The sequence below is a fragment of the Anaerobacillus sp. MEB173 genome (assembly GCF_052119505.1).
Classification (GTDB): domain Bacteria; phylum Bacillota; class Bacilli; order Bacillales; family JBJMAU01; genus JBJMAU01.
In genome coordinates this window covers 115,344-229,848 of sequence record NZ_JBJMAU010000002.1, presented here as the reverse complement: position 1 = coordinate 229,848, position 114,505 = coordinate 115,344, and the positions used below count along the sequence as shown (strand labels likewise).

The 114,505-nt window shown below is 36.3% G+C and carries 122 protein-coding genes, 6 tRNA genes, 1 other RNA gene and 2 riboswitches (1 of these 131 running past the window's edge); of the genes, 103 read left to right on the top strand and 26 right to left on the bottom strand.

What is annotated here, in order from left to right; translation table 11 throughout:
* Window positions 1-53: 53 nt before the first annotated feature.
* Together ACJ2A9_RS05605 and ACJ2A9_RS05600 are read left to right on the top strand one after the other, a co-directional pair.
* Window positions 54-767 carry a tRNA (adenine(22)-N(1))-methyltransferase gene (locus ACJ2A9_RS05605; RefSeq protein ID WP_441420631.1) on the top strand — a complete coding sequence of 238 codons (714 nt, stop codon included), beginning with the start codon at window positions 54-56 and terminating at the stop codon, window positions 765-767.
* Window positions 760-1,881, top strand: a complete 1,122-nt coding sequence (locus ACJ2A9_RS05600; RefSeq protein WP_441420630.1) for a Nif3-like dinuclear metal center hexameric protein — start codon at window positions 760-762, stop codon at window positions 1,879-1,881. The genes ACJ2A9_RS05605 and ACJ2A9_RS05600 overlap by 8 nt, the downstream gene beginning before the upstream one ends.
* A gap of 180 nt (window positions 1,882-2,061) precedes the next feature.
* Here ACJ2A9_RS05600 and ACJ2A9_RS05595 read toward each other — a convergent pair whose 3' ends face one another.
* The 3 genes from ACJ2A9_RS05595 to vrrA form a co-directional block, all read right to left on the bottom strand.
* Complete coding sequence (locus tag ACJ2A9_RS05595; protein WP_441420629.1) at window positions 2,062-2,997, bottom strand: 4-hydroxy-3-methylbut-2-enyl diphosphate reductase; 936 nt, start codon at window positions 2,995-2,997, stop codon at window positions 2,062-2,064.
* 152 nt (window positions 2,998-3,149) lie between these two features.
* Window positions 3,150-3,647 carry a CarD family transcriptional regulator gene (locus ACJ2A9_RS05590; RefSeq protein ID WP_441420628.1) on the bottom strand — a complete coding sequence of 166 codons (498 nt, stop codon included), beginning with the start codon at window positions 3,645-3,647 and terminating at the stop codon, window positions 3,150-3,152.
* Between the two features lie 241 nt (window positions 3,648-3,888).
* A complete protein-coding gene (vrrA, locus tag ACJ2A9_RS05585; RefSeq protein WP_441420627.1) occupies window positions 3,889-4,410 on the bottom strand; it encodes a VrrA/YqfQ family protein in 522 nt (173 codons plus the stop codon).
* Window positions 4,411-4,572: 162 nt separating this feature from the next.
* Here vrrA and ACJ2A9_RS05580 point away from each other — a divergent pair, with 162 nt between their 5' ends.
* Window positions 4,573-5,907: a DEAD/DEAH box helicase gene (locus tag ACJ2A9_RS05580; RefSeq protein WP_441421034.1), complete on the top strand. Its 1,335-nt coding sequence runs from the start codon at window positions 4,573-4,575 to the stop codon at window positions 5,905-5,907.
* 100 nt (window positions 5,908-6,007) lie between these two features.
* Window positions 6,008-6,898: a deoxyribonuclease IV gene (locus ACJ2A9_RS05575; protein WP_441420626.1), complete on the top strand. Its 891-nt coding sequence runs from the start codon at window positions 6,008-6,010 to the stop codon at window positions 6,896-6,898.
* An 83-nt stretch (window positions 6,899-6,981) separates the two neighbouring features.
* Here the strand turns inward: ACJ2A9_RS05575 and ACJ2A9_RS05570 are convergent, their stop codons facing one another.
* On the bottom strand, window positions 6,982-7,245 hold the full coding sequence (locus ACJ2A9_RS05570; RefSeq protein ID WP_441420625.1) for a DUF2624 family protein: 264 nt from the start codon (window positions 7,243-7,245) through the stop codon (window positions 6,982-6,984).
* A 175-nt stretch (window positions 7,246-7,420) separates the two neighbouring features.
* Between ACJ2A9_RS05570 and ACJ2A9_RS05565 the strand changes: the two genes are divergently transcribed.
* From ACJ2A9_RS05565 to ACJ2A9_RS05550, 4 genes are all read left to right on the top strand, one after another.
* Entirely contained in the window at window positions 7,421-8,866 is a 1,446-nt protein-coding gene (locus ACJ2A9_RS05565) for a two-component system sensor histidine kinase NtrB (protein ID WP_441420624.1), read from the top strand.
* A 383-nt stretch (window positions 8,867-9,249) separates the two neighbouring features.
* Complete coding sequence (locus ACJ2A9_RS05560) at window positions 9,250-9,993, top strand: metal ABC transporter ATP-binding protein (protein WP_441420623.1); 744 nt, start codon at window positions 9,250-9,252, stop codon at window positions 9,991-9,993.
* Window positions 9,993-10,853 (top strand): metal ABC transporter permease, encoded by an 861-nt coding sequence (locus tag ACJ2A9_RS05555; RefSeq protein ID WP_441420622.1) that lies wholly within the window; start codon window positions 9,993-9,995, stop codon window positions 10,851-10,853. The genes ACJ2A9_RS05560 and ACJ2A9_RS05555 overlap by 1 nt, the downstream gene beginning before the upstream one ends.
* A gap of 32 nt (window positions 10,854-10,885) precedes the next feature.
* Window positions 10,886-11,836 carry a metal ABC transporter substrate-binding protein gene (locus tag ACJ2A9_RS05550; protein WP_441420621.1) on the top strand — a complete coding sequence of 317 codons (951 nt, stop codon included), beginning with the start codon at window positions 10,886-10,888 and terminating at the stop codon, window positions 11,834-11,836.
* A gap of 123 nt (window positions 11,837-11,959) precedes the next feature.
* Here the strand turns inward: ACJ2A9_RS05550 and ACJ2A9_RS05545 are convergent, their stop codons facing one another.
* Both ACJ2A9_RS05545 and ACJ2A9_RS05540 read right to left on the bottom strand, forming a co-directional pair.
* The gene (locus tag ACJ2A9_RS05545) at window positions 11,960-14,080 is read right to left on the bottom strand and encodes an RNA degradosome polyphosphate kinase (protein WP_441420620.1); all 2,121 of its coding nucleotides are present in this window, start codon (window positions 14,078-14,080) and stop codon (window positions 11,960-11,962) included.
* 94 nt (window positions 14,081-14,174) lie between these two features.
* Window positions 14,175-15,716: a Ppx/GppA phosphatase family protein gene (locus ACJ2A9_RS05540; protein WP_441420619.1), complete on the bottom strand. Its 1,542-nt coding sequence runs from the start codon at window positions 15,714-15,716 to the stop codon at window positions 14,175-14,177.
* Between the two features lie 272 nt (window positions 15,717-15,988).
* On the opposite strand from ACJ2A9_RS05540, the gene ACJ2A9_RS05535 reads away from it, so the two are divergent.
* From ACJ2A9_RS05535 to ACJ2A9_RS05515, 5 genes are all read left to right on the top strand, one after another.
* A complete protein-coding gene (locus tag ACJ2A9_RS05535) occupies window positions 15,989-16,711 on the top strand; it encodes a metal ABC transporter ATP-binding protein (RefSeq protein ID WP_441421033.1) in 723 nt (240 codons plus the stop codon).
* Between the two features lie 3 nt (window positions 16,712-16,714).
* Window positions 16,715-17,593, top strand: a complete 879-nt coding sequence (locus tag ACJ2A9_RS05530) for a metal ABC transporter permease (RefSeq protein ID WP_441420618.1) — start codon at window positions 16,715-16,717, stop codon at window positions 17,591-17,593.
* An 84-nt stretch (window positions 17,594-17,677) separates the two neighbouring features.
* Complete coding sequence (locus ACJ2A9_RS05525) at window positions 17,678-18,511, top strand: metal ABC transporter permease (protein ID WP_441420617.1); 834 nt, start codon at window positions 17,678-17,680, stop codon at window positions 18,509-18,511.
* A gap of 81 nt (window positions 18,512-18,592) precedes the next feature.
* Window positions 18,593-19,027: a Fur family transcriptional regulator gene (locus ACJ2A9_RS05520; protein WP_441420616.1), complete on the top strand. Its 435-nt coding sequence runs from the start codon at window positions 18,593-18,595 to the stop codon at window positions 19,025-19,027.
* Between the two features lie 81 nt (window positions 19,028-19,108).
* Window positions 19,109-19,327: a DUF1540 domain-containing protein gene (locus ACJ2A9_RS05515; protein ID WP_441420615.1), complete on the top strand. Its 219-nt coding sequence runs from the start codon at window positions 19,109-19,111 to the stop codon at window positions 19,325-19,327.
* A 147-nt stretch (window positions 19,328-19,474) separates the two neighbouring features.
* On the opposite strand, the gene ACJ2A9_RS05510 is transcribed toward ACJ2A9_RS05515, so the two are convergent.
* Complete coding sequence (locus ACJ2A9_RS05510) at window positions 19,475-20,050, bottom strand: hypothetical protein (RefSeq protein ID WP_441420614.1); 576 nt, start codon at window positions 20,048-20,050, stop codon at window positions 19,475-19,477.
* A gap of 176 nt (window positions 20,051-20,226) precedes the next feature.
* Between ACJ2A9_RS05510 and ACJ2A9_RS05505 the strand changes: the two genes are divergently transcribed.
* A complete protein-coding gene (locus ACJ2A9_RS05505) occupies window positions 20,227-20,610 on the top strand; it encodes a DUF308 domain-containing protein (protein ID WP_441420613.1) in 384 nt (127 codons plus the stop codon).
* Window positions 20,611-20,690: 80 nt separating this feature from the next.
* Here the strand turns inward: ACJ2A9_RS05505 and ispG are convergent, their stop codons facing one another.
* Both ispG and ACJ2A9_RS05495 read right to left on the bottom strand, forming a co-directional pair.
* Window positions 20,691-21,782: a flavodoxin-dependent (E)-4-hydroxy-3-methylbut-2-enyl-diphosphate synthase gene (gene ispG / locus ACJ2A9_RS05500; RefSeq protein ID WP_441420612.1), complete on the bottom strand. Its 1,092-nt coding sequence runs from the start codon at window positions 21,780-21,782 to the stop codon at window positions 20,691-20,693.
* Between the two features lie 113 nt (window positions 21,783-21,895).
* The gene (locus ACJ2A9_RS05495; protein ID WP_441420611.1) at window positions 21,896-22,225 is read right to left on the bottom strand and encodes a hypothetical protein; all 330 of its coding nucleotides are present in this window, start codon (window positions 22,223-22,225) and stop codon (window positions 21,896-21,898) included.
* A 116-nt stretch (window positions 22,226-22,341) separates the two neighbouring features.
* Here ACJ2A9_RS05495 and ACJ2A9_RS05490 point away from each other — a divergent pair, with 116 nt between their 5' ends.
* The 3 genes from ACJ2A9_RS05490 (at window position 22,342) to ACJ2A9_RS05480 (ending at window position 25,518) form a co-directional block, all read left to right on the top strand.
* Complete coding sequence (locus ACJ2A9_RS05490; RefSeq protein ID WP_441420610.1) at window positions 22,342-23,562, top strand: MFS transporter; 1,221 nt, start codon at window positions 22,342-22,344, stop codon at window positions 23,560-23,562.
* 114 nt (window positions 23,563-23,676) lie between these two features.
* Window positions 23,677-24,552 (top strand): DUF1002 domain-containing protein, encoded by an 876-nt coding sequence (locus ACJ2A9_RS05485; RefSeq protein ID WP_441420609.1) that lies wholly within the window; start codon window positions 23,677-23,679, stop codon window positions 24,550-24,552.
* 303 nt (window positions 24,553-24,855) lie between these two features.
* Window positions 24,856-25,518: an NfeD family protein gene (locus ACJ2A9_RS05480; protein WP_441420608.1), complete on the top strand. Its 663-nt coding sequence runs from the start codon at window positions 24,856-24,858 to the stop codon at window positions 25,516-25,518.
* Here the strand turns inward: ACJ2A9_RS05480 and ACJ2A9_RS05475 are convergent.
* A complete protein-coding gene (locus ACJ2A9_RS05475; protein WP_441420607.1) occupies window positions 25,513-26,313 on the bottom strand; it encodes a DUF1189 domain-containing protein in 801 nt (266 codons plus the stop codon). The genes ACJ2A9_RS05480 and ACJ2A9_RS05475 overlap by 6 nt on opposite strands.
* 222 nt (window positions 26,314-26,535) lie before the next feature.
* On the opposite strand from ACJ2A9_RS05475, the gene ACJ2A9_RS05470 reads away from it, so the two are divergent.
* From ACJ2A9_RS05470 to ACJ2A9_RS05435, 8 genes are all read left to right on the top strand, one after another.
* Window positions 26,536-28,173, top strand: coding sequence for a Na/Pi cotransporter family protein (locus ACJ2A9_RS05470; RefSeq protein WP_441420606.1), 1,638 nt, complete (start codon window positions 26,536-26,538; stop codon window positions 28,171-28,173).
* On the top strand, window positions 28,174-28,725 hold the full coding sequence (locus tag ACJ2A9_RS05465; protein ID WP_441420605.1) for a DUF456 domain-containing protein: 552 nt from the start codon (window positions 28,174-28,176) through the stop codon (window positions 28,723-28,725).
* 148 nt (window positions 28,726-28,873) lie between these two features.
* Window positions 28,874-28,948 (top strand) — tRNA-Asn (locus ACJ2A9_RS05460).
* 4 nt (window positions 28,949-28,952) lie between these two features.
* Window positions 28,953-29,026: transfer RNA gene (locus ACJ2A9_RS05455), tRNA-Met, on the top strand.
* A 140-nt stretch (window positions 29,027-29,166) separates the two neighbouring features.
* Window positions 29,167-29,242, top strand: a tRNA-His gene (locus ACJ2A9_RS05450).
* A 14-nt stretch (window positions 29,243-29,256) separates the two neighbouring features.
* Window positions 29,257-29,333, top strand: a tRNA-Ile gene (locus ACJ2A9_RS05445).
* A gap of 78 nt (window positions 29,334-29,411) precedes the next feature.
* A tRNA-Ser gene (locus ACJ2A9_RS05440) sits at window positions 29,412-29,504 on the top strand.
* Between the two features lie 97 nt (window positions 29,505-29,601).
* Window positions 29,602-29,925 carry an iron-sulfur cluster biosynthesis family protein gene (locus ACJ2A9_RS05435; RefSeq protein ID WP_441420604.1) on the top strand — a complete coding sequence of 108 codons (324 nt, stop codon included), beginning with the start codon at window positions 29,602-29,604 and terminating at the stop codon, window positions 29,923-29,925.
* Here ACJ2A9_RS05435 and ACJ2A9_RS05430 read toward each other — a convergent pair.
* Complete coding sequence (locus tag ACJ2A9_RS05430; RefSeq protein ID WP_441420603.1) at window positions 29,918-30,748, bottom strand: undecaprenyl-diphosphate phosphatase; 831 nt, start codon at window positions 30,746-30,748, stop codon at window positions 29,918-29,920. The two genes, ACJ2A9_RS05435 and ACJ2A9_RS05430, sit on opposite strands and share 8 nt — an antisense overlap.
* Window positions 30,749-31,089: 341 nt before the next feature.
* On the opposite strand from ACJ2A9_RS05430, the gene ACJ2A9_RS05425 reads away from it, so the two are divergent.
* The 4 genes from ACJ2A9_RS05425 (at window position 31,090) to ACJ2A9_RS05410 (ending at window position 35,443) form a co-directional block, all read left to right on the top strand.
* Window positions 31,090-31,701: a superoxide dismutase gene (locus ACJ2A9_RS05425; RefSeq protein WP_441420602.1), complete on the top strand. Its 612-nt coding sequence runs from the start codon at window positions 31,090-31,092 to the stop codon at window positions 31,699-31,701.
* A 150-nt stretch (window positions 31,702-31,851) separates the two neighbouring features.
* Window positions 31,852-33,135, top strand: coding sequence for an MFS transporter (locus ACJ2A9_RS05420; RefSeq protein ID WP_441420601.1), 1,284 nt, complete (start codon window positions 31,852-31,854; stop codon window positions 33,133-33,135).
* A gap of 74 nt (window positions 33,136-33,209) precedes the next feature.
* A non-coding RNA gene (gene ssrS / locus ACJ2A9_RS05415) (6S RNA) lies at window positions 33,210-33,387 on the top strand.
* A gap of 79 nt (window positions 33,388-33,466) precedes the next feature.
* The gene (locus tag ACJ2A9_RS05410; RefSeq protein WP_441420600.1) at window positions 33,467-35,443 is read left to right on the top strand and encodes a peptidoglycan D,D-transpeptidase FtsI family protein; all 1,977 of its coding nucleotides are present in this window, start codon (window positions 33,467-33,469) and stop codon (window positions 35,441-35,443) included.
* Between the two features lie 79 nt (window positions 35,444-35,522).
* Here ACJ2A9_RS05410 and ACJ2A9_RS05405 read toward each other — a convergent pair whose 3' ends face one another.
* Window positions 35,523-36,008: a hypothetical protein gene (locus ACJ2A9_RS05405; RefSeq protein ID WP_441420599.1), complete on the bottom strand. Its 486-nt coding sequence runs from the start codon at window positions 36,006-36,008 to the stop codon at window positions 35,523-35,525.
* On the bottom strand, window positions 36,001-36,372 hold the full coding sequence (locus ACJ2A9_RS05400; protein WP_441420598.1) for a hypothetical protein: 372 nt from the start codon (window positions 36,370-36,372) through the stop codon (window positions 36,001-36,003). The genes ACJ2A9_RS05405 and ACJ2A9_RS05400 overlap by 8 nt, the downstream gene beginning before the upstream one ends.
* 358 nt (window positions 36,373-36,730) lie before the next feature.
* Here ACJ2A9_RS05400 and ACJ2A9_RS05395 point away from each other — a divergent pair, with 358 nt between their 5' ends.
* The 10 genes from ACJ2A9_RS05395 to ACJ2A9_RS05350 all read left to right on the top strand — a co-directional run bounded on the left by ACJ2A9_RS05395 (window position 36,731) and on the right by ACJ2A9_RS05350 (window position 46,492).
* Window positions 36,731-38,695: a glycoside hydrolase family 15 protein gene (locus ACJ2A9_RS05395; RefSeq protein ID WP_441420597.1), complete on the top strand. Its 1,965-nt coding sequence runs from the start codon at window positions 36,731-36,733 to the stop codon at window positions 38,693-38,695.
* A gap of 79 nt (window positions 38,696-38,774) precedes the next feature.
* A complete protein-coding gene (gene rpmG, locus ACJ2A9_RS05390; protein WP_156646551.1) occupies window positions 38,775-38,924 on the top strand; it encodes a 50S ribosomal protein L33 in 150 nt (49 codons plus the stop codon).
* 265 nt (window positions 38,925-39,189) lie between these two features.
* Window positions 39,190-39,756 carry a 5-formyltetrahydrofolate cyclo-ligase gene (locus ACJ2A9_RS05385; protein WP_441420596.1) on the top strand — a complete coding sequence of 189 codons (567 nt, stop codon included), beginning with the start codon at window positions 39,190-39,192 and terminating at the stop codon, window positions 39,754-39,756.
* Window positions 39,756-40,547 (top strand): DUF92 domain-containing protein, encoded by a 792-nt coding sequence (locus ACJ2A9_RS05380; protein ID WP_441420595.1) that lies wholly within the window; start codon window positions 39,756-39,758, stop codon window positions 40,545-40,547. Before ACJ2A9_RS05385 ends, ACJ2A9_RS05380 begins: the two co-directional genes overlap by 1 nt.
* 3 nt (window positions 40,548-40,550) lie before the next feature.
* Entirely contained in the window at window positions 40,551-41,171 is a 621-nt protein-coding gene (locus tag ACJ2A9_RS05375) for a molybdenum cofactor guanylyltransferase (protein ID WP_441420594.1), read from the top strand.
* Window positions 41,164-42,183: a ThiF family adenylyltransferase gene (locus ACJ2A9_RS05370; protein ID WP_441420593.1), complete on the top strand. Its 1,020-nt coding sequence runs from the start codon at window positions 41,164-41,166 to the stop codon at window positions 42,181-42,183. Before ACJ2A9_RS05375 ends, ACJ2A9_RS05370 begins: the two co-directional genes overlap by 8 nt.
* Window positions 42,184-42,437: 254 nt before the next feature.
* Entirely contained in the window at window positions 42,438-43,820 is a 1,383-nt protein-coding gene (nhaC, locus tag ACJ2A9_RS05365) for a Na+/H+ antiporter NhaC (RefSeq protein ID WP_441420592.1), read from the top strand.
* Window positions 43,821-43,864: 44 nt separating this feature from the next.
* Window positions 43,865-44,047: a sodium:proton antiporter gene (locus tag ACJ2A9_RS05360; RefSeq protein WP_441420591.1), complete on the top strand. Its 183-nt coding sequence runs from the start codon at window positions 43,865-43,867 to the stop codon at window positions 44,045-44,047.
* A 130-nt stretch (window positions 44,048-44,177) separates the two neighbouring features.
* Window positions 44,178-44,915, top strand: coding sequence for an HAD family hydrolase (locus tag ACJ2A9_RS05355; protein WP_441420590.1), 738 nt, complete (start codon window positions 44,178-44,180; stop codon window positions 44,913-44,915).
* A gap of 5 nt (window positions 44,916-44,920) precedes the next feature.
* A complete protein-coding gene (locus ACJ2A9_RS05350; RefSeq protein ID WP_441420589.1) occupies window positions 44,921-46,492 on the top strand; it encodes a rhomboid family intramembrane serine protease in 1,572 nt (523 codons plus the stop codon).
* Here the strand turns inward: ACJ2A9_RS05350 and ACJ2A9_RS05345 are convergent.
* A complete protein-coding gene (locus tag ACJ2A9_RS05345; protein WP_441420588.1) occupies window positions 46,484-47,362 on the bottom strand; it encodes a hypothetical protein in 879 nt (292 codons plus the stop codon). The two genes, ACJ2A9_RS05350 and ACJ2A9_RS05345, sit on opposite strands and share 9 nt — an antisense overlap.
* Window positions 47,363-47,596: 234 nt before the next feature.
* Here ACJ2A9_RS05345 and ACJ2A9_RS05340 point away from each other — a divergent pair, with 234 nt between their 5' ends.
* The gene (locus ACJ2A9_RS05340; RefSeq protein ID WP_441420587.1) at window positions 47,597-49,060 is read left to right on the top strand and encodes a spore germination protein; all 1,464 of its coding nucleotides are present in this window, start codon (window positions 47,597-47,599) and stop codon (window positions 49,058-49,060) included.
* Window positions 49,061-49,114: 54 nt separating this feature from the next.
* Here ACJ2A9_RS05340 and ACJ2A9_RS05335 read toward each other — a convergent pair whose 3' ends face one another.
* Complete coding sequence (locus ACJ2A9_RS05335) at window positions 49,115-49,501, bottom strand: YueI family protein (RefSeq protein ID WP_441420586.1); 387 nt, start codon at window positions 49,499-49,501, stop codon at window positions 49,115-49,117.
* A gap of 127 nt (window positions 49,502-49,628) precedes the next feature.
* Between ACJ2A9_RS05335 and ACJ2A9_RS05330 the strand changes: the two genes are divergently transcribed.
* The 11 genes from ACJ2A9_RS05330 (at window position 49,629) to ACJ2A9_RS05280 (ending at window position 58,712) form a co-directional block, all read left to right on the top strand.
* Window positions 49,629-50,138 (top strand): hypothetical protein, encoded by a 510-nt coding sequence (locus ACJ2A9_RS05330; RefSeq protein WP_441420585.1) that lies wholly within the window; start codon window positions 49,629-49,631, stop codon window positions 50,136-50,138.
* A gap of 60 nt (window positions 50,139-50,198) precedes the next feature.
* Window positions 50,199-50,399: a YqgQ family protein gene (locus ACJ2A9_RS05325; protein WP_441420584.1), complete on the top strand. Its 201-nt coding sequence runs from the start codon at window positions 50,199-50,201 to the stop codon at window positions 50,397-50,399.
* 94 nt (window positions 50,400-50,493) lie between these two features.
* Entirely contained in the window at window positions 50,494-51,684 is a 1,191-nt protein-coding gene (locus ACJ2A9_RS05320; protein WP_441420583.1) for a M14 family metallopeptidase, read from the top strand.
* A 115-nt stretch (window positions 51,685-51,799) separates the two neighbouring features.
* Window positions 51,800-52,993 (top strand): hypothetical protein, encoded by a 1,194-nt coding sequence (locus tag ACJ2A9_RS05315; protein ID WP_441420582.1) that lies wholly within the window; start codon window positions 51,800-51,802, stop codon window positions 52,991-52,993.
* Between the two features lie 91 nt (window positions 52,994-53,084).
* Window positions 53,085-53,195: riboswitch (TPP riboswitch) on the top strand.
* A gap of 76 nt (window positions 53,196-53,271) precedes the next feature.
* A complete protein-coding gene (gene thiE, locus ACJ2A9_RS05310; protein WP_441420581.1) occupies window positions 53,272-53,901 on the top strand; it encodes a thiamine phosphate synthase in 630 nt (209 codons plus the stop codon).
* A gap of 2 nt (window positions 53,902-53,903) precedes the next feature.
* A complete protein-coding gene (thiS, locus tag ACJ2A9_RS05305) occupies window positions 53,904-54,101 on the top strand; it encodes a sulfur carrier protein ThiS (protein ID WP_441420580.1) in 198 nt (65 codons plus the stop codon).
* Window positions 54,102-54,108: 7 nt separating this feature from the next.
* Window positions 54,109-54,891, top strand: coding sequence for a thiazole synthase (locus ACJ2A9_RS05300; RefSeq protein ID WP_441420579.1), 783 nt, complete (start codon window positions 54,109-54,111; stop codon window positions 54,889-54,891).
* Between the two features lie 55 nt (window positions 54,892-54,946).
* A complete protein-coding gene (gene thiO, locus ACJ2A9_RS05295) occupies window positions 54,947-56,056 on the top strand; it encodes a glycine oxidase ThiO (protein WP_441420578.1) in 1,110 nt (369 codons plus the stop codon).
* 19 nt (window positions 56,057-56,075) lie between these two features.
* Entirely contained in the window at window positions 56,076-56,888 is an 813-nt protein-coding gene (gene thiD, locus ACJ2A9_RS05290; RefSeq protein WP_441420577.1) for a bifunctional hydroxymethylpyrimidine kinase/phosphomethylpyrimidine kinase, read from the top strand.
* A 140-nt stretch (window positions 56,889-57,028) separates the two neighbouring features.
* On the top strand, window positions 57,029-57,637 hold the full coding sequence (locus ACJ2A9_RS05285; RefSeq protein ID WP_441420576.1) for a hypothetical protein: 609 nt from the start codon (window positions 57,029-57,031) through the stop codon (window positions 57,635-57,637).
* 22 nt (window positions 57,638-57,659) lie between these two features.
* Window positions 57,660-58,712 carry an MTH1187 family thiamine-binding protein gene (locus ACJ2A9_RS05280; protein WP_441420575.1) on the top strand — a complete coding sequence of 351 codons (1,053 nt, stop codon included), beginning with the start codon at window positions 57,660-57,662 and terminating at the stop codon, window positions 58,710-58,712.
* 39 nt (window positions 58,713-58,751) lie between these two features.
* Here ACJ2A9_RS05280 and ACJ2A9_RS05275 read toward each other — a convergent pair whose 3' ends face one another.
* Window positions 58,752-58,940 (bottom strand): DUF2759 domain-containing protein, encoded by a 189-nt coding sequence (locus tag ACJ2A9_RS05275; protein WP_441420574.1) that lies wholly within the window; start codon window positions 58,938-58,940, stop codon window positions 58,752-58,754.
* A 260-nt stretch (window positions 58,941-59,200) separates the two neighbouring features.
* On the opposite strand from ACJ2A9_RS05275, the gene ACJ2A9_RS05270 reads away from it, so the two are divergent.
* From ACJ2A9_RS05270 to ACJ2A9_RS05260, 3 genes are all read left to right on the top strand, one after another.
* Complete coding sequence (locus ACJ2A9_RS05270; RefSeq protein ID WP_441420573.1) at window positions 59,201-59,836, top strand: MBL fold metallo-hydrolase; 636 nt, start codon at window positions 59,201-59,203, stop codon at window positions 59,834-59,836.
* A 205-nt stretch (window positions 59,837-60,041) separates the two neighbouring features.
* The gene (gene ccoS, locus ACJ2A9_RS05265; protein WP_441420572.1) at window positions 60,042-60,242 is read left to right on the top strand and encodes a cbb3-type cytochrome oxidase assembly protein CcoS; all 201 of its coding nucleotides are present in this window, start codon (window positions 60,042-60,044) and stop codon (window positions 60,240-60,242) included.
* Between the two features lie 291 nt (window positions 60,243-60,533).
* Entirely contained in the window at window positions 60,534-61,649 is a 1,116-nt protein-coding gene (locus ACJ2A9_RS05260; protein ID WP_441420571.1) for a class I SAM-dependent methyltransferase, read from the top strand.
* A 68-nt stretch (window positions 61,650-61,717) separates the two neighbouring features.
* Here ACJ2A9_RS05260 and ACJ2A9_RS05255 read toward each other — a convergent pair whose 3' ends face one another.
* The 3 genes from ACJ2A9_RS05255 to ACJ2A9_RS05245 all read right to left on the bottom strand — a co-directional run bounded on the left by ACJ2A9_RS05255 (window position 61,718) and on the right by ACJ2A9_RS05245 (window position 63,119).
* Window positions 61,718-61,960, bottom strand: a complete 243-nt coding sequence (locus tag ACJ2A9_RS05255; protein WP_441420570.1) for a DUF2626 domain-containing protein — start codon at window positions 61,958-61,960, stop codon at window positions 61,718-61,720.
* 132 nt (window positions 61,961-62,092) lie between these two features.
* Window positions 62,093-62,815 carry a helix-turn-helix transcriptional regulator gene (locus ACJ2A9_RS05250; protein WP_441420569.1) on the bottom strand — a complete coding sequence of 241 codons (723 nt, stop codon included), beginning with the start codon at window positions 62,813-62,815 and terminating at the stop codon, window positions 62,093-62,095.
* Window positions 62,816-63,044: 229 nt separating this feature from the next.
* Window positions 63,045-63,119, bottom strand: a tRNA-Gln gene (locus ACJ2A9_RS05245).
* A gap of 126 nt (window positions 63,120-63,245) precedes the next feature.
* On the opposite strand from ACJ2A9_RS05245, the gene comGA reads away from it, so the two are divergent.
* From comGA to ACJ2A9_RS05205, 8 genes are all read left to right on the top strand, one after another.
* Window positions 63,246-64,301, top strand: a complete 1,056-nt coding sequence (gene comGA, locus ACJ2A9_RS05240) for a competence type IV pilus ATPase ComGA (RefSeq protein ID WP_441420568.1) — start codon at window positions 63,246-63,248, stop codon at window positions 64,299-64,301.
* Between the two features lie 5 nt (window positions 64,302-64,306).
* A complete protein-coding gene (gene comGB / locus ACJ2A9_RS05235) occupies window positions 64,307-65,335 on the top strand; it encodes a competence type IV pilus assembly protein ComGB (protein ID WP_441420567.1) in 1,029 nt (342 codons plus the stop codon).
* Window positions 65,336-65,361: 26 nt separating this feature from the next.
* A complete protein-coding gene (gene comGC / locus ACJ2A9_RS05230) occupies window positions 65,362-65,694 on the top strand; it encodes a competence type IV pilus major pilin ComGC (protein ID WP_441420566.1) in 333 nt (110 codons plus the stop codon).
* A gap of 10 nt (window positions 65,695-65,704) precedes the next feature.
* Window positions 65,705-66,151 (top strand): competence type IV pilus minor pilin ComGD, encoded by a 447-nt coding sequence (gene comGD, locus ACJ2A9_RS05225; protein WP_441420565.1) that lies wholly within the window; start codon window positions 65,705-65,707, stop codon window positions 66,149-66,151.
* Complete coding sequence (locus ACJ2A9_RS05220) at window positions 66,138-66,473, top strand: prepilin-type N-terminal cleavage/methylation domain-containing protein (protein ID WP_441420564.1); 336 nt, start codon at window positions 66,138-66,140, stop codon at window positions 66,471-66,473. The genes comGD and ACJ2A9_RS05220 overlap by 14 nt, the downstream gene beginning before the upstream one ends.
* Window positions 66,470-66,895: a competence type IV pilus minor pilin ComGF gene (gene comGF / locus ACJ2A9_RS05215; RefSeq protein ID WP_441420563.1), complete on the top strand. Its 426-nt coding sequence runs from the start codon at window positions 66,470-66,472 to the stop codon at window positions 66,893-66,895. Before ACJ2A9_RS05220 ends, comGF begins: the two co-directional genes overlap by 4 nt.
* On the top strand, window positions 66,888-67,271 hold the full coding sequence (gene comGG / locus ACJ2A9_RS05210; RefSeq protein WP_441420562.1) for a competence type IV pilus minor pilin ComGG: 384 nt from the start codon (window positions 66,888-66,890) through the stop codon (window positions 67,269-67,271). The genes comGF and comGG overlap by 8 nt, the downstream gene beginning before the upstream one ends.
* A gap of 150 nt (window positions 67,272-67,421) precedes the next feature.
* The gene (locus ACJ2A9_RS05205; RefSeq protein WP_441420561.1) at window positions 67,422-67,631 is read left to right on the top strand and encodes a 2-hydroxymuconate tautomerase family protein; all 210 of its coding nucleotides are present in this window, start codon (window positions 67,422-67,424) and stop codon (window positions 67,629-67,631) included.
* Window positions 67,632-67,702: 71 nt separating this feature from the next.
* Here ACJ2A9_RS05205 and ACJ2A9_RS05200 read toward each other — a convergent pair whose 3' ends face one another.
* On the bottom strand, window positions 67,703-68,500 hold the full coding sequence (locus tag ACJ2A9_RS05200) for an alpha/beta fold hydrolase (protein ID WP_441420560.1): 798 nt from the start codon (window positions 68,498-68,500) through the stop codon (window positions 67,703-67,705).
* 101 nt (window positions 68,501-68,601) lie between these two features.
* Window positions 68,602-68,874: an HU family DNA-binding protein gene (locus tag ACJ2A9_RS05195; RefSeq protein ID WP_441420559.1), complete on the bottom strand. Its 273-nt coding sequence runs from the start codon at window positions 68,872-68,874 to the stop codon at window positions 68,602-68,604.
* 178 nt (window positions 68,875-69,052) lie between these two features.
* Between ACJ2A9_RS05195 and ACJ2A9_RS05190 the strand changes: the two genes are divergently transcribed.
* Window positions 69,053-69,244: a YqzE family protein gene (locus ACJ2A9_RS05190; protein ID WP_441420558.1), complete on the top strand. Its 192-nt coding sequence runs from the start codon at window positions 69,053-69,055 to the stop codon at window positions 69,242-69,244.
* Between the two features lie 258 nt (window positions 69,245-69,502).
* Window positions 69,503-71,188: a formate--tetrahydrofolate ligase gene (locus ACJ2A9_RS05185; RefSeq protein ID WP_441420557.1), complete on the top strand. Its 1,686-nt coding sequence runs from the start codon at window positions 69,503-69,505 to the stop codon at window positions 71,186-71,188.
* A 142-nt stretch (window positions 71,189-71,330) separates the two neighbouring features.
* Here ACJ2A9_RS05185 and ACJ2A9_RS05180 read toward each other — a convergent pair whose 3' ends face one another.
* Both ACJ2A9_RS05180 and ACJ2A9_RS05175 read right to left on the bottom strand, forming a co-directional pair.
* Entirely contained in the window at window positions 71,331-72,131 is an 801-nt protein-coding gene (locus ACJ2A9_RS05180) for a YqhG family protein (protein ID WP_441420556.1), read from the bottom strand.
* Window positions 72,118-73,806, bottom strand: coding sequence for a DEAD/DEAH box helicase (locus tag ACJ2A9_RS05175; RefSeq protein WP_441420555.1), 1,689 nt, complete (start codon window positions 73,804-73,806; stop codon window positions 72,118-72,120). The genes ACJ2A9_RS05180 and ACJ2A9_RS05175 overlap by 14 nt, the downstream gene beginning before the upstream one ends.
* 161 nt (window positions 73,807-73,967) lie before the next feature.
* Window positions 73,968-74,061: riboswitch (glycine riboswitch) on the top strand.
* 279 nt (window positions 74,062-74,340) lie between these two features.
* On the opposite strand from ACJ2A9_RS05175, the gene gcvT reads away from it, so the two are divergent.
* The 3 genes from gcvT to gcvPB are packed head-to-tail and all read left to right on the top strand — an operon-like array spanning window position 74,341 to window position 78,252.
* Window positions 74,341-75,438 carry a glycine cleavage system aminomethyltransferase GcvT gene (gene gcvT / locus ACJ2A9_RS05170; protein WP_441420554.1) on the top strand — a complete coding sequence of 366 codons (1,098 nt, stop codon included), beginning with the start codon at window positions 74,341-74,343 and terminating at the stop codon, window positions 75,436-75,438.
* 16 nt (window positions 75,439-75,454) lie between these two features.
* Window positions 75,455-76,798 carry an aminomethyl-transferring glycine dehydrogenase subunit GcvPA gene (gene gcvPA, locus ACJ2A9_RS05165; RefSeq protein ID WP_441420553.1) on the top strand — a complete coding sequence of 448 codons (1,344 nt, stop codon included), beginning with the start codon at window positions 75,455-75,457 and terminating at the stop codon, window positions 76,796-76,798.
* The gene (gene gcvPB / locus ACJ2A9_RS05160; RefSeq protein ID WP_441420552.1) at window positions 76,795-78,252 is read left to right on the top strand and encodes an aminomethyl-transferring glycine dehydrogenase subunit GcvPB; all 1,458 of its coding nucleotides are present in this window, start codon (window positions 76,795-76,797) and stop codon (window positions 78,250-78,252) included. Before gcvPA ends, gcvPB begins: the two co-directional genes overlap by 4 nt.
* A 171-nt stretch (window positions 78,253-78,423) precedes the next feature.
* Here gcvPB and ACJ2A9_RS05155 read toward each other — a convergent pair whose 3' ends face one another.
* Complete coding sequence (locus ACJ2A9_RS05155) at window positions 78,424-78,798, bottom strand: rhodanese-like domain-containing protein (RefSeq protein WP_441420551.1); 375 nt, start codon at window positions 78,796-78,798, stop codon at window positions 78,424-78,426.
* A gap of 195 nt (window positions 78,799-78,993) precedes the next feature.
* Here ACJ2A9_RS05155 and ACJ2A9_RS05150 point away from each other — a divergent pair, with 195 nt between their 5' ends.
* The gene (locus ACJ2A9_RS05150; protein ID WP_441420550.1) at window positions 78,994-79,827 is read left to right on the top strand and encodes a lipoate--protein ligase family protein; all 834 of its coding nucleotides are present in this window, start codon (window positions 78,994-78,996) and stop codon (window positions 79,825-79,827) included.
* 55 nt (window positions 79,828-79,882) lie between these two features.
* Here the strand turns inward: ACJ2A9_RS05150 and dat are convergent, their stop codons facing one another.
* Window positions 79,883-80,731, bottom strand: coding sequence for a D-amino-acid transaminase (gene dat / locus ACJ2A9_RS05145; RefSeq protein ID WP_441420549.1), 849 nt, complete (start codon window positions 80,729-80,731; stop codon window positions 79,883-79,885).
* A 463-nt stretch (window positions 80,732-81,194) separates the two neighbouring features.
* Here dat and ACJ2A9_RS05140 point away from each other — a divergent pair, with 463 nt between their 5' ends.
* The 4 genes from ACJ2A9_RS05140 to ACJ2A9_RS05125 all read left to right on the top strand — a co-directional run bounded on the left by ACJ2A9_RS05140 (window position 81,195) and on the right by ACJ2A9_RS05125 (window position 86,473).
* Window positions 81,195-83,768, top strand: a complete 2,574-nt coding sequence (locus tag ACJ2A9_RS05140) for a vitamin B12-dependent ribonucleotide reductase (RefSeq protein ID WP_441420548.1) — start codon at window positions 81,195-81,197, stop codon at window positions 83,766-83,768.
* A gap of 151 nt (window positions 83,769-83,919) precedes the next feature.
* Window positions 83,920-84,945 (top strand): spore photoproduct lyase, encoded by a 1,026-nt coding sequence (gene splB, locus ACJ2A9_RS05135; protein WP_441420547.1) that lies wholly within the window; start codon window positions 83,920-83,922, stop codon window positions 84,943-84,945.
* An 87-nt stretch (window positions 84,946-85,032) separates the two neighbouring features.
* The gene (gene mntR / locus ACJ2A9_RS05130; RefSeq protein ID WP_441420546.1) at window positions 85,033-85,461 is read left to right on the top strand and encodes a transcriptional regulator MntR; all 429 of its coding nucleotides are present in this window, start codon (window positions 85,033-85,035) and stop codon (window positions 85,459-85,461) included.
* A gap of 106 nt (window positions 85,462-85,567) precedes the next feature.
* Window positions 85,568-86,473, top strand: coding sequence for a patatin-like phospholipase family protein (locus ACJ2A9_RS05125; RefSeq protein WP_441420545.1), 906 nt, complete (start codon window positions 85,568-85,570; stop codon window positions 86,471-86,473).
* A gap of 23 nt (window positions 86,474-86,496) precedes the next feature.
* Here ACJ2A9_RS05125 and ACJ2A9_RS05120 read toward each other — a convergent pair whose 3' ends face one another.
* Window positions 86,497-86,874 (bottom strand): SA1362 family protein, encoded by a 378-nt coding sequence (locus ACJ2A9_RS05120; RefSeq protein WP_441420544.1) that lies wholly within the window; start codon window positions 86,872-86,874, stop codon window positions 86,497-86,499.
* 365 nt (window positions 86,875-87,239) lie between these two features.
* Here ACJ2A9_RS05120 and ACJ2A9_RS05115 point away from each other — a divergent pair, with 365 nt between their 5' ends.
* The 31 genes from ACJ2A9_RS05115 to ACJ2A9_RS04965 all read left to right on the top strand — a co-directional run.
* Window positions 87,240-87,728: a YqhR family membrane protein gene (locus tag ACJ2A9_RS05115; protein WP_441420543.1), complete on the top strand. Its 489-nt coding sequence runs from the start codon at window positions 87,240-87,242 to the stop codon at window positions 87,726-87,728.
* 182 nt (window positions 87,729-87,910) lie between these two features.
* Window positions 87,911-88,978 (top strand): M24 family metallopeptidase, encoded by a 1,068-nt coding sequence (locus tag ACJ2A9_RS05110; RefSeq protein WP_441420542.1) that lies wholly within the window; start codon window positions 87,911-87,913, stop codon window positions 88,976-88,978.
* Between the two features lie 88 nt (window positions 88,979-89,066).
* On the top strand, window positions 89,067-89,624 hold the full coding sequence (gene efp / locus ACJ2A9_RS05105) for an elongation factor P (protein WP_441420541.1): 558 nt from the start codon (window positions 89,067-89,069) through the stop codon (window positions 89,622-89,624).
* Window positions 89,625-89,780: 156 nt separating this feature from the next.
* Window positions 89,781-90,200, top strand: coding sequence for a hypothetical protein (locus ACJ2A9_RS05100; protein WP_441420540.1), 420 nt, complete (start codon window positions 89,781-89,783; stop codon window positions 90,198-90,200).
* A 152-nt stretch (window positions 90,201-90,352) separates the two neighbouring features.
* Entirely contained in the window at window positions 90,353-90,634 is a 282-nt protein-coding gene (locus ACJ2A9_RS05095) for a YqhV family protein (protein WP_441420539.1), read from the top strand.
* 88 nt (window positions 90,635-90,722) lie between these two features.
* The gene (gene spoIIIAA, locus ACJ2A9_RS05090) at window positions 90,723-91,655 is read left to right on the top strand and encodes a stage III sporulation protein AA (RefSeq protein ID WP_441420538.1); all 933 of its coding nucleotides are present in this window, start codon (window positions 90,723-90,725) and stop codon (window positions 91,653-91,655) included.
* Window positions 91,652-92,164: a stage III sporulation protein SpoIIIAB gene (spoIIIAB, locus tag ACJ2A9_RS05085; RefSeq protein WP_441420537.1), complete on the top strand. Its 513-nt coding sequence runs from the start codon at window positions 91,652-91,654 to the stop codon at window positions 92,162-92,164. The genes spoIIIAA and spoIIIAB overlap by 4 nt, the downstream gene beginning before the upstream one ends.
* 60 nt (window positions 92,165-92,224) lie before the next feature.
* On the top strand, window positions 92,225-92,431 hold the full coding sequence (gene spoIIIAC / locus ACJ2A9_RS05080; protein WP_441420536.1) for a stage III sporulation protein AC: 207 nt from the start codon (window positions 92,225-92,227) through the stop codon (window positions 92,429-92,431).
* A gap of 14 nt (window positions 92,432-92,445) precedes the next feature.
* Window positions 92,446-92,835, top strand: a complete 390-nt coding sequence (gene spoIIIAD, locus ACJ2A9_RS05075; RefSeq protein WP_441421032.1) for a stage III sporulation protein AD — start codon at window positions 92,446-92,448, stop codon at window positions 92,833-92,835.
* Window positions 92,836-92,876: 41 nt separating this feature from the next.
* Window positions 92,877-94,046: a stage III sporulation protein AE gene (gene spoIIIAE / locus ACJ2A9_RS05070; protein ID WP_441420535.1), complete on the top strand. Its 1,170-nt coding sequence runs from the start codon at window positions 92,877-92,879 to the stop codon at window positions 94,044-94,046.
* 142 nt (window positions 94,047-94,188) lie between these two features.
* The gene (gene spoIIIAF / locus ACJ2A9_RS05065) at window positions 94,189-94,827 is read left to right on the top strand and encodes a stage III sporulation protein AF (protein WP_441420534.1); all 639 of its coding nucleotides are present in this window, start codon (window positions 94,189-94,191) and stop codon (window positions 94,825-94,827) included.
* Window positions 94,827-95,495 carry a stage III sporulation protein AG gene (gene spoIIIAG / locus ACJ2A9_RS05060; protein ID WP_441420533.1) on the top strand — a complete coding sequence of 223 codons (669 nt, stop codon included), beginning with the start codon at window positions 94,827-94,829 and terminating at the stop codon, window positions 95,493-95,495. Before spoIIIAF ends, spoIIIAG begins: the two co-directional genes overlap by 1 nt.
* A 1-nt stretch (window position 95,496) precedes the next feature.
* Window positions 95,497-96,090 carry a SpoIIIAH-like family protein gene (locus ACJ2A9_RS05055; protein WP_441420532.1) on the top strand — a complete coding sequence of 198 codons (594 nt, stop codon included), beginning with the start codon at window positions 95,497-95,499 and terminating at the stop codon, window positions 96,088-96,090.
* Window positions 96,091-96,325: 235 nt separating this feature from the next.
* Window positions 96,326-96,685, top strand: a complete 360-nt coding sequence (locus tag ACJ2A9_RS05050) for a hypothetical protein (RefSeq protein ID WP_441420531.1) — start codon at window positions 96,326-96,328, stop codon at window positions 96,683-96,685.
* A 105-nt stretch (window positions 96,686-96,790) separates the two neighbouring features.
* Window positions 96,791-97,300, top strand: coding sequence for an acetyl-CoA carboxylase biotin carboxyl carrier protein (gene accB / locus ACJ2A9_RS05045; protein WP_441420530.1), 510 nt, complete (start codon window positions 96,791-96,793; stop codon window positions 97,298-97,300).
* Window positions 97,301-97,312: 12 nt separating this feature from the next.
* Window positions 97,313-98,668 carry an acetyl-CoA carboxylase biotin carboxylase subunit gene (accC, locus tag ACJ2A9_RS05040; RefSeq protein WP_441420529.1) on the top strand — a complete coding sequence of 452 codons (1,356 nt, stop codon included), beginning with the start codon at window positions 97,313-97,315 and terminating at the stop codon, window positions 98,666-98,668.
* Window positions 98,669-98,694: 26 nt separating this feature from the next.
* On the top strand, window positions 98,695-99,105 hold the full coding sequence (locus ACJ2A9_RS05035) for an Asp23/Gls24 family envelope stress response protein (protein ID WP_441420528.1): 411 nt from the start codon (window positions 98,695-98,697) through the stop codon (window positions 99,103-99,105).
* A 237-nt stretch (window positions 99,106-99,342) separates the two neighbouring features.
* Window positions 99,343-99,738 (top strand): transcription antitermination factor NusB, encoded by a 396-nt coding sequence (nusB, locus tag ACJ2A9_RS05030; protein ID WP_441420527.1) that lies wholly within the window; start codon window positions 99,343-99,345, stop codon window positions 99,736-99,738.
* 149 nt (window positions 99,739-99,887) lie between these two features.
* Window positions 99,888-100,751 carry a bifunctional methylenetetrahydrofolate dehydrogenase/methenyltetrahydrofolate cyclohydrolase FolD gene (gene folD, locus ACJ2A9_RS05025; RefSeq protein ID WP_441420526.1) on the top strand — a complete coding sequence of 288 codons (864 nt, stop codon included), beginning with the start codon at window positions 99,888-99,890 and terminating at the stop codon, window positions 100,749-100,751.
* Between the two features lie 23 nt (window positions 100,752-100,774).
* The gene (xseA, locus tag ACJ2A9_RS05020; protein ID WP_441420525.1) at window positions 100,775-102,118 is read left to right on the top strand and encodes an exodeoxyribonuclease VII large subunit; all 1,344 of its coding nucleotides are present in this window, start codon (window positions 100,775-100,777) and stop codon (window positions 102,116-102,118) included.
* A 31-nt stretch (window positions 102,119-102,149) separates the two neighbouring features.
* Window positions 102,150-102,398 (top strand): exodeoxyribonuclease VII small subunit, encoded by a 249-nt coding sequence (gene xseB / locus ACJ2A9_RS05015; RefSeq protein WP_441420524.1) that lies wholly within the window; start codon window positions 102,150-102,152, stop codon window positions 102,396-102,398.
* Window positions 102,399-102,432: 34 nt separating this feature from the next.
* Window positions 102,433-103,284, top strand: coding sequence for a polyprenyl synthetase family protein (locus ACJ2A9_RS05010; protein WP_441421031.1), 852 nt, complete (start codon window positions 102,433-102,435; stop codon window positions 103,282-103,284).
* Window positions 103,285-103,996: 712 nt separating this feature from the next.
* On the top strand, window positions 103,997-104,608 hold the full coding sequence (locus ACJ2A9_RS05005; RefSeq protein WP_441420523.1) for a hypothetical protein: 612 nt from the start codon (window positions 103,997-103,999) through the stop codon (window positions 104,606-104,608).
* Window positions 104,609-104,617: 9 nt separating this feature from the next.
* Complete coding sequence (gene dxs, locus ACJ2A9_RS05000; protein WP_441420522.1) at window positions 104,618-106,504, top strand: 1-deoxy-D-xylulose-5-phosphate synthase; 1,887 nt, start codon at window positions 104,618-104,620, stop codon at window positions 106,502-106,504.
* Between the two features lie 3 nt (window positions 106,505-106,507).
* Window positions 106,508-107,332: a TlyA family RNA methyltransferase gene (locus tag ACJ2A9_RS04995; protein WP_441420521.1), complete on the top strand. Its 825-nt coding sequence runs from the start codon at window positions 106,508-106,510 to the stop codon at window positions 107,330-107,332.
* A 235-nt stretch (window positions 107,333-107,567) separates the two neighbouring features.
* Window positions 107,568-108,017, top strand: coding sequence for a transcriptional regulator AhrC/ArgR (gene ahrC, locus ACJ2A9_RS04990; RefSeq protein WP_441420520.1), 450 nt, complete (start codon window positions 107,568-107,570; stop codon window positions 108,015-108,017).
* 79 nt (window positions 108,018-108,096) lie between these two features.
* Window positions 108,097-109,845 (top strand): DNA repair protein RecN, encoded by a 1,749-nt coding sequence (gene recN, locus ACJ2A9_RS04985; protein ID WP_441420519.1) that lies wholly within the window; start codon window positions 108,097-108,099, stop codon window positions 109,843-109,845.
* Window positions 109,846-109,953: 108 nt separating this feature from the next.
* Complete coding sequence (gene spoIVB / locus ACJ2A9_RS04980; RefSeq protein ID WP_441420518.1) at window positions 109,954-111,246, top strand: SpoIVB peptidase; 1,293 nt, start codon at window positions 109,954-109,956, stop codon at window positions 111,244-111,246.
* A 108-nt stretch (window positions 111,247-111,354) separates the two neighbouring features.
* A complete protein-coding gene (locus tag ACJ2A9_RS04975) occupies window positions 111,355-112,422 on the top strand; it encodes a hypothetical protein (RefSeq protein WP_441420517.1) in 1,068 nt (355 codons plus the stop codon).
* 298 nt (window positions 112,423-112,720) lie between these two features.
* Window positions 112,721-113,515 (top strand): sporulation transcription factor Spo0A, encoded by a 795-nt coding sequence (gene spo0A / locus ACJ2A9_RS04970; protein WP_441420516.1) that lies wholly within the window; start codon window positions 112,721-112,723, stop codon window positions 113,513-113,515.
* 185 nt (window positions 113,516-113,700) lie between these two features.
* Window positions 113,701-114,505 carry the 5' portion of a tyrosine-type recombinase/integrase gene (locus ACJ2A9_RS04965; RefSeq protein ID WP_441421030.1) on the top strand. 158 nt of this gene lie beyond the right edge of the window, so 805 of the gene's 963 nt are visible here — the first part of the coding sequence; it begins with the start codon at window positions 113,701-113,703; its stop codon lies off the right edge, out of view.

Below are 114,505 nucleotides of genomic sequence, written 5' to 3'. Positions count from 1 at the left end.
GAAAAGCTAATATAAGAAAAGATAGACAAATACATAAATTGTGGTGAAATGTAATGAATGAATTAAAGTTATCTGAACGATTAAATAGTGTAGTTGAAAAGATTCCGGCTGGCGCTTTCATTGCTGATATTGGATCGGATCATGCTTATTTGCCTTGTTATGCTTATCTTCAAGGAAAAATTCGTGGAGGAATTGCTGGAGAAGTTAATGATGGTCCATTTCAATCAGCAATCTCTCAGGTAAAGAAATCAGGGCTTGAGCAAGTAATATCAGTTCGTAAAGGAAATGGGCTTGAGGTTATCGAAAAAGCGGAAGCAGATACCATTACGATTTGTGGTATGGGTGGAAGCCTTATTACCCAAATTCTTGAAGAAGGCAAGGGGAAATTAGAGGGTGTTCAAAGACTGGTTCTACAACCTAATGTAGCAGCTGATACAATAAGAGTATGGTTAAAAGATCATGATTGGGAACTGTTATCTGAAGATATTCTTGAAGAAGATGGAAAAGTTTATGAAATATTAGTTGCAGAACCTGGTCAAGGGGGGCGTCCCTATTCTGATCAAATACGGGTAGAATTACTGCTTGGCCCTTATTTAATGAAAAAGAAATCTGATGCTTTTAGAAAAAAATGGATGCTTGAAGTAAAGAATTGGAATAGGGTTTTACAGCAATTGGACAATGCGAATCAGACTGATGAACTCATTCAAAGAAAAGAGGATTTAAGGAAAAGAATAAATCAAGTAGAGGAGGTTCTAAGCGATGAGTAAGCCGATTCATGGTCAAACGTTAATTCAGGCATTTGAAAAGTTAGCTCCTAAATCATTGGCGGTTGAAGGGGATAAGATCGGACTCCAAATAGGGACATTAAATAAGCCAGTATCAAGAGTTATGATCACATTAGATATTTTGGAAAATGTGATTGATGAAGCGATCGAACATAACATTGATTTGATCATTGCTCATCACCCAGTTATCTTTCGCCCGCTAAAAAACATCAATACTGATTATTCATCTGGACGAATCGTTGAAAAATGTTTGAAGCACGATATTGCTGTTTATGCAGCACATACAAATTTAGATGTGGCTAAGGGTGGAGTGAATGATTTACTTGCGGAGGCATTACAGTTAGAAGACACTGAAGTTCTAGCTCCAACAACTGAAATAATTTTAAAAAAGCTTGTTGTATTCGTTCCAAAGTCACAGGCAAATCATGTGCGAGAAGCGATTGGAAATGCTGGTGCCGGTCATATTGGTAATTATAGTCATTGTACGTTTAATAGTGAAGGAACAGGTACATTTCTACCTGGTGACAATACAAACCCTCATATCGGTCAGTCCGGGAAATTGGAGTTTGTTGATGAAGTGAAGATAGAGAGTATTTTCCCAGTTTACTTGCAGAACAAAGTGATCTCCACAATGATTAAGGCTCATCCATATGAAGAGCCTGCCTATGATATTTATTCGCTTGATAATAAAGGTGAAAGTTATGGATTAGGACGAATTGGCACGTTACGTGAGTCTATGAGTTTAGAAGAATTTGCTAACCATGTTAAGAACGTCTTTGAACTTGATGGAGTAAGAGTTGTCGGTAATTTAAATGCAACGGTCAAGAAGGTCGCTGTGCTTGGTGGTGACGGGAATAAGTATATGTCAACAGCCAGGATAAGAGGGGCTGACGTATTTGTTACTGGAGATGTCTATTATCATGTTGCTCATGATGCATTAATGGAAGGTTTACATGTGGTTGATGCAGGTCATCATATTGAGAAAATCATGAAAGAAGGGGTAAGGCGTTACCTTCAATCATTTGTTGACGAAAAATCATACGAAACAGAAGTCATAGTTTCGAAGGCGAATACGAATCCGTTTAAATTCATGTAAGAATTTAAAATTAAGAATGTAGAATTTAGAATTAAGAATTATTAGAGGTAATAACCTTCGTAGCTAGTCGTTTATAAATTCCTTCATTGAGAAATAGCATACACCAATTCTTAATTCTACATTATAAATTCTAAATTATAAAATAAGAAAAATCCTCTAAAGAAGAGGATTTTTCTTATTTTATTTCACTTTTGGTAGAATTCGGTTTAGTTGAACTTTTTTCTCTTTTGTCCATGTTGATTCATCATTTGCATCAAATTGCTCCAGATATTCAATGACTTCTTTTGTAATAGGGGTTGGTGTAGACGCACCTGAAGTAACACCAACTATCTCTACATCATGTAGCCAATCGAGATTAATTTCTGTGACATCAGCAATACGGTATGCTGGTGTTCCTGCAATTTCTTGTGACACTTGAGCCAGGCGATTAGAGTTATTACTCTTTGGATCTCCTACTACTAGAACGAGGTCACAATCTTTTGCCTGTTCAGCAACAGCTTCCTGACGAAGTTGAGTAGCCATGCAAATCTCATTATGAATTTCAGCGTGTGGGTATTTTTCTACGGCCTTTTTCATAATATGTGAGACATCCCATTGGCTCATTGTTGTTTGGTTGGTTACGATTACTTTATCGGAGTCAATGGTTAATTGTTCAACATCTTCAACGTTTTCGACGAGGTGAACAATATCAGGTGCAATCCCAAGTGCACCCTCAGGCTCTGGGTGTCCTTTTTTTCCGATATAGATAATCTGGTATCCCTCTGCTTTTTTATCACGAATTAAATCGTGAGTCCTTGTAACGTCAGGACACGTTGCATCAACAGTTGTTAGTCCTTTTTCGCGAGCTAAACGTCGTACTTCTGGTGAGACACCATGAGCAGTAAATATAACTGTTCCTTTTTCTACTTTATTTAAAATTTCTACACGATTTGGTCCATCTAATGTAATAATTCCATCTTCTTCAAATGCTTCAGTTACATGTTTGTTATGAACGAGCATTCCTAGAATATAGATTGGTCTAGGTAAATCTAGGTTTTTTGCAGATTGGCGAGCCAGTACCATTGCATCAACAACGCCGTAGCAATACCCTCTTGGTGAAATTTTTATAACTTTCATTTTCTTTCCCCCTACACTAGAGTCATCACTCTATTCCGTTTCGTCCTCCATTATATCGGAGCTGAATTAATAAGACAACAACAGAAAACCTCCACTTTTTTAAATGGAGGTTTGTGATAAGAAATTCTTATCAATAAAGTATGCTTTCTTCATTACGCACCTTTGACTGATTGCAAGTTTTTATCGATAAATGAATACGCTTCTTCTTCACTCATTCCATTCATAAGAATAAGTTCACTTACGACAAATTGCTTTGCTTTATCAAGGTTTTTTCTGTCTTGAATGTGGAGTCCGTTTGTTCGCTCATTCTCTTTCAAGCTTAAATTTGCAATGACATGTGCTGCATCAATAATGCTTCCTGACTTCAGGAGATTTTCATTCTCTCTTGAATATTGTTTAGGGTTTTCATTTTTTGTTGGGGCTCCATTAGTTAATGCTGTTATAACGTCATTAAGCTGGTCTTCATCAATGACTCTTCTCAATCCAGATTGATCAATCCGGTTTTCTGGTAACATGAGAGTAACATCATTTAAAGGGAAATAGAGGACATAATAAGATAGTGTTTCCCCCAAAACTTCCTTTTCCTGTACTTCTTTAATTGTTCCAGCACCATGATAAGGATAAACTACGTGATCACCGACATTGAACATGAGCATTCCTCCACTTAATGTAATAAGCTAAGTGTAACATAAAAAAATATAAAAGTAAATTTTACTATGTAGATGAGAGTTGTGTCAATAATATTATTACCGGAAATATGTACTTTTATGAAAAAAGTTTAAAAAACGACATAAAATGAAAAGTGTCAGTAAAAGAATCTACTGACACTGGTTAAAAAGACTAGATTAGACCAAAATAATAGTAATGATATAAATGATAAACTAGGTATGGTTATACATATAATTTAGGTGAGGGTGTCGATTTCGGTTTGTTATTTCGTTTCTTAGGTCGAGCAGCTGTTTTTTTGGTGGTACCTTTTTTTCTTTTCCTTTTTGAAGGTTCTTTCGTTCCTTTTTTTGATGAAGAAGTAGAATCGTTGTTTTCTGTATTTGCATTTACTGCTTTTAATGCACGATACATTGTTGGTACGTTTCGTATAATAGGACCATATTGATCAATCATAGGCTTCACTTGCTGATAGACTCCGAATGCTCTTTGTGCATGCTGGAGCATTCCAAGTAGGTTACTCATTCCTCCTGCAGGAGCTGCAGATCCAGTAAATCCGGCTGGTACACCGGTTCGAGCTGCCCCTCCAAAAAGTCTGGACAGCAAACCGCCAGATTGCATTGGAACACCTGACTGCGGGGGGAAATGTCCTGCAGAGGGCATCATTGGAGGGAATCCAGCAGAAGGAAATGGATAGTGACCAGGATGAAACGATTGAACAGGAATTGGTGGACGTGTTGGAAACATATTGGTCTCCTTTCAATGGATATATTATATCTATAAATAGGTATATGCATGTTTTATTTGTTCGTGATGGTTATTTTCGTTTATTTCATGATAAAATATACTATTGAGCCTTATTTAGGGAAAATGTGAACTATTATAAAGTATGAGGAGAATTAAGTAATGATCAAACAATCAAATTTTGCACGGTTTAATTTGCAGTCTTTTTTAATTGATGCGATAGAAGAACAAGGGTTTTTATTACCTACTGAAATTCAGGAAAGGCTAATTCCAGCTATTCGTAATGGAGTAGATGCAATTGGGCAATCTCAGACTGGGTCCGGAAAAACATTAGCATTTCTATTACCAATTGTCGATCAAATTGAAGCAGGTCGGGATGAAGTACAAGCGGTGATCACTGCGCCTACAAGAGAGCTAGCCAGTCAAATCTATACTGAGCTTCAAAAATTATTGGAATTTTGTTCAGAAGATGAAGTCATTACAGCCAAATTGTTAGTTGGAGGTACTGACCGTGTACGTACTATGGACAAGCTAAAAAATCAACCACATATCGTTGTTGGAACACCTGGTCGTATTTATGATATGGTTAATAGTCAAGCCTTAAAAGTGTATACGGCGACAAAGCTTGTTGTTGACGAAGCAGATCAAATGTTAGATATGGGTTTTATTGCTGATGTTGATAAAATTGCTGCACGTATGGCTGAACAGATACAAATGCTCGTTTTTTCAGCAACGATTCCAGAAAAATTGCAGCCTTTTTTAAGGAAGTATATGAATAATCCTAGACATGTTCAAGTCAAACCAAAGGATGTAACGGCGGCAACGATTGACCATGTTCTTATACCATTACGGCATCGTGATAAGCACAAATTACTCATTGATGTGGCTCGGTTGTATAATCCATTCTTAGCAATTATCTTTACAAATACAAAGGAAAAAGCAGATGAAGTTGCTGATGCTATGGTAGCGGCTGGACTTAACGTTGAACGTTTACACGGGGATCTTAATCCTAGACAAAGAAAACAAGTCATGAGACAATTACAAGACGCCAAAATTCAATATTTAGTTGCAACTGACTTGGCTGCTAGAGGTATCGATATTAAAGGAATCAGTCATATTATTAATTACGAAATCCCAAAGGATTTAGACTTTTATATCCATCGTGTGGGGCGGTCTGCCCGAGCTGGAGAAAGTGGTATTGCTGCTACCATTTATGAGCCTTCTGATGATCAAGCAATTGCAAAATTAACAAAAAGAGGTATTTCATTTTCTCTAAAAGATATTCGCCAAGGGGATTGGGTATCGCTTGATCGAAAAACAGTGAAAAAAGAAGAGGAACAAGAGCAAAGAAAAACACCACAAAAAAATGAGCAGCAGGAACGAACGGGTGGAAAAGCAAAGGCGAAACAGCGTGCTGTAAAACCTGGCTATAAAAAGAAAGCAAAATGGGCGAAAGAAAAGCAAGCAAAAAGAGAAAGAAAGTTGAAAAAAAGGAAGTAAAATTTAATTTAGAATTTAAAATTTAGAATGTAGAATTACTTAAGGGTAACTTAGAGAAGTTCTTAAATAAATAGAAGAAATCAAAGGGAGTGGAGATAAGGTGATATTGGGTTCACATGTTTCAATGAGTGGGAAAAAGATGTTGTTAGCGTCAAGTGAAGAAGCGGTATCCTATGGCGCAAATACATTTATGATTTATACTGGTGCACCACAAAACACGAGACGTAAGCCAATAGAGGAATTAAATATTGAAGCTGGACTTGCACATATGAAAGAACATGGGATTGATGAAATTGTTGTTCATGCCCCCTATATTATTAATATTGCAAATACACAAAAACCAGAAACGTTTGAGCTTGGTGTCAATTTCCTTCGTTCTGAGATTGAACGTACAGAGGCGTTAGGTGCAAAGCAAATTGTCTTGCATCCGGGAGCACATGTGGGAGCAGGGCCAGAAGCTGGGATAAATAAGATAATTGAGGGGTTAAATGAAGTTCTTCATAAAGACCAAAAGGTGCAAATAGCATTAGAAACGATGGCTGGGAAAGGATCTGAGTGTGGTCGGAGCTTTGAAGAGCTAGCCAAAATCATTGATGGTGTTACTTTAAATGATAAGCTCTCTGTTTGCTTTGATACTTGCCATACACACGATGCCGGTTATGATATCGTGAACGATTTTGATGGTGTTTTAAATCAGTTTGATAAAATAATTGGGATTGATCGGATCAAAGTTCTTCATATCAATGATAGTAAAAATGAACGAGGAGCAAGAAAAGACCGCCATGAAAATATTGGTTTTGGACATATCGGTTTTAAAGCATTAAATGAAATTGTTCATCATCCACAATTAATGAGCGTACCAAAAATTCTTGAAACTCCTTATGTAGGGACCGATAAAAATAATAAAAAACCACCTTATAAACATGAAATCGAAATGTTAAAAGCAAAAGATTTTAATGAGCGACTACAAGCGGAATTACTTGAAGCATAAGTTGAATAAGCAGTACAAAACGAGACGAATGTTTGACGTCTCGTTTTGTGTTTTATATCAATTAATATGAACGTTCAAATAGTTTAAAGGTAACTCGTATAATGTTGAATTAAACTTTGAATTTCACGTGCAATCTTAGGACTAACTTCTTTCTCTATTCGTTTAAGAATACGTTTTCGTTGTTCTTCATCGGTCACATTGATAACTTCAGAATGTAAGATACTAATAATTTTTTTTGCATCATTGTTAGTTAATGAATAATTATACTGAGAACTTAATTGTAAGAGCTCTTCAACAGTTAATTGATTAATTTTGTTATTTACTAATTGATAAATAAAAGGATTCATCGTGTGCCCCCCTCCAGTTAGGCAAATAAAAACTTTATTCTAATGTATGAAAAAAAAAAAAAGTTGTGATTAAGAACATCTGAGAGAAACAACTATTAAATATAAAAAATATTCTGTATAATAGTAAGAAAGGCATTTTGTTCTTAGACGGATTAACATGGTAAGGAGGATCTTCATGAATAGCTCCCTATATGATCGAAATATAGATCAATATAAGAATAATTTTGAAGAAATGACGCTAGATTTACGAATTCTTCTCGATCCAAAGGGTGAAATTATTGACATGAATGAAAATGCCATACGGTACTTTCGCCATAGAGACAGCTCATTTTTTAATTATTTTTCTGATGATCAGTGGTCTGACATATATACGTTTCTTCAATCAATTATGAGTAGTAAGGAAATAACAAAAAAGGTCATACATAATGTTCATGGAGTAAATAAGACCGTTTTGTATAAAGGAAGATCTATTGATAATTTAATATTGCTATCTGGTAAAACCATTTATAAAGAAGATAATGACGAGACAAATGATTGGTTATCACGAGATCTTTTACTACTTGAAAAAGAAAAAGTGAAGAAGTTTCAGGATACGCTTTACACTGAATTAGATGTATGCTTATTATCAATTAATTCTGCTGATAAAGTCAGTTATTGTAATAAGCTCTTCCTTGATTTGCTTGATTTTAATGAGGATTGCGAGGATATGCTAGTTGGAAAAGTTATTCATGATGTAGAGGAAGTACATCCGATTTTGGTTGATATTAAAACAACTGTTCGTGAAATTAGAATTACAAATAAAGCAAGTAAACGGTGTTTTTATGAAGACGAAGACTTTTATACGATAAAAGGCATATACTTTGAAGACGATAATAGCATTCTAGTTGTTGTTTATGATCATTCTTATCAAAAGCGCTTTGAAAACCTATTAACGTATAAGCAACAAATGGAGGCCGTTACACATGTTGCGGCAGGTGTAGCACATGAGCTGAGAAACCCTTTATCTGTTATTCGGGGCTTTTTTCAATTGTCATCTTTAACAAACAACTTAGCAAAGTATTACCCAACGATTATTTCTGAACTGGATCGAATGAATAAGATTATTGAAGATTTCTTATCAGTATCTAGAAAAAGAATCGAAAAGAAATTACTATTACCGCAGAACATTATGCAATCACTGGTGTATATTATTCGTTCTGAATGTCTGTTGCACGATATTGTTTTTGATTATCAAATTAGTAAAGTGAATGGATATGTCAATGTGAACGAATCGATGATTAAACAAGTCCTATTAAACTTGCTTCGAAATACCATTGAAGCGTATGAAGGGATAAAGGAACGACGATATTTCTATATGAATACATTTGTTAATGAGAACGAATATGTTGTGTCACTTGAAGATACTGGACCAGGAATGGCTCCTGATATTTTAGAGCAGTTAGGAAAACCTTTCTTTACAACTAAGGAAAAAGGCACAGGTGTTGGGATCCCTTTGTGTAAAAAAATCATTGAAGATCATGGTGGTACATTTACAATTGAAAGTAAAGAAGGGCTAGGCACAAAAATAATCTTTACATTACCTATTCAGGCTAAAGAGAATGAAGAAGATCTACAATCGTAGGTCTTTTTTTCTTTTTTGAAATAATTTTAAAAAATAAGTTTACAAATGTTGTGTCCATCTAATATAATTTGACTCAGGATAAAAAGTTTCCCTAAGGAAACTTTTTATCCTAGCACAAACTTTAGATTAGTCGCATATACTTAGAACAGATAATAAGGGAAAACTCTTTATCGTTACATGTTGAACTAATTTAATCATTTGATAGCCAGTTTTTGAATTGGTCACAACCTTTAATTATTTTTATAAATTACAACAAATTATCCTATAAAATTAAATAGGTTATAATTCAGAAAAACTAAAGCCAACTTACGAGCTATATTTTTTTGGATTAGAGTTGCGTTAGGGAAACTTTTGTTCACGTGGACAAAAAGGAGGAATAAAAAATGATTAATACAATATCGGTAAAAAACTTACACGTTTCTTATTATGGTAAAGAAGCAATAAATGGAATTAATTTATCAGTAAAAGCCGGGAATCTTGTTGGGATCATTGGTCCAAATGGTGCAGGTAAATCAACTTTTATCAAAGCATTATTAAATTTAATTCCTATTGATAAAGGAGAAATCGAAATTTACGGAAGCAGTATCAACGATGTTCGAAAAAAGATTGCCTATGTTCCACAACGTAGTCAAATCGATTGGGATTTTCCGATTCATGTTCTTGATACAGTACTAATAGGAACATATCCATCCTTAGGAATATTTAAACGACCTAAAAAGAAAGAAAAAGAATGGGCATACGAATGCTTAAAAAAAGTAGGTATGGAAAGCTTTTATAACAGACAAATTGGGGAACTATCTGGGGGGCAGCAACAAAGGGTGTTTTTAGCAAGAGCACTTGCACAACAAGCAGAGGTATTTTTCCTAGATGAGCCCTTTGTCGGAATAGATATGGCAAGCGAAGAAACCATTATTCATTTATTAAAAGATTTACGTGATCAAGGTAAAACAGTCGTCGTTGTGCACCATGATTTAAGTAAAGCCAATGATTATTTTGATGAATTGGTTCTATTAAATAAGGAATTAATCGGTTTCGGGAGGGTTGATGATGTACTACAGCCAGAAGTAATGATGAGAGCATATGAAGGTCAGTTATCCTTTATGAAGGAAATCGGGGTGCATGTGTAATGAGTTTTCTTGATGCGTTAGTGCAGTATGACTTTTTGCAAAAGGCACTTTTAACCTCCATAATGGTGGGCATTATATGTGGGGTTATAGGCTGTTACATTATTCTTAGGGGAATGGCGATGATGGGGGATGCAATCTCACATGCTGTATTACCTGGAGTTGCGATATCCTATTTGTTTGGAATCAATTTCTTTTTTGGTGCTGTTTTTACAGGTGTATTAACGGCGATAGGAATTGGTTTTGTTAGTCAAAACAGTCGAATTAAACATGACACCTCAATGGGAATTATGTTTACGTCTGCATTCGCCTTAGGGATTATCTTAATTTCCATGCTTAAAAGTAGTACAGATTTATACCACATCTTATTCGGGAATGTATTAGCAGTTCGTCCTTCTGATATGTGGATTACACTAGGCATTGGATTAATTGTTTTAGCATCCGTTTATTTCTTTTACAAGGAACTTTTAATTACATCTTTTGATCCAACAATGGCAGCAGCTTATGGTCTGCCTACTAAAATGATTCATTATTTTTTAATGACACTTTTAACTATGGTAACCGTAGCATCACTACAAACTGTTGGGATTATTTTGGTAGTTGCAATGCTGATTACACCTGCTGCTACTGCTTATTTATTAACAGATCGATTATCAGTAATGATCTTTCTATCAGCTTGTATAGGTATGTTTTCATCTGTAATAGGTCTATATTTTAGTTTTACTTACAATCTAGCATCAGGGGCAACTATTGTTCTTGCAGCGACAGCTCTCTTCATATTGGCTTTTCTGTTCTCACCAAAACAAGGAATGTTATGGCGTGAGTTAAAAGTTAAGAAGAAAAAAGATGCACTATCTAACTAATAACGATCAAAATAATAAGAGGAGTGATCATGATGAAAAAAATTCTTAAGTATTTATTGATTAGCATAGTTTCAGTATTTGTTTTAGCCGCTTGTTCTAATAGTCAAGAAACAAACCAAGGTACAACGGATAACGCAAAGAATGATGAAAAACTACAGGTTGTTACAACTTATTCTATTATTTATGACATTGTAAAAAATGTAGGTGGAGAAAGATTGGAAATTCACAGCTTAGCACCAATTGGTTCTAACCCACATGAATATGAACCACTTCCACTAGATGTACAAAAAACAACAGATGCAGATGCTGTTTTTTATAATGGGCTAAATTTAGAAGCAGGTAATGCATGGTTTGATAAGTTGATGGAAACAGCCGGGAAGTCTGGGGAAAATGCACCGGTCTTCAGTGCTAGTAAAAATGTTGAACCTATGTTTTTAACAACAGAAGGAAATGAAGGGGAAGAAGATCCTCACGCATGGCTAGATGTTAGAAACGGTATTAAGTATGCAGAAAATATACGAGATGGCTTAATAAAAGTTGATCCGGATCATCGTGATATTTATGAGAAAAATGCAGAAGTGTATATTGCCAAACTAGAAGATTTACATCAAAAAGCTGTGACACGATATAATGAAATTCCAAAAGAAAAGCGAATTATGGTTACAAGTGAAGGGGCATTTAAATATTTTAGTGAAGCTTACGATTTCCAGGCTGAATATATATGGGAAATCAATCAAGAAAACCAGGGAACGCCTAATCAAGTGACACGCATTGTTGATATTATTAGAGATAAGAAGATTGAAGCACTCTTTTTAGAAACTAGTATTGACCCTCGGAGTATGGAAATGGTCTCAAGAGAAACGGGTGTGCCAATTAAAGGTAAGGTTTTTACCGACTCTCTTGGTAAACCAGGTGAAGAGGGGGACACATATATAAAAATGATGGAATGGAATATAGAGACTATTCTTAATGGGTTAAAATAACAATTATCCAAAACGGTACATCACTACAATTTAGTGGTGTACTTTTTTATCATAAACTCTCTTTCAACGAAAAAAAGCAAGGAGTCCCCAGATTCCTTGCTCTTTATTCTGTATCATGGTTCACTACGTTTTTGAAGATTCTGAAGCGGCTTGTGTAGCCATCTCATAGAATAGTAATTGGCTTTGGATAGGGAGTTCATTTTCTGATCGTTGTACATAATAATATTCCCCAGCTTCATCTTGTTGTCGTGCCTTAAGATTGTCTTGTAAAGTAATTTCTAGGATTTTCTTTAATCGATCTTTATTTCGGTTGCTAAGAATTGGAAATAGAATTTCTATCCGCTTATCCATATTTCTTGTCATCCAATCCGCCGATGACAAGTAGATATTTTCCTTACCTGCATGATGAAAATAAAAAATCCGGCTATGTTCCAAAAAGTGATCGACAATACTTCGTACAGTTATATTTTCACTTACACCACGGATGCCTGGTCTCAAACAGCACGTACCCCGAACGATAAGGTCAATTTTTACACCAGCTTGTGATGCTTCGTACAGTTTCATAATAATGGGTTTATCTGTAAGGGAGTTCATTTTGGCGATAATATGACCTTCAGAATATTGTTTGTGATATTGTATTTCCTTATCGATTAATTCCAGAAATTTCTCGCGGATTTGGTTGGGCGATGTAGAGATATAGTTCCAGGTTGGCTTTTCACTGTACCCGCTTAAATAATTGAAAAAATTAGTTGCATCAACACCAAATAATTCATTTGATGTTAATAATCCCGTATCGGTATAAAATTTCGCTGTCGTATCATTATAATTTCCGGTACTTAGGTGAACGAATCTTTGAATTTGATTATTCTCCTGTCGAACAATTAAGGTGATTTTACTATGTGTTTTTAGGCCTGTAATTCCATAGATAACATGAACGCCGGATTTTTCCAATTTTTTTGCCCATTGAATATTGTTTTCTTCATCAAATCTTGCCTTTAGTTCAACAAGCACTGTCACTTGTTTTCCATTTTCAGCTGCACTAGCCAATGCTTTAATGATTGGGGAATCACCACTGACTCTATAAAGGGTTTGTTTAATTGCCAGGACGTTTGTATCTTCAGCAGCAAGAGAAATAAAATCCACAATTGGTTGGAACGATTCATAAGGATGATGCAATAAAATATCTTTTTTTAAGATGGCTGAAAAAATATCTTCTTCTTCAATTAAATCTTCTGGTGTTTGCGGTAAAAGTGGTTCTGTGGTCAAATGGGAAAACTCCTCAGCTAAAATCCGGTAAAACTTGTTCAAATAAGTCAAGTCTAATGGTCCTTTTACGGCATAAACATCTTTTTGTTGAATTTCAAGGACATCGAGTAAAAAATTTAATACTTTCCCGTTTATTTTCTCTTCTTGTATTTCTAACCGGACTGCTGCACCCATTTTCCGTTTTTTCAACTCCTTTTCAATCTTTCTGAGTAAATCTTGAGCGCCCTCTTCATGAATGGTTAAATCAGCATTACGGGTAATTCGAAACGGGGAGACATGTTTCACTTCATAACCTTGAAATAACTGATAGATAAAATGACTAATAACTTGTTCAAGTAAAATAAATTGTTTCTTATCATTTTGTGAAGGTAAGATGATAAATCGTGTTAATACAGCCGGTACTTGAACAATTGCTAGCTTTTCTTTAGAATTGGGACCATTTTTAGTGAGTACAACTGCAAGGTTAAGACTCTTATTTGCTAACATTGGGAACGGACGATAAGCATCAATTGCCATTGGTGTAAGGACCGGAAAAATGTAATGATGAAAACGGGTAGTAACATATTCAAGCTGAATTTCATCTAATTGATCAATAGCTAAAAACTCAATTCCTTCTTGCTCAAGCATTCGAGAAAGGATATTCGTATAATAATGATCTTGTAAATCTACGAGTTTGTGGGTCATCAAAGCGATTTTTGAAAGTTGTTGCTTAGGTGTTAATCCGGCCTTATTCTCGGGTTTTGTAAACCCGGCTTTTACTTGATCTTTCAAGCCCGCTACTCTCACCATGAAAAACTCATCTAAATTAGAACTGAAAATTGCTAAAAACTTAAGCCGTTCAAGTAATGGATTTCTTTCGTCAATAGCCTCCTCTAATACTCTTTTGTTAAAAGCGAGCCAACTTAATTCACGATTGTTATAAAAGGTTGGGTTTTCTAAGTTAATCCTTTGTAACTCATTAGCATTTATTTTTTCCATAATTGCTCAACCTTTCTAAGCAAAATAGTCAGAAATCGAAGGTCTTTTCCCTTTCCTCTTCACCATATTATATTAATTTTATGTGAGTCATCACTTATATAGAAGGAAGCTCATGCAAATTTAAGTGGATTTTTAAATTTAATACTTTTTCTAAGTGTTTCTTATACTTTGCAGCTAATTGTTCTTCAAAATAGGCATTGTTGTTATAATACAAATTAAATGAGAGGGTCATATCTGAATTAAGGAAAACTGAAACATTTGAAATGACATTTCTCCTAGTTCGGTTCAAGCTGTATACAAACTTTAACATAGCTCCAAGTAATTCAATTTTTTTGATTTGGGTCTTTGTTAACAAATTTTTATAAGGTGTAATGTAATCGTTCAATACAGATTTTGATTTAAAGGAAGCGATTAAGGCGATTGATAATCTTTCAGTATGTGTTAAGCCGTCAATTGATTGATTTGTTAACAGGTAGAATGTATGTTGACTGCTTGCTTCACGGCTAATGTATTCACCAACATACAAAATTCGAGAAGCCTGCCGTAGTAATTGCAGATCAACTCCGTTTAAATTCAACATTTTTAACCCTTGCAGCTCATAAAATAGTTTTGTAACAAGCTTCGCTACTTGTTTAATGTGCTCAATGTTGATTTCGTACTCATGGGTGAACTGATGAAAGCTTTCCTCGGCAACATTAGGAAATTGTTCAATTCCTATTCGATTGAATAGCTCCTGATAAAAAATACCGTCACGCAGTCCTTTATTACTCAAAATAAATTTTGGTGCATTAACGATGTCGATTAATGAAGATATAACTTCAACCGCCGGTATGATAATATCTGCGCGGTCTTTTGATAACCCCTCCACTTGTTGTCGTTCTTGCAGTGATTTTCGCTGTAGCAACTCTTTAATTTGATGAATGTCCTGTGGGAGAATTTCATATTGATGCAGTCCACCAAGAGGATAGTTAATGCTACGTTGATGGATTAATGAAATGTTTCTAGCACTACCGCCAATTCCTATGACGGGGAACTTATATTTTTCTAACCAAGGTAACGTCTGGAATTGATCTTGGATGTAATTTTTAAGCAGTGTAATCTCTTCATCTGTTGGTATTTCATTTTCGAGAAACCTTTGCTTCAATGTAATCGCACCAAATGGAAAGCTGTGATAGTGAAGTAGCTCTCGGTTTTGAAAAACAGTGATTTCGGTACTCCCGCCTCCAATATCAATTGAGATTCCATCTTTAATATTCGTTGAATTGACAATAGCTAAATAACCATGATAGGCCTCTTCATATTCTGAAAATACGTTAAATTCAAAATCAGTTTCACTTGAAATCCGATCTAGAATGTCTTGTTGATTTTTGGCTTGTCTGATTGCTGCAGTAGCTACTCCTTGAACATTTGTTACTTGGTGGGCTCTTGTCACTTCTTGAATGTTTTGAAGAGCCTCTATTAAAATGTCTAGTCCTTTGTTAGAAAGATTACCACTAGCTTCAATATGGCTGCTTAGCCTGGCAACAATTTTCATATTATGTATTTCTTTATAATATCCATTGGAATGAATAAGGTAGATCACTAAGCGGATTGAGTTTGAACCCATATCAATGAGGGCGAAATTTTGTTTTTCCATTTTCCCACTTCCTTAGTACATAGGATTTCTGTAAATGGTTATTGTGTACAGCTATTGTTATCATTATTATATCTTGTTGAATCGTTTTATTTCCAGTTACTAGCCAGGAGATGTTCGTTTACAAATGAGAGCAGCTGAGATATACTACAAATTGTTAAATCGTAATCGTTCTGATAGACGGTTAGTTGGATTTATTTTTGGAGGTTATTACATTGAAACAAAGAGATGAGGAATACATCATTGAAATTGAAGGATTATCCTTTCATTATGGTATGAGAAATGTATTAGAAGATATAACTTTACAAGTTCCTAGAGGGTCTTTCTTAGGATTAGTTGGCCCAAACGGTTCGGGAAAATCAACGTTAATCAAATGTATGCTACATCTCCTTACTCCCCAACAAGGAACGATTCATTTATTTGGGACTGAAATTCAGAAATTCAAAAAGTGGGATAAAATCGGTTTTGTATCTCAGAAAGCCAATAGCTTTAATAGTGGATTTCCCGCAACTGTGTTTGAAGTTGTATCAATGGGGTTATTTGCCAAAATTGGTTTATTTCGTTTTTTGAAAAAAAAGCATAAAGAAAAAGTGAAAGAAGCAATTGAAATGGTGGGAATGAGTGACTATCTTCATCAAAATATAGGAGAACTATCAGGTGGCCAACAGCAGCGTGTGTTTATTGCGCGAGCATTGGTCAGTGATCCTGAACTACTTATTTTAGATGAACCTACTGTTGGAGTTGATGTAAAATCAGTTCAGAATTTCTACTCAATGTTAAAAAAGTTAAATGAGGAAAACCAAATTACATTAGTATTGGTTACTCACGATATCGGAGCAATGACAGATTATGTAACGGACGTAGCCTGCTTAAATAAAAACATTCATTTTCATGGAGGTTCGGCCGAATTTGAAAAAAGTCAGCATAGTACATTATCCTCTCTTTATGGTCATGATATTCAAGTCTTAGCCCATAACCATGATCATGGAGGTCATTAAAAAATGATCAGTGTTTTTTTTCAATATGAATTTTTACAAAATGCTTTATATACAGGTTTATTAATTGGTTTTATAGCACCTCTGCTTGGCGTATTCCTAGTGGTACGAAGATTATCATTAATTTCGGATGCACTTTCACATATTACATTATCTGGGATCGCATTTAGTTTACTTTTAAGCAAGCACTTTGTGATTTTTCAAGGTGTGAATCCCTTATACATGGGAATGACGTTTTCAGTGTTAGGGTCACTTTTAATTGAAAAGCTAAGGTCGATCTATAAATTTTATCAAGAACTGGCAATCCCAATTATTTTATCAGGTGGTATAGGCTTAGGGGTTGTCTTTATCTCATTGGCTGACGGTTTTAATACAGACCTATTTAATTTCCTTTTTGGGAGTGTTATTGCAGTTAGCCGCTCAGATTTGTGGATTATTTCACTTATTACCATTGTTGTGATTATGCTAATTGTTCTTTTTTATAAGGAGTTGTTCTTCCTATCCTTTGATGAGGAACAAGCGATTGTTGCTGGAATTAATGGACGTCTTGTTCATTTTATATTTATTGTAATGGTGGCACTTGTCATTGCTGCCTCAATGCGTATTGTCGGGATACTACTGGTATCCTCCTTAATGACACTTCCAGTAGCTAGTAGTATGCGAATTGCTCAAGGGTTTAAGCAGTTATTTCTTTATGCAATTCTCTTCGGGGAGGTCGCAGTTATTGGCGGTTTGATTTCTGCTTATCATCTCGACATAGCACCGGGAGGAACAATTGTAATCATTGCGGTAATCATACTGCTTATTACCATTTTAATTAGGAGTAAAACTGAGTCACAAACTTGGAAATTAAATAGGAAAAGAGTAATGAAAAAAGCGGGTTAAGAAATGAATATTGATGGGTAATAGATTTTAACTCGTGTAAAATAACAGAAAACTAACTTCTGTTACGTATGTAGGAGAATATTTATGGCATTTGATTTTTTATATCAACTAACGTTTATTGAGCGCGGGATAGTAGCTGGTTTACTCATTGGATTTATATGTCCCTTGTTGGGATCATTTTTGCTTGTCAGAAGAATTACGATTGTTTCTGAGGCATTATCTCATATCACGTTAACCGGCATTGCTGCTGGGATTCTTCTTACGCAAACAATGACTGTTTTCACAATGGTTAATCCACTCTACATGGGGTTAGTTTTCTCTCTTGTCGGCTCATTACTAGTAGAGAGATTACGACAAATCTATAAGCACTTTCAGGAATTGGCTGTACCGATCATTCTTTCATCAGGAATTGGCTTAAGTGCGATTATTATAAGCATTAGCAAGAGTGGATATAATGATTGGTTTACTTATTTATTTGGAAGTGTTGTTTCAGTTACTGTGAATGATTTATTCTTTATGCTTATAACAACCATTATTGTTGTATTTTTAATTCTTTTTCTATACAAAGAATTTGTTTCCATTTCATTTGATCAAGAGTTTGCGAAAACGTCTGGTATGTCGATCCGGAATCTTAACATATTATTCTCACTTTTAGTTGCCCTTGTGATTACAATTTCAATGAAGGTTGTCGGAATATTGCTCGTAGGAGCGATGATTACTCTTCCAGTCGCTGCAAGTATTCGTATTGCAAAAAGTTTTAAACAAGTGATTTTCTATGGTATTCTTTTTGGAGAAGCAGCAATATTGAGTGGAATTTATTTTTCTTATCACTTTAATATTGCCACCGGTGGAGTCATCGTTTTATCATCAATCATCATTTTACTAATTGTGTCACTAGTTAAAAGATTTTTTCGTTAGCAGTTAAAGTTAGAATGTTGATTATAAAAATCAATATAAAACTTTGACAAAGCTTTTCGTTTAGAAAGGGGAAGCAGGTAAATGAATGTTTCCGAAGCCATCTTGTTACTAAAAGACAAAGGATATAAACATACTGGAAAACGTGAGGATTTGTTGCAGCTTTTTGCAGAAGAGAAAAGGTATTTATCAGCAAAAGAAGTATTAGAAAAAATGCAGAAGGATTATCCGGGACTTAGTTTTGATACAATATACCGCAATCTTTCACTATTCGTCGAATTAAACATCCTAGAATTTACAGAATTAGAAGGAGAAAAAAGATTTCGATTTACTTGCTCAACTGATCATCACCATCATCATCTGATTTGCTTAGATTGTGGCAAAACAAAACAGGTAAATGATTGTCCAATGGTTCAATTAAATACAAAATTAGATGACTTTTCAATTGTAGGTCATAAATTTGAAATTTATGGCTATTGTGGCGATTGTAAGGAGAATGAAGAAGAAGTTAAAAGTTGAAAGGATTTTCCGTTATTCCCACCCTTTTTTTGTTTGCTTATTTAAAAGTTGAGCAAGCTATCACCAAGGGGGGATACAAACATGGAAAGACCAGTTGTAAAATGTAATGTTTCTAACTGTACCTATTGGGGAGAAGGTAACAATTGCTTCGCGGAATCTATTCTCGTAGAAATCGATTCCCATGCGAATAAAGATTATGATGTTGAAATGAGTGGAGAATTAGTCGGGGACGCAAACCATGAAGATAAAGCAGAAAGCGTTGCTCAAACATGCTGCCACACGTTTAAACCGAAGAAGTAACAACACAAAAAGACGGCTGAAGAGCCGTCTTTTTAATTTAGAATTAAGAATTAATAATTTAGAATTATTTCCGGTTTTCCTTCGAAGAAAAACCTAAAAAAAATTCTACATTCTACATTTTAAATTTTAAATTTTAAATTTTAAATTTTAAATTGATCCTTTCAGCCAATTATTTACCCAATTCTTTGCTTCTAGCCATGATTGGACGCGAATTACATTTGTTGGTATAGGATCGCGGTTATAAGGGGTGTCCATCAAGATGACAGGTATTTCACACTCTTCAGCAATACTACATGCATTATCATGTTTGTCTTCGAAGAATATATCAATACTATGTTTTTTTACGGCAGCAATTTTATCATGTTGCCCAGTTAATTCTATGTGATGAAAAGGAAGATTATTCTTAGTAAACCATTGCTCAGTAGTTTCTAATAAATGTTCACCTCTTGCACTTATATAGACGATTTGATGGGTTTCCTTCCAATCCGTCAGGGCATGGTGAACGTCTTTAGCAAGATCAACATTAGCATAAATATTTCGTTCGTGCTTTTTCATCCAGCTCCAAAACTGTTCATTCGTAACATTTAGTAATGGAGCCAACTCATATTGAGTAATATCTTGTAAAGTAATATTTTTGTTAAAGTGTTTGTTTAAGTAAGGAATAAATGCTGATGGCGACGTAACTGTTCCATCAATATCTAAGCCGAAATTCTTTGATTGCATTTGTATTGTTTCACCTCTTCATGATTGTTGTTTTATTAATATTACCACATTAGAATCTTTCGTAAAGAAATAAGGTCCATAGACATCTTCCTTAATATGAAAAGATTAACACCTATAAAGACGACCTCAAGTGTCATACTAAGAATGCTCCTCAAAAAAGAAAGCGAGGGATGTTAATGGCTGACATAAACAACCGAGATGAACGTTCATTAAATCTTGACAACGAGGAACGTGATGGAGTAGCTGGAGCAGATTTTCCAGGCGATTATGAAGAGGAAACTGCTGCAGAGGTGGCGCCAGGAGCTCGTCCTTTTACCGAAGATGTAGATCGCGGTGTAGTGGATGATAGGGAGGATGCAACAGAAGGCAGAGGCGTAGGGGTGTTTGCGCTCGTTCTTTCAATCCTTTCTTTATTCTTCTTACCTGTTATTTTGGGAGCAGCAGGTATTATCGTCGGTTTTATTGCCCGTCGAAACGGTGCAAATGCGCTTGGTAACTGGGCGATTGGTATAGGTGTCGTCTCTATTGTCATTACGTTGTTTTTCGCACCATTTTTCTAACTTTGCAGAGAGCAGATTCATTCTGCTCTCTTTCTTATTTTGTGTAAAAAAAAAGCCACTTTTAGGTAGCTTTTTAAACATTATTGCTGTTGTTCGGCTAATTTTTCAGCTGCAATTTTATCAATTTCTTTCTTTAACTCTTCAACCATAACTGCTTCAGGGACCTTTCGGACAATTTCGCCATGACGAAATAATAAACCTTCACCGCGAGCACCTGCAATACCAATATCAGCTTCTCTTGCTTCCCCTGGTCCATTTACCGCACAACCAAGTACCGCTACTTTAATCGGCGCTTTTATTGAAGAAATGTATTCCTCTACTTCATTGGCAATACTGATTAAATCAATTTCAATACGACCACAAGTAGGGCATGAAATTAATGTGGCTGCATTGGCAGCGAGACCGAATGCTTTTAATAGCTCACGAGCAACTTTTACTTCTTCAACTGGATCAGCACTTAATGAAATACGGACTGTGTTTCCAATTCCCATATTTAAAATAGCTCCTAAACCAGCGGCGCTTTTCACTGTACCGGCAAATAATGTTCCAGATTCAGTAATTCCTAAATGAAGGGGGTACTTAAATGCTTTTGATGCTTTTTCATATGCTTCAATTGCTAAGTTAACATCTGATGCCTTCATTGAAACAATAATATCATGGAAGTCTAGCTCCTCAAGAATACTGATGTGGTGAAGGGCACTTTCAACCATTCCATCTGCTGTAGGATAGCCATATTTATCAAGGATTTTTTTCTCTAATGATCCTGCATTAACTCCAATACGGATAGGAATTCCTTTTTCTTTTGCTGCTCTTACTACTGCTTCAACTTTTTCGCGCTTACCGATATTTCCTGGATTAATACGAATTTTATCAATCCCGCCTTCAATTGCTTTTAGTGCTAATTTGTAGTCAAAGTGGATATCGGCCACAAGAGGAATATTGATTTGCTTTTTTATTTCTGCTATGGCTTCAGCTGCTCGCATATCAGGACATGCAACACGGACAACTTGACATCCCGCTTCTTCTAGTCTGTGAATTTCGGCAACCGTTGCTTTTACATCATGGGTTTTTGTTGTTGTCATACTTTGTATAACAACTTCATTATTACCACCGATTGTTAAATTCCCAACTTTCACCGGTCTAGTTTCGGTACGATGAGTTACTTGGGTCATTATTTGTATCGCTCCTTTAATGATGAATCATTCATCATTGAATTATAAATACTCGTCCTATTTTATCAATAGCTTTCTTTGTTTGGCAAGAACTATCTCGATGAAAATTAAGGCTATTTGTTATAAATAGGAAACTTATACGTCTTACCTATGCTAATTTCTTCTGGGTTTGTGTCTGGGTTTAGCAGTTGAAAATCATAAATAATTTGGTTGATAGAGGCTTTAATTGGACCATCATGAATATGTTCAACAATTGATAACACAGTATCGCCAGGCTTGATTTTTACTTCTTTATATGACTCTTCTTTGCTGTTTATTTCCTCCTCGACAAGTTTTACAGCCATTGCTGTTGTTGCTTTCGTGGGTAAAGTACCGATTGTTAGATCATAATAAGTACTATAACTTAATAATAAAAACAGGAAAAATAGTAAGGCCCGTTTCATTGAGAACCTCCTTTAAAAAGCAAATAAGTGCCAGTTTGTACAGCTTCTTGTAAATATTATGCTTGTCCACCTGATGTTATGACAGGAAAAAAATAAGAGTGTTTGGAGTATATTTTATGAAAGGAAACCAATCAAAAAATACCATAATATTTATCATTGGAATGTTGCCATTTGTTATGGTATTAGGGAATTCAATGCTTATTCCTATTTTACCAACGATTCAATCGGATTTGAATATTACTGCCTTTGAGGGAGGCTTAATTCTAACTGTCTTTGCAGTTCCTGCAGCCATTATTATTCCTTTCATTGGTTTTTTATCAGATCGTATAGGGAGAAAGCGGATGATTACCATTTCACTGATTCTTATCATGGCAGGAAGCGTTGTATCCATCTTCGCAGTCAAATTTCTGGAGGGTACAGGTGGATTTTCTTGGCTTCTAATCGGCCGTTTTTTTCAAGGAATAGGAGCTGGTGGTACTTCCCCGATCGCTATGGCATTGGTTGCAGATATTTTTCAGGGAAAGGACCGTAGCCAGGCACTTGGGATTATTGAAGTATTTAACGGGGCAGGTAAAGTGGTAAGTCCGATGATTGGGGCGCTCGCTGCTGTATTTTTTTGGTACAGTGCTCTTTATTTTTATTTTGCTGTTTCCTTATTGTCTCTTCTAGGAATAATCTTTTATATTAATGAGCGTCAATCAAGTAAAGAAAGAGATTCGCTTCCAGACTATAAACAACGTTTTATTGAAGCGTTTAAACGGGAAGGCCGTTGGTTATTACCGATATTTTTTGTTGGGGGTACAGGTTTATTTTTATTATTTGGAATGCTTTTTTTTCTCTCATATGAAATTGAAGTCATTTTTCAAGTGGATGGTTTTTTAAAAGGAATTGTATTCGCGGTCCCGTTAGGAGCTTTAACAGTCATCTCCTACTGGACTGGAAAGCAAATTGGCTCGGATATTCCTAAAATGAAGACGTTTATGTTCATTGGGTTAAGCTTGATGTTTGTTTCCTTCAGCTTATTAATCTATTTCCATGAAATTACGGGGCTGATCTTTGGTTTAACTGTTGCTTCAGCTGGTTTAGGTTTAGTTTTACCTTGTGCAAATATGCTGATAACGTCATCAGTAAGCGGGAAAGAAAGAGGTTTAATTGTCTCATTGTATGGAATGACCCGTTTTTTGGGAGTAGCTTTGGGTCCGATTATATATAGTATTTGGATGACTGACCTAGTAGATATGTTTTTGTACTCTTTGTTACTTCTAGGCACAGGAATTGTATGGTTATATGTTTCGTTACATGTTAAAAAAGTGGAAGAACCATTGTTAAATAAATAAGTTCGAGATTAAGCAGAAATAAAGATAGATATATAGTCCCTTTCCAACTTGAAAGAAAATGTGTTATTTATCAGTAGATGTTGTATATTCTTTACAACCGGAAGGAGAAATGAAATGAATAAACTAAAAAGGCAGCTCTTGTCAATACTACTCATGTTTAGTTTGATAATTCCTGGCATTGCTTTAGCAGATGCTGTTCCAGGAGAGGTTATTATTACATTAGGTGAAAATTTAACAGAGGATCAAAAACAAACAATCCTTAGAGAAATGAACGTCACCGAGGACAATGTTGAGATTATCTATGTTTCCAATGCCGAAGAACATCAGTACCTTGGAAATTATATTAGTAAAAGTCAAATTGGTACGAGAGCATTATCTTCGACGAAGATCACCTTGCTTGAGCCGGGTGAAGGACTGAATGTTGTAACAAATAATATTTCGTGGGTAGCTGAAGGCATGTATGCTAATGCGCTTGTTACTGCTGGCGTTAAGGATGCAGATATCTATGTCACAGCCCCTTTCCCAGTTTCAGGTACTGCGGCATTAACAGGGTTAATAAAAGCTTATGAAATTACTGCAGAGATTGAAATACCTGAAGAACAAAAGCAGGTTGCGAATGAAGAAATGGTTCGTACTGCAGAGCTTGGTGATAAGTTTGGAATGGAAGAAGCTACGGAGCTAATGACTAGGATTAAAGAAGAAATTGCGAACAACCCAGTTGAAACAGAGGAGGATTTACGTGCGCTGATTCAACGGATTGCCCAGGAAATGGGGATTACCTTAACGGATGAAGAGTTAAATGGGTTAGTATCATTATTTAATCGGATGAAGGATCTTAATATAGATTGGGATCAAGTTCAAAATCAAATTAATCAAATTCGTAATAACTTAGGTGACTTTCTAAACCGTGAAGATACACAAACCTTTATTGCGAGTTTCTTGGATTTTGTTAATCAACTTATAGAGGCTATAAAAGGGTGGTTTAAATAAAATGAGAGGATGATTCCTCTCATTTTTTTATGTAGTGATTACATATTATACCGATAAACGCTTCGTGTTGACGAACAAAAAGGCATCTTTTTCAGGATCGTTTTGTTGCTGTTTCTTTTGTTTTTTGTTCTTTTTTTTCATGTTATCACCTCAAGTTATAGTCTTGCCAACCAGGGAATTCTTACTCTGTAGTTGTGTTTTTATAACATACGTTGAACGGAAAAATAGGGAAGGAAATGGGAACTTTGTTTTGTGTGATCCGTAAATATCAAGTAAACTAAAAGTAGAAGGGGGGAGATCCAAATGGAATTTTTACAAATCGCGAGCATGGGTTTTCTCGTTGTTTTATTAGGTACATTATTTTTATTTGGAGAACTGCTTGTAAAGGTGAAGGGGCTTTTTGGTTTACTTGGTGTAGCCATTATGACTTTTTACTTTTCTTACCACCTTGTAGATGGAGGAACAGGATTATGGATTGTCCTATTGTATGTATTAGGATTAATTCTAATTATTTTTGATGGTAAAGTTACAAATGACGGAAATATTGCATTGTTAGGACTAGTTTTGATGATTTTAGGATTAGCGATACCTACTCCGAATTTTATCTATGGGGCGCTTGTAACATTCGGCTTTTTATTAGGAGCATTTGGTTCGCTGTTATTTTTAAAAGTCTTACCACCACGGAATCTTTGGTCAAAAATGACATTAAAAGAACGTCTGACAAGCGATCTCGGATACAATTCAATGAACGAAAGCTATAGAACGTTAGTCGGCAAAAAAGGAAGAACGATTACACCATTTCGGCCAACGGGCAATATTGATATTGAGGGGAAGAATTACAGTGCAACAAGTGATGGGCAATGGCTCGAGGCAAATGTAGAGATCGAGGTAGTTTCAGTAGATGGTACCCGAATTGTTGTAAAAAAGTTAATAAACGATAAAGAAGAAGAACCGAGCGAACTATAGTTCAATCGGTTCTTCTTCTTTATTATTAGTTTTTGGTTTAGGTGAAGGAATTGCTTTTATAGTAAGGTAGAGCATATAAATCGCTATAACCCAATAAAGAGCAAGTGAGAAAGGAATGATTAATCCTAATGAATCAGTAATTGCAAAGAGTGTTGTCGGTAATGTAACTGCATATGCACAGAGAATCCAAAGTTGCTTATAGGAAAGATTTTTACCGCTTTGCTTACAAATCACTAAGCTTATAAGTGACAGAAATAAAATACCAATAAATTTTAAACCTGTTAAAACAATGTATAGTAACAATAGGATAAGTGTAATGATAATCGGGAGAACATTTTGCACAGCCGACAGCACATTTTCTAACTGTGCCTTTGAGAATGACAGATTTCCAAAGTTTTTGTATGGATATGTCTGGGGCTCAGTCGAAATGATCACTGCTTCACGTTTCAATATTGCAAAAGCAGCATCATATTGTTGAAGGTCATCTGCTGTAATCGCACCCGTTGTATCAAAAATAAACACTTCATTTCCTTCTTCAAGAATAATTGGCTCATCTAGATCAGAAATAAGAATACCGTTTTTCATCTCAAAATAGGGAAGATCGGAAACAAGTGCATGTTGTAATTGTTGAATATTTGTTGAAATTGATGTACCTAATTGAAAACCGGTGGGAATTGAAACAAGGAACATAAAGGTAAAAATGTATAGTATTGTTTTACCAATGCCTTGAAAACGAAAGACGGCAATGTCCTTAGGTGAATAAAGACTATTGATAAACTGCTTTAAAACATTCATAAATGAACTCCTTTTTATTAACAATCTAGCTTTTATTGTAGCTCACTTTTACGTGAAACGACAAGGCAAGACTTTGTTTAGTGATTGAAATATTTCTTTACTAATTCTTTTTATAGAAAATCTTAACAAAATCTTTACAAAAGGTTAATAATTCCTCAATAATAAGGAAGTACGATTGTAGAGGTTTGTCGAATAGGGGAATTAATTATTTTTTCTGAAGGGATGATAAAATTGGAATTAGATTGGCAGCAGATGATTTTTCAATTTTTAGGTGGACTAGGGATCTTTTTATTTGGGATTAAGTATATGGGAGATGGTCTACAAAAATCTGCAGGAGATAAGCTACGCGATATTCTAGACAAGTATACAACCAATCCAATTATGGGAGTTATTGCAGGTATAATTGTTACCGTACTTATCCAAACGAGTACAGGAACAACTGTTTTAACGATTGGACTTGTAAATGCTGGTTTTATGACCTTAAAGCAAGCAATCGGGGTAATAATGGGGGCTAATATTGGTACAACAGTAACAGCATTTATCATTGGTATAAAAATTTCCAATTATGCTCTACCGATAATTGCAGCAGGAACATTCTTAATCTTTTTCTTTAAAAACAAAAAAGCTAATAATTTTGGACAAATCCTTTTTGGTTTCGGTGCATTATTTTATGGACTTAAGCTCATGGAAGGTGGAATGAAGCCATTAAGAGAATTACAACAGTTTCAAGATTTAACGGTAAGTATGAGTGAAAATCCTATTTTAGGTGTAGTTATTGGAACTGTATTCACGATTATTGTCCAAAGTTCAAGTGCAACCATTGGGGTACTGCAAGCATTACATGCCCAAGACATGATTGATTTACGAGCAGCATTACCTGTATTATTTGGTGATAATATTGGTACAACGATTACGGCCGTTCTTGCATCAATCGGTGCGACGATCGCCGCAAAACGAGCAGCCTTAACTCATGTCATTTTTAACTTAATTGGAACAGTTATTGTTTTACTTATCCTCGGATTCTATACTGGATTCATTGCGTATTTACGTGATGCTTTAGGCTTAAACCCTGAAATGACAATTGCCTTTGCTCACGGTATCTTTAACGTAAGTAATACATTAATTCAATTACCGTTTGTAGCTGTGTTAGCACTAATTGTTACAAAGCTTATTCCAGGGAAAGACTCTGCAATTGAATATAAAGCGCAGCATTTAGATCCACGCTTTTTGACGTCTTCACCATCAGTTGCTTTAGGACAAGCTCAAGAAGAAGTGTTACGAATGGCTGAATTTTCGACAAAAGGTTTGGAAGAAGCAAGTGAATATTTAAAAACGAATCAGAAAAAACATGCTGAAATGGCAACGCAATTTGAGGATGCAATCAATAATTTAGATCGTAAAATTACTGATTATTTAATTAAAATTTCAGCAAGGTCACTTTCTGAAAATGATTCGAAAAAACATTCGATGCTCATGGATACGATTCGGGACATTGAACGAATTGGAGATCATATGGAAAATGTAATTGAGTTAGTTGATTATCAAATTACAAATAAATTAAAGCTTTCTGATTCAGCAATGACTGATTTAGATGAAATGTTCACTTTAACGATTTCGACATTAAAGGAAGCTGTTCAATGTCTTGATACAGGGGACCTGGTGGCGGCTAATTCTGTCGTTGAAAAAGAAGAAAAAATTGATAAAATGGAGCGTACATTACGTAAGAAGCATATCATTCGTTTAAATGATGGTCAGTGTACAGGTGCAGCAGGAATTGTATTTGTAGATATTGTCAGCAACTTAGAGCGAATCGGTGACCATGCAGTTAATATTGCAGAAGCAGTGATTGGGGAAGAATAAATGCTAGAGAAGGATAAGGAACTAATCCCTTGTCCTTCTTTTGTATCTGTAGTAACAGGAGGATTCATGATGGGAGTATTAATATGGATCGTTATTTATTTATTATTTCTTATCGGATTTGCAGGTATTGTATATCCGATTATACCAACGATTGTCTTTGTTCTCCTTGCTTTCGTAATATATGGGTTGTTTTTTGGTATAACGGATCTACCTTTATTATTTTGGTTTATTCAAGGATTTCTTTTGCTGGCGCTATTGACTGTGGATTATTTAGCGAATCTAATTGGGATAAAAAAGCATGGAGGAACTAATGCAGCAATATGGGGAAGTACAATTGGTTTACTTATTGGTCCTTTTATCATTCCGATTATTGGGATTGTCATTGGTCCGTTTATAGGAGCAATAGCGGCAGAATTACTTATTCGTCGCAAGCCTTTCGTTGAAGCTATTAGAGTTGGGGTAGGCTCTTTAATTGGCTTTTTAGGAGGGGCTTTAGTTAAAGGAATTATTTTAATAGTTATCGTTTTTTATTTCAGTATTACTGTATTTTAATTGATGAAATAAAAAAGGCTTGTACAAAAGAAAACAATATGATATATTACATCTTGTCCACTCTAGAAAGGGATATAGATAGTGAAATTTCATGAGATGTTGACAAAGTATATGATTAGAAGTTATAATATTACTTGTCCGTAAATATTCCACAGTAGCTCAGTGGTAGAGCAATCGGCTGTTAACCGATCGGTCGTAGGTTCGAGTCCTACCTGTGGAGCCATTTTGGCGGTGTAGCTCAGCTGGCTAGAGCGTACGGTTCATACCCGTGAGGTCGGGGGTTCGATCCCCTCCGCCGCTATTTTAATTTAGAATTAATAATTTAGAATTTAAAATTAAAAACCTTCTTAGCTTTACTAAGAGGAATTAAAACTAACAGCTTGAATTGTCTTAAATAATTCTACATTATAAATTCTAAATTTGTTTTTAAATAAGTTCATGGCGGTTGTGGCGAAGTGGTTAACGCACCGGATTGTGGTTCCGGCATTCGTGGGTTCGATTCCCATCAGCCGCCCCATTTATACTTTATGAGGACCCTTAGCTCAGTTGGTTAGAGCAGTCGGCTCATAACCGATTGGTCGTAGGTTCGAGTCCTACAGGGTCCACCATATACTAGAAGTTGGAGTTTAGAAGTGGGAAGTTAGAACATATCTAACATCTAATCTCTCACCTCTCACATCTAATACGGAGGAATACCCAAGTCCGGCTGAAGGGATCGGTCTTGAAAACCGACAGGCGGGTTAAACCGCGCGGGGGTTCGAATCCCTCTTCCTCCGCCATATTTTTATTACGATACATATAACGATTTTTGTATTCATGAATATGAGTACAGGGATCGTTTTTTATTTTTCTTAGTATAAGTGAGGAGGAATAGATATGAAACTTATGTTTACAGATATGGCTATGTTACAAATTAAAAAAAGAATAAAAGAGGAGAAGATGTTTCAATTAAAACTAACTTATGATAGTGATGATTGTGGCTGTGCTGTGAATGGAATCTCTTTTTTGCAAGTCATCGAACAACCAAATAAAAATGATAAAAAATTAATTACAAATTTTGTTCCCACTTATATTGAACAGCGTCATGAGATTTTTTTTGATGAAGAGATGAAAGTGGAATTTGATGAAAGATCTTATGCCTTCCGTCTTAGCAGCCCACAACAAATTATAAACCCAAGGTTAGCATTACATATCAGCTAATAGGGATAATATCATTTAAGAAAATCCAAATACAAGCACCTAGAATAATACAGTAGATGGCAAAATAAGTTAGTTTTGCTTTATTTAGCATGTGGATGAGCCATTTAATGCCAATAATGGCAAAGATAAAGGAAGCACTAAAGGCAATTAGTGTTTCAAACCACATCGTTTTATAATAGGCAGGTGACAAGTTTGGTATTTCCATTAAAGAAATCCCGAAAATAATAGGAATTGATAAAATAAATGAATAACGAACCGCAGTTTCTTTTGAAAGACCATACCATAAAGAAGCGATAAGTGTGCTTCCTGCCCGTGAAATTCCAGGAATAATAGCTAATGTTTGGGCAAAACCGACAATGATACCGTCTTTCCAAGTCATGTCACGTTCTGTTCTCACTCCTTGATTTAAACCGTGTTCTATCAAAATTAAAAATAGTCCAGTAACGATTAGTGATGCGCCAATTGTCGAGGAGTTGGTTATTCGGTCACCTAATAAGCCCTCAAGTCCTTTTCCAAATACTCCAGTTATTAATGTGGCAATAAGAATCAGTATCCCAAAGCGGAAATTTGAATAACTGGAACTATTTCTTCTGTAGAGGTATGAAATAAAATCTTTCATAATGATATAGATTTCTTTCCAGAAATAGAGAATAACCGCAAAAAGGGATGCCAGATGGAGGAGAACTTCAAATTCAAGTTTATTTCCATCTATATGAATACCTAATAATCGTTCGACAATGACTAAATGTGCAGAGCTTGAAATAGGTAAAAATTCAGAAATTCCTTGAACAACACCTAAAATAAATGCTTCAAACCAATTCACTATTCACTCCCCCTTCAGTACTAGTAAAGACTGTTATATACATATGGGACAAGAACTTAATTTAGAATGTAGAATTTAGAATGTAGAATTGTTTTAGCTTTTTCAGGGAAGTCTTCTCAGGAAATGCTTACAAAGGTTTTAATTCTAAATTTTACATTCTACATTTTTTTTTCCTGGTTAATCTTTGAATAAGTTGGGTATTTTAATTAAGGAGATTTTTTCGAGGGTTATTATTTGAAACGTTTACTTGAATTTGATAATGTAATAATTGAGAAAACTTAGTAAACATTTCTATTTACTAAATTGTTGAAATTTGTACTTATTTAAGGGAGGAATTTACAATGTCAAAATTTGAATTACCAGCATTACCATATGCTCACAATGCGTTAGAACCACATATTGATGAAGAGACAATGAAAATTCATCATGGGAAACACCATAATACTTATGTAACAAATTTAAACAATGCTCTTGAAGGGCACGAAGATTTAGCTGGTAAAACAGTTGAAGAATTAATCAGTAACCTAGACGCACTACCAGAAAGCATCCGTACTGCTGTACGTAACAATGGTGGTGGACATGCTAACCATGCACTATTTTGGGAACTGTTAAGTCCAAATGGCGGCGGCGAGCCAACAGGTGAGTTAGCTGATGCAATTAACAGCAAATTTGGAAGCCTTGAATCATTTAAAGAAGAGTTTGCCAAAGCTGGAGCAACTCGCTTCGGATCTGGTTGGGCTTGGTTAATTGTTGATAATGGTGAACTTGCTGTAACAAGCACACCAAACCAAGATTCACCAGTAATGGAAGGCAAAACTCCAATTTTAGGTTTAGATGTTTGGGAGCATGCTTATTACTTAAACTATCAAAATAGACGTCCTGACTACATTGCAGCATTTTGGAATGTAGTAAATTGGGATGAAGTAGCTAAGCGTTACGCTGCTGCAAAATAAATGATTGTGAAGCCCGTTAGACGAATTTGTTTAACGGGCTTCTATTTTTGTTAGAAAATGCACTGTGATTTTGTTGAATATTTTGAAAATCGTATAAGGCTCTCCTCTTAAGGCAAACTACAATTGAGGTGGTTAAAGGAGAGTCGGTCTATGAGTTTATTTAATAAATTAATTGGAAATGTAGAGGTTAATCGAGATTTAAAGCTATTATTATTTATTGGTGGTCTTTATGCGTTAAGTATTGCCTTGTCAAATACATTTGTAAATGTTTACTTGTGGAAACAATCTGGACAATTTACAGATATTGCCCTTTACAATTTAGCAGCTGTCATTATGCAGCCAATTACATTTATATTAGCAGGAAGATGGGCAAAGAAAATTGATCGTGTCATTGTCTTGCGTCTGGGTGTTTCTTTTTTATCGATTTTCTTTTTTACGGTATTGTTTCTTGGTGAACATGCCAGTAAGTATTTATTGCTGTTAGGCGGGTTATTAGGCATTGGTTTTGGTTTTTATTGGTTAGCCTTTAATGTACTTACATTTGAAATTACTGAACCTGACACAAGGGATTTCTTTAATGGATTTTTAGGGTTGCTTACCTCATTTGCCGGAATGATCGGTCCTATATTAGCGGGTTGGTTAATCACACAAATGGAGAAATTTACTGGTTACAAATTTATCTTTGGTATATCGCTGGGACTATTTGTTGGTGCAGTCATCTTAAGCTTCTTTTTACAAAGGCGGCCTGCAACCGGTGGTTTCTCATTTTTGAAAATCCTTTCCGAAAGAAAGAGAAACTCCGACTGGAAACATGTACTACATGCTCATTTCTTTCAAGGATTGAGAGAAGGAAGCTTCGTCTTTGTCATTGTAGTATGGGTTTATATTGCCACAAATAGTGAGCTAGCCATTGGTACATACGGACTCGTATCATCAGCAGTTGCTTTTGTCAGTTATTTTTTAGCGACGAGACTAATAAAGCCTCATTTTCGAAAAAAAGCAATATTATTAGGAGCATCCATTTTATATGCAGCGATCTTTCTCATTATTTTCGACTTAACTTTTACGCGATTACTATTATATGGGGTCGTCATTCAAATTGCCTATCCAATGTTACTTGTTCCTTATATTTCATTAACTTACGATGTAATTGGAAAGGGATGGAAGGCAGCGGAAATGCGTGTTGAATACATTGTTGTTCGGGAGCTGTTCCTTAATGCCGGCCGTATTACGTCCATTCTTCTTTTTTTATTAGCAGTCACGATGTTTAATGAAGAACAAGGTATTCCTTATCTTTTGCTTGTCATTGGTGCCGGACACTTACTTCTTTATATGTCAATTCGCCAAGTAAATGTTGAATTAAATAAGGGTGGAAAAAAATATGCCTTTGCAAGGCAGAAGCTTGGAGAAGGGGACAGTGGTGGCAGGTTGTAACAGGGTTGCTTACGATCCAATTTATTTTTGACTAGCTGATAATCTATGGTATAATAAGCGTATAAAAAAGTTAAGCAAGCCTGCCATGTTGGTTGACTTCTCTATGTTTCGAACCTTGAATTTAAAAAGGGAGTTCTAGATTAAAGGATGGACAACATGCCTTTTAGAGGAAGTTGGAAATGCTTTTGCGAACACCCACCTACGAGAGTAGGTTCATGAAACAATGAAGAAAACGGCATATGCGGGTTACAATTTAGACACCTAATGGCTAGGTGTCTATTCTACTTTTTAGCCATAAAATTGCTAAGTCCAAAGGGAAGGGTTACGAAGAATGGAAAGTAAAAAGAAAAAAAACCATATTCCTGTTAGGTTGAATGTTCTTTTTTTTGTTGTCTTTATTTTATTTTCAGCAATTATCTTACGGCTTGGTGTTGTGCAAATTGTTCAAGGTGAGGAATATCAGCGTGAAATGGAACGGACTGTTAATGTGACAGCCCGTATTGATGCACCGAGAGGAATAATGCTTGACCGAAATGGACATGTAGTTGTTGATAATGATCTTGTTTTTTCGATTACTTATACCCAGCATCCAGGGACAACACAACAAGAGAAATTAGAAATTGCTGAGAGACTCGAGAAGTTAATAGAAGTGGATACATCAAAGATCACAGAACGGGATCTGAAGGATTATTGGATTATAACACGTGAAGAGGAAGCCTTAGCAAAAGTAAGTACTGCTGAACGAAGACAAATTAATGATCCAATGGCTGAATACCGCCTCACGTTAGACCGAATAACTGAAGAAGAACTATCTGAAATAACTGAAGAGGAGTTAAGAGTACTTGCTATAAAAAGGGAGTTTGACAGAGGGTATGCCCTTTCACCCCAACGTGTAAAAGTAGGCGTAACCTATGAAGAAGCTTCGAGGGTAATTGAGCATCTGGCTGAATTACCAGGAATCGATATTTTAAGGGATTCACAGCGTAAGCACCCTTTTGGTGATACATTTAAGAGCTTCTTTGGAAATACGGGTCAAATTCCTCGAGATAGCATTGATTACTATTTAACACGAGGGTATGATCGTTCGGATATCGTAGGAACAAGTTTTTTAGAATTTCAATATGAGGATGTCCTTAGAGGACAAAAAGCAGAAGTTGTCAATATAACCGATAGTCGTGGCAGAATTATGGATGCACCAGTTGAAACGAAAGGTCAGCGCGGGAAAGATCTTGTTTTAACAATCGACATTGAACTGCAACAACGAATTGAACAAATCATTAAAGAAGAAGTTGAAAAGTCCCGTGGTGCGTTCCTCGGTGATCAAACTGCTTATGTTGTACTTATGGACCCTAACACTGGTGAGGTTCTTTCGTTAGCAGGTTACAATGATCATTTGGGTACTGTTTTAAAATCATTTGAGATGGGCTCTACTGTTAAGGGTGCAACAGTTCTTACAGGATTTCAAACAGGAGTAATTGCACCCAATAGTTATATAAGGGATCAGCCAATTACAATCGCAGGATTAACGAAAAAATCCCATACGACAATGGGGAATATTAATGACTTAACTGCATTAGAATGGTCTTCTAACGTTTATATGTTTGAAATTGCGATGAGAATTGGTAATTATAGTTATAGTCAAAAAAGAGGCTTCGCAAATCCTGAAGAAGCATTTTCAACAATGCGTTATTATTTTAATCAGTTTGGTTTAGGTGTACGTACTGGAATTGATTTGCCATCGGAAGCAACTGGTTATAACGGTGGCGTTGCAAGACTAGGTAACTTAATGGACTTAGGGATTGGTCAGTTTGATACGTATACACCTTTACAATTAACACAGTACATCTCAACGATTGCAAATGGCGGATATCGTATTCAGCCAAAGCTTGTAAGAGAAATTCGGGAGCCAAGTACGATAGAAGGTGAGCTAGGAAGGGTAATTCATCAGTCAACACCTACTGTATTAAATAGAATTGATATGAGTGATGAACATATTGCCCGCGTTCAAGAAGGGTTTCGAAGAGTTATGCACGGTTCAAGAGGAACTGCAAGAAGTTACTTTGCAAACCGTCCTTATCGGGCAGCAGGGAAAACAGGTACAGCACAGGTATATGTAAATGGAAAGCGTGGTAATAATCAAATTCTAGGTGCTTATGCTCCATATGATAAGCCAGAAGTAGCGATGTCTGTTATCGTTCCTGGTGTAAGGATAGAGCGCGGTGGAATTGCCAATACCATTGGTCAGAGAGTAATGGATGAATATTTTAAATTAAAAGAATCACGCAATGGACCGAATGAAGCGGAGTAGTTATTCATATTTTTTTGAAAAGGAAACAAGCCCGGATTAATTATTCCGGGCTTGTTTCTATTTATATTTATATTTAGATTTACGTAATGCGGTCTGCAATTTCTGAGAATGACATATCGCTTGTAAATGTATAATCACCAGGTTTGATCGCTTGGGTTAACTTGTTTTTTTCAAGATATCGTTGAAAGTCACTTCGACTCTCTATTATTTGTGCTTTTTCTAAGTAGGATGCTACTTGTCCCGAACTCATTCCAGGCGAAATATTAAGAAATACTTGATATATAATTTCCTTTTGATTAGCTTCATCATTTGCTGCATTTGTCTCTTGTTCTTGGATGGATTGTAAAAGTGTATTATACTCTTCTTCCGTAATTGCCACTAAATGTTGTTCCTCTAAGTAATTGGATAGCAAATCATTCAAATCATCAGTTGCTTCTGGTGAGTGCACCGCTTCTGTTTCTGAAACCGTCTCTACATCATCACTGTGAAAGTAATACATATAGGCCATAACCGAAGTAGCCACAAAGAGCCCTCCAGCAAAGCCGCGTAATCCTACTTTACTCATTGAAGTGCTCCTTTCGTTGACCATTTCTAATATAATCAGTAATTACTTCTTCGACAGCTTCTGAAGCAATAGATGTAATTTCAGCTATTTCCCGTAGAGCATACCCATTTTCATAAAGATCAATGATTTTTTGCTGACTATTTTGCTGAATACCGGGAGTTTCAAAATATTTTTCATCACTGCCTATGAGAATTTCCTCTTCCAAAACTTTTATTTTCTTTTTTAATTGATAAATTTCTTGCATTAATGTAATTGAAAAATTCTCGATTTGTCTTTCTACTTCTTTATTTTGTTCCTTTCTAAAAAAAGAAAGGAGAAAAAGAACACATGAGCTAGCGAATAAAATAAGCAGTATAGTTTCCATATTCTCCTCCAAATTCTAATATGTCATAGAATGGACATAATTTTGAGTCTAACGAAATCTCAATGTTGAGGTTTTGTAAAAAAAAGTCGAAATTCATTATATCATTCTTTCTATTTTAGCACTATTTTTGTCATTAAAATAAGAATCTTTGTCATTTCTTTTTTAGACTGGAAATATAAAGCGTTTTCAAAAAAAAGTTATCATCATTCTAGAGTGTCGTATCAAAAGAGCGACAAAACAAGACAAATTAGGGTTCTTGTAGGAACGAATTCTCAAAGGTAAGATAAAATTATATTCTAAATAGTCATATAAATATGACTTCAGTCAAATTGTATCATTTAGAAGGAGTAGGTTTTGAATGCCAAGTGAATTAGTGATTGGAAACGGAAAGCTGTTAGTGAATATAGATGAAGATTTACAAATTCGTGATATCTATTTTCCTTTTGTCGGTCAACAAAATCATGTTCAAGGTCATGCAAACCGAATTGGTATATGGATTGATGGTGCCTTCTCGTGGTTAAGCTGCGACAAAGGGTGGAAGATAAATACAAATTACCATCGTGACTCTCTCGTTACGAAAAGTAAAGCAGTTTCAACACTTTTACAAGTGGCACTTATTGTAGAAGAAGCTGTTCATCAACAGGAAATGCTGTTAGTTAGAAAAGTAAAAGTTGAAAATTTATCAAATAAAAACAGAGAAATACGTCTGTTTTTTCATCAGGATTTAACGCTTTATGAAAATGAAGTTGGTGATACTGCATTTTTTGCGCCGAAGGAAAATGTAATGATTCATTATAAAAGGAACCGATATTTTTTATTCAATGGACAGTTGGATAATAAAGGAATTTGCCATTATACTACCGGTGTGAAAAGTTATCATCAAATGTCTGAAGGGACATGGAGAGATGCGGAAGATGGTCAGCTTCAATTTAATCCTATTTCACAAGGGTCTGTTGATAGTACGTTTTCACTTGAAACGGAACTGCAACCAAATCAACAGAAAAGTGCTTACTTTTGGATGGCTGTTGGACGAAACATGCAGGAAGTTCAGAAGATTAATCAGTATGTATTAAATGAAACACCCGATTATACAATTGAAGCAGTGAATGCGTTTTGGCGGCATTGGGTAAATAAATCTCCCTTACCGAAATCAAACTTATCTGATGAGATTATGAACATGTACAAACGAAGTCTTTTAACAGTTCGGACGCAAACGAATGTCAATGGTTATATTATTTCAGCAAATGATTCTGATATTCTTCAAATTAATCATGATACATATGGATACATGTGGCCGAGAGACGGTGCTCTAGTCGCTGTTGCAATGACAAAAGCAGGTTATCAAGGGATGGTTCGGAATTTTTATCGCCGCTGTAGCGAGGTATTGTCTAAAGAAGGTTTTTTGCATCATAAATTTAATCCTGACACAAGTTTACACCCATATGTCAACAGAAAGGGAAATGAGCAGTTACCGATTCAGGAGGATGAAACAGCCTTAGTATTATGGGCGTTATGGCAGGATTATCTAGAAACTGGGGATATTGAGTTTGCACAGACGCTTTATCGTTCATTAATAAAACCTAGTGCACAATTTCTTATTAATTATATTGATGACGAATTACAACTTCCTTTACCATCCTATGATTTGTGGGAAGAACGACGTGGAGTTTTTACATTCACTTGCAGTGCTGTTTACGGTGGTTTAATGGCAGCGCGGTATTTTGCGGCTTTATTCGGTGAAGATGAATTGTCACATCAATTTCAGTATAGTGCAGAGCAAATAAGAGAAGGAATGGAAGAGCATTTATATGATCAAGAATTAGGCCGTTTTGTCAGAGGAATCTATCAAGATGAGCATACCGGTGAATTAAAGAAAGATTATACAGTGGAAAGTAGTTTATATGGACTGTTCGCTTTTTCCGTATACGGGGCTGATGATGAAAAAGTAGTTCGGACGATGGAAACGATCGAAAAAGAACTATCAGTGAAAACTGAAGTTGGCGGAATTGCTCGGTATATGAATGATTCATATTTCAAGCAAACAAATAACGATAGTAAGGTTCCTGGAAATCCATGGATTATTTCAACACTTTGGTTTACAAAATGGAAAATTTTAAAGGCGAATCATCTTGCAGAATTAGAATCAGCTCATGAGACATTGAAGTGGGTTGTTAAATGTGCTCTAAGAAGTGGTTTATTACCAGAACAATTGCATCCGTATAATGGTAAATCGTTATCTGATGCTCCATTAACATGGTCTCATGCAACCTTTATCGATGTTGTTAGAGATTATTTAGATACTTATGATAAACTTTCCTCTTAATAAACCTTGATTGTTGGATTTATTTTTGCTATTATTTAAAAGTATGATCGAAGTTTAGAGTGTTTGGAGGGAGAATCAGATGCGCGTAAACATCACATTAGCTTGTACTGAAACTGGTGACCGTAACTATATTACAACTAAAAATAAACGTACTAATCCAGAGCGTCTTGAGCTTAAAAAATATAGCCCAAGATTAAAAAAACATACTTTACATCGCGAAACAAAATAAGCAGAGGGGATTTATTCCTCTGCTTATTTTTTTGGTTCAGTTATTGTTTGATGTTGATTTTTGGCTCGTTCGTGTGAATCACTAAATTCACACGCCTTTCAGGTACTGAAAGGATTGGAGGTTAGAATGAACTTGGAAAAGAGAATGCATTCTCTTTTCCAAGTTCATTCTAACCTCCAATAAAACGAGCCAAAAATCAACATCAAACAATAACACAGCTATTTTTTTAGAATAAGCTATGTTATATAAGTAAGGATGTGAAAATGTGATTGAAAAACAAGAATTACGTTCAAATATGAAAGAAAGATTAGCGTTATTGAGTGATGATACATATGAAATTTACTCTGAATTAATTAGGAATAAACTGATAAATCAGCCCGCATGGAAAAAGGCTGAAACAATTGGTATGACGATATCCAGAGGAAGAGAAGTTGAAACAAAAAAAATTATTGAGGCTGGTTGGTTAGATGGAAAAAAAATCGCTGTTCCTAAATGTCTTCCAAGAACGAGAGAAATGGACTTTCGGCTCATTACTTCCTTTCATCAAATAGAAGATAGCTACTTTGGTTTGCAGGAGCCGATCATTGATTCAACTGAGCAAATTGCCCATACTGATCTTGATTTGTTGCTTGTTCCTGGCTTGATATTTGATCTTGAGGGCTATCGTACAGGATTTGGTGGAGGATACTACGATCGATATTTAACAAAATATAATGGACCAACGCTTTCTATTGCTTTTCATTTTCAAGTCATTGACAAGGTTCCAAGAGAGTCGTTCGATAAGCCGGTCGACATGATTATTACTGATCAGCGTATTTTTGAGATGAAATGATGCTTTACTTTGGGGTTGTATTGCTTGCAATTATTGCATATAAACGACGATCACTGACAGTATCAGGTGCTTTAGGGGCATGTATAGTTGGTAGTGCAATTGCCCTTGGATTAGGTCTCAATGGCCTACTTTTAATAGGAACTTTCTTTCTTACCTCAACGTATTGGAGTTCATATAAGAAGAAGCAAAAAGAAACCATTGGGAATATTATAGAAAAAGGTGATGAACGAGATATTATTCAAGTGCTGGCTAATGGTGGCATACCAGCAGTTATTGCTCTTGGCTATTATTTCCTCTCCACCCCGCCTTTGATTGCTGCTTTTGTCGGCTCTTTAGCTGCAGCTACAGCAGATACGTGGGCATCAGAAATTGGTGTGTTAAGTAAGAAGAAACCGTTTCATATCATTCGTTTTCAAACAGTGGAGCGGGGTATATCGGGAGCAGTATCTCTCTTAGGTATGGGGGCCGCATTGATAGGTGCCGGTGTCATTAGTTCGCTCGGTACATGGTTATGGTGGGGTGCAGGTGAAGGTTTTCTAGTTCTTGTATTCCTTTTTACAATCGCTGGTTTTCTTGGGAACATCGTTGATACAATCCTTGGCGGTACTTTACAAGTGTCTTATGTTTGTTCAGTATGTTCAGCTGAGACGGAACGAAAATTTCACTGTAATAAAAAGACGGTGCAATTTAAAGGGAAGTCGTATATGAATAATGATCAAGTAAATGTATTATGTAGTTTTACCGGGGCACTTATTGGTTTGATTTCTTTTTTGGTGATTGGGGGCAGATAGGAAATGAACAAAACAACATTTGTAGCAGGGCTGCTCGCTGGTGGTGAATCACGTCGTTTTGGGAAACCAAAGGCTTTTGTAGAATTTGAAGGCAAAACATTCTATGACAGAGCAGTTGAAGCGGTATTTCCTTATGTTACAACCATTATTATTGTTAGTCATCCAACATTAAGAGAACGTTTCTGTGCAAATGAAACGGTAGAAGTCATTGAAGATCGCAATGATATCAAAGGAAAAGGTCCACTTGCGGGAATTGCTTCTGTTATGGATGCCTATTCCTCCAAATGGTATATCATTCTTCCTTGTGATATGCCACTTATTGATTCACAAATTATAAACATCTTAACATCAATTGCCAAAACAGATAATCAGTATGATGCAATTGTCCCTAAGGTAGATGGTAAAATCCAGCCGTTAGTTGGGATTTACCATCAGCGCTGTAAGGATTATATTGAAAAAATGCTAAGAAATAACATACATAAGGTATCAGATTTATTGGATGAGCTGCATGTTTGTTATGTTGAAAAAGAGGATTTATCAAAAAGATCTGAGCGTTTTAATAACATTAATACAATTGAAGACTATAGGAAACTACAGTCTTTATGGAGGAATACAAATGGATAAACAGTTTGAACGCTATTCAAGGCAGATGTTATTTAGTCCAATCGGCAAAGAAGGTCAACAGCAACTCGCTCACAAAAAGGTGTTAATCGTTGGAATGGGAGCGCTTGGAACAGTATTAGCGAATCATCTTGTTCGAGCTGGGATTGGCCATGTTCGTTTTGTGGACCGTGATTATGTAGAAAAAAGTAATTTGCAACGGCAAATGCTTTTTGATGAAGAGGATGTTATTGCTTCTCACCCAAAGGCTGTTGCTGCCGAGCAAAAACTAAGAAAAATTAATTCAGATGTTACAGTTGAAGGAATTGTTGCAGATGTTACAGTTCAAAACATTGAAAAGTTAATCGATGGTGTTGATTTAGTGCTGGATGGAACTGACAATTTTCAAACACGTTTTTTAATTAATGATGCGTGCTATAAATTTGGCATTCCTTTTGTCTACGGTGGAGCCGTCAGTTCTCGGGGAATGTCGGCTATTTTTATACCGGGTAAGACGCCATGTTTACGATGTTTTATTGGAGGCGGTGACACGAGCGGGCAAACATGTGATACGATCGGTGTCATTTCACCAGTCGTTGACATTGTCGCTTCTTTTCAAGTGGTAGAAGCACTTAAATTTTTAGTTGGTGATCAATCAGCACAGAGGACAAGCCTTTTAACCTTTGATGTTTGGAAGCATCATATGTATGAAATGAAATTTTCTGCACCAAAACAAGACTGCCCGACATGTCAAAGAAAAGAATATCCAGCACTTACTGCACAGGCTGAAGACCAGATTACCTCCTTATGTGGAAGAGAAACCGTTCAAATACAAATAGGAGAAACACTTGACTTAGAGTTGTGGGCAGAACGTCTTAAGGTGGTTGCTCAAGTAACGAAGACACCTTTTTTAATTCGTGCTGAACTACCCGAAGGAGAACGGTTAGTGTTATTCCCAGATGGTAGAACACTTGTCCAAGGGACAGAAGATGTGACGAGAGCGAAAACTCTGTATGCAAGATATATAGGTTTATAAGCGGGGACGCATCAGGTTAAAAAAAATCACCAGTGAAGATAGCTGGTGATTTTTTTTATGCAGAACAAATTTTCGGAATTAATCCACTTTTTTGCTATATTCGAAAAATAAATTGACGTTTATTTAGAAGTAGCTTATGATCAGAATAGGTTATTTTACTTAAACGCACAAAAGCATAAAAGCGAAAAAGAGTTATTTTAGTAGAGAAAATAGTGAGTAGAGAGAAAAGCAGAGAAAAATAAGGGGTACAATTGATGAAAAAAAAACCAAGCCTAGTCACGGCACTAATTATTTTACTCGGAATCTTGACGATCATAACGTATAGTATTTTTATATTACAAACTGAGCCGCATATTCCGTTAGTGATCTGTATTGTATTATTGGCGATCATTGCGATGGTCATTTACGGTCATAGATGGGATGATGTTGAAAAGGGGCTAATAAGTGGAATTAAGATAGGACTTAAACCGATATTAATCTTAGCTCTAGTAGGAATGGTTATCGCCGTCTGGATGATGAGTGGTACAGTTCCGACATTATTGCATATCGGGTTTACCGTAATTTCACCAGAATGGTTCGCACTTAGTGCTCTATTTATATGTATTCTCGTATCGAGCTTCACTGGAAGTTCGTTCACAACAATTGGAACTGTAGGTGTAGCTTTAATGGGGATCGGAGTAGGGCTCGGTATCCACCCTGGGTTAGCTGCGGGAGCAATCATTTCCGGGGCTTGTTTCGGTGATAAAATGTCGCCGTTATCAGATACAACAAACTTTGCACCAGGTATCGTTAATGTTGATTTATTTTCCCATATACGTCATTTGTTATGGACGACAATACCGAGTTTAATTGTAACAGTTATTTTGTTTAGTTTTCTTGGGAGAAAGAATGGAGAAACAGTTGCTCTTACAGATATTGAACAGGCAAAGCTAGCGTTAACGACTAACTTTGAGCTAAGCTGGTTAACATTACTCTCCCCATTGCTTGTTTTTATTTTTGCCATAAATCGCAGACCGACAATTCCCGTTTTGGTGATTGGTATCGTCTCGGGGATTATCACAGCCCTCATGATCCAAACAAATATTACAATGATCGATTGGTTAACCGTTCTCCAACGCGGTTTTTCAATTGAGACTGGTAATGATGTAGTCGATGGAATTGTAAACCGTGGTGGGTTGCAATCAATGATGTGGTCTATATCACTGATCATGATTGCCCTTGGTCTAGGGGGAGTAATTCAAGCAATTGGAATTATTGATGCTTTTATTGATGGTCTGAAACATCGATTGAACCACCGTGGGCATCTAATTGCTTCAACGGCTGGAACATCAATTGGAGTAAATGTATTAACAGGAGAACAATATTTATCTATTTTACTTCCTGGACAGAACTTTAAACCATTTTATGAAAAGATGAACCTTCACCCGAAGAACCTTTCAAGAACAGTTGAGGATGCCGGTACATTAGTCAATCCATTAATTCCGTGGGGGGTAAGTGGTGCCTTTTTTTACAGTACATTGGGAGTTCCGGTTATCGACTATGCTCCGTATGCCTTTTTCTTGTTGTTATCACCATTGTTTACTATTTTATTTGGATACCTAGGAATTGGAATTGCGATATTAAAAAGGGATGGATAAAATCAGCATAATTATGAAAAATAAAAGCGAGGGAGGAATGTAAAATGTTAAGTCGTTTAATCTCGCTTTTTACATTAGTCGTAACAGTTACAATGGTTTATCGCTACCGTTATCGAATGATGAATCTTCTCTTAGGTACAAGATGGATTCGGAGTTTATTAATTTCTGGAACAATGCAAATCCCAGGATTACGTGAGCGATTAATGAGTAGAATGGTACCCTTTTAATACAACATGATAAAGCAATGAATGGTTCTGGTATTGCATGTACCGGAACCTTTTTACTTCTATGCCTATGTCATACATAGAAAAAATAGGAAGAACTGATATAATAGGATGTAAAAGATGAGGTGGGCAGATGCGTTGGAACTGTGTCTTTTTTGATTTAGATAATACGTTGTTTAGTCATGAAGAAGCGTTTGAAAAAGCAATTCATTATTGCTTTCATAAATTTCGAAATAAATGGAATCGAGAGGTGGCAGCAGACGATTGGTTTCCAGTCTTTAAAAAATATAGCGATATGTATTGGGATTTATTTGAAAAAAAAGAGTTGAGCGCTTTAGAATATCGCCGTCTACGTTATCAGGCTACTTTAAAAGACTTCGCAATTATAAGCTCTGCAGAGGAAGCAGATGAGTTTCATCGTTTATATTATGATGTGGTCGATGATTTCAGTGAGCCTTACCCGGGTTTAGTTGATCTATTGACGGCTTTAACGAATGTTCAAATTCCGATTGGCATTATTACAAACGGAACGGTGGATACACAGTATAACAAAATTGAAAAATTAGGGATTCAATCATTCTTTTCACCAAACTGTATTTTTATCTCTGAAGAGTTTCAGGTTGCTAAGCCAAGCAGGGAAATTTTTGATTTAGCATTGAAGACAATCTGTAATAATGACAATATAAAACCACTTTTTGTAGGAGATTCATGGGAGCATGATATCATTGGGGCGATAAATGCTGGATGGGATGCAATCTATTTGAATACTAGAAATAAAGAACCAAACTCTCAACATCGACCTGTTGCAAAATGTCGGTCATTAAAAGAAGTGGCTGAGGTTTTATATAAAGAAAACCGGTTGAAAGGGTGAGGGACATGGATGTATTGCAACAAGATGTTCAGTTTTGGCACCTCGTCCATCATCTTGTAATTCAAGAAAAATTTCGAGTTATAGAAATTAGTCCAAGTCAGCGCGAAGTGTGGTTAGAGCAGGAAGGGAAACGAAATGGTGCTGTACTTCGATTGATAAGAACAGATATTGATTGGAGTAATTGGTTACGAACTGATATTGAAAAAGTAAAAGGAAAATGCGATCTGTTACGAAGACAAATGGGGAGACGGTCTGCCATTTGTTATAATATTTATATTTCAACATACGCTCCTGTTGATTCTTGGGAACATCTTGTTGATGAACCGGTTTATACAGGAAAGAAAAATCAGACAGTAATACATACCATGTTAATGGATCATGAACAGATTTCTCCTTTAATGGAGAAGCTTTTTCATTCTTTATCCCTTCCGTTACCTTCATCTCAACCATCAATAGAAGGTATGATGGATGAGCAATATGAGCTTTCTTTGAAAAATCAAGTTATCACTGAAGCAGAAACAAGATTAAAAGAGGAAAAACAGCTCTTTACGTATGGAAAGCCTTTATTTACGTCGATATTAATGGGAATTATTTTCTTTATGTTTCTACTGCTCGAATATGTCGGAAGCAGTACAAGTACACTAACTTTAATTGAATTTGGAGCTAAATATAATCCGCTTATAATAGAAGGTGAATGGTGGAGACTATTTACAGCAATGTTTCTGCATATTGGCGTTCTTCATCTGATTATGAATTCGCTTGCCCTTTTTTATTTAGGAAGTATCGTTGAACGAATATACGGAACATCCCGCTTTATTATTATTTATTTTGTAGCAGGATTGTTTGGTTCGATTGCTAGTTTTGTGTTTAATACAAACATAGCTGCAGGAGCATCTGGAGCCATTTTTGGCTGTTTTGGAGCCCTTCTTTATTTTGGTGTGATTCACCGAACATTATTTTTCCGTACAATGGGTATGAGTGTTATTTTCATTTTAATGCTTAACTTAACGTTAGGCTTTACGATTCCAATGATTGATAACGGTGCTCATATTGGAGGGTTAATCGGAGGTTTTTTTGCCTCGAGCTTTGTCCATTTGCCATTGCATAGGAAACGCCTTCGACAAATCGTCTTCTTTCTCTTAACAATGATCATTATGGTCACATTATTTATATATGGCTATACAAATGATCAGAGTAAGGGATCATTAGCAAATGTGCAAGTTGCTCAGGAAATGTTAATGCGGGTCGATCAAGAGGACCTTAACAATGACGACATTCACCGAGCATATCGCTTACTTTTGGATGCTGTTGATCATGGTGTTGATCTCCCAGAGAGTTATTTTCTGCTTGCATATGCAGAAGCACAACTTGGGTTGTTTGAAGACGCTAAAGATCATTTGCAAATTACAATTGAAAAACGGCCTTCATTTCATGAGGCTTATTATAACTTAGCTTTGATTTATGTTGAATTTCATCAATTAGAGGAGGCCCTAGCATCTGTTGAACGGGCCATCCAAATTGAAAATGATGATTTATATGAGACGCTTCGTACAAGAATTCTAGAAAATCTAGAATGAAAGGTTTCGTAAAATTTGAACCTTCTCACCGTCAATAGTTTGAAATAGAACGATAAAGTGACTGCCGGTATGATGAATGAGTATGAGGGGGATTGAGCTGCCAATGGGACTAATTGTTGTCCCATTATTTTTTTTGACTCCTAAAAAGTAATCTTTATATAGTGACTCCCATAGTGCGCCAATGATGATTGTACTCTGTTCATGATTCAAGTTCATGAGAGGCTCATCGTTATGTTGGTGCAATTGAGTTAATGGGATAAGTTCATATTTGTCAGTCGGTATATTATAAAAAGTAAGTAATTGTTGCCATATGTGCTGAAGCTGTTGATTTAATATATTGTCAAGTAGCTTCTTCCCCTCGATATCCTGACTGTTTTTTGGTTGACGAAATGATTGCAAAGGACTCAAAGGCGAATCAATAATATAAATTTCGTCGTAACTCATTTGTTGTCTGCTCTTAATTAGATCGTCTGGATAATGGTTTTCAGAGTGGTGGAAGCTAATGGCCTCGAAATGCCCGCTATCTTCACCTTTAATTTCTTTTTTGTTATAAAGAGATTCACTATTCTCTTCCCAAGAACTCATTGTATCCCTTAGACGGCCATCCTCAAAGAGTAAGGAAATATCATGTCGTAAATAGGTTAGTTGATCGAGCGAGGAGGATAATTCCCATTTTAATGTATATTCATCTTCATCGTCTAAGTGAAGAAGTGATAATGTTGTTATTGCTGTTAAATAAGAGACATCTTCATCAACCGGAAAAGAGATTAATGTTTCCCTAAGTGCTGTAGGTTTGTTTATATATAAACTGCCGATTAATCCAATAAAAATTCCTAATAAAAATAGTAAAACGATTATAGTTTTTTTCATATTCTCCCCCCTCGTACTAGGACAGCTTCTTTTTGAACTGTATGAGAATAAGTAAAAAAATATAACGGGTATATTAGTTAAAAGTTGAAAGTTAAAAGCTGAAAGCGCACTTTTGGCAGTGATGGTATGTTTATGAAGCGACATACATGTTCTATCGATTATTAAGCATAATAAAACGTGACTAAAAAAAGTATGAGGTAGGACGTCCATTGCTGAAACAAAGGAGGCGGATTCATGGGAGAATCAAAAATCCAAAAACCTGTATCAAGCGTCTATCATGAAAATACAAAATATCTTGATCAGGAACTGGCCGTAGATAAAAGTTTTGATTTAATAAAAATTGAATTTGAATATGCCAATCGTAATATGGCTTTATATTTGGTCGATGGATTTGCAAAAGATGAATCATTAACTCAAATTCAAAGAGAATTATTAGTTCTAAGAGAAGAAGATTTAGAGGCGGACGCCTTAAAAAAATTAATCAAGACAAAAATTCCATATATTGAGCTTGATACAGCTGACGATTTAGAAGTGGTTGTTGACCAAGTATTAGCGGGCCCTTGTGCTTTGGTTGTTGATGGAATTGACAAAGTGATTCTTATGGACACTAGAACATATCCAGTACGAGGACCTGAGGAGCCTGATACAGAACAGGTTATTCGAGGCTCAAAGGATGGCTTTGTTGAAACGATCGTTATGAATACCGCTCTTATTCGACGCAGGGTGCGTGATCGCTCATTTCGAGTGGAATATATGACCGTTGGGAGAAGATCAAAGTCAGATTTAAGCTTGCTTTATTTAGAAGATATTGCAGATCCAACCGTAGTGAACAAAATCAAACAGGCGATCGAAAAAATTGATACAGACGGGTTACCAATGGCAGATAAAACCATTGAAGAGTTTGTCTTCGGGCAACATTGGAATCCTTATCCCCTCGTTCGATATACAGAGAGACCGGATGTAGCAGCTTCTCATTTATTTGAAGGGCATGTCATTATTGTTGTTGACGGTTCACCAAGTGTTATGATTGCACCAACATCATTTTGGCATCATTTACAGCATGCTGAGGAATATCGTCAAAAACCTATTGTGGGGGCTGGACTTCGCTTTGTACGTTTTGTCGCTGTGTTTGTATCGATTTTTCTAATGCCATTATGGTATTTACTTGCTACGAATGAGGCATTATTACCTGAGCAAATTTCCTATATAGGAACCGATGACCCTGGAGCGATTCCACTGCTTGCCCAATTCTTAATTGCAGAAGTAGGGATTGAGATGCTAAGAATGGCGGCCATTCATACACCTTCAGCTCTAGCGACGGCATTAGGGTTGGTTGCGGCGATTTTAATTGGGGAGGTTGCCATTGAAGTAGGATGGTTTACTCATGAGGTTATTTTATATATTGCCATTGCAGCAGTCGGTTCATTTGCCACACCTAGTTATGAGATGAGCTTAGCGAATCGTACAGTCAGGGTAGGGTTACTTATTTTAACGGGTGTATTTAATGTTGCTGGTTATGTTATTGGATCATTACTGTGGCTGTTATTATTAGTAAGTATGAAAGCGATAAATACTCCATATTTCTGGCCGTTCTTACCTTTTTCTTACAGAGGATTTCGAGATATCTTGATCAGATCGCCAATTCCGTTAAAAAATCGTCGGCCAAGCGCTATTCATCCAAAAGACACGACGAGATAATGAGTAAAAAGTTAAAAGTGCAAGAAAAAAAGCCATCTCTGGCTTTTTTTCTTACTACTCTAATTCGTAGAGGTCATCTTTGATGAATATTTCTTGGGTGGAGTCCAGGGCTTTTGTGCTTGCTAATACAAGGCCAATTGGTGTTTCGCTGTCAACAGTGACGATAGTGAATGGGATCTTGTTTTTATTCGCTTCCTGTATGTAATCGGCATACATTGAGTAAGGAAGCTCTCCATTAAGCAGTAATTGAACATCACTGTTTGTTTTCATAATCGAGATGGCTTCATTATACATTTTTTTATGTGCAACTTGTCTTTTAGTTAATGCAAGATAGATCCGTTCTTCGATAGTATTCAGATACATTCTCCGCTCATCAGGTTTTATTTCCGGCGTACCATAGATACCGTGTTTTAATGTTTCTTCGATTTTATTCTGACTCAAGTCACTCACCCTATCTTATCAAAAAGTAATTAATACGTATTTCTAGTCCTTAATATAAACAACCCTTCATAAAGTATTACAAAGATTATCCTTATTGATGCTCTTTTTGAAACTGGGGGGATATAGATTGACATTTGTTTTGTTCATTTTATTTATCATAGGATTAGGGTTTGGCATAGGTGGAATGTTAATATCTAGACGAACTGTTCCGCAAGTTTATATTTTACTATCAATTGCGATCCTATTTTTGTTTCTCGGTTATATCGGCATATTACTAGGGAACTTTATGTTTTCATGGCTGGCAAACAGCATTCTTCATATCATGATTGGAATCTTTTTGATTTTATTTGTTATATTTTTACTGCTTCAATTTCATCCGGTTTTGGGGTTTTTCCACGGGAATGGAAAATTACAGTGGGTGATTTTGTTTTTATTATTTTTATTAGTAGGGATGGATTTTTCGAAACTAGAACTCTCTAATTGGTTTATTATTATCATCGGCCTTCTATTTCTAATTGCAATGATGTTAGGGGCAAATATGATTTATCGGTTAGTTAGTCAAATGCGCAGCCATTCAAATGTCATTTTTCTTCCTGCACTATTTTTAATTTTTCTAGGCATTCTTAAATTATTATAATAGAATGATGATAAAGTACACAAAGAAAGTAAAGGTAAATTTATCAATTAGGTGAGATGAATGCAAACATTTTATGATGTTCAACAGCTTTTAAAACAATTTGGAACGATTATTTATACAGGGGATCGAACGAACGATCTAATCTTAATGGAAGAAGAAATCAGGGAGTTATTTGAATGGAAAATGATTGATGTACAGCAATTTCAAAAAGCCATATTAATTATTCGAAACGAAGCAAATCATCCATTTAAATTAACGTGATTTCATTGGTTGAATGGTTTAGTAATAATGATCATTCTTCATTTCGACCAGTCATATATATCCTAAAATAGAGGATAGAAGTGGAGGGGATGTCATGAAGGTCACCGTTCGCCAAGGGGATACATTATGGTATTATAGCCAATTGTTTTCTCTCCCATTTCGTTTAGTCTTAGATTCAAACCGTGATTTAAATCAAAACCAGTTATTTGTAGGCCAGCAAGTGAATATCCCAGGGTATTGGTTGTTAACCTATTCGATTCGCCGTGGTGATACACTTTGGGGAATTGCGAGAAATAGGGGGATACCATTAGATGCCCTATTGTTATTGAATCAAGCAGTAAAGCCAAATGCACTCTATATCGGACAATCAATTGTCATCCCTGAACGAGTGACCACAGCGATTGTTAACGGAAGGCAAGCCTATGATTATCGGACAATGATGCGAGATTTAGGGACACTAATAGAGATTTATCCATTTATGGTGTATGAGAGTATTGGAAATTCAGTCATAGGCAAGGAAATTCCAGAAGTCCGTATTGGCAGCGGGAACAAACGGGTCCACCTAAATGGTTCATTTCATGCTCATGAATGGATTACAACGCCAATACTCATGAAAACATTAAATGAGTATCTGCTTTCTTTAACAAATGGAACGAATATAAGAGGCTTGGTTATGTCCCCTTATTATGAAGATGTAACACTATCGATGGTTCCAATGGTTAATCCTGATTGTGTTGATTTAGTTCTACATGGTGCCTCAGTGGCAGGACCATATGAGAATGATGTACTTTCTATAAATGCCGGGGTGGAGAATTTCTCGAATTGGAAAGCAAATATTCGAGGTGTTGATTTAAACAATCAATATCCTGCTCTTTGGGAGATAGAAGCCCGACGTAAAGAACAATGTCCGGCACCTAGAGATTACCCGGGGTCAGCACCATTAACAGAACCTGAAGCTGTTGCAATGGCTGATTTAACCCAAAGGAGGAACTTTCATCGAGTGCTTGCTTACCATACTCAAGGAAAGGTGATTTTTTGGGGATATCAGGGCTTGGAACCACCAGAATCTAAAATAATTGTCAATGAATTTTCAAGAGTAAGTGGTTATCGCGAGGTACAATACACAGACAGCTTTGCAGGATATAAAGATTGGTTTATCCAAGAGTGGCGACGTCCTGGTTTTACAGTCGAATTAGGCAGAGGTGTGAATCCTTTGCCATTATCTCAATTCGATGAAATGTATGAAGAAAACCTTGGTATATTCTTAGCAAGTTTATATTTGTAAGAGACTGTGAATGAGCAGTCTCTTTTTTCTATTTTCACTCCTACATAATTGTACAAAAGGGGAAAAAATGAGATAATGAATGCTCGAATGAACATCATTTTTAGTGGGGGAAAAGATGGCTAAACGTGTACTATCAAGTACTCTATTCATTAATAACGATAGTATTCAACAATTCAAAAGCATTACATTATTAGTAATCATGATCACTGTTTTTATTTCAATTACTGGCTGTGAGCAATCACAACGAAAGGTAAAGTTTGCTAATGAACGTCACGTTCACCTTATTGAAAAAAGTAAAATACCGGCATCTTTTTTCAAAAGGAAGACCATCTATCCATTGGTTGTAAACTCCTACAGCTTTGTTGAAATTAGTGAGTGGTTCAATGATGAGTCCATCCTTTATTTAAAGGATGAAAACGGGGTATCTTATTTGCAAAAGTATCATTTGTTTTCAGGAACCGATACGCTGTTCTTTGAAATAAAAGACCCTATTTTAGAAGTCATGGCCAATAATGACTATAGTTTATTTGCGATTAAAGTAATTCCAATCAATGGACCTTCACCATTATACATTGTTGATAAAGAGGGGCAAGTACAATTTACATTTGATGAGATTGGAGAGGAATTTGAGTTAATATGGAATAACTACGATTCAAATGAGTTAATCGTAGCGTCCTATACATCGGATTGGATACCACAGCTTTACCAAATTCATGTGAGTGATCAAAAAGTTCACAAACTTCCATTAATGCAAGGATTTGTTCAATGGATTGGGAAAAATGACGTTGCCTATTTAGATTGGGACGATGCAGGGTTAAGCTATTTTGCTCCTTTATACACATATGATATAAAACATGCTGAACAAAAACTATGGCTCAATGATATTATTGCTATGTTTTCATTAGGCGACAATTTGTTATTAACCATTTCTGTTGAAGAAACATCGGACAAGCACTCGTTATATACATTTTTTGATATCAATAGCAGGAATGTTGTTTCGACAATGAAAGTTCCAATCTTAAACACGTATTCAAGTCAGTGGTGGATTCCATTTCATGTCTATGATAAATTGACCAATGATTTTTTCTATTTTAAGCCATATTATGCAGATAATATTATTGATTATGAAGAAGGCTATCAGCTCATTTCGTATAATATCAAGACAAAAGAGCAGCATGTTGTTACTGAGGTGAATGAACAGTACCCAGTTAAACTTTCTCCAAGTGGGAAGTGGCTACTCTATGGACAAAGAAAAGAACAGTTAGTAGATTTGTCTAACAAAAGTGTTGTAACACTTGTTGAATTGTAAGAGATGAGTGAGCGGTCATACGTCTTCACGGACGGTTTCCTTGCGCTTTTTATAAATTCTGTCATAATAGGGGATAGTAAATAATTTTATAAGTAAAGACTAGGGGTGCCGACTTTTATAAGCAGGCTGAGAAAAAGAGGAATCTTTTACCCTTGAACCTGATCTGGGCTATACCAGCGTAGGAAAGTCGACAAATGTAACAGTTGCCGTAATCCGCGTTGGATTGCGGTTTTGTCTTATTTGCAACGATGATATTAACGAAAGTAGGGATTGTATTCATGAAGGATTTTAAATTATATGCGATTACTGGTGAAGAATTTCATCCAGGCAAAGATCTTATCGCAGTAATGGAAGAAGCAATACTAGGCGGAGTTGACATTATTCAGCTTCGTGATAAAAAAAGCAGCAAACGTGATGTGTTAGAAAAGGCACGTAAATTAAAAGAACTAACAAAAAAACATGGAGTTACATTCATCGTTAATGATCATATTGATGTGGCATTAGCAGTTGATGCAGATGGGATTCATATCGGTCAAGACGATTTACCTCTTTCTGAAGCCCGTAAAATTGTAGGGGAAGATAAGATTATTGGTATATCGACTCATGCAATTGAAGAGGCAAGAGAGGCAGAAAAGAACGGAGCAGACTATATTGGTGTTGGACCTGTCTTTCATACAAAGAGTAAGGTTGATGTTGTCGACCCTGTTACGACAGAGTATGTTAAACAAGTAGCAAATGAGATAAAAATCCCGTTTGTTGCGATTGGTGGAATTAAGCTCCATAATGTTGAGCAAGTGTTAAATGCCGGGGCAACAAGAATTTGTGCAATCAGTGAAATTGTTGGCAGTGAAGATATTAAAGGGACATGTGAGGCATTCATAAAAAAGATCAACCGTGAGGCGAATTAATCATGAATATCATTGTTAATGGTGAAAAGAAACAAATAGATGTCAAAACATTGGAAGATGTTGTAAAACACTTTGGATTAGAAAAAAACCTCGTTGTGACTGAAGTGAATGGGGAAATTATTGAAAGAGACCAATGGACAACAACTGAAGTAACTGAAGGTATGAAAATAGAGTTAGTCCATTTTGTAGGTGGAGGTTGATACGATAATGAACAAAAGTGATAAGTTAATGATCGGTGGAAAAGAACTGTCATCAAGATTTTTCCTGGGAACAGGACGTTACCCTAATCCATTTGTACAAAACCAAGCAATTGAAGCATCAGGTGCAGAAGTGTTAACCTTTGCTATACGACGTGTAAATCTCGATGAGCCAGAAGAAGATGCAATCCTCCAACATTTAGAAGGAAAAACATTTACTTATTTGCCAAATACGTCAGGTGCGAAAAATGCGGAAGAAGCTGTTCGAATTGCACGACTTGCAAAGGCCTCTGGAATTAGTAATTGGATTAAAGTCGAAATCAGTGTAAATGAAAGAACGCTTCTTCCTGACCCGATCGAAACATTAAAAGCGACTGAAATTCTTGCAAATGAAGGGTTCGTTGTACTCCCATATACCTCTGATGACCCGGTTCTATGTAAACGATTAGAAGAAGCAGGAGCGGCTGCTGTTATGCCTGGCGGAGCACCAATTGGGACGGGATTAGGAATTTTAAATCCTTATAATCTTTCTTTAATCGTTGAAGAGGCAAAAGTGCCGATTATCATCGATGCCGGACTCGGTTCAGCACAAGATGTGGTACAAGCTATGGAACTAGGTGCTGACGGAGTATTAATGAATACCCCTGTTGCCAAAGCAAAGGACCCCGTAAAAATGGCGATGGCTATGAAAGCAGCAATTGAAGCAGGCAGGCTTTCTTATCTTGCGGGTAGGATAAGCAAAAAACGTTATGCTACAGCAAGTAGTGGATTTGAAAACTTTATTGTAAAGTAAAGAGACAAGAAAAATAGAAAAGCTATGCAAACTTAATATAGAAAGTGTGAGTGTGTTGCAAGAGCATGTAATTATTTTAGGGGGAGGAGTTATTGGTCTCGCAACAGCATTTGAACTTCAACGGCGCGGTCATCAAGTAACCGTGTTAGAAAAAGTTCAATGTGGCGGCCAAGCTTCTGGAGCAGCAGCTGGTATGCTTGCACCTTATTCTGAAATTGGTGAAGATGTTGATGATTTCTTTGACCTTTGTTTGGCTAGTTTGAAATTGTATCCTGACTGGCAACGTGAAGTAAAAGCAGTATCCAAACAAGACTTTGAATATTCAAACTCAGGAAGTTTGCATGCTGTGTTTCATGAAGCCGATTTGTTGGGGCTTGAGGCTAGACAGCGCTGGCAACGTGAGTTTGGTGCTGAAGCCCACATTCTTGAAGGGGCAGTATTACAGAAAATCGAACCAGAATTAACGGATCAAGTCATTGCTGCAATGTATTACCCAGAGGAAAGTCATATTTATGCTCCTGATTATGTTAAGGCACTGGAAACTGCGTGTCGCAACAGCAGCGTAAGAATTTATGATCAGCTTGAGGAAGTAACCGTGAAACAATGGAAAGAGCAAATTATACTGCAATCAAAAGACGGACGAAAATTCACTGGTGACCGATTAGTGATTTGCTCTGGAGCATGGTCACAAGAGTTGGAGGGAACTTTTGGAATACGTATTCCTGTATACCCTATTCGTGGACAAATATGTGCTTACGAAATTCCTGTGCCTAAAGTGAAGCATATTATATTTTCAAGCCAAGGATATTTCGTACCAAAGGCAAATGGTTCTTTAGTGGCTGGCGCGTCTGAAGATATTGCGGGATTTAAGACAGATATTACTGAAAAAGGGATAGCCAGATTGGAAAATTGGACTAAAAAAGTATTTCCATTTCTCTCCTCTAAACAACCATTTCATAAATGGGCTGGGCTAAGGCCAGCAACACAAGACGGTTATCCACTACTTGGAAAATTAGCCAATGACCCGCAAATTATCTTTGCTACGGGACATTATCGTAATGGAATACTACTAAGTCCAGTTACTGCCCATGCAGTAGCGGATCTTATTGAAAACAAGAAAGAACAAGTGCGTTTAACTAGCTTTCATCCAGAACGATTTAACTAGTACATCAGGAGGTAGTACGATGGCAATAGCAAAAGCATTAACGATTGCTGGCTCTGATTGTGGGGGAGGAGCAGGCATTCAGGCAGATCTTAAAACTTTTCAAGAACGTGATGTATTTGGAATGAGTGTCATCACCGCATTAACTGCTCAAAATACACTTGGAGTTCATGGTGTTTATCCGCAATCATTAGAAGCGATTGAAGCACAAATTGATGCAGTATTATCAGATATTGGTGCAGATGCGATTAAGACAGGGATGTTATTTTCAACAGATATTATTCGTTTAGTCTCCAGGAAATTAAAACAATATGATGGAAAAAATATCGTTATTGACCCTGTCATGATTGCAAAAGGCGGAGCACCGCTTCTCCAAAAAGAAGCGACAGAAGCACTAATCAATGAATTACTGCCACTGGCAACGGTCATTACACCAAATTTACCAGAAGCATCAGAAATTCTGGGGGGAATAGAAATCACGACAATTAAACAAATGGAAGAGGTAGCAAGAGAGATTCAAGCGCTAGGTCCAAATTATGTCGTCTTAAAAGGCGGTCATTTAGAAGGTGAAGATGCTATAGATGTTTTATATGACGGCTCTGAGATTTTGCATTTACCAACAAAGCGAATTGAAACAAGTCATACACATGGAACAGGATGTACGTTTGCAGCCGCAATTACTGCGGAATTAGCAAAAGGTCAAAAGATAACTGACGCAGTTCAAGTGGCCAAAGCTTTTATAACAGAAGCAATCTCTGACTCATTGAATATTGGAGGCGGAATTGGACCAACGAATCACTCTGCTTACAGAATGAAACGAGAAAAAGCAATCTAAAGAAGGGAACGAATTGTCCCCTTCTTTTTCTATGAATAGGTATAAAAATAAAATTATAATTTGCTATAATAGTTTTATTGCGATGTATAATCACATCGTAAATATCTGCAATCTAGATTACATACTGGAGGAGAAAAAAGATGGGTATTAACAAATGGCAGTGGATTCTGCCAGGTATTTTAATGATTTTTATCTTTTATAGTGGATACCAATACATTAATGAAAGTGAATCTTTTTCAAATGAGGATATTCAAAACTTAATTGTTGCATCTGTTGAAGCAGAACAAATCAATGAGCAAATGATTGAAATCACGGGGAAATGGGATTGGTCAGAGTTGCCAAAAGAAGGGTTGTTAGGTGATGATTATATAGGGGTTACCGTTTTTGAAGAAGATCAGCCTATGGATGGTGAACGTTTCAGTGAGAGTATGTTGGTTTTATACCATCGTGATAAGCCAATTTATGAGGTTGAAGGTCAAGCTGTTAAAAATGGGGTAGTGTTTTCCTTCCCAACAAAAATGGTCGAAGAGGGGATCTATGGTAATGAGGGGGAAGTGAAGCTGCAATTACAAATTAGTAAAAATAGCTTTTCTTCGACCAAAGTTTCGATGACATATTTACACACTTGGACTGAACATGAAGGCTTACAAATCGAGGATTCCCGTTTTCAATCACCACAGTTTTTGAATGTCAATGGAGATGACGAAGTTCCGTATTGGATTATTGAACGTTTAAGTACTATAAATTAGGAGGTAAAGGTAGGCGATAAAATTGATTAGAGGATTATCTTATCAGAAGGGCGTTTTTTTTATTGGAAAACGAAATATCGCCTGTGCATATGATAAGAATGGAAAAATTGTTGAATGGGTGTTACCTCTTAGTATTAAGTCGATACTAAAAGTGTTTTCCCAGGTTTTATTTTCGATGCCTATCGGATTCCTGCTTTTTACAATCATTTTCTTTTCATGTATTTTTGTTCCAAAATGGTTTGATTTTGGATGGGATGGTTTTCCTTATTATTTTGTTTTTTATTATATGTTTGGTACACATTTTATTTTTCCGGCTCAATTACGAAAGTATCATGGTGCTGAACATAAAGTGTTTAGTTATAATGGGATTAAATCATTAGGATATCTTAAACGGATACAAAAGGCGGCTATAACTAATAAACATTGTTCTACAAATACGGTTGTAATCTATTTCAGCTCAGTTGTATTATTAGCAATAATGTTTTCAATGTATAAGAGTAATGCGGATGCCGTTCAATGGGCATCCTATAGTGCTTTAGGAATGACAATGGTTATAAATTTTGTTCTTCATAAAAAAGGATGTCGATGGTTAACTGCATATGTACTATCTGTTTCCTATTTTTTACAAAAACACGTAACAACTTCAGAGCCTGACCACGTCCATATGAAAACAGCGATTCGTTCCTATCGATGTTTAGCAAAAGTTGAATTTCCTGAACGCTTAAAGTTTTCAAAGAAAAGAGAGGTTAAAAACATGGCGATTGTAGATATTACGATTATTCCTATTGGAACAAAAACAGCAAGTGTAAGTGAATATGTTGCTGATATCCATAGGGTGTTGCAAACATATAATGACAAAGTTACATATCAACTCACACCGATGAGTACAATCATTGAAGGAGAGCTTCCTGTTTTATTTGAAATTATTCAAGCTCTTCATGAAGTACCATTTAAAGCAGGGGTTGACCGTGTGGCAACGAACATTCGAATTGATGACCGGAGAGATAAGCAGTTGAAGATGGATGAAAAGTTAAAAAGTGTAGAAGAGAAATTATTGATGGATGACTATCATTAAAAAAAGAACCTGCTTAATATAAAGCAGGTTCTTTTTTTATTAGTGTGCTATTGGTGCACCAGTTCCAGTTGTAATAAGCGAGATGATTGTCATTACTGAAAACCAACCGAATACTGCAAATGAAACTGCAGCGAAACCAAATGCAAAGAAGTTCTTTCTGCGTAATTCTCGTACAACTGCAAGTCCGCAGAGAATGGCCACTAAAAGAAATAGTATCGACAGTACCATGAATAATCCTCCTTATGTATATGTTTTACCCAGAATACGTCCAGTCTTATTATACTAGTTATTGGGGAATGTTTCACTATTAATTTTGACAATGTTAGCAGAATTATTCCTCTATGTAAACAGTTTGGACGTTTAATTGTCTTTATTTTACCCCTTTTAAATTTTTTTGTCGAGATATAGTTTGTTGTTAGTTACTCGTATAAAAACTGTATTTAGTGTAGAATAAAAATTGTGTAAAAATTGGTATTGGAGGCGAGCAAATGGATGTAAAACAAATCCCATTAGGACCATTGCAAACAAATGCGTATGTATTAATAAATGATAAAAAAGAGGCTGTAATATTTGATCCGGGCGGGGATGGAGAGAAGCTGAATCATTGGTTGGAAGCAGAAGGGATAAAACCAATAGCAGTTATTTTAACTCATGCTCATTTTGACCATATTGGAGCAGTAGATGATATTCGGGAAAAATGGGGTATTGAAGTGTATATGCATCACTTGGAAAAGGAATGGTTAGGCGATGCATCCAAAAATGGCTCAGCTTTATTTATGATGGGTGAAGCAGTTGAGGTAAAAGATGCTGACCATTTTATTGAAGAGGAAGGGAATCTTGAGATCGGATCATTCACATTTGTTGTACTTGAAACTCCAGGTCACTCTCCAGGAAGCATATCGTTATATCATAAAGAAAGTGGTGTTGTTTTCGCCGGGGATGTTCTTTTTTATGGAAGCATTGGCCGTACAGATCTGCCTGGTGGAAGCTATGAAACATTAATTAACAGCATTAACGAGAAGCTAATGGATTTACCTGAAGAGACAATCGTTGCCTGTGGACACGGACCACAAACAACAATCCGAAGAGAAATGGACACAAACCCGTTTTTGAATGGAATGTAATTAGTTTAGAGTTGAAAGTTTAGAGTTGAAAGTTTAGAGTTTAGAGTTATTTTTTAAAAATTTCATTAAAGAACTTCACTGATTAACCTGAATACTTTTAACTCTACACTCTAAACTCTACATTCTAAACTAAAAGTGTATTTTTCTAAGAAGTTTGTGGCATGCTAACATTTATTATTCCATTTATTGTACAAGGAGGAATATGATGTTACTTGCTACAACGGTGTTTGGGATGACGGTTGGTGCATGGACTTTAATAATGGTAATCTTTAGTTTTATGGGTACTGCACTATTAATTTATTTGTGGGCAAAAAAAGATGGTCAGTTTGATGATGTTGAAGGAATAAAATATCGAATGCTCCACGAGGAATTTAATAATAATTGGGATGTTAAGCACGATGACTAATGGTTGTCGTGTTTTTTATTTTAGTTTGAAAGAACCAATAAAAGAAGCCTTCAATATGAAGGCTTCTTTAGAGGGGAGTTAATCGTATCATAAATGAACACTGAGGGAGGGGGAGCTCCCATAGATCATTTGTTACTTTATTAAGTATCATTATAAAATATGTTAAACACTATGTCAACAGTGTTTAAATGTTTTTGTGATAAATTTCACTGCAATGTTCAGTAAAATGCTAAACAATCAAAAATTAAGTATAATCATATATAAGTAACTCGTTTAAGGAGTAGAACAAAGATGAAAAAACATATCATTTCACTGATCAATCAAGAACAAGATGGCAAAATAACGTATGCGAAGTACATCGAAGAAGTTTTATATCATCCTGATAAAGGGTATTACATGAAAGAGAAACAAAAGGTTGGAAAGGAAGGCGACTTTTATACAAGCAGTTCTATACATAGTGTGTTTGGGAATATATTTGCAAAAGTTTTCTTGGAGGTTATCGAAAAAGAACAATTACCGTTTGTCGTTTGTGAGGTAGGAGGAGGAGATGGACGCTTTGCGAAGGCAGTGATGGAAGAATGGGAAAGGATATGTGAAACTAAACTTACCTACTATATTGTAGAAAGCAGCGCATATCACCGGAAAATACAAAGAAATGCACTCGTTAATTTTCCTCATGTTCAACAATATGAATCATTAGAAAAATTAAAAAAAGACATTCCTTCATTTAATGGAATTATTTTTTCAAATGAGTTATTTGATGCATTTCCGGTACATGTAGTTGAAAAGAATCATCAGCAAATTGAGGAAGTATTTGTAACTGTAGACGATTTTGGAGAATTAGGAGAAATAAAAAAACAATGTGAAAATCAACGTGTACTGCAATGGTTACAAAACTACGGTCCAAAATTAAAAGAAGGTCAAAGAATCGAAGTGCCTTTGTACATGAACGATTGGATAAAAGGAGTATCACAGTGGATTGATAAGGGTGTTATGATAACGATAGACTACGGTTATACAAAAGATGAGTGGCAACAGCCTGAGAGAATGGATGGCAGTTTAAGAGGGTATTATCAGCATAAATTAATTAACAATCCACTATTGTATCCAGGAGAGATGGATGTAACGAGCCATATCCATTTGGATGCAATAATGCAACTTGGAGAAGGAGTAGGTTTCTCGACTTTTGTTTTTACAACACAAAATCGATTTTTGTTAGCAGCAGGGATTTTAAACTATTTACAAGAAAATTATGATCCTAACCCTTTTTCAGAAAAAAGTAAGCGCAATAGGGCAATACGTTCATTAATTATGGACGGAAGTATGAGTTCATCATTTCATGTCATTGTCCAAGGAAAGAATATAGAGGGAAACTACTCGTTTATCAATAGTGAATATTTAAAATAAGCATCAAAAAAAGACGATGAAACCATCGTCTTTTTTCGACTATGTAAGTCACTAATGGAGATTAAGGATTAGTGTCCTGCACCTGGAACCATTAAGAATGTACTGTAGTACGTAAATCCAACGAAGAATAGAGTTAAATAAGCTGCAAAAATATACATATATACGCGTTCTGACAGGTTCAAGTAACTTAATGCTACAAATACTGCAGTTTGTCCAAAGAATAAGATTGCCATTGATTCCATATGTCCTATCATAAATAAAACAGCAAAAATTCCTGTCCAGAAACCTAATACACGAAACATACGATCCATTACAATTTCCCCCCTTTTTCGATAAAGTTAAAATTACACTTTACAGCTTATTATATAGGATAAGCTGTAAAGTTGTAAATGCTTAGAAAGGGCAATTTGATGGCATATACCCAAACTCAATCAGAATTTGACTTATTTCACCATTTCGTTTTCTAGAAAAATACCAGTGTAAGAACAACAGTTATTTTTTTCATCTAACATAAGGTAATTTTCTTTTAGTCTAATTTCTCCTAAGAAATATTCAAATATACCTGTTAATAATGAATGATGCATTTTACAAAGTGAGCCATGATAAACATTGACCAACTCTTTAAATGTGCAGTTATAAATTCTAAAATTAATTGAATTCGTTTCTTCATCATATTTAATTTCCGGACTTACGCCTTGGCTTAAGGCAACTTGTTCAACATATTCTAGTTTTTCTTTAATTGAAAGATCCACTAAATTAATATTTTGCTTAGTAACGTATTCTTTTGAGGATTCAAGACCGTATTTTTTTCCTACTTGATTTAATGCTTTTTTCCCTTCTTCCCCTAATGAAAGAAGCGTTTCAATGCAAATATCAGATAGCCGTTGATAATCACGATATGGGAACTGTAAGTTAATAACCTCATCAGATAGACGATAAAGTCTACTAGGTCGCCCCCCTTTTCCGGTTTTTTTCGTTTCTGAAATAAGCATATTGACATCTTCTAATTTTGTTAAATGAAGACGTGCAACATTAGCATGAATATTAAATGTTTCAGCTATTTCCTGAACAGTTACATCTCGATGCTTTTTTGTGATATATTGATAGATGGAAAAACGCGTAGGATCAGATAATACACTCGTTATTTTTAAAGTTTGTTGCTCCACCTGCTTCACTCCTCAATGTCAAGTCTTTCTTCATTATAATATAGAAAGTATAATAAATAAATGTATTTTCATAGTTAAAATACAACTAATGACAATTGTATGTCGAAATCTGTTTTTGATGATGTTAATGTAGTAAAATAATAAGGTTACCAAGAATTAGGAAACAAGAAAAAAACTGAATCAAATCTTTGATCCAGTCTTTATTAAACAGATGTTACTTACTTATGTATGGCTGGGCTAGCAGGATTCGAACCTACGCATGACGGAGTCAAAGTCCGTTGCCTTACCGCTTGGCTATAGCCCACTGCTGAATATATTATTATTATGAGCGGTCAAAAAAAAAATATACAAAAAAATTCACTTCTTTGAAGGAAAAATGTAAATTCTGTCGAAACATTTAATCAACTCAATAAGAAAGGAAGGTGATCAATTGAATGGTGTAGAAAAAAAGAGTGAACAAATCCTCCAGCAAGCAGTACTCCTCCGAGCTTCAGACATTCATCTTTTCCCCAAAAAGGATACTACCTTAATTCAATTCAGAGTTGATCATCAATTGATTCCAGTTGAAACGATTTCCAAAACAATTTCCGACAAACTTATCTCACATTTTAAATTTAGAGCTGGAATGGATATTGGTGAAAGGCGCCGTCCGCAAAATGGCTCAATTCAGTTTTCTTTTGCAAAACAAATAGTCAATTTGCGCTTATCAACTATTCCAACAGCAAACGATGAAAGCTTAGTTTTACGTCTGCTTCCTCAGGATGAAACCCTCTCTCTTTCACAACTTCCTCTATTCAAACAGTCAGCCAAACAACTTTATTCTTTTATCAAACGCTCAAATGGTTTAATCCTCGTTACTGGTCCCACAGGCTCTGGAAAAACAACGACGTTATATGCCATGCTTTATGCCGCACAACAATTTTTCCAAAGAAATATTATTACGCTAGAGGATCCTATTGAAAAAAAGACCGATCAGTTTTTACAAATGGAAATTAATGAGAAGGCTGGTTTGACATACTCTGAAGGAATAAAATCTATTCTCAGACATGATCCAGATATCATTATGATAGGTGAAATACGTGATGAACAAACCGCTAAGATGGCAGTTAGGGCTTCATTAACCGGTCATTTAGTTTTATCAACAGTTCATTCAAAAGATACTGTTGCATGTTTGTACCGTTTAATTGAATTAGGTATTCCAATTCATGATCTTAAAGAAACTTTAATTGGTATTATTACTCAAAGATTAGTCGAAATTCTTTGCCCTTATTGCGGTGAGAAATGCAAAAAATGGTGTCAAAAGCAACGAAGGCAAAGAAGGAAAGCAATCTTTGAAATTTTATCCGATCAGAATTTAAACGTAGTGATCGATAACCTAAATGAGAATTTGCAGCAATTTCCCTATATTCGCTTAGAAGCTATGCTAAGGAAAGCAATTGCACTTGGTTATGTTTCCGAAAAGGCATACGAACAAATGGGTCGGTGAGTTTGATGAAACATAAATGGAGTCAAATAAAAAAAGCTGAATTCCTTGTACAACTTGGGATGTTTCTAGAACAAGGCTATACGCTAGCAGACACGATTCTTTTATTAAAGTATTATCAACCAAAAGAAGTTCGTGCTCAATTAGATGTGTTAATTCAAAAACTGCGGGAAGGCAGTACAATCCATGAAGGTCTTCATGAACTTCAATTTCCAAAAGACGTTCTAGGCTATTTATATTTTTCAGAGAAGAACGGTGAACTTGCAAAAGGGTTTATTGAAGGTGGACGTCTACTGGCAAAAAGAGAGGAGATTAAAGAAAAACTGCAAAAATTGCTTCGATACCCCTTATTTATGCTATGGCTGTTAATCGTTATTGCCTTTATCATGCTACATTATTTATTCCCTCATTTTCAGTCCCTTTTTGAATCATTAAATATCGAATTGCCATTGATTACAAGATTGTTTTTAAAGATGGTCAGTCTTACACCATTGTTTGTCAGTTTATTTATTTTCATCAATCTTCTTGCTTTCTGCTACTACTATTTTTCCTACCGTCATTACCACCCTTCCAAACAAATTTCTCTTCTTCTACGTATTCCCATCTTAAACGTTTTCTTGAAGTTAATGTTAACCCACTATTTCACGGTTCAGCTTGGTCGGATATTAAAAGGAGGATTATCAGTATATGAAGCAATGACTATTTTTGAGGAGCAAGATCAACTGCCTTTTTTTCAGCATGAAGGACTGATGATGAAAATGCAATTGAAGTGCGGTGAGAAGCTAGAGGAGGTAGTAAGAGGAAGGAATTATATACAAAAGGAGTTACCGTTCATTGTTTCACATGGACAAGCGAATGGGTCATTGTCTCATGATCTACTTCACTATAGTGAAGTATTATTAGCAGTCATCGAAGAAAAGGCAAAAAAGCTGACGCTGACAGTTCAGCCTATTCTATTCCTTGTTATCGGTCTAGTTGTAATGTTTATGTTCCTTTCTGTGATGTTACCTATGTTTCAACTTATTAGTTCTTTATAAATCTAAAAAGTAAGGAGACTGTATTTATGCTGAAAAAATTAAAAGAAGAATCGGGATTTACCTTGATCGAGATGATGATTGTCCTAATGATCATTTCTGTGATCTTGTTGATCGCGGTACCTAATATGACTCAGAATAATACTGTTGCTCAAGAAAAAGGCTGTGATGCAACGATGGATCTGCTTCAGGCCCAGGTAGGAGCGTATCAAATAGAAAAAGGTGAAGCACCGAGCTCATTAACTGATTTGCAGGGATTTGTGGAAAAAACAACAATTAGTGATGGGAAGGCTAAATGTCCTGATAATAAAACGGAGCTAGAACTTATTGATGGAAAAGTAAAAAAAATTAATCCGAGTTGAGGCTGAGTCGATGAAACAGTATCTTAAGAATTCGTATGGCTATTCATTGATTGAAGTTATGGTTGTGTTAATGATGATTACAGTTGTAGGAGGTATTTCGGTAACATCTTTTGTTTCTATGAATAGTGAAAAGAAGGCTGCTGACTTTTTGGCACTGTTTGAAAGTGATTTATTGTATGCACAGCAATATGCTATTAGTCATGGGAGTAATGTTACTATCCGTTTTGATAACAGCAAGCAAATGTATTCGATTATTCACCGCTTTGTATCGGTATCAGATCGTCACTTTGCAAAAGGGATAGCTTTTGAGAGAGGAACACTTCATTTAAATGAAATCACATTCAGACATAATGGGAATATTAGCAAATCAGGATCGATTCTCATTAATATTGAGGATAATAGCTATCGTGTTGTGTTCTTATTAGGGAGGGGAAGGTTTTACATTGAGAAATTGTAACGGCTTTACATTAATTGAAGTAATCGCCTCACTAAGTATTGTTACTGTGTTAATGGCAAGCTGTCTTCCTCTATTTATAACAGTGAATAATGAGAGGGTGGCAATTAGAGAAAATTTTTATGCTTTTGATTTACTATACGTATCCATCCAGGACTGGCTTATTGAAGAGCGTGTCCATCTCTATACTCAACAGGTTGAAAGAAACGGAACACTCTATCGAATCACAGTACAATCAGAGGAGATGAACAATGCATTTATTTGTATTAAGTGGCTAGGAAGTAATGATCGGCAATATGAAAGGTGTGAATATGCAAAGAAATGATTGGAAATCAACGAGGCTTTACATTAATCGAAGCTGTTATTGCATTATCGATTTTCCTAGTGGTTGTTTCGCTTTTTCCGTTATTTGTTTCTGCATTACAGCATCAAGAAAAGAAAGTTCACATACTTGAGGTTTCATTATTCTTTAACCAATTAGCGATGGAAGTACGTGAGACAAGTCGAATAACAACAGCTAATGGAACTTTATTTTTACAAATAAGAGGTCAGGAAGTAAGCTATTCTCGTCACGGTGCAAGGATACGTCGACAGGTAAATGGGGGAGGACAGGAAATTGTTTTACAACATGTTGCTTCTGTTGATTTTAAGCTTATTTCCAATGGAGTCAACATCTTTATAGCAGATACTGATGGGGGAGTTTTCAGTCGAAGACTCTCAATGATTTACGGGAGGAATTATGAATAATGAAAAAGGGTTTGTTACACCTGTAACGTTAATTTTGTCACTCTTATTATTCAGTCTTTTATTTTATCAAGTTCAGCAATATACAGTCGAGAAGAGGTTTTTAAAAGAACAAGAAGAAATTTTGACGATGGATGCACTGATGCAAATGGGGGTTGTCGACATTATTGACATTATTGGTGCATTTGATACTCCTCCTCAAACACTAACAGGGCAGCTTCGGTATGTGAAGGGAAATGTTCATTATGTCATTGCACCGGGTACAGAGGAACGGTTATCTGTTAAATTGGAATGTGTGACGAACAATGGACGTAAACGAAATATTGAAATTTTTTATGATATAATTTCTTCTGATATAATTGATTGGATTGAAACATAAGACCTTCTTGTGAGGGTCTTTTTTCTTTTATTTGAAAAATTTAAAAAGTAAGACATGCTGGATCTAATGATATGTTATAGTGAAAGAAAGATAAGGGGGGCTTGATGTGAAACAGCCACCATATTATATTGTGATGGAGGATGATTATTTATGCCATTTGTTAATATTAAAGTGACGAACGAAAAAGGTGGAGTGACCTTTGAACAGAAAAAACAACTTATTGAAGGAACAACAAAATTGCTTCAAGACGTACTAGGGAAAAATCCCCAATCAACAGTTGTAATCATTGACGAAATTGAAACGGATAATTACGGCCTTGGCGGAGAAACCATTACTGAAAAAAGGAAACGTGAACAATAGTAAGAGCAATTGATTTTTGGATTCGTAATCCCAAAAAGCCTCCAAGTGTATCATTCATTTTGGAGGTTTTGTTAATTATTTAATAAGAAAGAAAGGATATCTTTATTAAAAGTTTCAGATTCTTTAAATGCTCCGTGTCCAACTCCCTCATACAGCAGGAGTTGGCAATTTGGAATCTTTTCGGCCATTTCCTGTGAAGTATTCGGACCGACTACTTGATCGTCTGTTCCCCCAATTACTAATGTTGGACAATCGATTTTGTGTAACTCATTATAGGAATTGTTTCGTAAGCACGCATTCGCTTGAATAATGAAGCGTTGGATTGATTTTGTTTTTTTTAATTTCCTTATCACTGGATAGAAGGAGCGATAACGTTTTATATAGGTTTCTGTAAATGTTTTTTCTAACGAATCAACAATTAACTCACCTAATCGTTGCTGCTCTGCCAAGGTAATCCATTCGTTTCCTAACTTGTTCATTGCTGGGTTTGATTTTGAGGCAGAAATAGCTATAACAAGTTTTGTAACTGTTTCGGGGTAGTCAATTGCTAACCATTGGGCAATCATCCCGCCCATAGAAATACCTAGAACTGCAGCTTTCTCAATTCCAATTAAATTCATTGCTTCATGTTGATCCGTAGCCATTTGACGAATGGTATAGTCTTTAGGTAGATGATTTCTTCGGCTGAAAACATATACACGAAATTGTTTACGAAGAGCACTGAAAAAACGAGCGAGAATAAGTCCGCTTCCTCTTACTGTTTTTAATCCATCTTCTAAGCCGACTAAAATAACTAATGGCTTATTCCCAGTACCGAAAACAACGTAATCCATTGTATCAGAACGTAACTGTACAGTTTTTGAGTACATTTCAATCTCCATCCCCAGATTTTACTTATTATTTGAAATAATAAAAGATGAAAAAAGGCTTTTTGCAAAAGAAGCAAAAGCCTGAAATATATGTATTTCTATTATTTTACTGCGTCTTTTAATTGTTTGCCAGCTTTAAATGCAGGATTTTTGCTTGCTGGAATTTCGATATCTTCACCAGTTTGTGGGTTGCGTCCTTTTCTAGCTGCTCGTTCACGTACTTCAAAAACACCAAACCCAACTAATGACACTTTGTCACCTTTTTGTAAAGTGGATGTAATTGTTTCTAAAATTGTTTCAACAGCTTTTGCAGCATCTTTTTTTGGAAGACCCGTTGTCTCTACTACTTTGTTAATTAGATCAGTCTTATTCATCAGTTTGTCTCTTCCTTTCAATAAACGAATAAATTATAAAGAATGCATATCAAATGTACTTTTTGAATCATATTATGTCAAGCATTCTGTATAAATTTAGTTTATTTGGAAAGTAGAGATAGATTAAAAATCAATGAGGTTGGTCATACTATTTGTATCATGTTGAGGTGGTGTTACAATGTCTACAAATGACTATGTGAAATATGTAACGCAGCAAATTGTTAGCTATGTTGATAAACCAAAGGAAGAAAGACGTGCAATAAAAGCCGAAAAAAAATCAGTCAGGCTACCATTTATCTACCGATGGTTTGGTATGGTTCCATTGGCTTTTTCCATCACTATGAAAAAAAGGAGAAATGGTAATAAGTGAGGGGATGTCTCAAAAGCAAAGTAACAGTCACCTCGATCACAAATATAGAAGTTGATTCGTGATGAACGTTTATTCTATATTTTGCAAACGTTCGAGGAGAGCTGGCGCTTATGAGACAGCCTCTTTTTTTTATGCTAAATATTTCATAAGAAAGACGTAAACTAATAGTAAAGTAACATGAAGGATGTTATATACTAATAGGGATAGCCATTATATATATAAAATATCTTGAGGGAAAAATGGAGGTCGAATACGATTATGATCAATGTAAAAGTGAAGTCAGATATTCAAATTGCTCAGGAAGCAACACTAAAACCAATTGATGAGATTGCGGGACAGCTGCAATTATTTGCTGACGAATGGGAACCATACGGACGTTATAAAGCAAAAATATCACTTGATACCATGAAGCGGTTAGAAACCGCAAAGGATGGTCGTGTTATTTTAGTTACTGCGATAAATCCAACGCCTGCTGGTGAAGGAAAATCTACGGTAACGGTTGGATTAGGACAAGCATTAAATCGAATTGGAAAAAAAGCCATTATTGCCTTACGTGAGCCCTCTCTTGGACCGACAATGGGGATTAAAGGTGGAGCGGCGGGTGGTGGTTATTCACAAGTAATTCCAATGGAGGATATAAACTTACATTTTACTGGTGATCTCCATGCTATTACCTCGGCCCATAATGCTTTGGCTGCTTTGATTGATAATCATATTCATCAAGGAAATGAGTTACAAATCGATACACGTCGTGTCGTTTGGAAACGGGTTTTGGATATGAATGACAGAGCACTTCGAAACGTAATCGTTGGATTGGGTGGACCGATACAAGGGGTGCCAAGAGAAGATGGTTTTGATATTACAGTTGCCTCTGAGATTATGGCGATTCTATGCTTAGCAAGTGACATTCAAGATTTAAAAATGCGTCTTGCAAAAATTGTTATCGCATACACGACTAACGAAGAGCCTATTACCGTCGGGGATTTAGGTGTACAGGGGGCATTGACGTTATTACTTAAGGATGCCTTAAAGCCTAATCTTGTTCAAACACTTGAAAACACACCTGCTTTGATTCATGGTGGTCCATTTGCAAATATAGCGCATGGTTGCAATAGTGTCATTGCAACAAGAATGGCAAGTAAACTTGGTGAGTATGTTGTAACAGAAGCAGGATTTGGTGCTGATTTAGGGGCGGAAAAGTTTTTAAATATAAAAGCGCAAGCAGGAAATATTAAGCCTAGTGCTGTTGTGATCGTTGCAACGATTCGTGCTTTAAAAATGCACGGTGGTGTACCTAAGACTGAATTAACAACTGAAAATGTTGAAGCATTGAAAACAGGGATAAGTAACCTTAAAAAGCATATTGAAACAATCGAGTGCTTCGGGGTGCCATACGTAGTTGCGATAAATAAATTTACATCGGATACGCATGCTGAAATTGAGTTAGTAAAAAGCTGGTGTGAACAGCAAAATGTTGCTGTGTCTGTTGCTGATGTTTGGGGATTAGGTGGTGCTGGTGCTGAAGATCTTGCTAGGACTGTCATAAAAACAATAGATGCAAAGACAAATCATTACTCGCCGCTCTATTCAAAGACAGATTCGATTGAAAGAAAAATTGAAACGATTGCCAAAAAAGTTTATGGTGCAAGTGGTGTTGAGTTTTCTATTAAAGCAAAAAAACAAATAGCATTATTTAAACAAAACGGGTGGGACCAATTACCAGTATGTATGGCAAAAAATCAATATTCATTATCTGATAATCCAAAGCTTCTCGGTCGTCCTGAAAATTTTGTAATTACAATTCGAGAATTACGGCCTTCCATTGGTGCAGGCTTTATCGTAGCTCTGACTGGGGATGTTATGACGATGCCTGGACTGCCTAAGCAACCTGCTGCATTAAAAATGGATGTTGATCAGGATGGAAAAGCAATCGGATTATTTTAAAGAATTACACATAACCGTTTAAAAACAGGATGTCTCAAAAGTAAAGTAACAGTCACCTCGACCGCAAAGTATAGAAGTTATTTAGTGAGGAAAACTCTATATTCTGTATGCGTTCGAGGAGAGCTGTCACTTATGAACATCCTCATTTAAATGAGGACTGTTTTGTTAAATAAAACATCCCGCCATTAATGATGTCGACATTGATTTTGGGTTCATACTGAATTTTTAACGCTTCTTTTTCGACGTGATAACATTCTGGTTTTTCCTCAGTGCCTTCATAGAAATGATCAAGTAAGGCTTGATCATCAGTCCATCGTTTTTTTGCTTCTGATGCCCATAAATGGTCATCACGATCAATGATATCCCTAATTACATTTTCTAACCGTTTTAACCCGCTTTTTGGAGTAATAATTGGTGTTAAGGTAAAACAGTAGTCAGGTATTTTCGGAGTTAAAGACAGTTGAGATAAATGATTGTGGAATTCCGAAACCACTTGTCCGCTAATTAAATGGAGCCCAAGTGATAAGATGGTATCCTTCTTCCTGTCACATTCATACGATATTTTTGTATTTAAACAAAGCCATGGCTGTAACGGTGTTGATTGTCCACTCACCTGATCTGTTTCTTCATAAAGACGGATAAAAGACCCAAGCTGCTTGGCCGACTGAAAAATTTGATGCAGTCTAGGTGAGCCAAAATGGATCAGTTCGCCTTTTAAGTCCTCAGCTACTTTGTTTTGGTCAATAATCAATGTCATTTTCATTGGATTGGGAGTTCCACCAGTTTTCTCGAGGTAATGCCAATAAAAAGGTCGGTTCATGAGTGCTTTATCCAATTCAATTGTTAATTGAACTTGTATATGGGCATCACTTCCATCAATAATCTCACAATGATTTGCTTGAAAATAACGCTCTACATAGTCACGAATTTCATGTTGCTGCATTTGTTTTACACTCGCTTTCCTCAAGCTGACTATTTAAAAGAGCAGATAAATTATCCATTTTTATTTTCATCTCTCCCTCGCTTTCTGAACGAATGAGAATATCCGTAATATGGTTTTCTATTGTTGATAGATCGAGTTTCGTGAGAATTTCATCCAATTCACCAATGACTTTTTCAAAAAGGTTAATTTTTTCATAGAGCAATTGAAGGATATGCTGTTCAACTGTATCTTCAGTAGCGAAATTATAAATATGGACATCACTTTCTTGACCAAGCCTGTGAATACGTCCGATTCGTTGCTCGATTCTCATTGGGTTCCATGGTAAATCATAGTTAATGATATGATGGCAGAACTGGAGATTGATTCCCTCTCCGCCTGCTTCTGTTGCAATTAATACTTGTGCCCGATCTTTGAATAATTGTTTCATCCAGTCTTTCTTACTACGCTTAAATCCACCACGAAATGGTACAGATGTAATCCCATGTTGACTTAAGAACCATTGTAAATATAATTGAGTAGCACGATATTCTGTAAAAATTATCACTTTATCATTTATGTTCTGGATAATTTCTAACGCTTTTTCCGCTTTAGAATTACGCGTAATCTTTTCTATTTTACTCATCAATGTTTTAATAATCGTTTGGGCATACGAATTTGGATCTAGCTTTTCTGACATCCCTTTTAATGTCATAAATGCAGCTTCACGACTGCTGCAAATTTCTCGCTGTAAAGTAAGTAATGAGAAGTGACTCTTTAATAGTAAATGATCCTCTGGGTTCTCACTATGCTTTAGTGATGTTAACGTGTTATAGAGATCACGTTCTTCCTCACTAAATGTAATTGGTACTGTTTTTACAATTCGTTTTGGCCAGTCGATTCCTGTTTCTTCACGACGATTGCGAACCATTACCTTGCTTACTAGTTCTCGTAACTGCTCATCATTTTTTGGTGAGCGTTCACTTGAACGGTACGCCTTATCAAAAGTTGATTGATCTCCCAAATGTCCAGGTTTTAAAAGAGATACAAGATTAAAGATTTCCTCTAATTTATTTTGTACAGGCGTAGCAGTTAACAGTAAACAAAACTTTTTCTTTAAATGTTGAACGAATTCATAATTTTTTGTTTTGTTATTCTTTAATTTATGTGCTTCATCAATAATGACGAGGTCATAATTTTGTTTCATAATAATATCTCTGTGAGGATTGCGTTTTGCTGTATCCATCGATGCTACGACAACATCGCATTGTTCCCAAACATAGCTTTTCTTTTGAGGTACAGCTGGAATATAAAATTTTTGATTTAACTCGATTGTCCATTGCGAGACGAGAGAAGCTGGAACTAGGATTAATACTTTTTTTACGAGATTACGTATCATGTATTCTTTCAAAATCAGACCAGCTTCGATCGTTTTTCCGAGTCCTACTTCGTCCGCTAAAATCGCTTTACCATTCATCTTTTCAATAACGGTATTGGCTACTTCAAGTTGATGGCGGTAAGGTTTTAAGTCAGGCAAATGCTTTGGCGCTTGGAGACCATGAAATTCAGGTATGGACAAATGCTCTTCAGCTTCTAATGCTAATTTATAGAGGTCCCAATTTGCCCAAGGACCATCTTCTTCGATATGTTTAATAAATTGCTCTTGCCATTCTGTGTTGAAATGTATTGTAACAGTCATATTCCCTCCTCCTTCCAATCATTAGAGTATTGCCAATGTTGAATAAGAAATGGTAGGATATTAAATGAATATAGAATGTAGTATAAACAAGAAAGTATTAAATCATGTGTTTTATCACTTTCTATTGCTATATTTAGTGTTTTTTAATTACATATTGGCGGATGATAATAAGGGGAGAGATTACCTGATAAGGTAACGCCGAAGGAGCAAACATGGGAATGTGAATCTCTCAGGCAAAAAGACTCTTGTTTGACGCAACTCTGGAGAGAGTTTTTATAGCTTACTATTTACTATGAAAACCACCCACGAGGAAATTTCTTAAGTTTATGCTGATTTAAGAAAGAAACTTTCTGGTTACAGGACAGAGAAATACATTTTACTAGTGTATTTCTCTGTCTTTTTTTATGTTTTTTTATGTTTTTTTGTATGTGTTGACTTTTCGTCAAACATAATAAAGGCGACTATAGTAATCATTACACCAGGAATTTTCATAATCTTTTAAAGCTTTTTATCATTAAATTTGGAGGTATTTGTGTGACTGAATTAAAAAAGACACCACTCTTTGATGTATATAAAGAGCACGGGGCAAAAACAATTGATTTTGGTGGTTGGGATTTACCAGTACAATTTTCAAGTATAAAAGAAGAGCATGAAGCAGTTCGTTCTTGCGCAGGATTATTCGATGTATCACACATGGGCGAAGTCGAAGTGAAAGGGGAAAATGCTTTAGTTTATCTTCAACGTTTAATGACAAATGATGTGTCGAAGCTTAAACCCGGAGCTGCTCAGTATACAGCAATGTGTTACGAAGACGGTGGAACAGTGGATGATTTATTAATATATAAAAAAGATGAAGATGACTATTTACTTGTCATTAACGCCTCAAATATTGAAAAAGATGTAAGTTGGATGGAATCACATCTTATTGATGGGGTAACGGTTATGAATATTTCAGATGAAATTGCCCAAATTGCCCTTCAAGGTCCAGTAGCAGAGAAAGTGTTACAAACACTAACAGAAACTCCATTAGAAGAGATTGGGTTCTTTAAATTTAAAGATGATGTAAATATCAATGGAGTGAAAGCACTTGTATCTCGTACAGGTTACACAGGAGAAGACGGCTTTGAGATTTATTGTCATAAAGAGGATGTTCAACAGTTGTGGAAGGATATATTGGAGGCTGGAAAGAATGAGGGGGTTATTCCTTGCGGTTTAGGTGCAAGAGATACACTTCGATTTGAAGCCAAACTTCCGTTATATGGGCAAGAATTATCGAAACATATTACTCCACTCGAGGCCGGTATCGGATTTGCTGTTAAGACAGATAAAGTCGATGATTTCTTTGGGAAAGATGTACTGAAAAAGCAAAAAGAAGAGGGTTTAGCAAGAAAGCTAGTCGGGATCGAAATGATCGATAAAGGAATCCCAAGAACAGGTTATGAAGTGTTTGTTGGAGAACAGAAGATCGGTGAGGTGACAACTGGTACACAGTCACCAACATTAAAAAAGAACGTCGGTCTGGCACTTCTTGATATCAATTTCACTGCTATAGGCACTGAAGTTGAGGTTCAGGTTCGTAAAAAGCGTTTAAAAGCACAAGTTGTAAAAACACCTTTCTACAAGAGAGGGTAATAAGGGGAGATTACAAATGAGTTATCGTTATTTACCAATGACAGAGCAAGACCAAAAAGAAATGATGGATACGATTGGTATTCAATCAGTTGAAGAACTTTTTGCTGATATTCCTGAAAAAATTCGCTATAAAGGTCAATTAAACATTGAGAAGGAACTGCCGGAGCCTGAATTAGTTAACTATCTGCAAGGTTTAGCTGGTAAAAACGTCAATACGAAGCAATATCCAACTTTTTTAGGTGCTGGAGTATATGATCACTATATTTCATCAGTTGTCGATCATGTCATCTCACGTTCAGAGTTTTATACAGCGTATACACCCTATCAGCCAGAGATTTCTCAAGGTGAACTGCAAGCGATCTTTGAGTTCCAAACTATGGTTAGTGAGTTAACAGGAATGGATCTGGCAAATGCCTCAATGTATGATGGGCAAACAGCTTTAGCTGAGTCAGCAATGCTAAGTGCTGGTCAAACAAGACGTAAGAAATTGATTGTATCAAAAGCAGTTCATCCTGAAGCAAGAGCCGTATTACACACAAGTGCAAAGGGACAGAATCTCACTGTTGTTGAAGTAGATGTTGAAGCTGGAGTTACAAATTTAGCAGCGTTAAAAGATGAAATTGATAACGATACAGCTTGTGTCATTGTACAATATCCAAACTTCTTTGGGAGCATTGAAAATCTTCAAGAGATTGAAGAAATGACACATGCCCAGAAAGCGATGTTTGTTGTTTCAAGTAATCCATTATCATTAGGATTGTTAAAGCCACCAGGGCATTTCGGTGCCGATATCGTTATCGGTGATATTCAACCATTTGGAATACCAGCACAATTTGGTGGACCACACTGCGGCTTTTTTGCGACAACAAAGAAGTTAATGCGTAAAGTTCCAGGGCGTCTAGTTGGTCAAACAACTGATGATCAAGGGCAACGTGGATTTGTTTTAACATTGCAGGCACGTGAACAACATATTCGCCGTGATAAAGCGACATCAAATATTTGTTCTAACCAAGCGTTAAATGCATTGGCATCTTCTGTTGCGATGAGTGCACTTGGCAAAAATGGTGTCAAAGAGATGGCTAAGCAAAACTTACAAAAAGCTCATTATGCAAAAGAACAAGTACTAAACAACGGTGTTAATGTAGTGTTTAATCAACCTTTCTTTAATGAGTTTGTTGTAAAGCTAGATAAGCCAGTTCAAGACGTTAACAAACAATTATTACAACAAGGAATCATTGGTGGTTATGACCTTGGACGTGATTATCCTGAATTAGATGGTCATATGTTAATAGCTGTTACTGAACTTCGTACGAAAGAAGAAATTGACATATTAGCAAAAGCTTTGGGGGGTTTACAATGAGTAAAGATCAAGCATTAATTTTTGAGTTAAGTAAGGCTGGACGTACCGGTTATAGCTTATCGGAATTAGACGTACCAGAAGTTGCAGTAGAAAAGGTAATCCCTGACATGTTTATCCGTACAGAGGATGCAGAGCTCCCAGAAGTTTCAGAGCTGCAATTAATGCGTCATTATACAGCACTCTCAAACCGAAATCACGGTGTAGATTCAGGGTTTTATCCACTTGGATCTTGTACAATGAAATATAATCCGAAAATTAATGAAGACGTTGCTCGGTATACTGGTTTCGCACATATTCATCCATATCAAGCTGAAGAAACTGTGCAAGGTGCATTAGAGTTAATGTATAATTTACAAACGTCACTAGCTGAAATTACAGGAATGGATGAAGTGACGTTACAACCAGCTGCAGGAGCTCATGGTGAATGGACGGGATTAATGATGATTCGTGCTTACCATGAAGCGAATGGTGATTTTAACCGTACGAAGGTCATTGTTCCTGACTCAGCACACGGTACAAACCCGGCTTCGGCAACTGTAGCTGGATTTGAATCAATTACTGTCCGTTCAAATGAGCGTGGACTTGTAGATTTAGAACATCTAAGAGAGGTTGTAGGAGAGGATACAGCAGCTCTAATGCTAACAAATCCAAATACACTAGGTCTCTTTGAAGAAAATATCGCTGAAATGGCTGAAATTATTCATGAAGCTGGCGGAAAATTATATTATGACGGAGCTAACTCAAACGCTATTTTAGGTATTGCTCGTCCTGGTGATATGGGCTTTGATGTCGTACACTTAAACTTACACAAAACATTTACCGGACCACATGGTGGTGGTGGACCAGGATCAGGTCCTGTTGGAGTTAAGAAAGATTTAATTCCGTTCCTGCCAAAGCCGGTCGTTGTTAAAAATGGGGATGCGTATGGCTTTGATTATAATCGTCCGCAATCTATTGGCCGTGTTAAACCGTTCTATGGTAACTTTGGAATCAATGTTCGTGCTTATACGTATATTCGTACAATGGGACCAGTTGGCTTACGTAAAGTATCTGAATATGCTGTTCTTAATGCAAACTACATGATGCGTCGTTTAGAGCCGTATTTTGATCTTCCGTTTAATCAACATTGTAAACATGAGTTTGTACTCTCAGGTCGCCGTCAAAAGAAGTTGGGTGTTCGAACGTTAGATATGGCAAAACGCTTACTTGATTTCGGCTATCACCCGCCAACAATCTACTTCCCGTTAAATGTTGAGGAATGTATTATGATTGAACCAACGGAGACTGAAGCAAAAGAAACATTAGATGAATTCATTGATGCAATGATTCAGATCGCTAAGGAAGCAGAGGAAACTCCAGAGATCGTCCAAGAAGCACCACACACAACAGTTATCGGTCGCTTAGACGAAACAACAGCTGCGAGAAAGCCGATATTGAGATACGAAAAAGCGTAATGTAAAATTTAGAATGTAGAATTATTGTGGGAGCTGCTACGTGAGCTTTTTCAAAAGAGCTTCATTGAAGCAGCCTACACAATTTTACATTTTAAATTTTTAATTTTTAATTTTTAATTATTAAAAAGAGCACTTCCGCGGAAGTGCTCTTTTCTTATGTATACAATTTGTTTACTTCTTTTTTATTTTTCCTGTCCACTTTCTAAAGCCGCCTTGAAGGTAGTAGATATCTGTAATGCCGCGCTTCTTTTTTAGGAATTTTGCAGCTCGATAACTTCTTGATGCTGTTTGTGAATAAAGATAAACAGGCTGATCATTTCGTACTTCATTCATTCGTTGGCTTAATTGTGAGGTTGGTATATTTCTTGCCCCTAAAATATGGCCGCCATCATATTCGTTTTGTTCTCTGACATCGATTAGCTGTGCTTTACGGTAACCGGCTCGAAATTCTTCCTCACTTAACCCAGTTAAAAATCTTGGCTTAATAAACGGACTTATTATTAAATAGGCCAATACTAAAATTGCAATGGTATTAATCCAAACCATAACCTCTTGTCCACCCCTTTAAAAATAATCATACATATTGATTATAAACACCCTTACAGTAAGAATCAAAGAAAAATATAAATTTATTTTTATACGATAGCAATAAGGGAGTTAAATTATTTGACTTCATCCTCCATTTTGCTAGACTAACTAATAGATATAATAGAAAGTACTAGAACAAATGAGGGATATGCGATGAAACAAAAATGGTATTTCATTGATTCTGAAAATTGCTCACCAGAATATAACATGGCGTTAGATGAAGCATTATTAAATTGGCATAGCCAAGGAAAAATTCCGCCAACGATTCGTTTTTATGGCTGGAATCCAGCGACATTGTCCATTGGTTATTTTCAAAAGGTGGAAAAAGAAATAAATCTTGAAGCGGTAAATAAATACAATCTAGGTTTTGTGCGGCGGCCAACTGGAGGGAGAGGAGTACTCCACGATCAAGAATTAACCTATAGTGTCATTGTGTCAGAGGATTATCAGGGTATGCCTGAAACTGTAACAGAAGCGTATCGTGTTATATCAGAAGGGTTGCTTGAAGGGTTTAAACTTTTGGGACTTGATGCATACTTTGCAATCCCAAGATCCCAGGAAGAAAAAGACGCATTAAAAAATCCTCGTTCTGCTGTTTGTTTTGATGCCCCATCCTGGTATGAACTAGTTGTAGAAGGAAGAAAGGTTGCTGGCAGTGCTCAAACGAGGCAAAAAGGTGTCATTTTACAGCACGGTTCGATTATTTTAGATATTGATGAAGATAAACTGTTCGATCTATTTAAATATCCGAATGAAAGAGTAAGAGAGAGGTTGCAGCGAAATTTTAAAAATAAAGCAGTTGCTATTAATGAACTGAGAGAAGAACGCATTACACTGAATGAAGCCCGTGAGGCATTTAAAAATGGCTTCGAAAAAGGTTTAAAGATTGAACTTGTACCGTATCAATTATCAGAGGCGGAAGAAAAAGAAGTACAAAAAATTGCAATGGAACGGTATAGTAATGATGAGTGGACATTTCGTAGATAAAAAGCATGGATCCTATTTATTAGGATTCATGCTTTTGTATGTGTTCGGTTGATGTCTACTTTGTTAAAGCGTTAATTTTTCTTTCAGTAAATGATGATTGTAGTTTTCTTGTTATTGGACCGATTGAGTAATGGTTGCTAATATCACCACTGATTGATATAACTGGTGCTATTTCGACATTTGTATTTGTAATAAATACTTCATCTGCATCCATTAAATGCTCTAGTGTAAAAGGCTGTTCAAAAAGCTCTAATCCTAGTTCATTAGCGATATGCAGAACAAGCTGTCGGGTTATACCGTTTAAGATAAGATTTGTAGCAGGGTGGGTATAAACTTTCTTATCTTTTACTATAAAAACGTTTGAGGCGGCACATTCTGTAACGAGATGATTTCGATGAAGAATGGCTTCACTGCATTTATTGTCGGCAGCTTTTCTAAGTGCCATTGTATTTCCGAGTAGATTTATTGTTTTAATATCACAACGGAGCCAGCGAATGTCATCGGTTGCGATTACTGCGATCCCCTCACTTTGATCCTTTATGTTTAGTGGTACTTCACGGGTAAAAGCAGTGACGACCCCTTCCATATTTCGCTCATAAAGGTGGTTTCGCGGTGCAACAGCTCGTGTATATTGCAGGTAAAATAAACCGTCTCTGATTTCATTTTTTCTAATTAATTGTTCTGTTAACATATAAAAGGTTTCGATAGGGTAAGGTAAGGTCATTTCTAGCTTTTTCGCACTGTTTGAAAATCGCTCATAATGTTCTTCCATTGTATACGGTGTTCCATTGTAGATACGGATAACCTCATATATTCCATCTCCAAAATTATAACCGCGATCCTCCATACTTATATGAACAGAATCTTTAGGTACGATTTGGTTATTGTAGATAACATAGTCCATTTATTGTCCTCCAAATTAGTAAGATTGTTAATTTCTATCACAACATTGAAATTGTAAATTGTCAATATTGTTAGAAAAGTAAATTAAAGGTGAAGAATCATGACATATGGCGAACCTATATTTTGCAACTGACAAATTTCTTGAAATTACTTTGTAAAATGAATTATTTAGCATAAATGCTCATTCATTCTACTTTATTTGACCTCTTTTAAAGTTGACAAAATGAAAAAAAGGAGATGATTTCACAATATATAGTGTAATGGATAAAATATACAACACTATATATTGATTATGTCCGTTGATTGTGATAAGCTAAGTCAAGCATACAACATTTGATTTTAGGGAAATATTGCTAGCAAATCAGATTTTTTTTAACAAATACATCATGCTTCTACAAGCTACATACATCAAGATGTAGACATGGGAGAGTAAATATATACTAAATAGTGAAGGGGAGAACTTTATGACAATGATGATGTCAAAAGTAATGAGCGTTAATGTCGAAAAGCTAAATCAGGATATTGAACAGTTTCCACAAGTTCATCCGATTACAGCGGACATGCACATTCAAAAGAGTGGTGTATCAAGACTTGTAATGCTCGACCGTTACACATTTAAAGATACAGAAAAGAAAACATTAACAGAAGGTGACTTTGTCGTATTAACGGTCAAGGAAGACCCGAAATTTCCAGCTCGTGGATTTGGTTTTGTTCTGGAATTAGATTGGTTCTCAAAAACAGCCAAAGTTTTAGTTGATGAAGAATTCCACGGAGTGTTAGATCCAGAAGAAGCCAAAACAGGAGTTGTCATTCGTTCTCTCGATACTATTGAAAAACCGTTAGAACTTTATTACGAGCAAATTGCCAAGCGTAATGCAACTGGACTAGCTTCGGTAGAAACAACGGAAGAAAAACGACAAGAATCGTTTGAGAAATTTTATCATGAGTTAGTGAATATGAACTTTGTTCCTGCAGGTCGTGTCCTTTACGGAGCAGGTGCTGAAACAGACGTTACCTACTTTAACTGTTATGTAATGCCGTATGTTAAAGACTCAAGAGAAGGCATCTCTGAGCATCGTAAGCAAGTGATGGAGATTATGAGTCGTGGTGGCGGAGTTGGTACAAACGGTTCAACATTACGCCCGCGTCATACGTTAGCTCGTGGTGTAAATGGTAAATCATCAGGATCGGTTTCATGGCTAGATGACATTGCGAAATTGACACACCTTGTGGAACAAGGCGGGAGCCGCAGGGGGGCTCAAATGATTATGCTGGTGGACAGCCACCCTGACATTCTCGAATTTATTATTTCGAAAATGCAAAACCCGAGAATTTTACGATTCTTATTAGAAAATACAAAAGATGATCAAATCAAACAATTAGTAAAAGACAAATTGAAGTTTAAACCGCTATCTGAATTAGAGGTTGCGTTGTATCAAGGGATTGTTAATTTTAAGCATATCCAAGGACAAGGCGGCTTTGATGATAAAGTAATTAGAGAAGCTGAGGAGAAGTTGAACACAGGTGGAACTTACAGTGTCAATAACTCAGAATTTTTAACAGGTGCAAATATCTCTGTTTGTATAACGAATGAATTTATGAAAGCAGTTGAAGAAGACACAGATTATGAACTGCGCTTCCCAGATGTTGAAAACTATTCACCTGAAGAGATGGAAATTTATAACCGTGAATGGCATGAATGTGGAGATGTACGTGAATGGGAAAAAATGGGCCATCGTGTTCGAATGTACCGTAAAATTAAAGCAAAAGAGCTTTGGAATTTAATTAATATTTGTGCAACATATTCTGCAGAACCAGGTATTTTCTTCATTGATAATGCTAACGAAATGACAAATGCTACAAGCTATGGACAAAAGGTAGTTGCAACAAACCCGTGTGGAGAACAACCTCTGGCGCCATTTTCGGTTTGTAACCTTGCCGCAGTAAACTTAGCAAATATGGCGGATAAGGAAACGAAAACCGTTGATTTTGAAAAGTTAAAGCAGACTGTAGCAACTGGTGTACGGATGCAGGATAACGTTATTGATGCTACACCATATTTCTTGGAAGAGAACACAAAGCAAGCAAAAAGTGAACGCCGTGTTGGTCTAGGTGTAATGGGGCTTCATGATTTGCTTATCTATTGTGAGACAAGATACGGCTCAGAAGAAGGAAACGAACTTGTAGATAAGATCTTTGAAACGATTGCAACAACTGCATATCGTACAAGTGTTGAATTAGCAAAAGAAAAAGGCAGCTTCCCTTATTTAGTTGGGGAACAGGAAGAAAAAACGAGAAACTTACGAGAAGCGTTTATTAATACTGGCTATATGAAAAAGATGCCAGAAGATATTCGTGAAGCAGTGTTAGACTATGGTATTCGTAATTCGCACTTATTAACCGTTGCTCCTACAGGTTCGACTGGAACAATGGTTGGTGTGAGTACAGGACTTGAACCTTACTTCTCTTTCTCTTATTACCGTAGTGGTCGATTAGGGAAGTTTATCGAGGTGAAAGCCGAAATCGTTAAAGAATATCTTGATGTTAATCCAGATGCCGATCCAGAAAACTTACCAGAATGGTTTGTTTCAACGATGGAATTATCACCTGAAGAGCATGCGGATGTTCAATGTATTATTCAACGTTGGGTAGACAGCTCATTATCAAAAACAGTTAATGCTCCGAAAGGGTATACGGTTGAGCAGGTTGAAAAGGTTTATGAACGTCTGTACCGAGGTGGAGCAAAAGGTGGTACAGTATATGTTGATGGAAGTCGTGATGCTCAAGTATTAACATTGACTGCTGAAGAAAATACCTTTGAGGATTATGCTGTTGATTTAACATCTGAAGAAAAAGATGGAAAGAAGAAAAGTCATGTTGTTCTCGTTGATACAATTGCTGATCTTCGCTCTACGTCCGTAACAATCGGTTCAGAAGTAGGAAATACATGCCCGGTTTGTCGTAAAGGAACTGTTGAAGACATCGGTGGCTGTAACACATGTACAAACTGTAATGCACAATTAAAGTGTGGTTTATAATTATATAATCAGTAAATGGATAGAGTCGGCAAAAGACTCTATCCATTTTTATATTAACTACAATGGCACGGCTTCCAACAACTACATCATCGTAAGTCATAAAATTTACACAATCTAAAGGAGAGTAAGTTTACATTTTGAGGTGAAAAGAATGGAGCCATTTATTCCACAGCTTGTTTATATTGAGCCGAGAGCGATAGAGTACCCGTTAGGTAAAGAACTTAAAGATAAGTTTGAAAAGATGGGAATCGAGATAAGGGAAACAACATCTCATAACCAGGTGCGTAATATACCAGGAGATACAGAAAATCAAAAGTACCGCAATGCAAAATCAACTCTTGTTGTTGGTGTTCGCAAAACATTAAAATTTGATACATCAAAGCCATCTGCAGAATATGCAATACCGCTTGCTACAGGGTGTATGGGTCATTGTCATTATTGTTATTTACAAACAACGATGGGGGATAAACCTTATATTCGAACATATGTAAATATAGAGGAGATCTTTGAGCAAGCCGAAAAATATATCAGGGAAAGGGAGCCTGAAATCACTCGTTTTGAAGCAGCCTGTACCTCAGATATCGTAGGACTAGATCATTTAACTCATTCCCTTAAAAAAGCAATCGAATTTATAGGGGAAACAACACTGGGCAGGCTCCGATTTGTAACAAAATATCATTATGTGGATCATTTATTGGATGCAAAGCATAATGGTAATACGAGATTTCGTTTTAGTTTGAATTCCAATTATGTTATCAAAAATTTTGAACCTGGTACATCTCCTTTTGAAAAACGAATAGAGGCCGCTGGTAAAGTAGCAAAAGCGAATTATCCTTTAGGCTTCATTCTTGCTCCATTATACCGCCATTCCGAATGGGAACAAGGGTATTTGGAACTTTTTGAACGGTTGGAAGCTACATTACCAAGTTATGCGATAAAAGATTTAACGTTTGAACTCATTCAACACCGGTTTACAAAAACAGCAAAAAAGATTATAGAGAAACGCTATCCGAAGACGAAACTAGAAATGGATGAAAGTAAACGGAAATATAAATGGGGAAAGTATGGGCGAGGAAAATATGTATATCAAAATGAAGAGGCGGATGAGTTAAGAGAGAAAGTGGAGGGTTATATTAAACATTACTTCCCGCAATCGAAAATTGAGTACTTCACATAGACAATGAGTCCTTGTCAGAACTGGACGATTATAGTATCATTTTAGCGATGACTGTAAAAAGGCAGAGGGAAATTGGGGGGGAACACCATGCCAACACCAAGTATGGAAGATTACCTAGAACGGATTTATTTATTAATTGATGAGAAGGGTTATGCAAGGGTCTCGGATATTGCAGAAGCTTTGGAAGTTCATCCATCCTCTGTAACAAAGATGGTACAAAAGCTTGATAAAAGTCAGTATTTAATTTACGAAAAGTATCGCGGATTAGTGTTAACACCGAAAGGAAAGAAGATCGGAAAAAGGCTTGTTTATCGACATGAACTTCTTGAGGATTTCATGAAGATTATCGGTGTAAACCATGAAAATATATATCAAGATGTAGAAGGAATTGAGCATCATTTAAGCTGGGATGCTATTGATCGCATTGGTGATTTAGTACAGTTCTTCCAAGAAGATGAAAAACGAGTCGAATTACTTAGACAAACACAAAAGAAGAATGAGCTAGAGCAATCATAACAAATAAAGTTATGGTTGCTTTTTTTATTAACCGAAGTTTTGGCGTCATTGTATCGTCCTTTACCAGGTAAGCATAATCTGTATGTTGAGGGGGTGCGGGTTAGATATGGAAATTGATGGCGTGTTTGCTGGTGGTGGAGTCAAAGCAATTGCTTTTGTAGGTGCATTAAAAGTATTAGAAGATAAGGGATATACCTTTCAAAGGGTAGCAGGGACGAGTGCAGGAGCAATAATCGCTTCACTTATTAAGGCGGGTTATACGAGTAAAGAGCTAACGTCAGTTTTATCGGAAACAAATTTACAGCAGTTTCTAGATCCAAAACATTCAATCCTTCCTTTTCCTTTTATTAAATGGCTGCGAGTGTATAAGAGACTGGGATTGTATAAAGGAGATGAGCTTGAAAGCTGGTTAAGAGAAAAGCTCAAAGCAAAAGGTGTAACGACATTTGCTGATTTGCCAAAAGGTTCCTTAAAAATTATTGCTTCAGATTTAACGAAAGGTCAACTTATTGTTTTGCCGGATGACTTAGAGAAATACGGTATTATTCCTGATAAATTTTCAGTAGCGAAAGCGGTACGAATGAGTTGCAGTCTTCCATATTTTTTTGAACCTGTGAAATTATATGATGGAAAAGGTCAACAGTGTATTATTGTTGATGGCGGAGTAATAAGTAATTTTCCGATGTGGTTATTTACAAATAAAAAAGGAAAAAGTAAAAGGCCAGTATTAGGATTCAAGTTAAGTGATTCACTTGAGGAAGCGATTCCTAATAAAATTGATAATGCTTTCGAGATGGTTGGTTCGTTGCTGGAGACGATGCTTAAAGCGAGGGATAATCGCTACATTTCAAAAGATATTGCTGAGAATATTGTTTTTATACCTGTTGAGAAAATTAAATTAACAGAGTTTACGCTGGCAAAAAAGAAAGTGGAGGAATTAATTGAATTAGGACGACAAAGGACCGAGAATTACTTTTTTAATCATAATACGCCTTTGAGAAGGATTAAATAAATGAACGCAAAGAAATAGAGCACTTAAAAGAGTGCTCGATTCTTTTTCTTTGTTTTATTTTTTTTGCCCTCAATTACTGTAAAATTATGAGCTGCTTTCCGTTTTTTAATAGTAGAGGTTTTGAAGTTGTTTGTACTTTTTCTTTTGTGCGGGATAACATTGCTTTTAAAACGTTCAGAGCGGCTTGCTGTTTTTGGTTTAGGACGGCGGTGCGCATGTGGCGCCGCAAATTTTTTGGCTAGAAACCGTTTGTAGATAAAAATGATCGCCCCGACAATAGCAGCTACAATGAGTATTTGACTTAAAAAACCAACCGGATCACTAAAGAGACGGTAGAACAAGCCCAATCCAGCTAACCCAATAAGTATTAGCACAAGCGGATGGTAAGATTGACGCGACATAATACTCACCTCCTATAGAATTTAAATTACATGAATCTTCAGAAAACTCAAATTTATCAGTGGTTATAATGGTAGTCATACCCTACATCACAGCATTGCTGCTGAGATGTACTATGTGATTTCATAATGGCTTGCCCACCAAAAGTTGTTGTTTAGTTAAGATAGTTAAATGAAACAAATTAGAAATAATCTAATTGTCTTTATAGTTATATTCTACATGATAAGTTCGTTTTCCTCTACATTAATGTCCTTTGCACTATAATTATTCACTAATTTTTTATAATTTACACATGTATTTCAAAGTTTCTATATTATTGCTATAGAAAAAATATGAAGTGGACATACTTAAAGTGGAGGTGAACATCATGGAGAATGAAAAAAAATTGGAACAAAATAAGACGGATGAACCAATGTCATTTAATGCGAGAATTGCAAGTATTGGCTTTTTTGGCGGTTTATTTTGGAGTTTAATGGGTTATGTCGCCTTCTTTTTTAATTTTATGACTATCGGGCCTGCATTAGTACTCATGCCTTGGGCTTTGGGGGAATGGAAGCACACATATATTGGCCATCTAGTCGGTATTCTGGTCATTGGTTTATTGTCCATTCTCGTTGCTTTTATTTATCGGATGTTATTAGCAAAGGTATTTAGTATATGGTCAGGAGCATTTTATGGATTTGTATTATGGCTCGTTGTTTTTTATTTACTTAACCCAATTTTCCCAGGATTAAAATCTGTTCCACAATTAGGTACAAATACAATTATAACCGGGGTTTGTTTATTTGTACTTTACGGTGTATTTATTGGTTATTCAATTTCTTACGATTACAAAGAAATGAACGAAAATACGTAAACAAACTATTCAAAGTGTTTTAGCTATGATAGAATGTCAAGTGACCTTCTATCATTTCTTTTTCCCAGTATATGTTACTAACAATTATTTCGTTATTGTGCAATTATTTTATGCAAAAGAATATAGGAGTGTGCTTAATTTTTTTAGTATAGTGCCTGTAATTTGATTTGAGGAGGACGATGATGGAACGCCTTGAAAAAATGAGAGAGCAAATGAAGCATTACGAGATTGACGGGATGCTGATTACAAGTCCGAGTAACCGTAAATATATGACTCAATTTACAGGAACAGCTGGGGTAGCTTTATTATCAGGAACAGAAGCAAAATTCATCACTGACTTTCGGTATATTGAGCAAGCGAATGAACAAGCGAAAGCCTATGAAATTGTACAGCATACCGGCCCAATTGATGAGGAAATAGCCAAGCAAATAAAGAATATGGGAATAAAAAAGTTAGGATTTGAGCAAGATCATCTTACATATAGCCAGTATGCTACGTTTACTAAAAAATTTGATGTTGAATTGATTCCGATTAGTGGGTTAATTGAAAAATTACGCTTGATAAAAGATGCATCAGAGATTAAGATACTAAAAGAAGCTGCACAGATTGCTGATGCTGCATTTACTCATATAACGTCATACATAAGAGCCGGTTTAAAAGAGATTGATGTGGCGAATGAACTTGAATTTTTTATGAGAAAAAAAGGGGCAATCTCATCGTCTTTTGATATTATTGTTGCGTCAGGAATTCGTTCTGCGCTCCCACATGGTGTCGCTAGTAATAAGGTGATTAATAAAGGCGAACTTGTTACCCTTGATTTTGGTGCTTATTACAAAGGGTATTGTTCCGATATTACACGAACAATCGCAGTTGGCGAACCTAATGAGGAATTAAGAAAAATATACGAAACTGTTCAAGAAGCGCAAGCCATTGGAATGAATTCAATTAAACCAGGGTTAACAGGTAGACAAGCAGATGCGCTTACTCGTGATTTTATAACGGAAAAAGGATATGGACAATATTTTGGTCACTCTACTGGTCATGGGATTGGTTTAGAAGTACATGAAGGCCCGGCGTTATCAATGAAATCGGATACGGTCTTGGAGCCAGGAATGGTTGTAACGGTAGAACCGGGAATTTATATTTCTGGAATTGGCGGTACACGAATTGAAGATGATACTCTTATCACCGAATCAGGAAATGAATCTCTTACTCATTCATCAAAGGAATTATTAATTGTAGGAGACTAGAACAATTTAAAAATGTAAAATTTAAATATAAATTAAATCTTTAGTTAAATAGAGGTTTGAATTGATAATTACATAGGAGGAACAGAACATGGTTTCAGTTAACGATTTTAAGACAGGTTTAACAATTGAGGTAGATGGCGGGATTTGGCAGGTTATTGAATTCCAACATGTAAAGCCAGGCAAAGGAGCGGCATTTGTTCGCTCAAAATTACGTAATTTAAGAACTGGGGCAATTCAAGAGAAAACATTCCGTGCTGGAGAAAAAGTTTCAAAAGCACATATTGAAAATCGTCGTATGCAATATTTATATGAAACTGGTGGCGTATATACATTTATGGATAATGAATCGTATGAGCAACTAGAGCTACAAGCAAATCAAATTGAATATGAATTGAAATTTTTGAAAGATAATATGATTGTTCAGATTATGACATATCAAGGGGAAACACTTGGTGTTGAATTACCAAATACTGTTGAGCTAGAAGTAACGGAAACTGAACCAGGTATCAAAGGGGATACTGCATCAGGTGGAACAAAACCAGCTACACTTGAAACAGGCCTAACTGTACAAGTTCCTTTCTTTATTAATCAAGGCGATGTATTAGTGATTGATACAAGAACAGGACATTACATTTCCAGAGCATAGTTATTTATATAAAAAAACTTATTGTTCTCTTTGAACAATAAGTTTTTTTTGTACGATTCACTATTTGTCGTTATACCTCAAAATATTTGTAAAATTCTAACTACTCATTTAAACGAGTTTCTGCTATTATGATTAAAAAGAAAGGTGGTGGACAGATTGGAGAAAAAGAAGGTTCAATTAAAAGAGGATCTTGAAGTTAGTTACTATTCATTTTCAGATGATATCATTTGTGTTGAAGTTTTTTATAAACAAAAGGAAATGGGGGCGTTTTGTTCCGATATCTCTCACTTCAAAGAGTGGGATGAAACAGATCTTCTTCAATTAGCCGAGAGTCATGTTAAGAATAATGCCCGAATACTGTCAACCGCCACATCATCCGTTCAACGTAAAGCATTAGATAATGGCATTGAAGTTGAGTATTATTCACATTCAGATGATATTTTGTGTATTGAGATGTTTAAGGATGGTCATAGTGTCGGTTCATTTTGTTCGGATGTCTCATCATTTGAAGAGTGGATGGAGGATGATGAATTACTGAAACGTGTAGTCGAAAAGCAGCTGCCACAAGGAATTTAACGAATGAAAAGTTGTAAAAGAGCGAATTGCCACTTCGGTAAATTGCTCTTTTTTTGTTCTGAATATATGGTTTTTCTCATAGGTTGTACAAAGTATTTTTTGTCTGCTTACTAATTATGAGACGTTCCAAAACATCGGAGAGGATGGCGTTTATGAAAGGTTGGTTATCTGCTATAGAAACAACTGTACTTAGTATGGTTATTTTGCGAATGGTTTCAGGATTGCTTGAGCTATCAGCCGCATCGCTCATGCTGCGTTTCAACACAGTGGAGAAAGCCGTAGCAATTAATGCTTTGTTAGCTATTGTGGGACCAATCGTTCTAATTACAACGATGACGATTGGCCTGGTTGGTATGGCTGATAAAGTTTCGGTTGGAAAGCTGTTGCTTATTGCTTTAGGTGTAATCCTTATCTTACTTGGATTAAGACGTTAAACATGAAATAACATTGTCATATTACGATGAAGTTGGCATACATTTTCAATAGGGGACAAGTCAAATTCATGGTATTAGGGGGAGTGTAATGGAAGAAATTTACGCCGTTTTACCGGATTCAATTAAACGAATGATCGACCAATTGCCTTCAAGAACGAAAGAGAAGATGGAAGAAATTCGGATTCGGATTAACCGTCCTTTGGAAATCGGTGTAGAAGGATCTCCATTCTTCCCACAGCTGGAACAAATGCCATACATCGTTAGCAAAGAAGATGGTGTCCAACTTATGAACCAATTAAGTAATTATTCCTTATATGCTTTAGAAGAAGAGTTAAAGCAAGGATTTATTACGATTCGGGGTGGCCATCGGGTCGGATTAGCAGGAAAAGTCATTACAGAAAAAGGTCATGTCAAAGCCATTCGGCATATTAGTTCATTTAATATTCGTGTTGCAAAACAAAAAATAGGTGTCGCGAATCCATATATTCATTATTTATTTCAAAAAAACAGATGGGAAAACACACTGATAATAGGCCCTCCGCAAACCGGGAAAACAACGTTATTGAGAGATATTGCGAGAATTATTAGCAGTGGTGATAAAGATTTTAAAATCCTTCCGAAAAAAATCGGTGTGGTAGATGAGCGCTCCGAAATTGCTGGATGTATTAAAGGTATACCGCAACATGATTTAGGATCTCGAGTCGATGTTCTAGATGCTTGTCCAAAGGCAGAAGGAATGATGATGCTCATTCGATCGATGAGTCCAGATGTCCTTATTGTCGATGAAATTGGTCGACAAGAGGATGTTCAAGCGATACATGAGGCGATTCATGCAGGTGTTAGTATTATTACGACGGTTCATGGTTTTCAAATGGAGGATTTGTATTTAAGGCCGACAATCAAGGAATTAATGGACCAAAAAGTTTTTAGTAGATGTATCGAATTGACACGTCGTTTACATCCGGGAAAAGTAAACCGAATTCGTGATGAAAACGGAAAAGATGTGGTGAGATTACATTGAAAATAATTGGAGCGATTTTAATCATCATTGCTACGACATGGGTAGGGTTTGAGTTTGCTAGACGATTAAGTGAGAGACCAAGGCAGCTTCGGCAATTAAAAGTAGCTCTACAATCACTTGAAGCAGAGATTATGTATGGGTTAACACCATTAGCTGAGGCAAGTAGTCATATTGCAAAGCAATTACCGAAACCAATCTCCTATTTTTTCGAACGTTTTTCCTACTGGCTGTCGAAAGGGGAAGAAAGTGCTCAAAAGGCATGGGAGCAAAGTTTAAATGAAACATGGCATTTTACTGCTTTATGTAATGGGGAACTTGAGATTATGAAACAATTCGGAATGACACTTGGACAACATGATAAGGTTCAACAACAAAAGCAAATTCGTTTAACGCTCACCCACCTAGAAAGAGAAGAAGGTGAAGCAAAAGATGCACAAAATCGTTATGAAAAGATGTTAAAAAGCTTAGGTTTTTTAACAGGTCTCTTAATTATTATTCTCATGATGTAATGATGGTAGCTATGAATTGAATACTCGCAAAGAGACAAGTGGTCAGGAGGAGAAAAGGTCATGGCATATGATGTGAATACAATCTTTCAAATTGCCGGGATAGGTATTGTTGTTGCAATGATTCATACGGTATTGAAGCAAATGGGAAAGGAAGATTGGGCTCATTGGGTTACCTTAATTGGCTTTGTTGTTGTTTTGTATATGGTTGCAACGATTGTTGATGACCTTTTTCAAAAAATTAAAGGTGTCTTTCTCTTTCAAGGCTGAGGGAGGTGTTCACCATTGAAATAATACAAATTGTAGGATTAGGACTTATTGCAACTTTTCTTGCACTCGTCGTAAAAGAACAAAAGCCCATTTTTGCATTTTTGTTAACTGTATTTGTGGGCGTTCTTATTTTTTTATTCTTAATCGATCAAATTTACAAAGTCATCACTATGTTAGAGAGAATTGCTGTTAATGCCAACATTAACATGATTTATGTGCAAACCATCTTAAAAATTATTGGAATCGCTTATATTGCAGAGTTTGGAGCTCAAATAGCCAAAGATGCCGGACAAGCGGCAATAGCATCAAAAATCGAACTGGCCGGCAAGGTATTAATTATGGTCATGGCCATACCAATCATAACATCGATCATTGAAATGGTAATTTCATTGTTACCAAATTAAGACCTATTAGGAGATTTGCCATTTCATAGAGGGGTGAACAGATGAAACATTGGTTTTTCATTTTATTAGTTCTTTTCTTTCTACCAATCGCTTCAGTTCATGCTGAACAGGAACCATCACCCCAAGAAAACCTCATCGAACGACAATTAGAACAATTAGGAATAGATGATATCCGAGCGTATTGGGAGGAAGTTGTCACTGAGTATGGAGGTTTTCTTCCAGAAAGTCAAAAAGGCTCGTTTATGGAGTTCGTTAAAGGAGAGAAACAATTTTCAATTAAGGAATGGTTGACCGGACTCGTTAAATACTTATTTCATGAATTAGTCGTCAATGGCAAGCTACTAGGAACGTTAATCTTGCTGACGGTTTTCAGTATGATACTGCAGCAAATGCAAAACGCCTTTGAACAACATGCGATTAGTAAGGTGGCTTATGCGATCACATACATGGTGTTAATCATTATTGCCTTAAACAGCTTCCATGTAGCCATTAGCTACGCGCAAGAGGCGATTAGTAATATGATCAATTTTATGATTGCATTATTACCATTGTTGTTAGCGTTAATGGCTTCGATAGGGAGTTTGACATCAGTAGCTTTTTTCCATCCGTTAATTGTCCTTTTGGTCAATACAAGTGGGTTATTAATCCAGCATTTTGTTATGCCATTATTGTTTCTATCAGCAATACTTAGCATTGTAAGTATATTAAGTGACCATTATAAAGTGACCAAGCTTGCCAATCTACTACGGAATGTCGCAGTTGGTGCGTTAGGTATTTTTTTAACCATCTTTTTGGGCATTATTTCCGTTCAAGGAGCAACAACCGCTGTTGCTGACGGAATTACCATACGAACGGCAAAGTTTGTAACCGGTAATTTTGTTCCAGTTGTCGGGAGAATGTTTACCGATGCGGCTGATACCGTGATGAGTGCATCTGTACTACTGAAAAATACAGTTGGTATTGCCGGTCTTGCTATCCTTTTACTCCTTTGTGCGTTTCCGGCAATAAAGGTCTTATCGTTAGCTCTCATCTTTAATATTGCAGCGGCAGTCTTGCAACCACTAGGTGGAGGACCGGTTATCGAATGCCTATCAACAATCGGAAAGGCCGTCATTTTCATCTTCGCAGCACTGGCAACAGTATGCTTAATGTTTTTCCTCGCTATTACAATCATCATCGCCGCCGGGAACCTGTCGCTGATGGTGAGGTGAAAAGCTAGTTTAGAATTTAGAGTGTAGAGTTTAGAGTTATCTCGAGCAAATTCAATGAGGGGTTTTGGGTCTCCCAAGAGGTACAATCAAACACTCTAAACTCTAAACTTTCAACTCTAAACTAACGAAAGGGGGGAGTTTCTTGCAGTTTATTACGGATTGGGTTACGAATATTATTTTGATTATCCTGCTGGCAACCGTTTTAGAGTTACTCCTTCCGAACTCTAATTTTCAGCGTTATGTCAAAATGGTTGTTGGTTTAATGCTAATTGTTGTTATTTTAACACCTTTATTATCGGTATTTTCGCATAGCCCTGAAACAATCTTTCAACCAATAAATATGAATGAGGATCTTTCTGATGAGCAGCTAGAAAATTTAATTGAAAATAAGAAAACAGATATAGAAATGGGACAACGTGCATATATTTCAGAACAGGTGGCTGTCCAAATGAAACAACAAGTGGAAGAGGAGCTGGTTAACGATTATGGTTTGGAAGTAAAAGAAGTCCTGATTTCCATTGATGAATTTGCTAACGAAGAAGACTTCCTCAAGAGTATCACAGGTATTGAAGTTGTTGTTAAACAGCAAGTTGAGCAGACCGAGGAAGAAGCTAAAGTAGAAGCAATACCTGTTGTAATGATTGATACCAAGAAGGAACTGCAAACAAAGAAGTTAACTGAACAGCCAGCAAATCTATCTGAAGTCCAACTTTATTTAGCGAATGAATGGCAAATTCCTAAAGAGGTTATCTCTTTAGCCTTGGAAGGAGGGGATGAGTGATGGACAAAGAGGAAAAAAACCATAAACAATGGTTAACAAAATTATTTCAAAAAAAGGAGGAAGGTAAAGGTAAGATAAAGTCAATTCATTATTTGGCATTAGTTTTATGTATAGGTGTTGCACTAATGATTTTAGGTAATTTCTTTACGAATGAATCTGGATCTAATCAGGTTGCTATGCCAGTGTTCAAAGACGACACATCACCTGATAGTGAACCAGTTTTTGGAAATAAAGCACAAGCAGAACCTTATTCAATGGAGGATTATGAACACCGATATGAAAATCAGCTGAGAGAGGTTTTAGAGGAAATCATTGGTGTTTCTGACGTATCTGTGATGATTAATCTAGCAGAGACAGAAAAGCAGGTGTATGAAAAGGATCAAAATACAAAGAAACAAAACACAGATGAAACAGATCGTGAAGGTGGGAAAAGAAAGGTAGAAGATGTAACCCGAGATGAAAAGGTAGTTATTATTCGTAATGGTGACAGTGAGAAGCCACTGATTGTAAAAACAGAAAAACCAGCAGTACGTGGAGTTGTAGTTGTTGCTAGAGGAGTTGATAACATTCAGGTAAAAACAATGGTGGTAGAGGCAGTCAGTAGAGTACTAGACGTCCCAACTCACCGCGTATCAGTATTACCAAAAAAATTAAAGGGGGAAGAATAAAATGGTATTAAAAAAACAAACAGTATGGCTTTTAACAATGTTAAGTTTAATTATTGTATTATCCGTGTATTATATTACGTCTCCAGGACAGGTGCCGAATGAACATTTGGCATTATTGGAGGTTGAGGAAAATGATGCTGAACCAATGGAACAAGAACAATCAATGGTAGACATTGAAGAAGCGACAGAAGTTGGCGGCTCTGAATGGACTGATGAAGACAGTGTGATTTCCAATGTTACGAGTGATGAGGTTTTTGCATCTATCAGATTGGACAGAGAGGTAAGCCGTGATCGTTTAAGTGAGCAATATACTTCTATTGTTGCAGACACTGAAACAGCTGAAGAATTACGAACTCAAGCATTAGAAGCAATGCAAAAATTACAATCATTAGCACAAAAGGAAGCGATGTTAGAAACGCTGATTCAAGCAGAAGGTTATGAGGATGTTCTTGTTATTACTGAGGATGATCAAGTGAAAATTATTGTAAAAGCAGAAGAATTATCACGTGAAGAAGGAAATAAAATTATCTTAATGGCTCGTGAGCAACTAGGCGAGAAAAACGTAGCTGTAAGTTTTCAACCAACAAAACAATAAGAATTAGCTCAATAAGAACAACCCCTGTGGTGCTGTTCTTATTGAGCTATTTTACATAGTGCAAATGGCACTTTGTAATGGTATAATACAACACGGTGAAGGATTGGAAAATTTTTAATAAGAAAGTAACACTGAAAATGATTAGATCGTTCATTTCAAATCAATACTAAGAAATGCATAAAAAGTTTCTTTACGTGTAGGAATTTGGAAATTTTACATAAAGGGAGAGATCGTTATGGAATGGAATGACCTAACAGAAGGCGCCAAAGCAGTCTTAGAGCAGACAAGAAATATGAAAAATGATCATATTCAAATTGTTGAATTTGAAGTTGGATTTGAACAAGAATTTGAGACAAATGATGGGTCGTATACTGTTTCGATTCAGGAAGAAGACTATCAAAGTTTAAAACATTTTACACAAGAAAATGAGTACGGTGATAAATACCATATGGCTCGAAACAAAAATATTGTAAAAATTATTTTACTAGAGAATGGTAAAATTCCAGATAATTTATCAGAGTTTCCTGTGTTCAGACAATACAAAAAAGATGCAATCATCACCGAGCCAACGACGCAAGAAGAGGAAAATTATTAATAATTACGGTTTCTTGAGCCCCTTGTTTAAGTTGAGGGGCTCATTATATTTTTGCAGGAAGATTATGTTATAATGTTGAAAAATATAGTTGAGGAGTAGAAAAAAATGTTAAAAGTACAAGAAATAAAAGAAATCATTCGAGCGTTAGACCAGTCAAGTATTAATGAATTTAAATACGAGGTCAATGGTTCAAAGATTAGTATGAAAAAACAAGATATTCTTACAACCAATCAATCAGCTGTTCCTCAACTGGTAACTCAAGTAGTGCCAGATAGAAAGACGGTAGAACAAAGTGCTGTGAAAACTGAAGTCAAAGAAAAGGTTGTTAAAGAAAATGAACGGCCAAAAGAGACACAAATAAGCTTTGAGGATAATTTACAAAAGATTACTGCACCGATGGTAGGAACATTTTATGCTGCACCAGCTCCGGATGCTGAGGCGTATGTCAAAGTTGGCGATAAGATTACAGAGGATTCTGTAGTCTGTATCATTGAGGCAATGAAGCTTATGAATGAGCTTGAAGCAGAGGTTAAAGGTGAAATTGTAGAAATTCTTGCAGAGAATGGACAGCTTGTTGAATATGGACAAGAGCTATTCGTTGTGAGACCTTTATAGGGAGAGAACAGAATGATCAAAAAATTATTAGTAGCAAACCGAGGGGAAATCGCTGTTCGAATCATCCGGGCGTGTAAAGAGTTGGGAATCGAAACAGTTGCGGTTTACTCTGAAGCCGACAAAGATGCATTTCATGTCAGAATTGCAGATGAGGCTTATTGTATTGGCCCGACGCTTTCCTCAAAAAGCTATTTAAATTTCACTAATATTATGAGTGTCGCTACTTTAACAGAAGTAGATGCAATTCATCCTGGGTATGGATTTTTGGCAGAGAATGCCGATTTTGCAGAGATTTGTGCCGCATGTAATGTAACATTTGTTGGTCCAAGTCCGGAGGCAATAACTCGTATGGGAACGAAGGACATCGCGAGAGAAACAATGGCCGAGGCTGGTGTACCAATTGTTCCAGGCTCTAAAGGGATCATTGAAAGCACTGATGAGGCAGTTCAATTGGCAAAAGAGATTGGATACCCCGTCATTATAAAAGCGACTGCAGGTGGGGGTGGAAAAGGAATTCGTGTAGCAAGAACCGAAGCCGAATTAGTAAAAGGAATTAATATTACTCAGCAGGAAGCACAAACGGCGTTTGGGAATCCCGGAGTTTATATTGAAAAGTATATTGAAGATTTCCGGCACGTTGAAATCCAAGTATTGGCTGATAACTTTGGCAATGTCATTCACTTAGGTGAACGTGATTGCAGTATCCAACGTCGTTTACAGAAGTTATTAGAAGAAACACCATCTCCTGTTATAGATAAAGCGAAACGGGATGAAATGGGAGAAGCTGCGGTAGCAGCGGCAAAGGCGGTCAATTACTCTGGAGCAGGGACAGTAGAATTTATTTATGACTATCAAAATGGCAAATTCTATTTTATGGAGATGAATACTCGAATACAAGTTGAGCATCCTGTTACAGAAATGGTTACTGGCATTGATTTAATAAAGGAACAAATACTAGTGGCTTCCGGTAAAAAACTTGCATATACTCAAAGTGATGTAACATTCACAGGATGGGCAATTGAATGTCGTATAAATGCGGAAAATCCAGACAAAAACTTTCTTCCGTCACCTGGGAAAATTACAACGTATTTACCACCAGGTGGTCTCGGTGTGCGGGTTGATTCTGCTGTTTATCCAGGCTATACAATTCCCCCATTTTATGATTCGATGATCGCAAAAGTGATTACACATGGTGCTAGTCGAAATGAAGCTATTTCCAGAATGAAAAGAGCTTTAAGTGAATTTGTCATTGAGGGTATTGATACAACAATACCATTTCATTTACGACTATTGAATCATGAGAAGTTTGTAGAGGGTCATTTTAATACTAAATTTTTAGAGATTTATGATTTAACAAATAGAAAATAAATGAAAAGGTTTGGAGGCGAGTAAGAATGAATGAAAATCACATTTTAGATTTAGAAGAGTCCAAAAATGAACTAGGGAAGGTTGAGATTTCACCAGAAGTTATCGAAGTCATCGCTGGCATTGCTGCATCTGAGATTGAGGGAGTTGCGACGATGAGAGGCAACTTTGCTTCAGGTGTTGTCGAACGACTTGGCCGAAAGAATCACGGTAAAGGTGTCAAGGTGGATCTTAAGGACGATGGGATTGCTGTCGATGTATTCGTCGTAATGGTTTATGGTGTTGCCATCCCTGAAGTTGCACAGAAGATCCAAAATAATATCTATCAAACATTAAAAACAATGACGGCAATTGAACTTTCTGAAGTAAATGTCCATGTTGTTGGAATTCAGTTTGAAACAACAGAACAACAATTAGCAGTAGAAACACACGAAGAATAAGTAAGGAACATCAAAGGATCATTGCGCTCCTTTGATGTTTTTTTTGTGCATTTGGTTTTCAATTCCATATATTTTGCTAATAATAATGGGTAAAGCGATTGCAGTTTACGGAAAAGTAAGAATTTTGTTTAGAAGAATAGACATTCTGTATTCCTTACCTTTGTTATGCTATGATCATGAATAGAAAATGTTGGTTTTTTTCTAAGAACGATTTTCAATTAAAGGAGTAATTTATATATGAAAAGAAGATTAGCTAGACAAAAAGCGATTCAATCCCTTTTTCAAGTTGATGTTAGTGGAACGGACCGTGATGAGGCAATTAATAATGTTTTAGAAGATTCTGATGAGAAAGATGAGTTTTTAGTAAATCTCGTTTACGGTACACTCGAACATCTTCCTGAAATCGATAAAGTAATAGAAAATAATCTAGAAAATTGGTCATTAAATCGTATTGGTAACGTAGACCGTGCTATAATACGAATGTCGATATATGAAATAAAATATGTAGAAGAAATTCCTACTAATGTCAGTTTTAATGAAGCGATTGAGCTTGCAAAAGCATTTGGCGGTGACGAATCAGGCCGCTTTGTAAACGGAGTTTTGTCAAAAATTGTTGATTCAGAAAAACAGTAAAAAATAATTTAGAATTTATAATTTATAATGTAGAATTGGCTGCCGGTATAGCTCTGAAGTCGTAATTAAGAAACTACATTGAAGAACCCCATACTAATAATTCTAAATTCTTAATTCTTAATTCTAAATTTTTTAAGGGAGTGGTTGTTTTGTCAGCGATATTAATTAGTGGTAAGGATCTAGCTAGTGATAAGCGTTTAGAAATGAAGCAGGAAGTAGAGAAATTAACAAAGGATGGAACTCAACCTGGCCTAGCGGTTATTTTGGTAGGGAATGACCCTGCATCACGTTCTTATGTGAAAGCGAAAGAAAAGGCATGTCATGAAGTTGGTATTTATTCTGTATTACAAGAATTGCCTGAATCGGTATCTGAGCAGGAGCTTCTTGCAGAAATTGAGCGTTTGAATCAAGATGAAAAAATACACGGTATACTCGTTCAATTACCGTTGCCAAAGCACATTTCCGAACAAGCTGTGATTGAAACGATAAGCCCTGAAAAAGATGTGGACGGATTCCATCCAATTAACATCGGGAAAATGATGATTGGTGAAGAGACGTTCTTGCCTTGTACACCATTTGGAATTGTAGAAATGATTAAATCCAAAGACATCGAGATCTCTGGAAAACATGTTGTTGTTATTGGTCGCAGTAACATTGTCGGAAAGCCAGTTGGACAACTCTTATTAAATGAAAATGCTACAGTTACATATTGTCACTCAAGAACTAAGAATATGAAAGAAATTACAAAACAAGCAGATATTTTGGTTGTTGCTGTTGGTAAAGCGAAGTTTATTGATGCGGACTATGTGAAAGAGGGAGCAGTTGTCATTGATGTAGGAGTAAACCGGTTAGAATCTACTGGTAAGCTATGTGGCGATGTAGAATTTGATGAGGTAAAAGAAGTAGCGTCTTATCTTACTCCTGTACCAGGTGGCGTTGGACCAATGACAATCACAATGCTCCTTCATAATACGATTGAATCTGTGAAAAGAAAATTGAAAGCAACAGTTTAACTTGTTATTAAGAGGAGCTAAATATGGCCAGTGATCAGTTTTTAACAATTAGCCAATTAACCCGCTATATAAAGAAGACATTTGATCAAGATGAGCAGCTGCAAAATGTATGGGTGCGAGGAGAAATATCAAATTTTAAATTGCATAGTCGTGGACATATGTACTTCACGATCAAGGATAATCAGTCTCGAATTCAATCGGTGATGTTTGCAGGAAATAATCGATATTTAAAGTTCATCCCAGAAAACGGGATGAACGTTCTTGTTCGGGGAGATGTTTCCGTGTATGAACCCCATGGGCAGTATCAGTTCTATGCTAAAGAAATGCAGCCAGACGGAATCGGGAATTTATATTTAGCATATGAAGAATTGAAGGCCAAGCTTGAATCTGCAGGCCTTTTTGCCAATGAACTGAAAAAACCATTACCGACCTTCGCTACAGAAATTGCTGTAGTAACATCACCGACCGGTGCAGCAATTCGTGATATTATTTCAACATTAAAACGACGATTTCCTATTGCCAGAATTACGCTCTTTCCCGTTCTAGTTCAAGGGGATGATGCTCCTGCATCAATTGCTAGAGCGATTGAACAAGCAAATGAACTCCATCTTTTTGATGTTTTAATCGTTGGTCGCGGTGGAGGTTCAATAGAGGAACTGTGGGCTTTTAATGAGGAGATTGTAGCAATGAAAATTTTTGAATCAAAAATCCCTGTTATTTCTGCAGTGGGCCACGAAACTGATTACACGATTGCTGACTTTGTTGCGGATATTCGAGCAGCTACACCGACGGCTGCTGCGGAATTAGCTGTTCCTTCAATGACTGAAATTATGGAACGGATAGAGCAAAGGAAAACAAGGTTAATTCGTGCAATGAATGAGAAACTATCGATGAATAAGGATCGTCTTCATCATATGCAAAAATCATATGCATTTCGTTATCCAGGTCAGCTGGTCAAGCAGAAAGAACAAGAACTAGATCGCCTATTGGATCGTCTTCACCGTGAGTCAGAAAGAATGATCGACCGGAAAAAAGACCGGCTAGAACAATTGCAAAAAGGTTTAAATAGAAATCATCCAATTGAACGAATGATAGAGGCAAAAGATAAAACGACCCGTTTGGAGAATGGTTTAAAGAAAGCATTTGAAACAATTATAATGAATAAAAAGCATTCGTTTCATAATCAAATCTCAAAATTAGAAGCGTTAAGTCCACTTAAGGTCATGGACCGTGGCTACAGTCTTGTTTATACAGATGATCAAGCGTTAGTAAAGTCTGTAAAGCAAGTAAGCACAGGTGATTATATACAAGTTCAAGTACAAGACGGGAAATTGGATTGCAGAATAGACCGAATAAACAGTAAGTAGTGAAATTTTCCATAAAGAGAGGTGTAAAGAAATGAGTGAGCAGCAGGGAGAGAAATTATCGTTTGAAAAAGCAATGGAGCAGTTAGAACAAGTTGTTGAAAAGTTAGAGCGAGGCGATGTTCCATTAGAAGAGGCAATCACAATGTTTCAAGAAGGAATGTCGCTATCAAAATATTGTCATGATAAACTGCTAACAGTAGAAAAGCAAATGGATCAAATTGTGAAGGAAGATGGGGAAATTGAGGTTACTGCTTTTCAGGAGGAGGTAGCAGGTGAATAATATAACATTAGAAGATTTTATAAATGAAAAGAGAATGAAGATTGATAAGCTTCTTCCAAGTTATATTGAAGAACTTGCAACACCTGAACCTTTGAAAGAAGCTATGCTCTATTCTTTGAAAGCCGGAGGAAAACGAATTCGTCCAGTTTTGCTTCTGGCCACGATTGAAGCGTTTGGCAAGGATGATGAATTAGGACTAGGTACAGCATGCGCTCTTGAAATGGTTCATACGTATTCTTTAATTCATGATGATTTGCCAGCAATGGATGATGATGATTTAAGAAGAGGTAAGCCAACCAACCATAAAGTATTTGGAGAGGCAACAGCAATTCTTGCAGGGGATGGTTTATTAACATTTAGCTTTTCAGTCATTTCGGCAATAACGCATCCTTCTATAACGAGTGATATGAAATTACAGTTAATTGCGAAACTCGCATGTGCCGCTGGTCCAGAAGGTATGGTAGGTGGCCAAATGGCAGATATGCTTGGTGAGAACAGAGATTTAACGGTAGAAGAACTAGAATTTATTCACAATCATAAAACAGGAGATATGCTTACATATGCAGTAGAAGCAGGTGCCATTCTTGCAGAGGCCAGTGACGAGGAAATCTTTCGATTAAAACAGTTTGCTCAGCATGTAGGGCTGGCTTTTCAAATCCGTGATGATATTCTCGATGTTGAAGGTGACCAAGAGATCATCGGGAAACCTGTAGGTAGTGATGATTCGAATCAAAAAAGCACTTATCCACAATTATTAACGATGGAAGGTGCAAAAAATAAACTTAATGAGCATATTAAGCTAGCAAAAGAATATTTATATAGTGTCAATATCAAACACTCTACATTAGAAGCCATTACAGACTATATTGCAGGACGTGACCATTAATTTAGCAGTATTGTATTACGTGTTGATAAATGAATCAAGGTGTTTTAACTTCTATATAATTGAGCAGGCTGAAAAACCGTGATATAATCTAGATAAAATGAGTGGTGCAGTATTCTAGTCGGTTCTCCATTCTTGAAGGCGGGCCTAAAAATCCGCTAAAGGGCACATCGATGAAGTCTCTTGTGTCGGCTTGAGTCGCCCAGGCTTGGGTCGATGCTGGGGGTAAAGGAGTTAGGGCGATCCACAATGGCATGTGGGCGATGACCCTGCTCCGCGGAGGCCTTACTGTTGCAGCCTTTGTTGCTTTCAGGGGGTATGAACCTACCTTTGTAAGTTAGGGAACTTACGGGTAGCGTAGCCTGCCTTGAGTGGAGTAGAGGGGATTATGCTTAAAGTCATATGAAATCTGCTCTGCAAAAGAGGATAGAGAATGGTAGGAACTGTTGAGGAAAACTCCTAGACTGTTCTTTGTACATTTAAAAAGGATTATAGTGCGGTCTAAGTGGTAATCTAGTCTAGCGTTTGGTGACAGCGCTAAGGTGGAATTAAAGGGAAACCTCCAAGGTGGCGACACTTTGGTATCCGCTTGGGAAAACCTACTGGACCTAAGCCGCAGCGTTTACTTTTTAAATGACCACTCAGTACATAATTTTGACATGAAAAAGTAAGGTTATGAACCTTTTATAGAGAGATAGGTGTCGATACAACTGTAATGAAAGAACCTCTTATAAAGTCGATAAATTGGAGCCTGGGAATTGCCGTTATCACTCTTGTGTTAGCGGCTATTTTTTCAATCATCTCAACACTTTTGTTGAGTGGAGTTACCTGGGCAATGGGGATGCTAATTGTTTTTATTATCGTGCTAATTGGGATTATTTTTGATACAATTGGTGTTGCGGCGACAGCGGCTAATGAGGTTCCATTTCACGCTATGGCAGCTGAGCGGTTACCAGGGGCTAGACATGCCGTCCTTATTACCCGGAATGCAGACCGGTTCGCAAATTTTTGTAATGATGTAATTGGTGATATTGCAGGAATTATTAGTGGAACTGCTTCTGCCTACGTAGTTTTACAGCTTTCCTTACAGCTGGGAGCTCACGACGGCGGCTTATGGCAATTTATCATTTCAATTATCTTTACGAGTATCATTGCCGCATTAACTGTTGGAGGAAAGTCTTTTGGGAAAACATTAGCAATTAGCTATTCAACACCGATCATTTACCAAGTAGGTCGTTTGTTTTACCTAATTGAGGTAAAAATGAAAATAAAGCTAATAAATGGTAATGATAGAGGAAAACGTAAAAGGAAAAATAAACGGAAGTGAGGGTTTTACTTGGATTTACACTCAATAAAAGACCCAACATTTTTAAAAAACTATAATAAACAACAACTTGAGCTATTAGCGAAAGATATTCGCCGATTCTTAGTGGAGAAATTATCAGTAACTGGTGGACACTTAGGCCCTAACTTAGGAGTAGTTGAGTTAACGCTTGTTCTTCACAAATTATTCGATAGCCCAAAAGATAAGTTAATATGGGATGTCGGGCATCAAGCTTATGTTCATAAAATTCTTACAGGCAGAGCCGATCGTTTTGATGAATTGCGCCAGTACAAAGGGTTATGTGGCTTTCCGAAAAAATCTGAAAGTGTACACGACGTTTGGGAAACGGGTCATAGTTCAACTTCATTATCAGCAGCAATGGGAATGGCTGTAGCCCGTGACATGAAGGAAACGGATGAAAAGATTGTTGCGGTTATAGGTGATGGAGCCTTAACTGGTGGAATGGCTCTTGAAGCGTTAAATCATATCGGTCATGAACAAAAGGATCTCATTATTATTTTAAATGATAATGAAATGTCGATTGCACCAAACGTGGGTGCGCTTCATAATGTGTTAGGACGGTTGCGTACTGCCGGGAAATATCAAAAAGCTAAAGATGAACTAGAGTTTTTGATCAAGAAAATTCCGGCCTTTGGCGGTAAACTTGCTTCTACTGCTGAACGAGTGAAGGACAGTCTTAAATACCTTCTTGTCTCCGGTATTTTCTTTGAAGAGATGGGAATAACGTACTTAGGTCCGGTTAATGGTCATGATCTAGATGACTTAATGGAAAATATGAAATATGCGAAAAAGACAAAGGGGCCTGTACTTGTTCATGTGTTAACAAAGAAAGGAAAAGGCTATGCTCCTGCTGAAAATGATGCATATGGAACATGGCATGGCTTAGGACCGTATAAAATTGAATCCGGTGAAGTTGTTAAGAAGCCAGGTCCTCCTAGTTATAGTGGTGTTTTTGCAGAAACATTGAAAAAAATCGCTAAAAATGATAAACGCGTCGTTGCTGTAACGGCAGCTATGCCTGGTGGAACTGGATTAGATAAGTTTGCCAAAGAATTTCCTGACCGAATGTTCGATGTTGGGATTGCTGAGCAACATGCATCGACCATGTCAGCTGGCCTTGCAACACAGGGATTGAAGCCTGTTTTTGCGGTGTATTCAACCTTTTTGCAGCGGGGCTATGATCAGATCGTTCATGATATTTGCCGTCAAAACCTAAATGTTATTTTTGCGATTGATCGTGCTGGCTTAGTTGGAGCAGACGGAGAGACGCATCAAGGAGTATTTGATATTGCATTTCTGCGTCACGTGCCAAACATGACGATTATGATGCCAAAGGATGAAAATGAATTACAGCATATGATCTATACAGCGGTACAACATAGTGGACCAATTGCTGTTCGTTATCCTCGTGGAAATGGGTATGGAATCAAAATGGATGATGAGTTTAAGGAAATTCCGATTGGAACATGGGAAGTGTTGAGGGATGGTACTGACTTGGCTCTGTTAACATTTGGGACAATGATCCCTGTTGCTGAAAAGGCGGCAGACCAATTAGCGCTAGAAGGAGTATCAGTAAAAGTGATCAATGCCCGCTCAATTAAACCGCTGGATGAAAAAATGTTGGCAGACTTGGCGAGTAAGAACATGCCAATCTTAACGCTTGAAGAATCTGCATTACCGGGTGGATTTGGAAGTGCCGTTCTTGAATATTTCCATGATCATTCCTGTCATGGAATGATTGTTGAAAGAATGGGGATTCCAGATCGCTTCATCGAGCATGGCAGCGTATCAGAACTATTGGAAGAAATTGATCTTACTTCAAATAAAGTTGCTGAGCGAATTGTAAAGATGTTACCAAGAAAACGACAAAGGGCGTAGTACATGATGAAAAAAGAGCGTATTGATGTTCTTTTAGTTGAAAGAGGCCTTTGTGATACTAGAGAAAAAGCGAAAAGATCAATTATGGCCGGCCTTGTCTTTTCGGGTAGTGAAAGGATTGACAAACCCGGAGTCAAAGTAGAAAAAGATATCCCATTAGAACTTAAGGGAGATGTGATTCCCTATGTTAGTCGAGGCGGGCTAAAATTAGAAAAAGCCCTAGCGGAGTTTAATATTTCATTAGAGGATAAAATTGTGATTGATATTGGTTCGTCGACGGGTGGATTTACAGATTGTTCTTTGCAAAACGGGGCAAAGCTTGTTTATGCAATTGATGTAGGCTATAACCAATTAGCATGGAAGCTTCGTCAAGATGAACGTGTTCAAGTGATGGAGAGGACAAACTTTCGCTATGTTAAGCCGGAAGATTTAACGAAAGGACTTCCTAATTTTGCGACGATTGATGTATCATTTATCTCTTTAACTTTAATCCTGCCTGTGCTAAAGACATTGTTACAGCCTAATAGTGATGTGTCTGCACTAATAAAACCACAATTTGAAGCAGGTAGAGAAGAAGTTGGAAAAAAAGGAATTGTTCGTGATTCACTGGTGCATGAAAGGGTCATTGAAAAAATCATTCAATTTGCAATAGGTGAAGGATATGATGTGAGAGGACTCTCCTATTCTCCGATAAAAGGCGGAGAAGGGAACATTGAATTTCTCGTTCATCTATTCTGGGAAGGGACAAAAACAACAGGTACCCAAGATAATCATGTGGTACCTAAGGATATTGTTTCAGAAGCTCATGAGCAATTGAAAAAGGTGTAAGAACAAAAAGGGAACAATTCGTTCCCTTTTTTCTATGAAAAATATAGAGTAGATATGTGAGGAATATACAATAATAATGCAATAAAATATACAATCCTTCCTAGTGAAAAAAATTATTATTTACGTATTATCTGATTTTTTTAATTGTATAAGATAAAAAAATCGTTTACTATACATATATAAGGTTTTTTTTATTAATTTTCATGAATAATTATTAGGGAGGATTTTGTATCCGATGAATAAAGGACAACGCCACATAAAAATTAGAGAAATTATTACAAATCAAGATATAGAAACGCAAGATGAATTAGTAGATCAGTTAAAAAATGCCGGATATAATGTTACACAAGCTACTGTTTCAAGAGATATTAAGGAACTTCATCTCGTAAAGGTTCCGATGATGAACGGTCGCTATAAATATAGTTTACCTGCTGATCAGCGTTTCAATCCGTTGCAAAAATTAAAACGATCATTAATGGATAGTTTCGTAAGTATTGATCGAGCAGACAATTTAATTGTTATGAAAACGTTACCCGGCAATGCGAATGCCGTTGGAGCCCTTGTCGATAATTTAGATTGGAATGAGATTATGGGATCGATATGTGGTGATGATACAATTCTAATTATTTGTCGCTCTAAAGATGACAGTGAAGTCATTTCTGAGCGGTTTTTAGATATGCTGTAGATTTTTTTGTTCATAATAAGGAACGGCTACAAAAGGCTCAGTTTCCATTCTGAACAATTTTTGTAAGGACGTGAATGAAATGTTGGTGGAATTATCAATTAAAGACTTCGCAATTATTGATGAACTAAGTATTTCTTTTGAGAAGGGCCTTACTGTGTTAACGGGTGAAACAGGTGCAGGGAAATCAATTATTATTGATGCAATCGGCTTATTAATTGGGGGAAGAGGTTCCTCAGAGTTTGTCCGGTTTGGTGCAAAACGAGCAGAAATAGAAGGGTTATTTTCGATTGAGAATAATCATTCGAGTCTTAAGAAGCTTGAACAGTTAGGGATAGAAATTGAAGATAGCATGCTTATTTTGAGGCGTGATATTACGGAAAGTGGAAAGAGTGTTTGCCGTATTAATGGCAAGCTCGTCACCCTTGCTATTATTCGCGAAATTGGCTCTCATTTGGTTGATATTCATGGACAGCATGAGCACCAGCATTTAATGGCACAAGAGCGTCATTTGGCAATGTTAGATTTATTTGGGAAAGAAGAAATTACGAAAGCATTAAAGGAATATAAAACATTGTACGAGCGTTATATACAAACCTCAAAACAATTAAAACAACTGTCAGAAAATGAACAGGAAATTACACATCGGTTGGATTTAATTCAATACCAGTTAAATGAGATTGAAAAAGCAAAATTAGAACCAAATGAAGATGAACAGCTTTTTGCTGAAAAAATGAAACTGGCCAATAGTGAAAAAATATATAAAGTTGTTCAAGACAGCTATCACGCTTTATACGGTGAAGGAAAAGGAATGGATTGGATTACCCTTGCCATGAATCAGCTTGAAGATGCGGTTGATCTAGATAAGGAATTACAAGCGATTCACGAAACTGTAACACAATGCTTTTATTTGCTAGAGGAAGCGACATTTTCATTGAGCCATTATGTTGACTCAATTGAGTTTGATCCAGACAGGTTAAATTTAATAGAAAGTCGCTTAAATGAAATTAATGGACTGAAGCGAAAATATGGGACAACTGTAACAGAAATCTTAGAATATGCTGCACAAATTGAAGATGAATTAGATACATTGGTCAATAAAGATGATCGGATTCAAAAGCTCCAAAAGCAACTAGAAGAGCTTGCAATCGATTTATTATTAGAAGCAAAGAATTTATCCTCACATCGCCAAAAAGTAGCAACTAGGCTTAAAGAGGCAGTTCTTAAGGAACTTAAAGAGCTGTATATGGAAAAGACTGTGTTTGAAATTGCCTTCAACAAGATTCTGTCCGATCGGAATGGGACAATAGTCGATGGTGAGCATATCCACTTCTATGAGGATGGTATTGATAAGGTTGAATTTTTGCTCTCTGCAAATCCCGGCGAACCTCTTAAGCCGTTATCTAAGGTGGCATCCGGGGGCGAAATTTCAAGAATTATGCTGGCACTTAAGGCGATTTTTTCTGTAGATCAAGGTGTAACTTCGTTAATTTTTGATGAAGTGGATACAGGAGTAAGTGGCCGAGTTGCTCAAGCGATAGCTGAAAAGATCTTCAAAGTTTCTTCTTGTTCACAAGTCTTATGTATTACTCACTTGCCTCAAGTAGCAGCTATGGCAGATACTCATTTGTATATTGCTAAAAAGGAACAAAACAACAGAGTGGTTACTTCAGTGGCACCGTTAACCCTAGGGGAAAAAATAGATGAATTGGCCAGAATGATTTCTGGCGTTGAGGTCACAGAAATTACACGAAAACATGCAGAGGAACTGTTGCAATTAGCTTCTGCAATTAAACAAAAAACTCCTATTCCTGAAAAGCTAACCAAATAAGGTGAGCTTTTTTTCGTTGTTAGAAGTTATATTTGACACTTTTAAAGGCAACATTATAATTACAGCCATGATGGAGGTGTAGGTAAGGAGCGAGGAGAGTGAATCGATTTGAAGAAGGAACGATATAGAAAAATTATTGGTGCTATTCTCCTTGTATTACTTTTAAGTATAGGTTTTGTTAAACCTGTACAAGAATATGTTAGTATACCTAAAAGTCTTGTTCTATTTGAAGGTCAGGAAGTCAATTTAGTTTCAGCTACGCCTGTTTTTTCAGGTATGAGTACGAAGGCAAGTAATGAGGATGTTGCAATCGTTGAAACCGATAGTCTTACCGTCAAAGGACAGGAACAAGGTGATGCAGACGTGATGTTGGAAATGGCAGGATTTCCAGTCAAAAACATTGATGTAAACGTATTACCCGATATTAAAGTTGTGCCAGGCGGACAATCAATTGGGGTAAAATTAAATACTCTTGGTGTGCTCGTTGTCGGTCACCATCTTGTTGACACAGAAGAAGGTGAAAAATCACCAGGTGAAATTGCTGAAATTCAGGTGGGTGACATCATAACAAAAATTAATGGTCAACCGATAAAAAAGATGAGTCAAGTGGCGCCTTTTGTCCAAGAGGCTGGAGAAAAGGGTGAGGCACTAGATATTGAAGTCAAACGAGATCAGCGCACTTTAGAGAAAAAATTAAAACCTTTAAAGGCAAAAGGTGAACATTCATTCCGGATTGGACTGTATATACGAGATTCCGCAGCTGGTGTTGGTACATTAACATTTTTTGAACCAAATTCAAAAAAATACGGTGCTTTAGGACATGTAATTTCTGATATTGATACGCAAAAGCCAATTGTTGTAAATGATGGACAAATTGTAAGTTCATTGGTTACATCAATTGAAAAAGGAAGCAATGGAGATCCAGGTGAGAAATTAGCTCGCTTTTCAGATCAAAGAGAAGTATTAGGAACCATCTCGAAAAATACACCATTTGGTATCTTTGGTGAGTTAAAAGAAAAAATAAAAAATAATATATACGATCAGGAAATGCCAATAGCACTTGCTCATCAAGTGAAAGAAGGTCCTGCAAAAATACTAACCGTTGTTGAAGGAGACAAAATTCAAGAATTTGATGTAGAAGTGGTGAGTTCAGTTCCACAAAAATTCCCGGCAACAAAAGGAATGGTCATCAAAATTACAGATCCAAAATTATTAGAGGCAACCGGTGGAATTATTCAAGGTATGAGTGGTAGCCCTATTATCCAAGATGGAAAAGTTATTGGTGCAGTGACCCATGTTTTTGTTAATGATCCTACAAGTGGATATGGGTGTCATATAGAATGGATGCTACAAGAAGCTGGTGTTGATATTTATAAAAAAGACAAGGCGAAAGCGAGTTAATTCTCTCCTTTCGCTTTTTTTTTTGCAATATCATTCATTACATGATTTTCAAAAATGTGTACATAATGATAATGTAACTGATTTCATCTCTAAGGAGGAGACGTATTAATGAGACACATATCATTAAGGCCTGAATTTATTACTTCTGGTGGAGAAGCTTGTGGGATTATGTTGGATGATCAATATGTAGGTTCACTTACATTATTATATAGAGAACAAGATCGGATTTGGGGTACAGTTCAATTAGACGAAGAAATGGTGGGTGAACAAGAAAAAGAAGATATTGACTTTTTTATTCATAGTCATATTGAAAATATGATTGATGCGTTGGATTCGCCAGATTGCATTGTCACATCTACGTATAGTACATATGATCATATTATTTCAACTGATTTAATTGAAGATAATGATGATGTTCTTGGTGCAGAGTCAGATTATGACGATGTTGAAGCAATCGAATATGAAATGGTTGACGATTTTGAAGAGGAATATGAAGAAGATGATGATACGACGTATTATGATATTGATGAAGAGGATCTCTATGAATTAGTGATTGTTGGTGAGGATAAGAATCAAGTTGAATATCAACTATTTGATGAGGAAAATGATCTTATTGCTGAAGCAATGATAAAAGTAAAAGGGAGTAATGTAAAAGGAAAAGTCTTCTGGAATTACATGCCGGATGATGATGAAATTGATCGCGCTGCTTCAAGCATTGTCACAGATTTTGATGAAGAACAAATTCGGACTTTCCGGATCAAAATGTTTTTTGAAGATGAGGAATTAGTCGTTATTGATTTAGCTAATGATCGTGGGAATGATGTATTTGATGAAAATTATTATGTTGAAGAACATGAGGATAATGAATTCCCGCTTCACTTTGAAAGGATTTTCAACGAGGACCATACTGTCATTTTTGATATTTATGAAGAAACGCAAAATAATAATAGGATAGGTACCGTTACTATTTTAAAAGGTAGTCGTGAAGTAAAAGGTTATTTAGATTTTATCAATCCATTGGATGAACAAATTCGAGAACAAATTGCTTACCGTTTAATAACTGAGGTAGATAAGGAAGTTGATTACGATTCATTCTCATTAACGATGATGTATCTGGGAGAAATCATTGACGAATTTGTTTTTGATGAACTTGAACAACCGTATAACATGCATTGAATGTCACTATCTTCTTAATGTCCCGCACTAGTTCTTTATATTTGAACTAATTTTTCTGAAATAATTATTAATAAGTTTAAAATGTATGATATGATAGTAGAGTGTTAATTATTTTTCGACAAATACACAACGGACTACTGAAGTCAAATATCGAATATAGTCGAAAGTGATAGTAATTGCATGTAATTAAGAGATAATATAAAATTTTTAACGGTTTTTAAAAAAATAAAAGGTTTTTAAATGAGAATGTCGAATTTATAAGACAGACTACAATTAATATGGATGTTGAGGAGGAACGATGGTGCAAAAAGTTAAAGTGTGTATTGCGGATGATAATCGTGAGTTAGTTAACTTATTAGAAGAGTATATATCGACTCAAGAAGATATGGAAGTATTAGGAATTGCATATGATGGCCAGGAATGTTTATCATTAGTTGAAGAAAAAAAACCGGATGTTCTGATTTTAGATATTATTATGCCGCATCTTGATGGATTAGCTGTCTTAGAAAAGCTTAATCAACGTCAATTAGAAAAAAGACCAAACATTATTATGTTAACGGCGTTTGGACAAGAAGATGTTACAAAAAGGGCGGTCGAATTAGGTGCTTCTTACTTTATTTTAAAGCCGTTTGATATGGAAACATTAATAAGCAATATCCGGGATGTGAGTGGTAAATCTAGATCATTAGTACAAAAATCAATGTCGTTTTCAACAGCAAGGAAAGATAGTAATAAGCCGTTTAATTTAGATGCGAGTATTACAAATATTATCCATGAAATTGGTGTCCCGGCACACATCAAAGGCTATATGTACTTACGTGAGGCGATCACGATGGTGTATAACGATATTGAGCTATTAGGTTCAATTACAAAAGTTCTTTATCCAGATATCGCCAAGAAGTTCAACACAACATCAAGCCGTGTAGAGAGAGCAATTCGTCATGCGATTGAAGTGGCTTGGAGCCGCGGCAATATTGATTCAATTTCATCTTTATTCGGATACACTGTAAGCGTTTCAAAAGCGAAGCCAACAAACTCAGAATTTATCGCGATGGTTGCTGATAAATTACGGATTGAGCATAAGGTAAGCTGAAAGGGTAAGGGCCCAGATGTACCAAGGGATTGAGAGGTTTGGTAATCATTGTAAATTATACACCACTTACCAATAAACTTCTTTTTCGTATCAATTAATAATAATTTCAAAGCTAACTTTTAAAGCATCTCTTATTTATTGTGTAAAAACAGTAAATGGAGGTGCTTTTTGTTTTGTCTAGAGAAATGGACTTGCAATTAGATAATTTCATGTTGTTCTGTGAGAGCAAACATTTATCAGAAAAAACGATGCGTAGCTATCAACAGACACTTAATTTATTTTTGATTTATCTTGAAAATGAACACAACATTTCAGATTTAAACAAAGTCAAATCGGCTCACATTCGAAGTTATATCAAATATTTACGTGAGCGTGGTAAGTATTCAGTTGTAGCAAATGTAAATTCAATGCAAATTAATTATCCTGATAATCGTACAGATTACGGTAAAAAAATTAGTGATACTACAATAGCAAACTATTTACGCAATATTAAAGTATTTTTCAACTTTCTTTATGATGAGCGAGAGATTCAAACGAACCCAGTTGAGAAAATTGAGAACATCAAACCACAGCGAAAACAGAAAAAGTTACTCACTAAAGAAGATATTCAAAAAGTACTCAGTCAATTTGATGTGACAACCTTCCATGGTTATCGCTCGTTTCTAATGGTACGACTCATATTAGATTCAGGAATGAGAGCATCGGAGATCTGTTCATTGAAGCCTGAAAACGTAGATTTTAAAACAAAATCAATCTTAATTGAAAATCCAAAAAACAATCAACAACGTTATGTCTACTTCTCACACAAGATGTCAACCGAATTAAAACGTTGGATGCAATACAGAGATCGATTTAGTGATTCAATTTACTTGTTTCCTACGATTCGAGGCACACAATTAGACATAAGAAACTTTGAGAAAACAGTCAGAGAAGCAGGTAAAAAGGTAGGAGTAGCGATACACATTCACCAACTGCGTAATAATTTTGCTA

Excerpts from the sequence above, each read along its gene's own strand:
- ACJ2A9_RS05605 (WP_441420631.1), top strand. The coding sequence starts at position 54 with ATGAATGAATTAAAGTTATCTGAACGATTAAATAGTGTAGTTGAAAAG.
- ACJ2A9_RS05600 (WP_441420630.1), top strand. The coding sequence starts at position 760 with ATGAGTAAGCCGATTCATGGTCAAACGTTAATTCAGGCATTTGAAAAG.
- ACJ2A9_RS05595 (WP_441420629.1), bottom strand. The coding sequence starts at position 2,997 with ATGAAAGTTATAAAAATTTCACCAAGAGGGTATTGCTACGGCGTTGTT.
- ACJ2A9_RS05590 (WP_441420628.1), bottom strand. The coding sequence starts at position 3,647 with ATGTTCAATGTCGGTGATCACGTAGTTTATCCTTATCATGGTGCTGGA.
- vrrA (WP_441420627.1), bottom strand. The coding sequence starts at position 4,410 with ATGTTTCCAACACGTCCACCAATTCCTGTTCAATCGTTTCATCCTGGT.
- ACJ2A9_RS05570 (WP_441420625.1), bottom strand. The coding sequence starts at position 7,245 with ATGAATCCTTTTATTTATCAATTAGTAAATAACAAAATTAATCAATTA.
- ACJ2A9_RS05565 (WP_441420624.1), top strand. The coding sequence starts at position 7,421 with ATGAATAGCTCCCTATATGATCGAAATATAGATCAATATAAGAATAAT.
- ACJ2A9_RS05560 (WP_441420623.1), top strand. The coding sequence starts at position 9,250 with ATGATTAATACAATATCGGTAAAAAACTTACACGTTTCTTATTATGGT.
- ACJ2A9_RS05555 (WP_441420622.1), top strand. The coding sequence starts at position 9,993 with ATGAGTTTTCTTGATGCGTTAGTGCAGTATGACTTTTTGCAAAAGGCA.
- ACJ2A9_RS05550 (WP_441420621.1), top strand. The coding sequence starts at position 10,886 with ATGAAAAAAATTCTTAAGTATTTATTGATTAGCATAGTTTCAGTATTT.
- ACJ2A9_RS05545 (WP_441420620.1), bottom strand. The coding sequence starts at position 14,080 with ATGGAAAAAATAAATGCTAATGAGTTACAAAGGATTAACTTAGAAAAC.
- ACJ2A9_RS05540 (WP_441420619.1), bottom strand. The coding sequence starts at position 15,716 with ATGGAAAAACAAAATTTCGCCCTCATTGATATGGGTTCAAACTCAATC.
- ACJ2A9_RS05535 (WP_441421033.1), top strand. The coding sequence starts at position 15,989 with ATGAGAAATGTATTAGAAGATATAACTTTACAAGTTCCTAGAGGGTCT.
- ACJ2A9_RS05530 (WP_441420618.1), top strand. The coding sequence starts at position 16,715 with ATGATCAGTGTTTTTTTTCAATATGAATTTTTACAAAATGCTTTATAT.
- ACJ2A9_RS05525 (WP_441420617.1), top strand. The coding sequence starts at position 17,678 with ATGGCATTTGATTTTTTATATCAACTAACGTTTATTGAGCGCGGGATA.
- ACJ2A9_RS05520 (WP_441420616.1), top strand. The coding sequence starts at position 18,593 with ATGAATGTTTCCGAAGCCATCTTGTTACTAAAAGACAAAGGATATAAA.
- ACJ2A9_RS05515 (WP_441420615.1), top strand. The coding sequence starts at position 19,109 with ATGGAAAGACCAGTTGTAAAATGTAATGTTTCTAACTGTACCTATTGG.
- ACJ2A9_RS05510 (WP_441420614.1), bottom strand. The coding sequence starts at position 20,050 with ATGCAATCAAAGAATTTCGGCTTAGATATTGATGGAACAGTTACGTCG.
- ACJ2A9_RS05505 (WP_441420613.1), top strand. The coding sequence starts at position 20,227 with ATGGCTGACATAAACAACCGAGATGAACGTTCATTAAATCTTGACAAC.
- ispG (WP_441420612.1), bottom strand. The coding sequence starts at position 21,782 with ATGACCCAAGTAACTCATCGTACCGAAACTAGACCGGTGAAAGTTGGG.
- ACJ2A9_RS05495 (WP_441420611.1), bottom strand. The coding sequence starts at position 22,225 with ATGAAACGGGCCTTACTATTTTTCCTGTTTTTATTATTAAGTTATAGT.
- ACJ2A9_RS05490 (WP_441420610.1), top strand. The coding sequence starts at position 22,342 with ATGAAAGGAAACCAATCAAAAAATACCATAATATTTATCATTGGAATG.
- ACJ2A9_RS05485 (WP_441420609.1), top strand. The coding sequence starts at position 23,677 with ATGAATAAACTAAAAAGGCAGCTCTTGTCAATACTACTCATGTTTAGT.
- ACJ2A9_RS05480 (WP_441420608.1), top strand. The coding sequence starts at position 24,856 with ATGGAATTTTTACAAATCGCGAGCATGGGTTTTCTCGTTGTTTTATTA.
- ACJ2A9_RS05475 (WP_441420607.1), bottom strand. The coding sequence starts at position 26,313 with ATGAATGTTTTAAAGCAGTTTATCAATAGTCTTTATTCACCTAAGGAC.
- ACJ2A9_RS05470 (WP_441420606.1), top strand. The coding sequence starts at position 26,536 with ATGATAAAATTGGAATTAGATTGGCAGCAGATGATTTTTCAATTTTTA.
- ACJ2A9_RS05465 (WP_441420605.1), top strand. The coding sequence starts at position 28,174 with ATGCTAGAGAAGGATAAGGAACTAATCCCTTGTCCTTCTTTTGTATCT.
- ACJ2A9_RS05435 (WP_441420604.1), top strand. The coding sequence starts at position 29,602 with ATGAAACTTATGTTTACAGATATGGCTATGTTACAAATTAAAAAAAGA.
- ACJ2A9_RS05425 (WP_441420602.1), top strand. The coding sequence starts at position 31,090 with ATGTCAAAATTTGAATTACCAGCATTACCATATGCTCACAATGCGTTA.
- ACJ2A9_RS05420 (WP_441420601.1), top strand. The coding sequence starts at position 31,852 with ATGAGTTTATTTAATAAATTAATTGGAAATGTAGAGGTTAATCGAGAT.
- ACJ2A9_RS05410 (WP_441420600.1), top strand. The coding sequence starts at position 33,467 with ATGGAAAGTAAAAAGAAAAAAAACCATATTCCTGTTAGGTTGAATGTT.
- ACJ2A9_RS05405 (WP_441420599.1), bottom strand. The coding sequence starts at position 36,008 with ATGAGTAAAGTAGGATTACGCGGCTTTGCTGGAGGGCTCTTTGTGGCT.
- ACJ2A9_RS05400 (WP_441420598.1), bottom strand. The coding sequence starts at position 36,372 with ATGGAAACTATACTGCTTATTTTATTCGCTAGCTCATGTGTTCTTTTT.
- ACJ2A9_RS05395 (WP_441420597.1), top strand. The coding sequence starts at position 36,731 with ATGCCAAGTGAATTAGTGATTGGAAACGGAAAGCTGTTAGTGAATATA.
- rpmG (WP_156646551.1), top strand. The coding sequence starts at position 38,775 with ATGCGCGTAAACATCACATTAGCTTGTACTGAAACTGGTGACCGTAAC.
- ACJ2A9_RS05380 (WP_441420595.1), top strand. The coding sequence starts at position 39,756 with ATGCTTTACTTTGGGGTTGTATTGCTTGCAATTATTGCATATAAACGA.
- ACJ2A9_RS05375 (WP_441420594.1), top strand. The coding sequence starts at position 40,551 with ATGAACAAAACAACATTTGTAGCAGGGCTGCTCGCTGGTGGTGAATCA.
- ACJ2A9_RS05370 (WP_441420593.1), top strand. The coding sequence starts at position 41,164 with ATGGATAAACAGTTTGAACGCTATTCAAGGCAGATGTTATTTAGTCCA.
- nhaC (WP_441420592.1), top strand. The coding sequence starts at position 42,438 with ATGAAAAAAAAACCAAGCCTAGTCACGGCACTAATTATTTTACTCGGA.
- ACJ2A9_RS05360 (WP_441420591.1), top strand. The coding sequence starts at position 43,865 with ATGTTAAGTCGTTTAATCTCGCTTTTTACATTAGTCGTAACAGTTACA.
- ACJ2A9_RS05355 (WP_441420590.1), top strand. The coding sequence starts at position 44,178 with ATGCGTTGGAACTGTGTCTTTTTTGATTTAGATAATACGTTGTTTAGT.
- ACJ2A9_RS05350 (WP_441420589.1), top strand. The coding sequence starts at position 44,921 with ATGGATGTATTGCAACAAGATGTTCAGTTTTGGCACCTCGTCCATCAT.
- ACJ2A9_RS05345 (WP_441420588.1), bottom strand. The coding sequence starts at position 47,362 with ATGAAAAAAACTATAATCGTTTTACTATTTTTATTAGGAATTTTTATT.
- ACJ2A9_RS05340 (WP_441420587.1), top strand. The coding sequence starts at position 47,597 with ATGGGAGAATCAAAAATCCAAAAACCTGTATCAAGCGTCTATCATGAA.
- ACJ2A9_RS05325 (WP_441420584.1), top strand. The coding sequence starts at position 50,199 with ATGCAAACATTTTATGATGTTCAACAGCTTTTAAAACAATTTGGAACG.
- ACJ2A9_RS05320 (WP_441420583.1), top strand. The coding sequence starts at position 50,494 with ATGAAGGTCACCGTTCGCCAAGGGGATACATTATGGTATTATAGCCAA.
- ACJ2A9_RS05315 (WP_441420582.1), top strand. The coding sequence starts at position 51,800 with ATGGCTAAACGTGTACTATCAAGTACTCTATTCATTAATAACGATAGT.
- thiE (WP_441420581.1), top strand. The coding sequence starts at position 53,272 with ATGAAGGATTTTAAATTATATGCGATTACTGGTGAAGAATTTCATCCA.
- thiS (WP_441420580.1), top strand. The coding sequence starts at position 53,904 with ATGAATATCATTGTTAATGGTGAAAAGAAACAAATAGATGTCAAAACA.
- ACJ2A9_RS05300 (WP_441420579.1), top strand. The coding sequence starts at position 54,109 with ATGAACAAAAGTGATAAGTTAATGATCGGTGGAAAAGAACTGTCATCA.
- thiD (WP_441420577.1), top strand. The coding sequence starts at position 56,076 with ATGGCAATAGCAAAAGCATTAACGATTGCTGGCTCTGATTGTGGGGGA.
- ACJ2A9_RS05285 (WP_441420576.1), top strand. The coding sequence starts at position 57,029 with ATGGGTATTAACAAATGGCAGTGGATTCTGCCAGGTATTTTAATGATT.
- ACJ2A9_RS05275 (WP_441420574.1), bottom strand. The coding sequence starts at position 58,940 with ATGGTACTGTCGATACTATTTCTTTTAGTGGCCATTCTCTGCGGACTT.
- ACJ2A9_RS05270 (WP_441420573.1), top strand. The coding sequence starts at position 59,201 with ATGGATGTAAAACAAATCCCATTAGGACCATTGCAAACAAATGCGTAT.
- ccoS (WP_441420572.1), top strand. The coding sequence starts at position 60,042 with ATGTTACTTGCTACAACGGTGTTTGGGATGACGGTTGGTGCATGGACT.
- ACJ2A9_RS05260 (WP_441420571.1), top strand. The coding sequence starts at position 60,534 with ATGAAAAAACATATCATTTCACTGATCAATCAAGAACAAGATGGCAAA.
- ACJ2A9_RS05255 (WP_441420570.1), bottom strand. The coding sequence starts at position 61,960 with ATGGATCGTATGTTTCGTGTATTAGGTTTCTGGACAGGAATTTTTGCT.
- comGB (WP_441420567.1), top strand. The coding sequence starts at position 64,307 with ATGAAACATAAATGGAGTCAAATAAAAAAAGCTGAATTCCTTGTACAA.
- comGC (WP_441420566.1), top strand. The coding sequence starts at position 65,362 with ATGCTGAAAAAATTAAAAGAAGAATCGGGATTTACCTTGATCGAGATG.
- comGD (WP_441420565.1), top strand. The coding sequence starts at position 65,705 with ATGAAACAGTATCTTAAGAATTCGTATGGCTATTCATTGATTGAAGTT.
- comGF (WP_441420563.1), top strand. The coding sequence starts at position 66,470 with ATGATTGGAAATCAACGAGGCTTTACATTAATCGAAGCTGTTATTGCA.
- comGG (WP_441420562.1), top strand. The coding sequence starts at position 66,888 with ATGAATAATGAAAAAGGGTTTGTTACACCTGTAACGTTAATTTTGTCA.
- ACJ2A9_RS05205 (WP_441420561.1), top strand. The coding sequence starts at position 67,422 with ATGCCATTTGTTAATATTAAAGTGACGAACGAAAAAGGTGGAGTGACC.
- ACJ2A9_RS05200 (WP_441420560.1), bottom strand. The coding sequence starts at position 68,500 with ATGTACTCAAAAACTGTACAGTTACGTTCTGATACAATGGATTACGTT.
- ACJ2A9_RS05195 (WP_441420559.1), bottom strand. The coding sequence starts at position 68,874 with ATGAATAAGACTGATCTAATTAACAAAGTAGTAGAGACAACGGGTCTT.
- ACJ2A9_RS05190 (WP_441420558.1), top strand. The coding sequence starts at position 69,053 with ATGTCTACAAATGACTATGTGAAATATGTAACGCAGCAAATTGTTAGC.
- ACJ2A9_RS05185 (WP_441420557.1), top strand. The coding sequence starts at position 69,503 with ATGATCAATGTAAAAGTGAAGTCAGATATTCAAATTGCTCAGGAAGCA.
- ACJ2A9_RS05180 (WP_441420556.1), bottom strand. The coding sequence starts at position 72,131 with ATGCAGCAACATGAAATTCGTGACTATGTAGAGCGTTATTTTCAAGCA.
- ACJ2A9_RS05175 (WP_441420555.1), bottom strand. The coding sequence starts at position 73,806 with ATGACTGTTACAATACATTTCAACACAGAATGGCAAGAGCAATTTATT.
- gcvPA (WP_441420553.1), top strand. The coding sequence starts at position 75,455 with ATGAGTTATCGTTATTTACCAATGACAGAGCAAGACCAAAAAGAAATG.
- gcvPB (WP_441420552.1), top strand. The coding sequence starts at position 76,795 with ATGAGTAAAGATCAAGCATTAATTTTTGAGTTAAGTAAGGCTGGACGT.
- ACJ2A9_RS05155 (WP_441420551.1), bottom strand. The coding sequence starts at position 78,798 with ATGGTTTGGATTAATACCATTGCAATTTTAGTATTGGCCTATTTAATA.
- ACJ2A9_RS05150 (WP_441420550.1), top strand. The coding sequence starts at position 78,994 with ATGAAACAAAAATGGTATTTCATTGATTCTGAAAATTGCTCACCAGAA.
- dat (WP_441420549.1), bottom strand. The coding sequence starts at position 80,731 with ATGGACTATGTTATCTACAATAACCAAATCGTACCTAAAGATTCTGTT.
- ACJ2A9_RS05140 (WP_441420548.1), top strand. The coding sequence starts at position 81,195 with ATGACAATGATGATGTCAAAAGTAATGAGCGTTAATGTCGAAAAGCTA.
- splB (WP_441420547.1), top strand. The coding sequence starts at position 83,920 with ATGGAGCCATTTATTCCACAGCTTGTTTATATTGAGCCGAGAGCGATA.
- mntR (WP_441420546.1), top strand. The coding sequence starts at position 85,033 with ATGCCAACACCAAGTATGGAAGATTACCTAGAACGGATTTATTTATTA.
- ACJ2A9_RS05125 (WP_441420545.1), top strand. The coding sequence starts at position 85,568 with ATGGAAATTGATGGCGTGTTTGCTGGTGGTGGAGTCAAAGCAATTGCT.
- ACJ2A9_RS05120 (WP_441420544.1), bottom strand. The coding sequence starts at position 86,874 with ATGTCGCGTCAATCTTACCATCCGCTTGTGCTAATACTTATTGGGTTA.
- ACJ2A9_RS05115 (WP_441420543.1), top strand. The coding sequence starts at position 87,240 with ATGGAGAATGAAAAAAAATTGGAACAAAATAAGACGGATGAACCAATG.
- ACJ2A9_RS05110 (WP_441420542.1), top strand. The coding sequence starts at position 87,911 with ATGGAACGCCTTGAAAAAATGAGAGAGCAAATGAAGCATTACGAGATT.
- efp (WP_441420541.1), top strand. The coding sequence starts at position 89,067 with ATGGTTTCAGTTAACGATTTTAAGACAGGTTTAACAATTGAGGTAGAT.
- ACJ2A9_RS05095 (WP_441420539.1), top strand. The coding sequence starts at position 90,353 with ATGAAAGGTTGGTTATCTGCTATAGAAACAACTGTACTTAGTATGGTT.
- spoIIIAA (WP_441420538.1), top strand. The coding sequence starts at position 90,723 with ATGGAAGAAATTTACGCCGTTTTACCGGATTCAATTAAACGAATGATC.
- spoIIIAC (WP_441420536.1), top strand. The coding sequence starts at position 92,225 with ATGGCATATGATGTGAATACAATCTTTCAAATTGCCGGGATAGGTATT.
- spoIIIAE (WP_441420535.1), top strand. The coding sequence starts at position 92,877 with ATGAAACATTGGTTTTTCATTTTATTAGTTCTTTTCTTTCTACCAATC.
- spoIIIAG (WP_441420533.1), top strand. The coding sequence starts at position 94,827 with ATGGACAAAGAGGAAAAAAACCATAAACAATGGTTAACAAAATTATTT.
- ACJ2A9_RS05055 (WP_441420532.1), top strand. The coding sequence starts at position 95,497 with ATGGTATTAAAAAAACAAACAGTATGGCTTTTAACAATGTTAAGTTTA.
- ACJ2A9_RS05050 (WP_441420531.1), top strand. The coding sequence starts at position 96,326 with ATGGAATGGAATGACCTAACAGAAGGCGCCAAAGCAGTCTTAGAGCAG.
- accB (WP_441420530.1), top strand. The coding sequence starts at position 96,791 with ATGTTAAAAGTACAAGAAATAAAAGAAATCATTCGAGCGTTAGACCAG.
- accC (WP_441420529.1), top strand. The coding sequence starts at position 97,313 with ATGATCAAAAAATTATTAGTAGCAAACCGAGGGGAAATCGCTGTTCGA.
- ACJ2A9_RS05035 (WP_441420528.1), top strand. The coding sequence starts at position 98,695 with ATGAATGAAAATCACATTTTAGATTTAGAAGAGTCCAAAAATGAACTA.
- nusB (WP_441420527.1), top strand. The coding sequence starts at position 99,343 with ATGAAAAGAAGATTAGCTAGACAAAAAGCGATTCAATCCCTTTTTCAA.
- xseA (WP_441420525.1), top strand. The coding sequence starts at position 100,775 with ATGGCCAGTGATCAGTTTTTAACAATTAGCCAATTAACCCGCTATATA.
- xseB (WP_441420524.1), top strand. The coding sequence starts at position 102,150 with ATGAGTGAGCAGCAGGGAGAGAAATTATCGTTTGAAAAAGCAATGGAG.
- ACJ2A9_RS05010 (WP_441421031.1), top strand. The coding sequence starts at position 102,433 with ATGAAGATTGATAAGCTTCTTCCAAGTTATATTGAAGAACTTGCAACA.
- ACJ2A9_RS05005 (WP_441420523.1), top strand. The coding sequence starts at position 103,997 with ATGAAAGAACCTCTTATAAAGTCGATAAATTGGAGCCTGGGAATTGCC.
- ACJ2A9_RS04995 (WP_441420521.1), top strand. The coding sequence starts at position 106,508 with ATGATGAAAAAAGAGCGTATTGATGTTCTTTTAGTTGAAAGAGGCCTT.
- ahrC (WP_441420520.1), top strand. The coding sequence starts at position 107,568 with ATGAATAAAGGACAACGCCACATAAAAATTAGAGAAATTATTACAAAT.
- recN (WP_441420519.1), top strand. The coding sequence starts at position 108,097 with ATGTTGGTGGAATTATCAATTAAAGACTTCGCAATTATTGATGAACTA.
- ACJ2A9_RS04975 (WP_441420517.1), top strand. The coding sequence starts at position 111,355 with ATGAGACACATATCATTAAGGCCTGAATTTATTACTTCTGGTGGAGAA.
- spo0A (WP_441420516.1), top strand. The coding sequence starts at position 112,721 with ATGGTGCAAAAAGTTAAAGTGTGTATTGCGGATGATAATCGTGAGTTA.